Source organism: Pseudomonas sp. FG-3G, assembly GCF_901007645.1.
Taxonomy (GTDB): domain Bacteria; phylum Pseudomonadota; class Gammaproteobacteria; order Pseudomonadales; family Pseudomonadaceae; genus Aquipseudomonas; species Aquipseudomonas rhizophila.
In genome coordinates this window covers 1-109,533 of the sequence record NZ_CAAKGZ010000021.1, presented here as the reverse complement: position 1 = coordinate 109,533, position 109,533 = coordinate 1, and the positions used below count along the sequence as shown (strand labels likewise).

General features: G+C 57.9%; 105 protein-coding genes and 13 pseudogenes (1 of these 118 only partly in view). 54 read left to right on the top strand and 64 right to left on the bottom strand.

Annotation, left to right across the window (positions count from 1 at the left end; all coding sequences use genetic code 11):
• Window positions 1-907, top strand: a pseudogene (gene chrA / locus PSEUDOMOFG3G_RS12815) (chromate efflux transporter); its annotated part reaches 275 nt to the left of the window's first position; the annotation flags it as partial.
• Window positions 908-1,046: 139 nt separating this feature from the next.
• Here chrA (PSEUDOMOFG3G_RS12815) and PSEUDOMOFG3G_RS12810 read toward each other — a convergent pair.
• Entirely contained in the window at window positions 1,047-2,072 is a 1,026-nt protein-coding gene (locus tag PSEUDOMOFG3G_RS12810) for a DNA-binding protein (RefSeq protein WP_139050156.1), read from the bottom strand.
• Window positions 2,073-2,575: 503 nt separating this feature from the next.
• Between PSEUDOMOFG3G_RS12810 and PSEUDOMOFG3G_RS12805 the strand changes: the two genes are divergently transcribed.
• Entirely contained in the window at window positions 2,576-2,782 is a 207-nt protein-coding gene (locus tag PSEUDOMOFG3G_RS12805; protein WP_139050155.1) for a hypothetical protein, read from the top strand.
• A gap of 447 nt (window positions 2,783-3,229) precedes the next feature.
• Here PSEUDOMOFG3G_RS12805 and PSEUDOMOFG3G_RS12800 read toward each other — a convergent pair whose 3' ends face one another.
• The 12 genes from PSEUDOMOFG3G_RS12800 to PSEUDOMOFG3G_RS12745 all read right to left on the bottom strand — a co-directional run bounded on the left by PSEUDOMOFG3G_RS12800 (window position 3,230) and on the right by PSEUDOMOFG3G_RS12745 (window position 13,428).
• Window positions 3,230-4,447, bottom strand: a complete 1,218-nt coding sequence (locus PSEUDOMOFG3G_RS12800) for an MFS transporter (RefSeq protein ID WP_139050154.1) — start codon at window positions 4,445-4,447, stop codon at window positions 3,230-3,232.
• A 392-nt stretch (window positions 4,448-4,839) separates the two neighbouring features.
• On the bottom strand, window positions 4,840-6,360 hold the full coding sequence (xrt, locus tag PSEUDOMOFG3G_RS12795) for an exosortase (protein ID WP_139050153.1): 1,521 nt from the start codon (window positions 6,358-6,360) through the stop codon (window positions 4,840-4,842).
• A gap of 162 nt (window positions 6,361-6,522) precedes the next feature.
• Window positions 6,523-7,194 carry a sulfite exporter TauE/SafE family protein gene (locus tag PSEUDOMOFG3G_RS12790; protein ID WP_139050152.1) on the bottom strand — a complete coding sequence of 224 codons (672 nt, stop codon included), beginning with the start codon at window positions 7,192-7,194 and terminating at the stop codon, window positions 6,523-6,525.
• Between the two features lie 60 nt (window positions 7,195-7,254).
• The gene (locus PSEUDOMOFG3G_RS12785) at window positions 7,255-7,728 is read right to left on the bottom strand and encodes a hypothetical protein (RefSeq protein WP_139050151.1); all 474 of its coding nucleotides are present in this window, start codon (window positions 7,726-7,728) and stop codon (window positions 7,255-7,257) included.
• A gap of 64 nt (window positions 7,729-7,792) precedes the next feature.
• Entirely contained in the window at window positions 7,793-8,368 is a 576-nt protein-coding gene (locus PSEUDOMOFG3G_RS12780) for a TlpA disulfide reductase family protein (RefSeq protein WP_218939012.1), read from the bottom strand.
• A gap of 28 nt (window positions 8,369-8,396) precedes the next feature.
• Window positions 8,397-8,822 (bottom strand): hypothetical protein, encoded by a 426-nt coding sequence (locus PSEUDOMOFG3G_RS12775; RefSeq protein ID WP_139050150.1) that lies wholly within the window; start codon window positions 8,820-8,822, stop codon window positions 8,397-8,399.
• A gap of 12 nt (window positions 8,823-8,834) precedes the next feature.
• Window positions 8,835-9,539, bottom strand: coding sequence for an ABC transporter ATP-binding protein (locus PSEUDOMOFG3G_RS12770; RefSeq protein WP_139050149.1), 705 nt, complete (start codon window positions 9,537-9,539; stop codon window positions 8,835-8,837).
• The gene (locus tag PSEUDOMOFG3G_RS12765) at window positions 9,532-10,797 is read right to left on the bottom strand and encodes an ABC transporter permease (protein WP_139050148.1); all 1,266 of its coding nucleotides are present in this window, start codon (window positions 10,795-10,797) and stop codon (window positions 9,532-9,534) included. The genes PSEUDOMOFG3G_RS12770 and PSEUDOMOFG3G_RS12765 overlap by 8 nt, the downstream gene beginning before the upstream one ends.
• Complete coding sequence (locus PSEUDOMOFG3G_RS12760) at window positions 10,794-11,975, bottom strand: ABC transporter permease (RefSeq protein WP_139050147.1); 1,182 nt, start codon at window positions 11,973-11,975, stop codon at window positions 10,794-10,796. The genes PSEUDOMOFG3G_RS12765 and PSEUDOMOFG3G_RS12760 overlap by 4 nt, the downstream gene beginning before the upstream one ends.
• Window positions 11,976-12,004: 29 nt before the next feature.
• Complete coding sequence (locus PSEUDOMOFG3G_RS12755; RefSeq protein ID WP_171061370.1) at window positions 12,005-12,700, bottom strand: cytochrome c biogenesis CcdA family protein; 696 nt, start codon at window positions 12,698-12,700, stop codon at window positions 12,005-12,007.
• A gap of 9 nt (window positions 12,701-12,709) precedes the next feature.
• Window positions 12,710-12,997, bottom strand: a complete 288-nt coding sequence (locus tag PSEUDOMOFG3G_RS12750) for a thioredoxin family protein (RefSeq protein ID WP_139050145.1) — start codon at window positions 12,995-12,997, stop codon at window positions 12,710-12,712.
• Entirely contained in the window at window positions 12,994-13,428 is a 435-nt protein-coding gene (locus PSEUDOMOFG3G_RS12745; RefSeq protein ID WP_139050144.1) for a heavy metal-responsive transcriptional regulator, read from the bottom strand. The genes PSEUDOMOFG3G_RS12750 and PSEUDOMOFG3G_RS12745 overlap by 4 nt, the downstream gene beginning before the upstream one ends.
• Before the next feature lie 274 nt (window positions 13,429-13,702).
• Here PSEUDOMOFG3G_RS12745 and PSEUDOMOFG3G_RS12740 point away from each other — a divergent pair, with 274 nt between their 5' ends.
• Entirely contained in the window at window positions 13,703-14,935 is a 1,233-nt protein-coding gene (locus tag PSEUDOMOFG3G_RS12740; RefSeq protein WP_218939011.1) for a multidrug effflux MFS transporter, read from the top strand.
• A gap of 516 nt (window positions 14,936-15,451) precedes the next feature.
• Here PSEUDOMOFG3G_RS12740 and PSEUDOMOFG3G_RS12730 read toward each other — a convergent pair.
• The 4 genes from PSEUDOMOFG3G_RS12730 to PSEUDOMOFG3G_RS12715 all read right to left on the bottom strand — a co-directional run bounded on the left by PSEUDOMOFG3G_RS12730 (window position 15,452) and on the right by PSEUDOMOFG3G_RS12715 (window position 19,844).
• On the bottom strand, window positions 15,452-16,054 hold the full coding sequence (locus tag PSEUDOMOFG3G_RS12730; RefSeq protein ID WP_139050143.1) for a hypothetical protein: 603 nt from the start codon (window positions 16,052-16,054) through the stop codon (window positions 15,452-15,454).
• 95 nt (window positions 16,055-16,149) lie between these two features.
• Entirely contained in the window at window positions 16,150-16,827 is a 678-nt protein-coding gene (locus PSEUDOMOFG3G_RS12725; protein WP_218939010.1) for a DUF4396 domain-containing protein, read from the bottom strand.
• Window positions 16,828-16,936: 109 nt separating this feature from the next.
• Window positions 16,937-19,399 (bottom strand): cation-translocating P-type ATPase, encoded by a 2,463-nt coding sequence (locus PSEUDOMOFG3G_RS12720; RefSeq protein ID WP_139050141.1) that lies wholly within the window; start codon window positions 19,397-19,399, stop codon window positions 16,937-16,939.
• A gap of 118 nt (window positions 19,400-19,517) precedes the next feature.
• On the bottom strand, window positions 19,518-19,844 hold the full coding sequence (locus PSEUDOMOFG3G_RS12715; protein ID WP_139050140.1) for a four-helix bundle copper-binding protein: 327 nt from the start codon (window positions 19,842-19,844) through the stop codon (window positions 19,518-19,520).
• 240 nt (window positions 19,845-20,084) lie between these two features.
• On the opposite strand from PSEUDOMOFG3G_RS12715, the gene PSEUDOMOFG3G_RS12710 reads away from it, so the two are divergent.
• From PSEUDOMOFG3G_RS12710 to PSEUDOMOFG3G_RS12685, 6 genes are all read left to right on the top strand, one after another.
• Window positions 20,085-20,309 carry a heavy-metal-associated domain-containing protein gene (locus PSEUDOMOFG3G_RS12710; protein ID WP_139050139.1) on the top strand — a complete coding sequence of 75 codons (225 nt, stop codon included), beginning with the start codon at window positions 20,085-20,087 and terminating at the stop codon, window positions 20,307-20,309.
• 38 nt (window positions 20,310-20,347) lie between these two features.
• Window positions 20,348-20,647, top strand: a complete 300-nt coding sequence (locus PSEUDOMOFG3G_RS12705) for a heavy-metal-associated domain-containing protein (protein WP_139050138.1) — start codon at window positions 20,348-20,350, stop codon at window positions 20,645-20,647.
• Window positions 20,648-20,772: 125 nt separating this feature from the next.
• Window positions 20,773-21,933 carry a site-specific integrase gene (locus PSEUDOMOFG3G_RS12700; protein WP_139050137.1) on the top strand — a complete coding sequence of 387 codons (1,161 nt, stop codon included), beginning with the start codon at window positions 20,773-20,775 and terminating at the stop codon, window positions 21,931-21,933.
• A 117-nt stretch (window positions 21,934-22,050) separates the two neighbouring features.
• Complete coding sequence (locus PSEUDOMOFG3G_RS12695; protein ID WP_139050136.1) at window positions 22,051-25,065, top strand: Tn3 family transposase; 3,015 nt, start codon at window positions 22,051-22,053, stop codon at window positions 25,063-25,065.
• Window positions 25,062-25,451 (top strand): Tn3 family transposase post-transcriptional regulator TnpC, encoded by a 390-nt coding sequence (tnpC, locus tag PSEUDOMOFG3G_RS12690; protein ID WP_139050135.1) that lies wholly within the window; start codon window positions 25,062-25,064, stop codon window positions 25,449-25,451. The genes PSEUDOMOFG3G_RS12695 and tnpC overlap by 4 nt, the downstream gene beginning before the upstream one ends.
• A 193-nt stretch (window positions 25,452-25,644) precedes the next feature.
• Window positions 25,645-26,616, top strand: a complete 972-nt coding sequence (locus PSEUDOMOFG3G_RS12685) for a zinc ABC transporter substrate-binding protein (RefSeq protein WP_139050134.1) — start codon at window positions 25,645-25,647, stop codon at window positions 26,614-26,616.
• 332 nt (window positions 26,617-26,948) lie between these two features.
• Here PSEUDOMOFG3G_RS12685 and PSEUDOMOFG3G_RS28030 read toward each other — a convergent pair whose 3' ends face one another.
• The 7 genes from PSEUDOMOFG3G_RS28030 to PSEUDOMOFG3G_RS12650 form a co-directional block, all read right to left on the bottom strand.
• Window positions 26,949-27,077, bottom strand: coding sequence for a hypothetical protein (locus tag PSEUDOMOFG3G_RS28030; protein WP_257220748.1), 129 nt, complete (start codon window positions 27,075-27,077; stop codon window positions 26,949-26,951).
• A 69-nt stretch (window positions 27,078-27,146) separates the two neighbouring features.
• Window positions 27,147-27,809: a transmembrane anchor protein gene (locus tag PSEUDOMOFG3G_RS12675; protein WP_139050133.1), complete on the bottom strand. Its 663-nt coding sequence runs from the start codon at window positions 27,807-27,809 to the stop codon at window positions 27,147-27,149.
• Window positions 27,810-27,821: 12 nt separating this feature from the next.
• Entirely contained in the window at window positions 27,822-28,559 is a 738-nt protein-coding gene (locus PSEUDOMOFG3G_RS12670) for a HupE/UreJ family protein (protein ID WP_139050132.1), read from the bottom strand.
• Window positions 28,560-28,606: 47 nt separating this feature from the next.
• Window positions 28,607-28,966 carry a hypothetical protein gene (locus PSEUDOMOFG3G_RS12665; protein ID WP_139050131.1) on the bottom strand — a complete coding sequence of 120 codons (360 nt, stop codon included), beginning with the start codon at window positions 28,964-28,966 and terminating at the stop codon, window positions 28,607-28,609.
• A 279-nt stretch (window positions 28,967-29,245) separates the two neighbouring features.
• Entirely contained in the window at window positions 29,246-30,265 is a 1,020-nt protein-coding gene (locus PSEUDOMOFG3G_RS12660) for an amidohydrolase family protein (protein ID WP_139050130.1), read from the bottom strand.
• An 82-nt stretch (window positions 30,266-30,347) separates the two neighbouring features.
• Window positions 30,348-31,001: a pyroglutamyl-peptidase I gene (gene pcp / locus PSEUDOMOFG3G_RS12655; protein ID WP_139050129.1), complete on the bottom strand. Its 654-nt coding sequence runs from the start codon at window positions 30,999-31,001 to the stop codon at window positions 30,348-30,350.
• A 104-nt stretch (window positions 31,002-31,105) separates the two neighbouring features.
• Window positions 31,106-31,465: a hypothetical protein gene (locus PSEUDOMOFG3G_RS12650; protein ID WP_139050128.1), complete on the bottom strand. Its 360-nt coding sequence runs from the start codon at window positions 31,463-31,465 to the stop codon at window positions 31,106-31,108.
• 118 nt (window positions 31,466-31,583) lie between these two features.
• On the opposite strand from PSEUDOMOFG3G_RS12650, the gene PSEUDOMOFG3G_RS12645 reads away from it, so the two are divergent.
• The 5 genes from PSEUDOMOFG3G_RS12645 to PSEUDOMOFG3G_RS12625 all read left to right on the top strand — a co-directional run bounded on the left by PSEUDOMOFG3G_RS12645 (window position 31,584) and on the right by PSEUDOMOFG3G_RS12625 (window position 34,655).
• Entirely contained in the window at window positions 31,584-31,871 is a 288-nt protein-coding gene (locus PSEUDOMOFG3G_RS12645) for a metal-sensing transcriptional repressor (RefSeq protein ID WP_139050127.1), read from the top strand.
• Between the two features lie 52 nt (window positions 31,872-31,923).
• On the top strand, window positions 31,924-32,274 hold the full coding sequence (locus PSEUDOMOFG3G_RS12640; protein WP_139050126.1) for a DUF3147 family protein: 351 nt from the start codon (window positions 31,924-31,926) through the stop codon (window positions 32,272-32,274).
• A 90-nt stretch (window positions 32,275-32,364) separates the two neighbouring features.
• Window positions 32,365-33,498 carry a Ni(II)/Co(II) efflux transporter permease subunit MrdH gene (mrdH, locus tag PSEUDOMOFG3G_RS12635; RefSeq protein WP_139050125.1) on the top strand — a complete coding sequence of 378 codons (1,134 nt, stop codon included), beginning with the start codon at window positions 32,365-32,367 and terminating at the stop codon, window positions 33,496-33,498.
• A 3-nt stretch (window positions 33,499-33,501) separates the two neighbouring features.
• Window positions 33,502-33,942: a YqaA family protein gene (locus PSEUDOMOFG3G_RS12630; protein WP_139050124.1), complete on the top strand. Its 441-nt coding sequence runs from the start codon at window positions 33,502-33,504 to the stop codon at window positions 33,940-33,942.
• The gene (locus PSEUDOMOFG3G_RS12625; RefSeq protein WP_139050123.1) at window positions 33,939-34,655 is read left to right on the top strand and encodes a TraX family protein; all 717 of its coding nucleotides are present in this window, start codon (window positions 33,939-33,941) and stop codon (window positions 34,653-34,655) included. Before PSEUDOMOFG3G_RS12630 ends, PSEUDOMOFG3G_RS12625 begins: the two co-directional genes overlap by 4 nt.
• Window positions 34,656-34,672: 17 nt before the next feature.
• On the opposite strand, the gene PSEUDOMOFG3G_RS12620 is transcribed toward PSEUDOMOFG3G_RS12625, so the two are convergent.
• From PSEUDOMOFG3G_RS12620 to PSEUDOMOFG3G_RS12605, 4 genes are read right to left on the bottom strand one after another with little or no spacing between them, the layout of a single operon-like run.
• On the bottom strand, window positions 34,673-35,125 hold the full coding sequence (locus PSEUDOMOFG3G_RS12620; protein WP_139050122.1) for a chromate resistance protein ChrB domain-containing protein: 453 nt from the start codon (window positions 35,123-35,125) through the stop codon (window positions 34,673-34,675).
• A gap of 14 nt (window positions 35,126-35,139) precedes the next feature.
• Window positions 35,140-35,466, bottom strand: a complete 327-nt coding sequence (locus PSEUDOMOFG3G_RS12615) for a rhodanese-like domain-containing protein (protein WP_139050121.1) — start codon at window positions 35,464-35,466, stop codon at window positions 35,140-35,142.
• A 10-nt stretch (window positions 35,467-35,476) separates the two neighbouring features.
• Window positions 35,477-36,841, bottom strand: a complete 1,365-nt coding sequence (gene chrA, locus PSEUDOMOFG3G_RS12610; RefSeq protein ID WP_139050120.1) for a chromate efflux transporter — start codon at window positions 36,839-36,841, stop codon at window positions 35,477-35,479.
• The gene (locus tag PSEUDOMOFG3G_RS12605) at window positions 36,834-37,778 is read right to left on the bottom strand and encodes a chromate resistance protein ChrB domain-containing protein (protein ID WP_139050119.1); all 945 of its coding nucleotides are present in this window, start codon (window positions 37,776-37,778) and stop codon (window positions 36,834-36,836) included. The genes chrA (PSEUDOMOFG3G_RS12610) and PSEUDOMOFG3G_RS12605 overlap by 8 nt, the downstream gene beginning before the upstream one ends.
• 205 nt (window positions 37,779-37,983) lie before the next feature.
• Here PSEUDOMOFG3G_RS12605 and PSEUDOMOFG3G_RS12600 point away from each other — a divergent pair, with 205 nt between their 5' ends.
• From PSEUDOMOFG3G_RS12600 to PSEUDOMOFG3G_RS12585, 4 genes and pseudogenes are all read left to right on the top strand, one after another.
• On the top strand, window positions 37,984-38,634 hold the full coding sequence (locus PSEUDOMOFG3G_RS12600; RefSeq protein WP_139050118.1) for an exopolysaccharide biosynthesis protein: 651 nt from the start codon (window positions 37,984-37,986) through the stop codon (window positions 38,632-38,634).
• A 12-nt stretch (window positions 38,635-38,646) separates the two neighbouring features.
• Window positions 38,647-40,194 carry a TerC family protein gene (locus tag PSEUDOMOFG3G_RS12595; RefSeq protein WP_139050117.1) on the top strand — a complete coding sequence of 516 codons (1,548 nt, stop codon included), beginning with the start codon at window positions 38,647-38,649 and terminating at the stop codon, window positions 40,192-40,194.
• A gap of 159 nt (window positions 40,195-40,353) precedes the next feature.
• Window positions 40,354-40,700: pseudogene (locus PSEUDOMOFG3G_RS12590) on the top strand (transposase).
• Between the two features lie 7 nt (window positions 40,701-40,707).
• Window positions 40,708-40,895: pseudogene (locus tag PSEUDOMOFG3G_RS12585) on the top strand (transposase); the annotation flags it as partial.
• A gap of 335 nt (window positions 40,896-41,230) precedes the next feature.
• On the opposite strand, the gene PSEUDOMOFG3G_RS12580 reads toward PSEUDOMOFG3G_RS12585, so the two are convergent.
• Genes PSEUDOMOFG3G_RS12580 through PSEUDOMOFG3G_RS12570 form a run of 3 tightly spaced genes read right to left on the bottom strand, consistent with a single transcriptional unit; the run spans window position 41,231 to window position 44,309 of the window.
• The gene (locus PSEUDOMOFG3G_RS12580; RefSeq protein ID WP_139050116.1) at window positions 41,231-42,544 is read right to left on the bottom strand and encodes a three-Cys-motif partner protein TcmP; all 1,314 of its coding nucleotides are present in this window, start codon (window positions 42,542-42,544) and stop codon (window positions 41,231-41,233) included.
• A gap of 20 nt (window positions 42,545-42,564) precedes the next feature.
• Window positions 42,565-43,308 (bottom strand): phage Gp37/Gp68 family protein, encoded by a 744-nt coding sequence (locus PSEUDOMOFG3G_RS12575; RefSeq protein ID WP_139050115.1) that lies wholly within the window; start codon window positions 43,306-43,308, stop codon window positions 42,565-42,567.
• Between the two features lie 29 nt (window positions 43,309-43,337).
• Entirely contained in the window at window positions 43,338-44,309 is a 972-nt protein-coding gene (locus tag PSEUDOMOFG3G_RS12570) for a site-specific integrase (protein ID WP_139050114.1), read from the bottom strand.
• A gap of 181 nt (window positions 44,310-44,490) precedes the next feature.
• Between PSEUDOMOFG3G_RS12570 and PSEUDOMOFG3G_RS12565 the strand changes: the two genes are divergently transcribed.
• Window positions 44,491-45,492 (top strand): DNA-binding protein, encoded by a 1,002-nt coding sequence (locus PSEUDOMOFG3G_RS12565; RefSeq protein WP_139050113.1) that lies wholly within the window; start codon window positions 44,491-44,493, stop codon window positions 45,490-45,492.
• A gap of 38 nt (window positions 45,493-45,530) precedes the next feature.
• On the opposite strand, the gene PSEUDOMOFG3G_RS12560 is transcribed toward PSEUDOMOFG3G_RS12565, so the two are convergent.
• Complete coding sequence (locus PSEUDOMOFG3G_RS12560; RefSeq protein ID WP_139050112.1) at window positions 45,531-45,917, bottom strand: antitoxin Xre/MbcA/ParS toxin-binding domain-containing protein; 387 nt, start codon at window positions 45,915-45,917, stop codon at window positions 45,531-45,533.
• A gap of 679 nt (window positions 45,918-46,596) precedes the next feature.
• On the opposite strand from PSEUDOMOFG3G_RS12560, the gene PSEUDOMOFG3G_RS12555 reads away from it, so the two are divergent.
• Both PSEUDOMOFG3G_RS12555 and PSEUDOMOFG3G_RS12550 read left to right on the top strand, forming a co-directional pair.
• Entirely contained in the window at window positions 46,597-46,896 is a 300-nt protein-coding gene (locus tag PSEUDOMOFG3G_RS12555; RefSeq protein WP_139050111.1) for a hypothetical protein, read from the top strand.
• A gap of 160 nt (window positions 46,897-47,056) precedes the next feature.
• Window positions 47,057-47,278: pseudogene (locus PSEUDOMOFG3G_RS12550) on the top strand (DUF4158 domain-containing protein); the annotation flags it as partial.
• 76 nt (window positions 47,279-47,354) lie between these two features.
• Here the strand turns inward: PSEUDOMOFG3G_RS12550 and PSEUDOMOFG3G_RS12545 are convergent.
• From PSEUDOMOFG3G_RS12545 to PSEUDOMOFG3G_RS12520, 6 genes are all read right to left on the bottom strand, one after another.
• On the bottom strand, window positions 47,355-47,690 hold the full coding sequence (locus PSEUDOMOFG3G_RS12545) for a molecular chaperone DnaK (RefSeq protein WP_011518936.1): 336 nt from the start codon (window positions 47,688-47,690) through the stop codon (window positions 47,355-47,357).
• A 16-nt stretch (window positions 47,691-47,706) separates the two neighbouring features.
• A complete protein-coding gene (locus PSEUDOMOFG3G_RS12540) occupies window positions 47,707-48,432 on the bottom strand; it encodes a universal stress protein (RefSeq protein WP_257220747.1) in 726 nt (241 codons plus the stop codon).
• A gap of 101 nt (window positions 48,433-48,533) precedes the next feature.
• Entirely contained in the window at window positions 48,534-49,355 is an 822-nt protein-coding gene (istB, locus tag PSEUDOMOFG3G_RS12535; protein WP_139050109.1) for an IS21-like element helper ATPase IstB, read from the bottom strand.
• A gap of 2 nt (window positions 49,356-49,357) precedes the next feature.
• Complete coding sequence (istA, locus tag PSEUDOMOFG3G_RS12530; protein ID WP_139050537.1) at window positions 49,358-50,872, bottom strand: IS21 family transposase; 1,515 nt, start codon at window positions 50,870-50,872, stop codon at window positions 49,358-49,360.
• 109 nt (window positions 50,873-50,981) lie between these two features.
• Complete coding sequence (locus tag PSEUDOMOFG3G_RS12525; protein ID WP_139050108.1) at window positions 50,982-51,914, bottom strand: porin; 933 nt, start codon at window positions 51,912-51,914, stop codon at window positions 50,982-50,984.
• Between the two features lies 1 nt (window position 51,915).
• Entirely contained in the window at window positions 51,916-52,347 is a 432-nt protein-coding gene (locus tag PSEUDOMOFG3G_RS12520; protein WP_139050107.1) for a cupin domain-containing protein, read from the bottom strand.
• 337 nt (window positions 52,348-52,684) lie between these two features.
• Between PSEUDOMOFG3G_RS12520 and PSEUDOMOFG3G_RS12515 the strand changes: the two genes are divergently transcribed.
• Window positions 52,685-53,644 carry a LysR substrate-binding domain-containing protein gene (locus PSEUDOMOFG3G_RS12515; RefSeq protein ID WP_139050106.1) on the top strand — a complete coding sequence of 320 codons (960 nt, stop codon included), beginning with the start codon at window positions 52,685-52,687 and terminating at the stop codon, window positions 53,642-53,644.
• Between the two features lie 40 nt (window positions 53,645-53,684).
• Here the strand turns inward: PSEUDOMOFG3G_RS12515 and PSEUDOMOFG3G_RS12510 are convergent, their stop codons facing one another.
• The 6 genes from PSEUDOMOFG3G_RS12510 to merT all read right to left on the bottom strand — a co-directional run bounded on the left by PSEUDOMOFG3G_RS12510 (window position 53,685) and on the right by merT (window position 58,393).
• Window positions 53,685-55,385 carry a relaxase/mobilization nuclease and DUF3363 domain-containing protein gene (locus tag PSEUDOMOFG3G_RS12510; RefSeq protein ID WP_257220743.1) on the bottom strand — a complete coding sequence of 567 codons (1,701 nt, stop codon included), beginning with the start codon at window positions 55,383-55,385 and terminating at the stop codon, window positions 53,685-53,687.
• A complete protein-coding gene (merE, locus tag PSEUDOMOFG3G_RS12505; protein WP_003132004.1) occupies window positions 55,382-55,618 on the bottom strand; it encodes a broad-spectrum mercury transporter MerE in 237 nt (78 codons plus the stop codon). The genes PSEUDOMOFG3G_RS12510 and merE overlap by 4 nt, the downstream gene beginning before the upstream one ends.
• Entirely contained in the window at window positions 55,615-55,980 is a 366-nt protein-coding gene (merD, locus tag PSEUDOMOFG3G_RS12500; protein WP_000995360.1) for a mercury resistance co-regulator MerD, read from the bottom strand. The genes merE and merD overlap by 4 nt, the downstream gene beginning before the upstream one ends.
• 17 nt (window positions 55,981-55,997) lie before the next feature.
• Window positions 55,998-57,683 (bottom strand): mercury(II) reductase, encoded by a 1,686-nt coding sequence (gene merA / locus PSEUDOMOFG3G_RS12495; RefSeq protein ID WP_003156770.1) that lies wholly within the window; start codon window positions 57,681-57,683, stop codon window positions 55,998-56,000.
• 71 nt (window positions 57,684-57,754) lie between these two features.
• Complete coding sequence (gene merP, locus PSEUDOMOFG3G_RS12490) at window positions 57,755-58,030, bottom strand: mercury resistance system periplasmic binding protein MerP (protein WP_003131987.1); 276 nt, start codon at window positions 58,028-58,030, stop codon at window positions 57,755-57,757.
• A gap of 12 nt (window positions 58,031-58,042) precedes the next feature.
• The gene (gene merT, locus PSEUDOMOFG3G_RS12485) at window positions 58,043-58,393 is read right to left on the bottom strand and encodes a mercuric ion transporter MerT (RefSeq protein ID WP_003131974.1); all 351 of its coding nucleotides are present in this window, start codon (window positions 58,391-58,393) and stop codon (window positions 58,043-58,045) included.
• A gap of 71 nt (window positions 58,394-58,464) precedes the next feature.
• Between merT and PSEUDOMOFG3G_RS12480 the strand changes: the two genes are divergently transcribed.
• The 4 genes and pseudogenes from PSEUDOMOFG3G_RS12480 (at window position 58,465) to PSEUDOMOFG3G_RS12465 (ending at window position 62,542) form a co-directional block, all read left to right on the top strand.
• Window positions 58,465-58,899: a mercury resistance transcriptional regulator MerR gene (locus PSEUDOMOFG3G_RS12480; RefSeq protein ID WP_003131969.1), complete on the top strand. Its 435-nt coding sequence runs from the start codon at window positions 58,465-58,467 to the stop codon at window positions 58,897-58,899.
• Between the two features lie 32 nt (window positions 58,900-58,931).
• Window positions 58,932-61,703, top strand: a pseudogene (locus tag PSEUDOMOFG3G_RS12475) (Tn3 family transposase); the annotation flags it as partial.
• A 117-nt stretch (window positions 61,704-61,820) separates the two neighbouring features.
• A pseudogene (locus tag PSEUDOMOFG3G_RS12470) lies at window positions 61,821-62,006 on the top strand (chromate transporter); the annotation flags it as partial.
• 83 nt (window positions 62,007-62,089) lie between these two features.
• Window positions 62,090-62,542: a chromate resistance protein ChrB domain-containing protein gene (locus PSEUDOMOFG3G_RS12465; RefSeq protein ID WP_139050105.1), complete on the top strand. Its 453-nt coding sequence runs from the start codon at window positions 62,090-62,092 to the stop codon at window positions 62,540-62,542.
• Window positions 62,543-62,590: 48 nt separating this feature from the next.
• Here PSEUDOMOFG3G_RS12465 and PSEUDOMOFG3G_RS12460 read toward each other — a convergent pair whose 3' ends face one another.
• Window positions 62,591-62,722 (bottom strand): YHYH domain-containing protein, encoded by a 132-nt coding sequence (locus PSEUDOMOFG3G_RS12460; protein WP_139050104.1) that lies wholly within the window; start codon window positions 62,720-62,722, stop codon window positions 62,591-62,593.
• A 285-nt stretch (window positions 62,723-63,007) separates the two neighbouring features.
• On the opposite strand from PSEUDOMOFG3G_RS12460, the gene PSEUDOMOFG3G_RS12455 reads away from it, so the two are divergent.
• Window positions 63,008-64,324 (top strand): MFS transporter, encoded by a 1,317-nt coding sequence (locus PSEUDOMOFG3G_RS12455; RefSeq protein ID WP_139050103.1) that lies wholly within the window; start codon window positions 63,008-63,010, stop codon window positions 64,322-64,324.
• Window positions 64,325-64,359: 35 nt separating this feature from the next.
• On the opposite strand, the pseudogene PSEUDOMOFG3G_RS12450 reads toward PSEUDOMOFG3G_RS12455, so the two are convergent.
• A pseudogene (locus PSEUDOMOFG3G_RS12450) lies at window positions 64,360-65,091 on the bottom strand (TraX family protein).
• A 57-nt stretch (window positions 65,092-65,148) separates the two neighbouring features.
• On the bottom strand, window positions 65,149-65,448 hold the full coding sequence (locus PSEUDOMOFG3G_RS12445; RefSeq protein ID WP_139050102.1) for a metal-sensing transcriptional repressor: 300 nt from the start codon (window positions 65,446-65,448) through the stop codon (window positions 65,149-65,151).
• Window positions 65,449-65,961: 513 nt separating this feature from the next.
• Between PSEUDOMOFG3G_RS12445 and PSEUDOMOFG3G_RS12440 the strand changes: the two genes are divergently transcribed.
• Window positions 65,962-66,699: a HupE/UreJ family protein gene (locus PSEUDOMOFG3G_RS12440; RefSeq protein WP_139050100.1), complete on the top strand. Its 738-nt coding sequence runs from the start codon at window positions 65,962-65,964 to the stop codon at window positions 66,697-66,699.
• 12 nt (window positions 66,700-66,711) lie between these two features.
• A complete protein-coding gene (locus PSEUDOMOFG3G_RS12435; RefSeq protein ID WP_139050099.1) occupies window positions 66,712-67,371 on the top strand; it encodes a transmembrane anchor protein in 660 nt (219 codons plus the stop codon).
• 269 nt (window positions 67,372-67,640) lie between these two features.
• Here the strand turns inward: PSEUDOMOFG3G_RS12435 and PSEUDOMOFG3G_RS12430 are convergent, their stop codons facing one another.
• Window positions 67,641-69,188 (bottom strand): TerC family protein, encoded by a 1,548-nt coding sequence (locus tag PSEUDOMOFG3G_RS12430; RefSeq protein ID WP_139050098.1) that lies wholly within the window; start codon window positions 69,186-69,188, stop codon window positions 67,641-67,643.
• A 605-nt stretch (window positions 69,189-69,793) separates the two neighbouring features.
• Between PSEUDOMOFG3G_RS12430 and PSEUDOMOFG3G_RS12425 the strand changes: the two genes are divergently transcribed.
• From PSEUDOMOFG3G_RS12425 to PSEUDOMOFG3G_RS12390, 8 genes and pseudogenes are all read left to right on the top strand, one after another.
• Window positions 69,794-70,876 (top strand): 2OG-Fe(II) oxygenase, encoded by a 1,083-nt coding sequence (locus PSEUDOMOFG3G_RS12425; RefSeq protein WP_139050097.1) that lies wholly within the window; start codon window positions 69,794-69,796, stop codon window positions 70,874-70,876.
• A 241-nt stretch (window positions 70,877-71,117) separates the two neighbouring features.
• Window positions 71,118-71,435 (top strand): transposase, encoded by a 318-nt coding sequence (locus PSEUDOMOFG3G_RS12420; protein WP_139050096.1) that lies wholly within the window; start codon window positions 71,118-71,120, stop codon window positions 71,433-71,435.
• Window positions 71,432-71,767: an IS66 family insertion sequence element accessory protein TnpB gene (gene tnpB / locus PSEUDOMOFG3G_RS28025; protein ID WP_171061369.1), complete on the top strand. Its 336-nt coding sequence runs from the start codon at window positions 71,432-71,434 to the stop codon at window positions 71,765-71,767. Before PSEUDOMOFG3G_RS12420 ends, tnpB begins: the two co-directional genes overlap by 4 nt.
• 49 nt (window positions 71,768-71,816) lie before the next feature.
• Window positions 71,817-72,767: pseudogene (locus PSEUDOMOFG3G_RS12410) on the top strand (IS66 family transposase); the annotation flags it as partial.
• Between the two features lie 115 nt (window positions 72,768-72,882).
• Window positions 72,883-74,109, top strand: a complete 1,227-nt coding sequence (locus tag PSEUDOMOFG3G_RS12405) for a tyrosine-type recombinase/integrase (RefSeq protein WP_139050094.1) — start codon at window positions 72,883-72,885, stop codon at window positions 74,107-74,109.
• Window positions 74,106-75,041, top strand: coding sequence for a tyrosine-type recombinase/integrase (locus PSEUDOMOFG3G_RS28385; protein ID WP_218939008.1), 936 nt, complete (start codon window positions 74,106-74,108; stop codon window positions 75,039-75,041). Before PSEUDOMOFG3G_RS12405 ends, PSEUDOMOFG3G_RS28385 begins: the two co-directional genes overlap by 4 nt.
• A gap of 2 nt (window positions 75,042-75,043) precedes the next feature.
• The gene (locus PSEUDOMOFG3G_RS12395) at window positions 75,044-76,042 is read left to right on the top strand and encodes a tyrosine-type recombinase/integrase (protein ID WP_139050093.1); all 999 of its coding nucleotides are present in this window, start codon (window positions 75,044-75,046) and stop codon (window positions 76,040-76,042) included.
• A 116-nt stretch (window positions 76,043-76,158) separates the two neighbouring features.
• Window positions 76,159-76,773: pseudogene (locus PSEUDOMOFG3G_RS12390) on the top strand (IS66 family transposase); the annotation flags it as partial.
• Between the two features lie 26 nt (window positions 76,774-76,799).
• Here the strand turns inward: PSEUDOMOFG3G_RS12390 and PSEUDOMOFG3G_RS12385 are convergent.
• Window positions 76,800-77,546, bottom strand: a complete 747-nt coding sequence (locus PSEUDOMOFG3G_RS12385; RefSeq protein ID WP_139050092.1) for an NADPH-dependent F420 reductase — start codon at window positions 77,544-77,546, stop codon at window positions 76,800-76,802.
• A 101-nt stretch (window positions 77,547-77,647) separates the two neighbouring features.
• On the opposite strand from PSEUDOMOFG3G_RS12385, the gene PSEUDOMOFG3G_RS12380 reads away from it, so the two are divergent.
• A complete protein-coding gene (locus tag PSEUDOMOFG3G_RS12380; protein WP_103496976.1) occupies window positions 77,648-78,001 on the top strand; it encodes a helix-turn-helix domain-containing protein in 354 nt (117 codons plus the stop codon).
• 118 nt (window positions 78,002-78,119) lie between these two features.
• Here the strand turns inward: PSEUDOMOFG3G_RS12380 and PSEUDOMOFG3G_RS12375 are convergent.
• The 4 genes and pseudogenes from PSEUDOMOFG3G_RS12375 to PSEUDOMOFG3G_RS28235 all read right to left on the bottom strand — a co-directional run.
• Window positions 78,120-78,913 (bottom strand): annotated as a pseudogene (locus PSEUDOMOFG3G_RS12375) (DNA adenine methylase).
• Between the two features lie 600 nt (window positions 78,914-79,513).
• On the bottom strand, window positions 79,514-79,681 hold the full coding sequence (locus tag PSEUDOMOFG3G_RS12370; protein WP_171061368.1) for a hypothetical protein: 168 nt from the start codon (window positions 79,679-79,681) through the stop codon (window positions 79,514-79,516).
• A 106-nt stretch (window positions 79,682-79,787) separates the two neighbouring features.
• Window positions 79,788-79,931: a hypothetical protein gene (locus PSEUDOMOFG3G_RS12365; protein WP_171061367.1), complete on the bottom strand. Its 144-nt coding sequence runs from the start codon at window positions 79,929-79,931 to the stop codon at window positions 79,788-79,790.
• A gap of 706 nt (window positions 79,932-80,637) precedes the next feature.
• A pseudogene (locus PSEUDOMOFG3G_RS28235) lies at window positions 80,638-80,733 on the bottom strand (LysR family transcriptional regulator); the annotation flags it as partial.
• Between the two features lie 221 nt (window positions 80,734-80,954).
• On the opposite strand from PSEUDOMOFG3G_RS28235, the gene PSEUDOMOFG3G_RS12360 reads away from it, so the two are divergent.
• Both PSEUDOMOFG3G_RS12360 and PSEUDOMOFG3G_RS12355 read left to right on the top strand, forming a co-directional pair.
• Entirely contained in the window at window positions 80,955-81,788 is an 834-nt protein-coding gene (locus tag PSEUDOMOFG3G_RS12360) for an oxidoreductase (protein WP_139050091.1), read from the top strand.
• A gap of 2 nt (window positions 81,789-81,790) precedes the next feature.
• Window positions 81,791-82,756, top strand: coding sequence for an AraC family transcriptional regulator (locus PSEUDOMOFG3G_RS12355; protein WP_257220737.1), 966 nt, complete (start codon window positions 81,791-81,793; stop codon window positions 82,754-82,756).
• 153 nt (window positions 82,757-82,909) lie between these two features.
• Here the strand turns inward: PSEUDOMOFG3G_RS12355 and PSEUDOMOFG3G_RS12350 are convergent, their stop codons facing one another.
• From PSEUDOMOFG3G_RS12350 to PSEUDOMOFG3G_RS12335, 4 genes are all read right to left on the bottom strand, one after another.
• Complete coding sequence (locus PSEUDOMOFG3G_RS12350; RefSeq protein WP_139050090.1) at window positions 82,910-83,302, bottom strand: RidA family protein; 393 nt, start codon at window positions 83,300-83,302, stop codon at window positions 82,910-82,912.
• Between the two features lie 951 nt (window positions 83,303-84,253).
• Entirely contained in the window at window positions 84,254-85,024 is a 771-nt protein-coding gene (locus PSEUDOMOFG3G_RS12345) for a molybdopterin-dependent oxidoreductase (RefSeq protein ID WP_139050089.1), read from the bottom strand.
• Window positions 85,017-85,661: a cytochrome b/b6 domain-containing protein gene (locus PSEUDOMOFG3G_RS12340; protein ID WP_373685075.1), complete on the bottom strand. Its 645-nt coding sequence runs from the start codon at window positions 85,659-85,661 to the stop codon at window positions 85,017-85,019. Before PSEUDOMOFG3G_RS12340 ends, PSEUDOMOFG3G_RS12345 begins: the two co-directional genes overlap by 8 nt.
• Window positions 85,662-85,711: 50 nt before the next feature.
• Window positions 85,712-86,323, bottom strand: coding sequence for a hypothetical protein (locus PSEUDOMOFG3G_RS12335; protein ID WP_109755454.1), 612 nt, complete (start codon window positions 86,321-86,323; stop codon window positions 85,712-85,714).
• 216 nt (window positions 86,324-86,539) lie between these two features.
• Between PSEUDOMOFG3G_RS12335 and PSEUDOMOFG3G_RS12330 the strand changes: the two genes are divergently transcribed.
• Together PSEUDOMOFG3G_RS12330 and PSEUDOMOFG3G_RS12325 are read left to right on the top strand one after the other, a co-directional pair.
• Window positions 86,540-87,235, top strand: a complete 696-nt coding sequence (locus tag PSEUDOMOFG3G_RS12330; RefSeq protein ID WP_139050535.1) for a heavy metal response regulator transcription factor — start codon at window positions 86,540-86,542, stop codon at window positions 87,233-87,235.
• Window positions 87,208-88,603 (top strand): annotated as a pseudogene (locus PSEUDOMOFG3G_RS12325) (heavy metal sensor histidine kinase). The gene PSEUDOMOFG3G_RS12330 and the pseudogene PSEUDOMOFG3G_RS12325 overlap by 28 nt, the downstream one beginning before the upstream one ends.
• Window positions 88,604-88,662: 59 nt before the next feature.
• Here the strand turns inward: PSEUDOMOFG3G_RS12325 and PSEUDOMOFG3G_RS12320 are convergent.
• Together PSEUDOMOFG3G_RS12320 and PSEUDOMOFG3G_RS12315 are read right to left on the bottom strand one after the other, a co-directional pair.
• Window positions 88,663-89,169 carry a nuclear transport factor 2 family protein gene (locus PSEUDOMOFG3G_RS12320; protein ID WP_139050087.1) on the bottom strand — a complete coding sequence of 169 codons (507 nt, stop codon included), beginning with the start codon at window positions 89,167-89,169 and terminating at the stop codon, window positions 88,663-88,665.
• A 79-nt stretch (window positions 89,170-89,248) separates the two neighbouring features.
• Window positions 89,249-90,007, bottom strand: a complete 759-nt coding sequence (locus PSEUDOMOFG3G_RS12315; protein WP_139050086.1) for an SDR family oxidoreductase — start codon at window positions 90,005-90,007, stop codon at window positions 89,249-89,251.
• A gap of 222 nt (window positions 90,008-90,229) precedes the next feature.
• On the opposite strand from PSEUDOMOFG3G_RS12315, the gene PSEUDOMOFG3G_RS12310 reads away from it, so the two are divergent.
• A complete protein-coding gene (locus PSEUDOMOFG3G_RS12310) occupies window positions 90,230-91,684 on the top strand; it encodes an MFS transporter (protein WP_139050085.1) in 1,455 nt (484 codons plus the stop codon).
• 1 nt (window position 91,685) lies between these two features.
• Here PSEUDOMOFG3G_RS12310 and PSEUDOMOFG3G_RS12305 read toward each other — a convergent pair whose 3' ends face one another.
• Complete coding sequence (locus PSEUDOMOFG3G_RS12305) at window positions 91,686-92,546, bottom strand: LysR family transcriptional regulator (protein ID WP_139050084.1); 861 nt, start codon at window positions 92,544-92,546, stop codon at window positions 91,686-91,688.
• 119 nt (window positions 92,547-92,665) lie between these two features.
• Between PSEUDOMOFG3G_RS12305 and PSEUDOMOFG3G_RS12300 the strand changes: the two genes are divergently transcribed.
• From PSEUDOMOFG3G_RS12300 to PSEUDOMOFG3G_RS12290, 3 genes are all read left to right on the top strand, one after another.
• Window positions 92,666-94,528, top strand: coding sequence for an alpha/beta fold hydrolase (locus PSEUDOMOFG3G_RS12300; RefSeq protein WP_218939007.1), 1,863 nt, complete (start codon window positions 92,666-92,668; stop codon window positions 94,526-94,528).
• 88 nt (window positions 94,529-94,616) lie between these two features.
• A complete protein-coding gene (locus tag PSEUDOMOFG3G_RS12295; RefSeq protein WP_139050083.1) occupies window positions 94,617-94,964 on the top strand; it encodes a chorismate mutase in 348 nt (115 codons plus the stop codon).
• Window positions 94,965-95,112: 148 nt separating this feature from the next.
• Window positions 95,113-95,754 (top strand): hypothetical protein, encoded by a 642-nt coding sequence (locus tag PSEUDOMOFG3G_RS12290; protein ID WP_139050082.1) that lies wholly within the window; start codon window positions 95,113-95,115, stop codon window positions 95,752-95,754.
• A gap of 284 nt (window positions 95,755-96,038) precedes the next feature.
• On the opposite strand, the gene PSEUDOMOFG3G_RS12285 is transcribed toward PSEUDOMOFG3G_RS12290, so the two are convergent.
• The gene (locus PSEUDOMOFG3G_RS12285; protein ID WP_171061366.1) at window positions 96,039-97,019 is read right to left on the bottom strand and encodes an AraC family transcriptional regulator; all 981 of its coding nucleotides are present in this window, start codon (window positions 97,017-97,019) and stop codon (window positions 96,039-96,041) included.
• A 188-nt stretch (window positions 97,020-97,207) separates the two neighbouring features.
• On the opposite strand from PSEUDOMOFG3G_RS12285, the gene PSEUDOMOFG3G_RS12280 reads away from it, so the two are divergent.
• Entirely contained in the window at window positions 97,208-98,392 is a 1,185-nt protein-coding gene (locus PSEUDOMOFG3G_RS12280; RefSeq protein WP_139050081.1) for an aldo/keto reductase, read from the top strand.
• A 58-nt stretch (window positions 98,393-98,450) separates the two neighbouring features.
• Window positions 98,451-99,161 carry a hypothetical protein gene (locus tag PSEUDOMOFG3G_RS12275; RefSeq protein WP_171061365.1) on the top strand — a complete coding sequence of 237 codons (711 nt, stop codon included), beginning with the start codon at window positions 98,451-98,453 and terminating at the stop codon, window positions 99,159-99,161.
• Window positions 99,162-99,271: 110 nt separating this feature from the next.
• On the opposite strand, the gene PSEUDOMOFG3G_RS12270 is transcribed toward PSEUDOMOFG3G_RS12275, so the two are convergent.
• Complete coding sequence (locus PSEUDOMOFG3G_RS12270; protein WP_047226429.1) at window positions 99,272-100,258, bottom strand: MDR family oxidoreductase; 987 nt, start codon at window positions 100,256-100,258, stop codon at window positions 99,272-99,274.
• 217 nt (window positions 100,259-100,475) lie between these two features.
• The gene (locus tag PSEUDOMOFG3G_RS12265) at window positions 100,476-102,038 is read right to left on the bottom strand and encodes a carbohydrate porin (protein WP_139050080.1); all 1,563 of its coding nucleotides are present in this window, start codon (window positions 102,036-102,038) and stop codon (window positions 100,476-100,478) included.
• Window positions 102,039-102,206: 168 nt separating this feature from the next.
• On the opposite strand from PSEUDOMOFG3G_RS12265, the gene PSEUDOMOFG3G_RS12260 reads away from it, so the two are divergent.
• From PSEUDOMOFG3G_RS12260 to PSEUDOMOFG3G_RS12235, 6 genes are all read left to right on the top strand, one after another.
• The gene (locus PSEUDOMOFG3G_RS12260) at window positions 102,207-103,481 is read left to right on the top strand and encodes an ABC transporter substrate-binding protein (RefSeq protein WP_139050079.1); all 1,275 of its coding nucleotides are present in this window, start codon (window positions 102,207-102,209) and stop codon (window positions 103,479-103,481) included.
• Between the two features lie 22 nt (window positions 103,482-103,503).
• Window positions 103,504-104,466 (top strand): carbohydrate ABC transporter permease, encoded by a 963-nt coding sequence (locus tag PSEUDOMOFG3G_RS12255; protein WP_139050078.1) that lies wholly within the window; start codon window positions 103,504-103,506, stop codon window positions 104,464-104,466.
• On the top strand, window positions 104,463-105,305 hold the full coding sequence (locus tag PSEUDOMOFG3G_RS12250; protein WP_139050077.1) for a carbohydrate ABC transporter permease: 843 nt from the start codon (window positions 104,463-104,465) through the stop codon (window positions 105,303-105,305). Before PSEUDOMOFG3G_RS12255 ends, PSEUDOMOFG3G_RS12250 begins: the two co-directional genes overlap by 4 nt.
• Before the next feature lie 27 nt (window positions 105,306-105,332).
• The gene (locus PSEUDOMOFG3G_RS12245) at window positions 105,333-106,478 is read left to right on the top strand and encodes an ABC transporter ATP-binding protein (protein ID WP_107322464.1); all 1,146 of its coding nucleotides are present in this window, start codon (window positions 105,333-105,335) and stop codon (window positions 106,476-106,478) included.
• The gene (locus PSEUDOMOFG3G_RS12240) at window positions 106,475-107,977 is read left to right on the top strand and encodes a glycoside hydrolase family 32 protein (RefSeq protein ID WP_076384621.1); all 1,503 of its coding nucleotides are present in this window, start codon (window positions 106,475-106,477) and stop codon (window positions 107,975-107,977) included. The genes PSEUDOMOFG3G_RS12245 and PSEUDOMOFG3G_RS12240 overlap by 4 nt, the downstream gene beginning before the upstream one ends.
• Window positions 107,978-108,052: 75 nt before the next feature.
• Window positions 108,053-109,045: a LacI family DNA-binding transcriptional regulator gene (locus PSEUDOMOFG3G_RS12235; protein ID WP_139050076.1), complete on the top strand. Its 993-nt coding sequence runs from the start codon at window positions 108,053-108,055 to the stop codon at window positions 109,043-109,045.
• Between the two features lie 57 nt (window positions 109,046-109,102).
• Here PSEUDOMOFG3G_RS12235 and PSEUDOMOFG3G_RS12230 read toward each other — a convergent pair.
• Window positions 109,103-109,533, bottom strand: a pseudogene (locus PSEUDOMOFG3G_RS12230) (metalloprotease); the annotation flags it as partial.

Below are 109,533 nucleotides of genomic sequence, written 5' to 3'. Positions count from 1 at the left end.
GGGTGGCGTGATTGCGGGGGGACTGTTTGTGCTGCCCTCATTGTTCATCCTGATCGCCCTGTCATGGATGTATATCGCCTTTGGTGAAGTACCTGTGGTGGCTGGGCTCTTCTATGGGATCAAGCCCGCCGTGACGGCCATTGTGGTGCAGGCGGCCCATCGGATCGGCTCTCGGGCTTTGAAAAATAATTGGCTGTGGGCGATAGCGGCGGCGTCATTCACCGCCATCTTCGCGTTCAATGTTCCGTTCCCGTTGATTGTGCTGGGGGCTGCATTGATCGGTTATGTCGGCGGACGTGTGGTGCCCGAGAAGTTCAGAGCCGGTGGCCATGGCGCTGCGAAAAAGTCCTTCGGCCCGGCCTTGATTGATGATGACACCCCGTCTCCGGAACATGCCCGGTTCAGTTGGTTAAAACTGGCGATACTGGCACTGATCGGCGTCGGGCTATGGGCATTTCCGATGGGCATTTTGACCACTGTTTTTGGATGGGAAGGCACCTTGACCCAGATGGGCTGGTTCTTTACCAAGGCGGCGTTGCTGACCTTTGGTGGCGCCTACGCTGTGCTCCCGTATGTCTACCAGGGCGCGGTCGGTCACTATGGCTGGCTAACCCCGACTCAGATGATCGACGGCCTGGCGCTGGGCGAAACCACGCCTGGGCCACTGATCATGGTGGTGGCCTTCGTCGGTTTTGTTGGGGCCTATGTCTCGCAAGTGTTCGGGGCCGGTCAGGTGTTTCTGGCTGGCGCTGTGGCGGCCTCCCTGGTGACTTGGTTCACCTTCCTGCCCTCGTTCCTGTTCATCCTCGCGGGCGGCCCGCTGGTGGAGTCGACCCACAACGAACTCAAGTTCACTGCGCCACTGACCGCCATTACCGCCGCAGTGGTTGGCGTGATCCTCAATCTGAGGGTCCGACGGGATCCTGGAAAAATCCGCCAAAAAACGTTATAACCTTATGATAATATGATTGTTTCCGGCACTCTGGAATCTTTAATTCTTAACTGCACCTGAGGTGTGGTCGGTAGTAATAACGGTCAGGAGCGCCTCATTCTTGCGCTGCCGGTTGGTCATGGTTACGCTGCTTTTCAGCCATTAAGCGTTCAATCAGGTCGTTCTTAACCGATAACTCAACCTCCAGTTTCGCCTGGCTGACGGTGAAATCTTGTATCTTGCTCTGCGCTGATTCCAGCCGCTGTGTAAGCTCATCAATTTCCGAGGCTTGGCGCTGCGTGCTGTCGACATGCTGTGCCAGATCAATTGACTGACCCTGCAACCGCCTCTTTGCATCCTCAAGCTTAGAGTCAGCACTGTTTAGCTTCGATTCTAAGTCATATGCTGCCTTGCGGGCAGCGCTCAGCTCGCTGACCAGGCGCGCATTGTCCTTGTTCAGCTGTGTTAGGTCGCCCTGCTTGATGGAGATTGTCTGGCTGAGCGTGCGAATCTCCGCCTGAAGCTGCTGAACTTGCTGCTCATGTCGGCGCTGATCCTGATCCCTCTGCTCTTTGACCGACTGACGGTAATGCGCCAGCGCCTCACGGCTGTGGCGGTGTTTCTCTTCAAGGGAGTCAATGTGCGTCTGCTTTTCCTTGAGCAGTGCCGATAGGCTAGCTTCGCGTTGTTTTGCCTCGGCGACCTGTTTATCCAAGGTGTCACACGCTGCGGATTTGACGGTTAACGCTTCGTCAGTCTCGGTAAGGCGGAGTTCCATGGCCTTCTGCTGATTGGCCATCTGACCGGCGTCTTCAGTGAGCGCGGCACATCGGCCGGAGAGCTCCTTGATCTGATACTCATAGCGGGTTTTGCTCTCGTCGACAATGCTGTGAGCTTCTTCCTGAAGACGCGACGCCAGGCGTGCAACAAGCTCCCTGATGGGCTGACTCAGCAGTGCCTCATCATCCAGCCGAGTGGATGCCTCTTCCTCCAGCTCTTTGAGGTAGCGATGAATGGTCGATTTGGAGCCGGTGTTGCCCAGCTCGATGCGTACCGTATCAATGGAAGGGTGCTGCCCTTTGGCCAGCACCGCCTCGCGTGCCTGCTGAACCTGTGCCTTGTTGATACCGCCTCGCGCCACGCTGTTGCCTCGCCCTGTTTATTTCGTACTGTATTACATACCTCGTATTTACATACTAATTAAGAGCAGGATTAAGCACAACATAGATCAGCTCTAACACTAGATAATGGGACATTATCCTGTGTTAGGACGTTTTTGACCTTCTAATCAACAAAATTCAGTACACCTGCGGCCAACACGGAGGATCCAAGTGACACCTCGTGCGCTCCGATGTCATCTTTGCTGTATAACTGCCATCAGGTGGCGCGTCGGCTCATGTGGAAGCTGCCTGCTACCTCGAAGAGCGGAGGCGCTGAGCTCATTGGCGAAAACAACGCTCTTAACAGGCAGAATAAAACAGTCAGGGCTGAACTGGATCGTCGACGTCAGTGGGCTCCCGTTCAAGCAAGAACAAGCCCATCTAAAGCACGAACCCTAGACTCAAGGTCTGGCGCCAAAGCTTGACTCTGGAGCTAGGTCCAGGGTGTACGATGGGCTATGTCTGCGAGTCTACCGGAGATGCCATGACGATGAAGAATCCCTGCCTCTATACCGATGTGTTTGTGACATTCGAACGCGCCTGTCGCGAGGGGGACTTAGAGTTAGCTGAGCATCTATTTCAAGCGCTGGAAACCATCGCTCAGCGGGAAGGTGAAGAGGCTTGGTTACAGCGAGCTTACGCCGTACTCATACATTCGCCATATAAGTGCCGCAAACAGGTGCGTCATTGAACAATCAAGATTGGGCCAGTAAGTCTGCAGTTCTGGATAAGCTTGGCGGGACCGCGCCAGCGTCGGCTATCGATTAAAGGTCAAAACAATGGCCTGGAGTACGGTGTCATTTGAACTGCTAGCGACCGCCGATCGAGATTTCCGACCGCCCTCTTTGCCGGGCTGCATCTCTTGTGCTGTGGCAGTCCGCTTCTCCTTCTACTCTCGGGAGGTCCGCTCGCCTTTCTAACCCCACACTGGCCGCTCATAGGAGGCGTAGTAACGGTTGTGGGATGATCGGCTTCTTTTGGTACCTCAAGCGCGGCTGTGCGATCTGCCCGCGCAATGAAGAGCTTGCGCGCATAGAGGAACCAGACAAGACGGCTAACGGCTGCGCAAGCCATCAGCCGAGCGAAGAGGCCCTTCGAGCCGCAGTCTCGGCCAATCACTAAAGGATCGCCCAGAAAGCTATGGCAGGCCTGTCGCTCTGGAGGGGGTTTCGGAGCGAAACAACCAGAGAGCGCACACGGCAGCCGTCAGCTCAACGGCTGCAAATAGGCCCAACGCGGCGCCGAATCCGAAGCGAAGTACTTCTCCGAAAATGAGACTACCCAGGCCGAAGCCAACGAACAGCGTGAACACGTTCAAGCCCATCGCCTGCCCCGGCCGCTTGTCGCCGATCGACGTAACAATGCCTGCGAACAGTGGCTGGGTCATGTCGTAACCCAGGGACAGCACCATAGCCACGACCGGTGCGAGGATCAAAGGGAAGTCTAAGAGCAGGGCAACGGCGCCGAGTGTACTGAGTGCAAGTCCGATCGGCAGCAATCTGGCTCGTCCCCACTTATCCGCCGCTCGACCGATCAGCGGTCCGAGTAGAAGGCCCGGCACGCCGTAGCCGAGTAAGGCCAAGCCGATGCCGACTGGCCCGAGATCGTATTGCCTTTCGAGGTACACCCCGAGCCAGGTGAAAACGCCGGAATGGAACATCGAGTTCACAAAGACATAGCCATAAGTGCTCTGCCCTCGTGGGGTGCCTATGAGGCTCAGGTAGCCGCGAAAGAGACCGCCAAGTGTGCTGCCAGTCGGCTGCATCGCGGCTGCGATCATACGGCGATAGGGCAAAAACAGCAGCAGGACAATGCCTCCCACCGCACCGACCAGCAGGAAAAGGCCTTGCCAACCGATAAAAGGCACCAGCATTGCACCCAGGGGTGAGCCGAAGGCCATCCCCCCAGCCATTGCGCCGAACAGCCATCCGAGTGGACGGCCACGCTGCTCGTAGGGGAACAGTCTGCCGACAAGCACCAGCCCGAGCGGTACCACTCCGCTGGCACCCAGGCCCGTCAGAACGCGCCACAGCGACATCTGCCCGATGGACGTCGCCGTGGCCGTCAGAGCCGTGAGCGCCGCGAACGCCGCCAGAGAGGCGAACATGACCCGCTGAATACCGAGCCGATCGGCCAACAGGCCGTAGACCAGCGTGGCGATCCCGTAGGGGATCAGGTAGGCCGGCACCACAAGGCCGACCGTTTGCTCCGAGGTGCCGAAAGCGCTTGAGAGTGCCGGTATGATGGGCGCGACCATGTATGCCTGAAAAAAGATAATAAAAGTGGCGGCTGCGAGCATCCTCAGTAAGCGTTCCCGCTCAGTGTGATCAAGGTCGCGTGCGGCGGCATCCGTCATTTAAATTCTCCGGCTATGTTGGGTTAGTCAGCCTGGCCTTCCGGCATGGCTGATACGGATCTCGCAACCGCGGCAATGGATTTCCCCATCGCCGGCGATGGCATGATGAATCTGTCTAACGTACAGACTCCCCTTAACGAGCTGGAGAACATAAGGGTTAGAGCTGCTCCAACGTCAAGCCATTCAAACAATGGCGAATGTCATTACGCCTCCTTACCCTACTAACAGGCGGAGCAGCCAAGGACGGCCGCCCTCTCCAGGACCGGCCGTGCGACTATCTTTCAGCAGCAGCAGCAGCAGCTTGGCGGCGTGGCGATTACCGCCATTTACGCATTAGATCCTGAGGGGTTAAAGCTCAAGGTCCTCGCGGCTCGCTGTCTTTAATCGCATCATTAGCCCGGCTTAGCCTCGAACTGTACATCGAGTGCCCGCTGTGCCTGAGGCACTATTTGTTCTGTCCATTCTCTGGCCCGTGTTTCAAGATCACAGTCGCTACACCGCACGGACACAGCGACAAGCGAGGCGTCCTGTCTGCTATTGATGGCAGCATACAGCTGCAACAGCTTAGCGCCGAGAGGGTCGCTGGCCCACATTCCGGAGACGTAATAGCCATAAACAACCACAGCCGGTTCACCGGTCCGCCGATCCTTGAGCCGAAGACCCGACAAGGAACGCCCGTCAACAGTCACGCTAAAGTTGTCCTGAGGAAACCATCTCTCCGTGTCCACAATACGGTTACGGTCGCTTATAAGCTCCTTTCCGGGTGATTGGGTTTCATAGGTCAATACATGGGCAGCGCTATACGCCTTGGGCATCTGCTCGACCTGGCCTTCAGAGGCGAGAAACCAGGCTTTCCGATTATGATGATCCTCACCCGTATAATCAGGCTCCCAGAATCCTGCCATACGCTGAAACAGAGGAGCCCAGTCCTCAGAGCCCTCAAGGGACATACTGAAGTTTTGGGTGACCTCATGCCCTCCGCGCAACGCATAAACCGAAACCGGAGAAAGCAAGAAGAGGCCGACGACAATCCCTGCCACGGCCGTTCGGTGACCATAGGCCACGGACGGCTGGCATCCATTCTCGATTCTCTCGGAATCCTCTTCGATATTTCCACGCTCCAGGCGGCCTGCCAGGTAAAACAGCGGAATAAGAGCCACTGCAAACAGCACCCATCCAAAAAACTCATGGTCCCTGACCAGAGAAGTCTCCATCTCGGTAATGTAGCCCATGTATATGATCACGAAGACGCGAATCCAGTTTGTTACCAAGGCCAAGACAACCGCGACGGAGAATAAAATGATGCGATTGCGCCACAGGCGGTAGTTCAGCTCGCTATAGATAGTTGCAAGAGACATGGCGATGAGAAGATAGCGAAGCCCGGAGCAGCTGTGTGTAACCTCAAACGCGCCTATACCAGGCAGGAACACCAGCACGCCTTCGATCTCAAACTCAATATCCCAGAGGCCCAGAAAAATTTCATTTATCTGGGTTGTGATCAGTTGCAGGGGATAGGCTGTGTAGTCCCAGAAAGGAAGCGCGAATACCAGAACCCCGATCGGCAAGAGCAGCCGCCAGGTTGTTGCAAACCCGCTTATCGCGGCAATTGCGACGAGCAGCATCGGGATGAGCAAAAACTGTTGTACCGCTTCGACATACAGCAATGCCGCGATGACATAGACGCCTATTATCAATGCCAATGGCAGTAGCCAGACCGGATAAAAGCCCGCAGCCGGGGGTCTGCTGCGCCAAGTACGGACCACGAGGTAGAGAGCTACCGCAAACATCATTAAACCATGGGAGTAGGCTTCGTCGAATGCCAGCCACCGCCGGCCTATTTTTGCCAGAACGGGCCAAGTGCCAACAACAAACGCTCCTACAACAATCGCAAATACACTGGCCGTTCGTATCACGCTAGCTCCCTCCTACTCCGTGGAGGAACGCGGCTGTCGCAGCGGACCAAGAAAGGGCCTGGATTGCTGCCGCAATGGCTACGGAGATAGAACCGCTGCCCTCTACGGTCGAAGGACAGATTGGTTTTCCCGAGATCATGCGCTTATTCCAACCCTTCGGATCTATCGCCATTGCTCTATATCGACAGTCAAACCGAAATAGATCGACCAGGCCGCCAACCCCAACAGTAAAAACCCCGTCCAGCGCGGCGCGCGACTGGATAGGCCGGCGAGACGGTCGAGCAGACGCCGGCCCTGGGGCAACAGCACGGCCAGGACCAGGGGGACCGAGAGCGCCAGGCCGAACAGGGCCATGCTGATAAAGCCCTGAACCCAGGTTTGGGCGCTGGTCGCCGTGGTAGCGATCAGCGCGAACAGGAGCGGCGCGGCGCAGGCGGGGATGTTAAGCCCCAGCACGAGCCCAAGGAAAACCGAACCCCGGCTGTGCGGGACCGCATTCAGGGAAGGCCCGAGGCGCCGACTCAGCCAGCCGCTGCGACCGCTCAGATACAGCAGCCCGAGCCCGCCATAGACCAGCCCCAGAATCAGCCACATACCCTGTTGAAATATGAAGAAACTACTGCCGAGCAGTGCCGCAACCACGCCCAGCATGCCGATCAGCAGCGCCCGGGTAAGGCTGAAGATCAGCATGTGCCGGGCCTTGCTCCACCCCGACTCGCCTTCCAGATACTTCACCGCCCACAGGCTCACGCCGATGGTGCAAGGCTCGATAAAGCCCAACAGGCCAAGGCCCAGTGGGATCAGTATCAGGTTAGTGAGGCTGATGGCATCCATCGGCAGAGTTCCTTTTCCAGTAGCGTGAGGCTTTCCCAGGGTAATTGCTGGAACCGTAAACTATTGAATCAAATGGCCGCTTATCGAGCCTCCCAGCAATTGCCGCCTGACGAACCAGAATTGTAGGAGCGGCAAGATGATCCACTGGGCCACCGGTGCCAGCCCGGTTCCCAAGATGGGCAAGACTGGCATGGCATCCGTGTATTCCCAGAGGTTCAGCGGCCCGGTCGCAAGTTCCTCGAAAACGACCGTGATCAGCATGCCTATGCCCAGAAATACCCAGAAGCCTTTTTGGTCCTCGTCGAGGATCCAGAAACGGGATCGGACGGCGACACTGGCTGACCAGAACGCAGCGAGCGAAATGAGCACATCGCCCAGCGTGGCGCGGATAATGAGCAGGACAACGGTGTAATAGTGCGTGTCTCGAAAACATTCGTATAACGGCGTCTGGATGAGTTCCCAGACAAAATGAAGGAAGAAGGCGGCAATACCAATGTGAAGCTCTGGCGAATTAAGGAACGTTTTATTATTCATGACCCAATCCTGATCTATTAAAACGCGCGGTAGACCGACCGAATCCGGTCAGCGCTCTTTCGTATTAACTGCCCTGCCCAGCATTAATAACCTGCTGCAGGAAACCCTGCATGGCCTGGCCATCCCACTCGGCAATGCCCAGCTTACGGCCCAGCTCCTCACCGTTGCGGTCGAGCAGTAGCGTTATTGGAATACCCGGGGCGTTGAGCTCGATAAGGGCCTCGCCGGTATCGTCGACATACAAGTCAAGCCGACGCACATCAATGTCCGTATAAAACTCGCGGACGGCCGCCAAGCCATCCTTATCGATCGATAGCGCCACGACCTGGAACTGTGGGCCACCCAGCTGCCCCTGCAAACGATCCAGGGTCGGCATCTCCTTGCGGCAGGGCTCGCACCAGGTGGCCCAGAGGTTGAGCAGCACAACCTGGCCTCGAAACGCTTCCAGACTGAGTGTCTCGCCATGGGCATCGACGAAGTTCACCTCCGGCACCGATCGGGGCTCGTCCCACAGACTGAAGCCCAGTTCGGTCGCCGCGTGGGCATCAACACGGGGGCCGGCGGCCTCACTGCAGGCGTTCAAGATCAGGACAAAGAGCCCGGCCAGCGTCAGTCTCCTCAATGTCGCGGGTAGGCTCACGGGGTCCGCCCTTGAGGATGTTCAACGTTCATGGCGCCACCACGACAGAGGTGGCCACCTTTGGCCCTTCCTCGCTCGCGCGATAGGTCGCCTTCACCTGATTTCCTTCGAGCTGCGACAGCATGACCAAATGCTCGCCCTGCTTGAGTGGTACCGCCCGGGTAATCTCCAATGTGATTCGCTCGGCCTCGCCCCCATCCGCCGGCCTGAGCGCCAGGGTGCCTGCGCACACCCCTGGATGCTCGGGCGAGGGGCCGCAGAGCGTCATTTCTGTCTCCATGACCGTGCCAGAGATGGCCTGCTCGTCACCGACGAGAGTGAACTGTTGTTCGGGCTCCGCGTCGCAGCCCGCCAAGGTCAAGGTGGCCAGGAGCGCCGCCCCCAATACGCCAGCACTGATTAACTTTTTGCGCAGAATCAGGCGCCGCTCGCTATTCACGCTTACCTTAAGCATGGTTGTGGCCCTCTACGCCGCGTCTAAAAGCTTGCCGTCTTTGATATGCAGCACGCGATCCGCCCGCAGTGCCAGCCCCTCGGAATGGGTCACCAGAATGACCAGCCGCTCCTGAGCGATCTGCTCCAGTAGCGCTGAAATGACCTCGCCCGAGGCCGAGTCCAGGTTGCCCGTCGGTTCATCGGCCAGGACCACCGGCGGATCGTTGGCGATCGCCCGGGCCACCGCGACGCGCTGCATCTCACCGCCGCTCAGCTCGTTGGGCCGATGCGTGAACCGCTGCCCCAGCCCAACCTGCTCCAGCAACGCTTTACCCCGCTTTACCCGCTCTTGTTTCGGGACACGGTTAAACTCCATCGGCAGCATTACGTTCTCAAGGGCATTCAAGGTCGGAATGAGGTTGAAGCTCTGGAAGACAAAACCAATCTTCTCGCGCCGGAAGACGGCCAGCTGTGCCTCCGAGAGACCGCTGAGACGCTCCCCGGCCACGATGACTTCACCCTCCGAAGCATGATCCATCGCACCGAGCAAATGCAGCAAAGAAGATTTGCCGCTGCCGCTGGGACCGATGATAGCGACCATCCCGCGCGCCGGCAGCGTCAGGGAAACGCCCTCCAACGCCGTGACCGCCGGACCGCCTTTGCGCTGGTAACGCCTGCTGACGCCCTCCACCGCGATGAAGGGCTCCGGGCTCGATGTGATGGCAACATTATTCATGGCGAATGGCCTCCAGAGGCGATAGGCGAAGGGTTTGATAGGCGCTGTAAAGGCTGCCTGCGAGGGCGACCAGTAGTGCGGCCCCGATCACCGTGGCGAGGGTCATCGGCGCCAAGCCCGCCGTTAGACTGAGACTGGAAGCAAAGCCACCCTGATACCGCGCCGGCAGCCAGGCGGTAGCGCCGTGGGTGAGCATTCCCTCCATCACGCCCGCGCCGGTGAGGGCGAAGGCGCTCGCGCCCAGCAGCGCACCAATCAGGGTAAAGGCGATCGCTTCGGTTAAAAGGCTGACGACGATTGACCCTGCCGGTACGCCCAGCGCCTTCAATGTGCCAATCTCCCGTCGGCGTTCCCGAACCAGGAGCAGCATGAGGAAGAACACGACGATGAGCACCAGCGCATAAGCCAGCACACTCCCGGTGACGGTGAGTTGCTGTACGCTGCCGCTCACCCGCGTTTGAAAGTTCGCCACGTTGGTTGGTGCGATAATGCCGACCTGATTACCAAGCTTCTCGCGCAGCGCCGCCGCGACAGCCGGGACGTTCTCAGCACTGTCGGCGGCGACGTAGAGCCAGGAAAGCTGCTCCGGTACCCCGTAGACCTCACGCATAGTGGAGAGCGGCATGAAGAGTTGCACATCGCCGAAGGTGTACCCGCTCGCGTAGATGCCGACCACTTTGAGGGTCCGCGAGGGCCGATCCATGGGGTAGATCATGGGATGACCCCGGCGCAGATCAAGCGTCACCGTGGCCGACCCCAGCTCATCCGCGCTGATCCCCAGAAACTCCGCATAGCCCTGTCCGATAATGGCGACAGAATCACCGTCATCCGCCGCGGTTAGATCACGCCCGGCGATCAAGCGTGGCAGTCCCGCCTCGCCATGGGATTCCAGGCGCTTGGTGTCCCCGGCTTCAACCCCGATGATCATCGCAAAGCCCATTCCCGCGGTCGGCGTCATGGCCAGGAGGTACGGCTCAACTTTGGCGACGTGCGGTGTCGAGCGCACCTGCTCAAGCGCCCCCGCCGGTATCAGATCGTCGTTTCTCACCATATTGATGTGGCTCATTGACCCCCGAGCCCGCAGTTGCAGCGTATTGTTGACGCTTCCCTGCAGGGCCTCGGTGCGCGCCGACATGCTGTTGCCGATCGCCGTCATCGTTAGCGCCAGATAGAACGCGACACCGAGGAGCCCGAGGACGACGAATAGACGCAGCCAACTGCGTGCGAGGTTGCGCAACCCCAACCAGATCATGCTCATGTAGATTCCTTAAAGGCGACGGCGGGACTTAAGCCCAGGATACGGACGACGGGGTACACGCTGCCGATCAAGGCAAGGGCAGCAGCGAACAGAAACATGGGTAGGAGCTGCGCGGCGTCCAACGACAGCGCGAGCCCGAACAGCGACTCGGCAAAGTGCGCGCCGACGGCCGCGACCAGCAACGCCCCAACGGCGCCCAGACCGCACAAGGTGGCCGCTTCCGCGACCACTTGCAGAATAAGCTCGCTGTGCGAGGCGCCCAGCGCCTTGAACGTGGCGAGTTCACGCTGGCGCGCACGCATACTGAGCACCAGTACGAACGTCACCAGCACGCTGCCCAGAACCGCGAGAAGCCCCGCCACATAGCGCCCACTGCCGGCCAGGGTACTCAGGTGCCCTTGGGTGGCCGCCACGGTCTCGCGCTGGGTGACGACATCCACCCCCGGCAAGGTCTGCAGGTCTCGCGCCACCGCCTCAAGCCGGTCAATCGACTCCACTGTCAAGAACACTTTGGAGAGTCGCTCGCCGCTGTCGAACACGGCCCGGAACGTCTCGATGGGAATGAATACGTGATTATCCGCCGTATCGTTGCCGGTGCCGTAAACGCCCACCACCTCAAAGGGCGCGGCGCCCAGGGTCAGCATCGTGCCGAGCGCCTGCGCCGGGCTCTGACCGAGACGCTGCTCGGCGTACAGGCTTCCGACTACCGCCACGCGGGCCTGTGCATCTTGTGGTGTAAAGCCTCGCCCGGCGACCACCGGCGCCTCTTCGGTTGCCAGATCCCCCAACGCCCGCAGACGGGCCTCTGGGGCTGTTCCGATGGCCATGGCATAAACGTTGGCGTACTGCGCCTCGATTTGCGGCTGGTAGACGTAGGGCTCGATGCGGGTGATGGCACCGCCATCGGGCAGTTGCCTAAGAGATATCAGCGTCGTCGCTGTCAGCGCGCCCTCATCAGCACCCTGACCAAAGCCACTGCCCATGGCGCCGGCCTCGCGCAGCTCAATCACCGTTCCCAGCGTTCGTTGCAGTTGCTGCACCTGGCCTTGCATGGCCTCGGTCGCCTGCATCAGCAGCGCGAAGGCACCCAGCAATAGCGCTAACAGCCCGACAAGCAAGGCCGCGCGGGCGCCGCTGCGAAAGGGATTGCGCACACCACGCACAACCGTACCGATCATGATTCAGTCCATTTTCAGAAAGCGAGAGGCTAAATAGCCAACGCCGGAATAAAGAGGAAGTACGCATTCAGCATGTAAAGGCCTGACAGGATCAGGAATACGGCGCCGGTGATCTCGAATGCTTTTTGATAGCGCGCCAGGCCACGCAACGATTGCAGCCAGCCCACTGCTACGGCGCCCACAATGATGGGCACGGCACGCCCAAGCGCGAACGCGAGCAGTAGCAGCAGGCCGAACCAGGGCGAGCCGATCCCGGCGGAGACCCCCAACAGCACCAGCAACGCAGGCGTACAGAACGGACAGACGGCCACGGAGAACGGCGCCCCGAGGGCGAACGCGCCCCAGGCGGTCGCGGCCCGCTGCGCGCGCATGGGGATGGTCGGCAGCGGCACCTTGATCCAGCCCGGCCACATCAGCCCGAGCACAATCAGCAGTGGCCCTAGCACCAGGCCCCACTGACGCCCAAAGAGTCCTTGGACCCACTGGCCCCCCAGACCCGCGAAGAAGCCCAATACGGCGTGGGTGACGAGGAGCCCGAGGATAAACATGCCGCCAAAGACCACCGCCTGCCGGGGTTCGCGCGCTTTCGTCACATAGCCGAGGGACACGGGAATGGCGGCGAGGGCTACGGGATTGAAGCTGAAAACAAATCCGGTGAGTGCACCGATGGCAATGGAGGCAAGACTCGCCTGCTCAAGAGTCGTCTTGAGGGTTTCTAGATCCACGATGTGTTCCTAGTGGGTGGGTGCGCTAGCAGGTTGGCCTTCGAGCCGCTTGAGCAGTTCCTGCCGTAGAGTCTTAGGTTTGGGGAGCGAAGCGAACACGAGCTTGCCATCAATGGCCAGGGCTGAGGCACCCATGACGCCAAGATCAATGGCATAGTCCATTTCCTCGAGAAGGTCGACCTCGCGCCAGTGGATCTTGTCGGGCCCGAAATCCGCGACAACCTCCCGGAGGCTGGCCTGGGGTTTGGCGCAGTTGGGGCAGCCGGGAACGGTAAACACTTCAACGGTAATCGTCATGAGGACTCCTCGCTTTGCGCTGGCACAGCAAGCCCTGCCTCTAGAGCAGCCACGATCGGACAGGCTTCCAGAGGCTTGTCATCCTGGGCGGGGCAAACGTCGATCAGTTCACTGAGCGCGGCTGACATTGCTTGTAGAGCACGGATTTTGTGCTCGAGCTGCAGCTTCTTTTCAGTGGCATGGCGACGCACGTCTTCACAGCGGGCACCCTCGCGCCCTTGGATCGCCAAAAGCTCACGCACTTCTGCCAGCGAGAAACCGCACTGCTGGGCATGTTTGATAAATTTCAAACGCCTCAGCGCGTCCGCATCGTATAGCCGGTACCCAGCGCCCGTACGCTCCGTAGGCACGAGCAGCCCTTGCTTTTCGTAATAGCGCAGGCTGTCCGCACTCACCGCCAAACGTTGGGCGGCTTCACCAATTGTCAGCATAATGTCGTCTCCTATACCTGCAGTCTAAACCTTGGACCATAGACCAGAGTCAAGCGCTTTTAAACGGCAATTCGATGCGACTTGGACCCTGCACTGGAGTGGCTTTTAACTGTGTTCAATGGCCGCGGATTGGATCGCGTGTGGAAATTGGCAGAGCGCGAGCCTGCACAGCATGCCGTAGCGTCGTTGCTGAGCGCTTGCAGATCCCGCTTGACCTTGGACCGCCCTCCAACCTGTAGAATCCGCAGACTTATCAGCTAGCAGACAGTGAATAATGAGCCAAGAAACAACTTCTCGTCATGATGATCAACTTAACCGGCCTGGTCGCTTTGAGGCGCTGATGCTGACATGGCTGCTAGGCGGCTATACCATGCTGGGCCCCTTTTCCATTTCGACGTACATGCCGTTTTTCCCTGAGGTTGCGGCGAGCCTTGAGGCCACGACCGTCGAGATCCAACTATCCTTGAGCGTCTACCTGGCCAGCTTCGGGTTCATGATGTTGTTCCATGGCCCTTTGTCGGACTCTTACGGCCGACGCCCGGTGATTCTACTCGGCTTGCTGACGTATACGCTCGCGTCCCTTGGCGCAGCTTTCGCCACATCCATCGAAGCCTTATTGGTCTTTAGAGCGCTACAGGGGCTGTCTGTTGGCGCAGGAAGCGTCGTCGGGCGCGCGATTATTCGGGATCGGCTTGAGGGGCATCGAGCGCAACGACTGCTTTCACAGGTGACCATGGTTTTTGCCCTCGCGCCGGCCTTTGCGCCCGTCATAGGGGGCTGGCTGCACAACAGTTTCCCTTGGCAGTCCGTTTTTATCTTTCTCGGGCTCTTTGGTTTGATTCAGCTGATCGCTTCTTACACCTATCTGCCTGAGACACACCCCAAGGAAAAACGTCAACCCATGCATCCGGTAGCACTGGGTAAGCGTTACGGCACCCTCGTCCGAAGCAGGAATTTTTGGCTGCTCTCATTGAGTGTTAGCAGTAATTTTGCTGGATTTTTCCTCTACATCGCCTCTGCGCCACTGTTCATTCTTGGCTATCTGGACCTGGAAGCGGATCAGTTCGGCTGGCTCTTTATCCCTGCTATGTCCGGCGTGATGCTAGGCAGTTACCTTTCGGGGAGGGTTTCCAAGCGCTTGGGTTCTCAGGCAACAATTCGGTATGGCTATATAACGATGTTTGTAGCAGCGACGTTGAACCTAGCGTACAACCTGCTGCTGCCGCCACTCATCCCCTGGATCATTATGCCCGTGGTTCTCTATACCACAGGGATGGCACTGGCTATGCCAGGCATCACGATTTTGACCCTTGATCTGTTCCAGTCGATGCGGGGCATGGTTTCATCCCTGCAGGGATTTATCCAGACCATGTTCCTGACCTTCGTTTCCGGTGTGGCCGCTCCACTCCTGTCAGGTACGGGCTTTAATTTGGCCCTGGGGACGGCTGGTTTCCTCTGCTTGGGTTTTGCGACATGGTGGCTGTATGCACAACAGGTCGAGTCATGAGTACTCCTAGCTTATGACATCAAACGAGATGAGCGGCATCAATCGCGAGGCAAACACGATGGCCATAAACTTTTTCTGCGATCAGGCTGATCAGGTCGTCGCAGCAGCGGCCGCATACGTGCCCACTGCCGGACGGGCCTCGCCGAGCCAACGGGCTAGCCAGAAAGCGCTCAGGGCGCCAGTTTCAGCACCCACTACGACATAGAGCGTGCCCCAGAGGGGGCCATAAGCCGCGCCAGCGACCATCGCGATCGGCCCGCTTGGGATTGGATTCATGACGATAGCGGCCACCATCAGGCCAACGATTGCCAGTGGTCCCCAGAAGTCCAACCGATCGAATCAGTCACCCAGCGCCTGCTCATCGGTCAGGGTCGCTAGCAGATCCGCCTCGGAAAGTCCCCAATAGAGGCCGATCAGGAAAAGGATACCCGCTACGGCGGATACTACTTTGCCCATAGAGATCGGCTTATCGTTCGCGCTCGACATGACAGCTGCCCCGCCACACCGCTCGGGTAGTTACCGGGGTTTTAGTAACGCCGTTGTTGGATCGGCAGGCTCCGATGACGCTACCGGGACCATGAGGTGTGCGTAGGGTGTATTCGACCACATGACCCAGGGGCCACCGCTGCCGGGTTGGGTGGGAAGTCCACTCAGATCCTCAGTATCGGGGACGACGACCATGATGTGCGGCAGTCGGGGCGTCGCATGCCAGGTGCCCGGATCGTTGGGGCCGGTCGCAAACGGATTCGTGTCGCTGCCCGGCTTGCCGCCCTGAAGCATGTAGGCGAATCCGACCCGCTCGACCTGCGGCTGTGTCTTTTGCTGAAGGGCCTTCATCAAGGCCTGGTACTGCGGGTCCAGGCACCGGGGGCTGTTGCCCGGCTGCGAGGCATGGTCGGGCAAGCAAACCCAGCCGTTGTTTCCCTCTCGCAGTACCGCGCCGTCCGGTGTTTTTACCGTGGCACCGCTCGCGACGTTGGCTGGTGCGGCGCTCAGGGCGTTTTCGATCAATGCGTTATTCTCCGCAGAGCGTTCGGGTTGCGCGGTATCTGCAGCAGTGGCGTAGCCAGCAAGTAGCAGCATGCCGAGCGGTAGGGTCATAAAGTTTCGGGCCATCATTGTTTAATTCCTCAATATGATCTGACAGGCATACTCAGATCGTAGATAGTTGATGAAGCACGGCTGGCCGTAATGGCAAGTGGCCGCCACGCGACTTAAATCGTCTCCGCAGGTTCAGTGATGCCTCTCTTGAGCAGCCACCGCACCATCGGGTAGGCCGTCATGAATCCTAACAACATGCCGCCCCACATGACGAACCAAAAAGCGATCGTGGTGGGCGGGTAGCCCAACACAAAGGCCACGATCAGCATCACGACCCCCATGCCCATATCGAAGGCGATGATTGCCAGCACGGAGATTTTTAGCGCCGCCCGCAGTCGTAAGCTGGCCGAACGAATCTGGCCTGCCTGGGTCAACGAGCGGTACTCGAAAGCAATCAGCAGCGGCAGCGCAAACGCGGCGATGAGCAGAATCATCGGCCACACGCCTTTGCCAGCGATCGTGACGCCGGTGGCCACCACGATCGGCACCGCGATCAGGTGGCCCACAAAGGAAGCCGCACCGCCAGGGATCGTCTCGACGGCGGCCGTCGTATTCAGGCCAAATTGTGGTGGAGTCCCATGTTGTTGCCGCCACTTTGAAGTGGCCGGGCGGCCCCAGCGGTAGTAGGCGATAAGCGCCAGCGGGCCGGCGTAGATAGCGGTGATTGGCCACACCGCCTCCCAACTCTTCATGGGCTGCCGATAGCCACCGACATAGATATCGATAAGGATCATTACCGCGCACAACAATCCAATGCCGGTAATGGACCAGGCGAGCACCGTCAACCACATGGGTATCGTCACCACATCCCCCTCTTAGGCAAGTTTAGTTTAAGATCATTAAGGCAAAAGTAGACAGCCACAAGAATCGTATTCTCCAACCGCACTGCCTCTAGAGAGCTCATGACCCGGTTGCGGCCTCCGCCGCACCGACCGGGCGACCGACGCTCAGAATGGCGTCGATAAACAGCCCCGGGCGCCCCCAGAGCGAGTTAATGAAGATCGCAGTGACACTCACGGCCATCGCCACCATGGCCCAGACCGGGTACAGCAGGCCTGTGGCCGCGATCGGTATGCCGACGCCATTGAAGAGAAAGGCCAGTGTCACGTTCTGCAGCATCTTGCGGTAGCTGTAGCGGCTGATCTCCCGGGCCTTGGGCAGGGCATCAAGGCAGTTCGACAGGATGATGATGTCGGCGGATTCGATGGCGATGTCAGTGCCGCCACCCATGGCGATGCCCACATCGGCCTGCATCAGGGCCGGGGCATCGTTGATGCCGTCGCCTACCATTGCGACCCGGCTACCCTGTTGCAACTGACGCACCAGATCGGCCTTGCCGTCGGGCAGCACACCCGCATGTACTTCATCGATGCCCGCCTCGCTTGCGACCCGCCGCGCCGCGCGCTCGTTGTCGCCTGTCAGCAGCACGGTCCTGAGCCCCGCCTTACGCAGGCTGGCGATGGTGTCCGTCGCTTCGGCCCGCAGCGCATCACCCAGGGCGAGTACTCCCAGCGCCCGGCCGTCGCGCGCGACCGCGATCACGGTTCGCCCGGTTTCCTCCAATGCTTGAATGCGCTCTGACACCGGCGAGAGTTCAACGTCATGGCCCGTCAGGAAGGCCGGGCTGCCGACCAGGATCTCACCCTGTTCGGTGTGGGCGATGACCCCCTTGCCGGGTACCGCTTCAAAAGAGTGGACCTTCGGCAGCTGCACGCCACGCTGCAGCGCCGCGCTGACCACCGCCTGCGCCAACGGATGCTCGGAAGCACCCTCGGCGGCGGCCGCGAGCGCGAGCAGGTCCTCCTCGGTACCGTCGAGGACCTCGATCTCGCGGACCGCCGGCCGCCCCTCGGTAAGGGTGCCGGTCTTGTCGAGCACAATCGTGTCCACCAAACGCAGGCCCTGGAAAGCTTCGCCGGTGCGCATCAGGATGCCCTGCTCAGCCGCCTCGCCGGCACCGCGCACGATCGACAGCGGGGCGGAGATCCCCACCGCGCACGGGTAGCCCATGACCAGCACGCTCAAGCCGGCGAAGATCGCCCGTTCCAGGTCGACCTGACCGGCCAGGAACCAGGAACCGAGAAGCCAACCGCTGAAGGCGAGCACGGAAATGATCAGAACCGCTGGCGTGTAAACCTGCAACACCCGGTCAACCAGGTGCAGGAGTCCGGGTTTGAGCGCGCGGGCGTCCTCCACTTCACGAATGACCTTTTGCAGGAAGCTGCCTTCGCCAACGGCGGTGGCTTTCACCAGGAGCGTGCCGGTGCCGTTGATCGAGCCACCGATGACGGATTCGCCTTCGGCTTTCTCGACGGGCATCGGCTCGCCGGTGACGAGGGCCTGATCCACCGCCGAGTGGCCACTGACCACCTGCCCGTCCACGGGCACACGCTCACCCGGGCGTATCCGCACGAGATCGTCGACCGCGACCTCCTGGATGGGTAATTCCCGTTCTTCACCGTCACGCACCACGCGAGCCGTCTCCGGCTGCAGGTCCAGGAGCCGTTTTACCGCCTGGGAGCTGCGGGTCTTGACGATCAGCGATAGCCATTCGGAAAAGATGTGGTAGGTCGAGATCAGCACGGACACGGCGAAGAAGGCCGCCGTGGGATAGCCCGGTAGCTGAAAGATAAGGCCAATGACGCCGCCGACGAGACCGGCGAAGGCGCCGGCCTCCAGCAACACATGCTGGTTCAGGATCTTCCGGCGTAACGCCTGGGTGGCCATAAACAGGATGTGCTTCGCGATCCCGAACACCATGACTACGGCAAACGCTGCGGCGATCCAGGGGATTGCGTCGCTCAATCCGGCCTGGTCCCGGACCAGTACGAGTCCAAAGGCCACGGCTCCGAGCGCGACGGCACCCCCGATAGCGGTCCAGAGGCCGCGCGCCCTGAGCACGAGAAAGATCATGCCCAGGAGGCTTAGCAAGACGACCCCTTGAACAATGATTGAAGCAAGCCCCGCGCGTTCACTGATGAGCGTGATCGTAAGCAGGCTCAGCGCCGTCGCGATCAGGAAGCGCCGGCCCTCGTTGACCAGATCGCGCTCGTCCTCCTCGAAGGGGCGCGCCTTACGGGGGTCGGAGACCGTATAACCAATGTCGCGCAGGGTCTGCAGCAGTGCCTCGGGTCGAGCAACGCTGGGGTCGTACTCGACCAGTGCCTGCTCATGGGTCAGGCTCACCGATACCTTGTCGACGCCGCGCTCTCGGCCCAGCGCCTTTTCTATCGTGCCGGTACACAACGAGCAGTGCAGGCCGCCGATCCGGGCACGGATGCGCGCCCGGTCAGGTCGGCTGGCCGGCTCCTCGCTCCACAATGGGGCGCCGGTTTCAGTTTCAGACGGTGTGACTGAAGCCATGGCAATCTCCTTGAGACAGTAGAAAGGTCACTCTACAGCTTGGAGTACAGTCCAAGGTCAAGCAGTTAGTCAGTTTGGGGAAAGGGGGCAGCAGGCGCTGCCCCATGAGACCGGATCCTTACGTGGCCATCTCGCGACACATCTCTGCACACTGACGGCAAGACTCGGCGCATTTGCGCATCAGTTCGCCGTCCATCTTTTCGCACTCGGCCGCACAGGCATCGCAGAGGTCAGCGCAGGTTTTACAGGCGCTGTTCGACTGCGGCAGACCGCTACTCATCAGCTTTACGCATAGTGCGCAGGCATCGGCGCAAGCATAACAGAGCTTGATGCACTGCGCATTCTCCTTGCTGCCTTGGTCAACGCACTCGGCGGCACACTCGAGGCAGAGTTGGAAACATTCGAGGATGGTCTTGCTGGATTGACTCAGATTGGCATTTGCCATAATCATGACTCCTTTCGTGGTTTGGTCGTTGGAAATCGGTCAACCGACTGCCAGCCCCACAGAATCACCGGTGTGTTTCGTCGGGCTCCCTGTCGACCACCTATCACCCTGAAGGTTGGAACTGCTCCAAGGTCAAGACATCACCTCGAATTTATCTCTTAACCTTGTCAACCTTTGACCCTGGACCTACTCCAACCCTTATTATGCAGGGAGATAGGAGACTGACTAAGGAGGCCAGAGATGCTTGAGAACATGAGGTACACCGTTACCGGCGAGGAAAAAATGCATTGCGAGGGCTGCGAGAGTCGGGTCAAGAACGCGCTTCAGCGCCTTGAGGGCGTGCAACAAGTAGTCGCAAATGCCGAGGGGCAGGCTATTCGCGTGAGCATCGATAGCAGCAAGATCAGCCCTAAACAGGTCGAGGCGCGTCTTGCGCAGATAGGCTATGAAGTGTCCCGCGCCTGACAGCGTTCCACTATCTTGCCACCTCAGGGAGCAGGCTTATGAAGCGTTTTTTTAAAGTAACTGCTGCCGCGCTGGTACTGGCCTGGAGCAGCTTCGCTGCAGCCGAAACCTATATCCTGTCCATAGAAGGCTTCGGTTGCGAGCTCTGCGCCCACAGCGTGCAATCCCGGCTCAAGCAACTCTCAGCGGTTGAAGAGGTGCGCGCGAGCTTCGAAGACAGCGAGGCTGTTGTGCAGACCCGGGACGGGATGGTTCTGACCGAGAAGAAGGCCCGCGAAGTCGTCGAAGGCGCGGGGTTTAAGCTTAAAAGCTATCGGCAAGTTCCATCCGAACAGTAAGGCCATGAGGCCGGCGGCTACTGGGATAGCGGCATGCCGGTACAGCTGTCTGTCGGAAGGTTGTGTGCTGGGCCATAGTGTTAACATTGAGCCAGAGCAAATTTCAGAACGGACCTTCCACTGACATGACCCGTCTTGATCGGTACATCGAAGCCGCTACTCGAGAGAACACACGAAAGAGCTACAGAGCCGGCGTTGAGCACTATGAGGCTGTCTGGGGCGGCTTTCTTCCGGCGACATCGGGTAGCATTGCTCGCTATCTTTCCGATCACGCCGAGTCACTCTCGTTGAACACCCTTCGCCAGCGGTTGGCGGCCTTGGCAACGTGGCATAACGAACAGGGTTTCCCCGACCCGACCAAAGCGCCTGTCGTCAAAAAGGTCCTCAAGGGCATTGCGGAGCTTCACCCGACAACGGAAAAGCGTGCTGAACCGCTGCTGCTCGTGCAGTTACAACAGCTGATCGAATGGATTGAACACCAGCAGCGCGACCCCAAAAGCGCCAACAGCCGTTATGGGCTGCGGCTTGCCCGTGACAAGGCGCTTATTCTGATTGGATTTTGGCGGGCGTTTCGCAGTGACGAGCTGGTCCGCTTGAGTATTGAGAACATTCGGCTTTATCCCGGGGAAGGGATGGAGCTGTTTTTACCTCGCACGAAGACCGATCGGCAGTCGCTCGGGCGAACCTACAAAGCCCCCGCATTACGCCAACTGTGCCCGGTGAGCGCCTATCAGGATTGGGTGATTGCGGCCGGACTCACGCGAGGTCCTGTTTTCCGGAACATCAACCGTTGGGGAACGCTTGGCCAATACGCCCTCCATCCCGGCAGTGTCATTACCATTCTGCGACAGTGTTGCCAAGAGGCCGGGTTGCCTGATCCCGCAAGTTTCAGCAGTCATTCGTTGCGCCGTGGGTTTGCTACCTGGGCCAACACCAACCGTTGGGATCTCAAATCTCTGATGGAGTATGTGGGCTGGAAAAGCGTCCAGACGGCTATGCGTTATATCGAGCTACCGGATCCGTTCGCCCAGCATCGGATCGAACAGAGCCTGGAAGGCCATCCGGCCGCCCCTTCTTTGGCGCAATCGACACTCCTGGAAGTGACACTACGACTGGAGCGCTATAACAGCCAAGTGCGCAGCATGAAGAAAGTCCGCGAGCTGATAGAGCGTGTGTGCTTTGCGAATTGGGCCATGGCCAGGCTCAATGACCAAGGAACGCAGTATCACATCACGATCACGCATGAGGGTCCGGAGCACCTGGATGAAGGGATCATGCCGAGATAAGGAGAAAATTCATTCATTTGGTCTGTAGGCTTATGTTTTTAAAAGACATCTTCTACAGATGAGGTTGTTATCGATGCGTGGTCTATCTTTCCAGGTGACTCAGGAAAGGAGTGATCCATGGCATCCCTCGAACGTACCGCCTATCCAGTTCTGTCGCGCTCGTATTCGAGGGCCGAGCTACAGCGCGAATTCACCCTTTCCGAGGAAGAAGTTACCTGGATCAAAAGTCGCGCCAATGCTGCGTTCCGACTGAACCTTGCTGTTTTGTTCAAGACCTTTCAGGTGTTGCGATACTTTCCAGAAATCACTGAGGTGCCGGAGCCAGTCGTTGATTTCATCCGCACTCAAATAGGCCTGCGCAGTAAGGTTGCACTATCGACCTACAAATGGATGCAGCTTTACCGCCATATGAATGCAGTGCGAGAGCGGCTCGGGGTGCAGCCGTTCTATGGCTCTGATGGCCAGGGCATTGCAGTCGCGCATGCGCAGTTGATGGCTCCCCTCCTCGAACAACGTGCGGACATTATCAATGCGGTAATCGACGAACTACTGCGTCAAAATTATGAGCTGCCCGCATACTCGACCCTGAATGACCTGGCAGAGCGCGCGCGGGCAGACGCCCAGGACAAAATATTCAACCTGGTGGTAACCAGAACCCCAATCGAGGTGATCTACAAGCTGAAGGACCTGCTCGACACGGACTTCGGCCGACGCCAGAGCGACTTCAATGCCCTGAAGCAGGCGCCCAAGAAGCCCTCCCGCAAGCACTTGGAAGTACTGATTGACCACTTGACCTGGCTAGAGAGCTTCGGGAATCTGGAAGCCATTTTTGAAGGGATAGTCGACACCAAGATCCGTCACTTCGCCGCCCAAGCCGCGGCGTCGGACGTTTCCGAACTGAAGGACTGCTCGCTACCGAAGCGTTACACGCTGATGCTGGCCTTGATCTACCGCATGCGCGTGCGGACCCGGGATCACCTCGCCGAGATGTTTATCCGACGGATTTCGACCATTCATAAGCGAGCCAAGGAGGAGTTGGAGCAAATCCAGGCGCGGCAACGACAGAAGTTGGAGCAGTTGGCGGCGACCCTGGACGGCGTGGTTCAGATTCTGGTTCAAGAACCGAATGACCAGGAAGCTGGTAGCCTGATTCGGGAATATCTCTCCCCCGATGGTAATCTGGACCGGTTGCGTGAGACTTGCGCTGAAGTCCAAGCCACCGGCGGTAACAATTACTTGCCGCTGATCTGGAAGCACTTCAGGTCCCATCGCTCGCTGTTGTTTCGTCTTAGTCACCTTCTCCAACTGGAGCCCACGACTCAGGATCGGTCGCTGATTCAGGCGCTTCAACTGATCCAGGACAGCGAGAATCTTCACCGCGAATGGGTCGACGAGCACGTTGACTTGTCGTTTGCGTCGGAGCGCTGGGTCAAGGTCGTTCGCCGTCCTTCCAGTGAGGGACCACCGACCAATCGGCGCTATCTGGAGGTTTGCGTTTTCTCCTACCTGGCCAGCGAGCTACGATCCGGCGACATGTGCGTACAAGGGTCGGAATCCTTCGCCGACTATCGCAGGCAGTTGCTGCCCTGGGAAGAGTGTCTCCAGCGACTACCGGCCTACTGTGAAAAGGTGGGACTGCCTGGCACGGCGAAGGAGTTTGTTGCTTCCCTCAAAGCCCAGTTGGAGGAAGCCGCGCAACAGCTGGATGACAAATTCCCCTCCTGTCGAGGGGACGTATCGATCAACGAAGCCGGCGAGCCGGTGCTGCGCCGAGTGACGGCGCGGGACATCCCGCCTTCGGCCATCTCCCTGCAGACGGCGCTTATGCAGCGCATGCCGGCTAGGCATGTGCTCGACATCATGGCCAACATTGAGCACTGGATTCAGTTCACTCGGCATTTCGGGCCGATGTCCGGCAACGAACCGAAGCTCAAAGAACCGGCCGAGCGCTACCTGATGACGATTTTCGCCATGGGCTGCAACCTCGGCCCCAACCAGGCGGCCCGCCATCTGGCCGGTAATGTCACGCCGCACATGCTGTCCTATACCAATCGCCGACACCTCTCCCTGGATAAGCTCGATAAGGCCAACCGCGAGCTGGTGGAGCTCTACCTGCAACTTGACCTGCCCAAGCTCTGGGGCGATGGAAAGGCGGTGGCTGCAGACGGCACGCAATTCGACTTCTATGATGACAACCTGCTGGCCGGCTACCACTTTCGCTACCGCAAAATGGGAGCTGTGGCCTATCGGCACGTGGCCAACAACTACATCGCCGTGTTCCAACACTTCATCCCGCCGGGCATCTGGGAGGCGATCTACGTGATCGAGGGGCTGCTCAAGGCTGATCTCAGCGTCGAGGCTGACACGGTGTATTCCGATACTCAGGGGCAATCGGCGACGGTCTTTGCCTTCACCCATCTGCTGGGCATTAATCTGATGCCACGTATTCGCAACTGGCGCGACCTGGTGATGTGCCGGCCGGATCGAGGCGCTTCGTACAAGCATATCAACCGTCTGTTCACCGACACTGCCGACTGGCACCTGATTGAAACCCACTGGCAAGATCTGATGCAGGTAGCGTTGTCGATCCATGCCGGCAAAATTTCCTCGCCTATGCTGCTGCGAAAACTCGGTTCTTACAGCCGGCGTAACAAGCTCTACCATGCGGCACAGGCACTGGGCAGCGTGATCCGTACGATTTTCCTGCTCAACTGGATCGGCAGTCGTGAGTTGCGCCAGGAAGTCACCGCGAACACCAACAAGATCGAGTCCTACAACGGGTTCTCCAAGTGGTTGTCCTTCGGCGGCGACGTGATTGCTGAGAACGATCCGGACGAGCAGCAGAAGCGGCTGCGCTACAACGACATGGTGGCCTCGTCGGTAATCCTGCAGAACACTGTGGACATGATGCGCATCCTGCAGAAACTGGCCCGCGAGGGCTGGCAGTTCACCGATGAGGACGTGTCGTTCCTCAGTCCTTACCTGACCAGCAACGTCAAACGCTTCGGCGAGTTCAACCTCAAGCTCAATCGGCCTCCGGAGCCCTGGATCAAGGATTCGGTGTTTCAACAAGCCGCCGGTTCGCTGCGCGTTAGCACGACCCGCCAGGCCGATACCGAGATGGCTACATGATCAAAATACCTCCCGCATCTTTTCGTGTTACGCCGTGTGGAGAGGTAGACGTCGCCGCGTTGGAGAGGCTTCGCAGCAGCTTCGACACGTCACAGCTACTCGAACTGGTCGATCGGCTGGACACTAGCCTGGCTGAGGTAGGTGGGATGATTGCTGTACGCGACGACTTGGTGAGGCTGCACACGATGGCTCTGGCGTTGGTCGAAGGCACTTTACCGCCGGTTGAGGCCGAGGAATCCAATGTTTGGGAGGTGGCCGAATCAGTGCTGCTAGATCTTGAGACGTTGGGCTCCTGGATTCGCACGGCTCAAATGATGATCGCACCCTTGGTCGATCTGATGCCAGAGCATAGAGTCGTTGAGCTGCCAGATCGCCAAGACAACTGAGCAGGTAGCCAGCCTCCAGCCTCCAGCCTCCAGCCTCAAGGCTGTATCGCTGCGTGAATTGGGCCCACTTAACCTACAACGTCACCATCGCGGCCCCGCTGAGATAAGGGAGCCATCCATAGCGACTTACGGAGACACCTTGCCGACCATGTGATACGTTATCTTGTAACTAAATCTTGTGTGAGTTCCCCCAATGCACCGCCTGCTAACTCATCTTTCCGCCGTAATTCTGGGATTTCTGATTACAGCCTCAGCCTTTGCCGAAGTCCGTGTCTTGACCAGCATCAAACCTCTCCAGCTAATCGCCGCTGCCGTTCAGGACGGAGTCGGCACACCAGGTGTACTCCTGCCGCCAGGCGCGTCGCCCCATCATTTCACCTTGCGTCCTTCCGACATTCGCAACGTGCGAGAGGCGGACTTGCTCTACTGGATCGGGCCGGATCTCGAAACGTTCCTGCCAAGGGTTCTTGAAGGGCGTAGCGCAACGACTCTAGCTGTTCAGGACATCAGTGGGCTGCACCTGCGTCGCTTTGGTGAAGCACATCGGCACGACGAAGAACCCGCTGACGAGCACGAAGAAGGGCACGCTGATGAGCATGACGAAGGGGCAGAAGCTGGAGAGCGCGACGAACTGCACCGCCCAGGGGCGCTCGATGCCCACCTCTGGCTTGATCCAAGAAATGCGCGCAAGATCGCCTCGCGTATGGCGAGCGATCTATCTGCCGCCGATCCAGCGAATGCTGCTCGCTACCAGGCAAATCTGGCAGCATTCGATCAACGTTTGGGGGCCATGGACGAAAAGCTCAAGACTCGTCTCAAACCGTTGGCTGGCAAGCCCTTCTTCGTCTTCCATGAGGCTTTCGACTACTTCGAGGAAGCGTTCGGCCTAAAACACGCGGGGGTATTTGCTGTAAGTGCAGATGTTCAGCCAGGCGCAAGGAAAGTTGCCAATATGCGCGAACGCCTAGAGTTGGCAGGGCCTAGCTGCGTGTTCAGCGAGCCCCCCATTCAACCGCGCCTTGCTCAGACGCTCAGCGATGGGTTGCCAGTAAGGTTGGCCGAGCTGGATGCACTTGGCTATGACGTCAAGGTCGATGCAGCTGGCTATGAGCGACTACTGGAATTGCTGGGGAGCAATCTGGCCGGCTGCCTGGAGCGGCTTTAACCCCATCAGGGTTTAGCTTGACGCAGGTAAGAACCACCCCCACAAGGGGCCGGTTCTGTTTTCAGATCACCCATTTGATGGCGATGTAATCTCCCTGGGTGCGCCGGGTGACAGTGACCGGCTTGTCTGCCCGGTTGCGCCAGAACCAGCCGTGCTTACCGTCAAATAGCTCCGGCATCTCCCTCGGTCGTCCCAGCTGAGGTTGCTCCCGCTCCAGAAGCGCTGACTGCAGCTGAGACTGCACTATGTAGCGGTAACCGAGAAGAGGGAGTTTGCTGACCGTCACGTGCAAATAGCTATTCTTTGCACGTGACAACACAGCGTTTGAATTCTTAGTCGTGAGCATGACCGTGGCTTTCGACTTCAGCCTGGCTTTGCGGCTCGCCGCCGCCACAGGCCGACAGCAGGCCAAGCAGACAAACCATTAGCAGGGAGCGACTCAGGGTTGTTGTGGTTTTCATCGTGTATTCCTTTCAATTTCAATCAGGGAAGTAGAAGCCCCTGCGTCTGATGACGCAGGGGCTTTTGTCTTAGATAACGCGTTTGACGCTCAGGTATTCGCCCTTGGTCTTCAGCGTGATAGTCACGTCGCTGTCGCTGCGGTTGCGCCAGAACCAACCGTGGGTGCCGTCAAAGATGGCGGTAAGTTCGCCTTTGTCACCCTTGACCTGCTTGGCTTTGCTGTAGCTGTGGTAAAAGCCATTTGGGGCGTTGTAGGGCTCGCCGTGAGTGTCGTGGTTGACCGGAACACCATTGGTTGTCCACTCGTAGCTGACAGTGGCCTTGTTCTGCATTTCCAGCTTGATCTCACGACCCTCACCCGGTTTCAGGGTGACAGTTATCTCGTCGGACTTCAGGGCTGGCTGAGGCTCTGCGGCTGGTTCAGCCACAGGTGCTGCTGCAACTGGTTCTTGAACTTCAGGCTGAGCAGGCACGGGAGTTTGAACGATCGGAGCCGCCGCTGGCTGAATAGCTGCATCCGCTGCCGCTTCTTCGGCCAGGGTTATCTTCATCTCGCCCATCTGGGTCAGACCTAGCACGCGACCAGCCCCCGTTGGGTCGATGGCGTACTCAGAAGGCATTACCACGGTAACCAGCAAGGCAGCGGCAACACCTACTGCAATCACGGTGGAGCGCAGCAGTTGGCGGCTGGTCGGCAATTCATTGATGGTTGGAAGCTTGGTATTGAACATGCTGAAAATTCCTTACTGAGAGACGATCAGGCCGGTGAACTGGTAACCCATCAAGAGGAAACCGGCGCTCATCATGGCGACGTTGGCGGTGTAGGCATGGCGCCAGAAACTGGCGGTGCGTCGCCAGTAGCCCATGACAATCAGAATGGCGCTCAGGGCCAGGAGCTGGCCGATTTCGACGCCGACGTTAAAGGCGATCAGGTTGGGGATCAGGCCGTCTGCCGATATCTCGTATTCCTGAATCTTGGTCGCCAGGCCGAAGCCATGCAGCAGGCCGAAGATCAGCGTGGCCGCCTTGGTGTTCGGCTGGTGGCCGAACCAGCGCTGGAACGCGCCGAGGTTGTCCAGCGCCTTGTACACCACCGAGAAGCCGATGATGGCGTCGATCACATAGGAGCTGATGCTGATTTCCGCCAGCACGCCCAACAGCAGCGTCACGGTGTGGCCTACGGCGAACAGGGTGACGTAGAGGCCCACGTCTTTCAGGCGGTAGAGAAAGAAGATCACCCCGAAAAGGAATAGCAGGTGGTCGTAACCGGTGATCATGTGCTTGGCGCCCATGTAGATGAACGGCAGCACCATCACCCCGGAGCTTTCCTGGATAAAGCCCTTGTCGCCCTCGGCGACAGCGTGGGCCAATGCCTCAGGCATGCCGAGAAACAGCAATACCGTGAACAACAGCAACAGTAGTAGCGAGCGATTCGGGCGCACGGCAGGTGCGTCCATTGCGCGCATAGATAGCGAATGCATGGTTGAGTCCTGAATTAAAGGGAGCTTGGGCCGCACAGCGGCCTGTGTCAGAGCACGAATGTAGCGCGGGGTGGCCGTTCGATCAGGAAGATCGGGCTGGGCGGAATGGAGTAGCGAGGGGCTGGTATCGGCTGCGCACGCTCTGGCTGTGTGCCGATGCTGAGCAGCGTGGTCAGGTGCGGTGTTTCGTGCACATGGTCGGCGGTCAGCGAGGAGTGGTAGTGATCCGCGCATGCCGCGCAGGTAAATACGCTGTCGTCGTGTGCATGCGAATGAGCACCGCCGCTGTTGCCCCCGGCTTGCTGACTCGCCCCCATAAACAGAGCAGAGGTGTGCCCGGCCCAGGCCATCAGGATGGCGAGAGCAAGGGCAAAAATCACCTTGGTGCTGATGGGTTTGCTGAGCATGTAGTGTTTCTTTCAATGCCTAAGCGATTGGTTTTTCTGGAGGGTTGGTCGGTTTTACCATGCCCCCCAGGGGGATAGCGTGCGAGCGTAATTCATTGACGCATGAGACTCAAGGCATCAGCGATCAGGAACACGGCCATCCGTACCCAAGTCATAGGGATGAGCTGAAATCGCCATACTTTTGGCTTACTTCAGCCGCCGTCGAATAGGCAGGCGGAAAACGCCTGGCTCATGCGCGTTTTCCCTGGTAGCAGACACCATTGCCGTCCAAGGCTGTACTTATTGGATCTGCTTTCGCCTTTCTGCCGGAAGCACCGAGACGAAATTCGACAAGGCAACCTGGTGCGCCACCTTGTGTGGCAGAGCCTCCAGAAATGGGTCGAACCCGGACATATACTTGCCCAGGCTTCCAAAGGTGCCCACTACGTCAGAGCCGACCATAAAACGGGTTGGAAAACGTGTAACCAGGTCCACCCACAGCGGGTCGGGCTTACCCTGCTCGTCCACCAAATAGGGATGGAGTACGGACCAAGACAAATCGATGTAGAGATTTGCATACTTGCCCAGCAGTTGTTCCAGGGTCGGCAGCAGAAAATCCATCTTGCCTTGAGCTCGATAGATTCCCATGCTCGTTCCCGCATGAGCCCAGATGAAACGCACGTCCGGGTTGGAGCGCAGTGCTTCCTCGAACTCACCGAGGTAAAGCGGGTTGCGTTCGCGCTTGGAGGTAATGTTGGAGTGAAGCAATACGGGAAGGTCGAATTCGGCGGCTACCCGGTACACCCTGGCCAATGCTTTGCTGTTCGCGCGCGGTGCTTTGCCATAAATCAGGGCAGTCAAATAGTCGTGACGGGTGAAGACCTCACCGATTCCTTGCCACAGGCCTGGATCTAGTTCCAACAAGCGCCGGATTTGTGCGTCAGCATTCATGTCATTCGGGTTGAACCCTGAAATAAAGGGGTGAAAGCGCTTACGCTGCTCCGCCGGCAACTGTTTGTAGGCGTGGGCGATCAGGGTGTCGGTGGCGCTGTACCAGTAGGCTCTTGCGTCGTCACCCGCATAGTAGCGCGGGCGCTTGGGCTCATTCTCGTCCCACTCCTTGGCAACCGAGATCCCTGTGAGCATCGCATGGTCGATCTTGGCTGCGGCCATTTCCTTGAGCAATGGCTGCATGCCGGCACTGGTTTGAAAGAAATCCACATAATGCAGGTGTGTGTCGCTGTATCGATAGTCGTCGGCGAGGGCGCTGGTCGCTAGCAGACCTGCCAGCATGGCCACTAAAAGCGTCTTGGTTAACATTGGATACCTTGAGATTGAAGCTAGAACCACGCGCACCGGCTGATCTGTGCATTTACGAGGGCTTGCGCGCAGTGGTTTCAGATTAATGTGTCGTTCCGCCGCTGAGCTTCAGGTCTTGCTTTACCGACAGCGCGACCGATAGAGCAAGGCGAAGGCCTTCGGCGATGATCGGCTCCGCCATGCTCGGGGCGCCCGCCTTGTTCGCCGCCTGCGCGGGGAGCAATGGAATGTGTACGAACCCGGCTCTGACTGGGCGCTGAAGGTTGTTTAGCGCATGCATCAGGCCATAGAAGACCGTGTTGCACACGTAGGTGCCTGCGCTCTGGGATACCTCGGCGGGGATGCCGTGTTCACGCAATCTGGCGACGATTGCCTTGATGGGTAGGGTCGAGAAGTAGGCCGCAGGCCCATCTTCCAGGATCGGCTGGTCTACTGGCTGCTGCCCCGCATTGTCGGGTATTGCGGCATCTTTCAGGTTGATGGCAACTCGCTCTAGCGAGAAGGCCGTACGGCCACCAGCCTGACCAACCGCCACGACGACTTCCGGCTGATGCAACTCGATCAATTGGTTCAGTAGCTGAAGCGAATCGTCGAAAGCACAGGGCAGCAGTTCACTCACGACGACATGTTCGTGGCCGATGCGTTGACCGGCGAGCGCGCGAACAGCTTCCCAGGACGAGTTGAGTGTATTGCCGGCGAACGGCTCGAATCCCGTCAGTAAAATAGTCTTGGTCATTCAGCGTTCTCGGGGCATGACTCGCCCGTATTGGCCAACCTGGAATCGGTAGTGGTATTGACGCGATGGACGCGCGCGTCCTTTGGGCCGCATAGCGGCCTGTGTCAGAGCACGAATGTGGGGCGGGGTGGCCGTTCGATCAGAAAGATCGGGCTGGGAGGGGTGGAGTCACGAGGAGCTTCTATCCGCAGCGCGCGTTCTGGCAGCGTGGTGATGCTCAGCAGCATGGTCAGGTGCGGTATTTCATGCACATGGTCTGCGGTCAGCGAGGAGTGGTAGTGATCCGCGCATGCCGCACAGGCAAGTAGGCTGTCGTCGTGCGCATGCAAATGAGCACCGCCGCTGTTGCCTCCAGCAGATTGGCTGGCCCCCATAAACAGCGCAGAGGTATGCCCAGCCCAGGCCATCAAGATGGCGAGAGCAAGGGCAAAAATCACCTTGGTGCTGATGGGTTTGCTGAGCATGTCGTGGTTCTTTGAATGCCTGGGCGATTGGTTTTTTTGCAGGGCTGGCCGGTTTGACCATATCCCCTCAGGGGGGATAGCATGCGAGCCTAATTCATCGACGCATGAGACTCAAGGCATGAGCGATCACGAACACGGCCACCCGCACCAAAGCCATGGCGATATCGTCAAAAGGTTGAAGCGTGCGGAGGGGCACCTGCGCAGCACCGTCAGCATGATCGAAGACGGTCGGGCCTGCGTCGACATCGCCCAGCAGCTGCATGCCGTGGAAAAAGCAGTCTGCCAGGCCAAGCGCGTGCTTATCCAGGACCATATTGATCACTGCCTGGAACACACAGTCGAAGCACTCGCGACAGGTGAGCGCACATCGCTGGAGGACTTCAAGCAGATCACCAAGTACCTCTGAGAACACCCCGCAAAGCAAAGGGCATCAGAAATAGCGTTCTGGGAGATACGAGATGGCCTGGGTTATCAGTAAATATTTCCTCACAGCAATAGTGGTCGTCGTGGTCTCGGAAGCGGCGAAACATAGCGACAAGTTTGGTGGCCTGATTGCCGCCCTGCCGCTCATTACCGTTCTGACACTGATCTGGCTAAACATTGAAAACCAATCAGCAGAAAAGATCGCCAACCATGCCTGGTACACCTTCTGGTACGTGTTGCCCACCCTGCCGATGCTACTTGCGTTCCCCCTGCTTCTGCCTCGCTTTGGTTTCTGGCCAGCGTTGCTGATCTACATCGTTGCCACGGCGGGCTGTTTCGGTTTGTTTGCCTTATGCGTCCGCCGTTTCGGCATCGAACTGATCTGACAAGGCCACGTAATCACCTCACTACTTGCCTGCCCTAAGCAGCGAGAGCGCTCAGCCGAAGCGAATAGCAATCGGCACAAAGGATATTTCATGCTTGGTTTCAACGAGTTATTGCAATCAGGCACCGCGCAGGCCTGGCTGTACTTCCCCAGTGCCATCCTGCTAGGTGCCTTGCACGGCCTAGAGCCTGGGCATTCAAAAACCATGATGGCGGCGTTTATCGTGGCCATTCGCGGCACGGTGAAGCAGGCCGTTCTGCTGGGACTGGCCGCAACGCTTTCGCACACCGCAGTGGTCTGGCTGGTGGCCATGGCTGGCATGTACCTGGGGCAGAACCTGAATGCCGAAACCACCGAGCCGTATTTCCAGCTCGCGTCTGCCGCCATCATCATCACCATCGCCCTGTGGATGCTTTGGCGCACCTGGCGTGGCGAGCAGATGTGGCGCTTCGAGGAAGGCGATGATCATCAGCATGACCATCACCCCCACGATGAAACGCAGCGCATCGACACCGGGCATGGGCGCATCGAACTGTCGATCTTCGAAGGGGGTGTGCCTCCGCGCTGGCGACTGAATATCTTGACTGGCCATGCCTGGCCGGCTGCTGAAGTGAGCCTGCTGACGACTCGCCACGATGGACTGGCCCAGCAGTTTCGCTTCGTCGACCGGGGTGACTACCTGGAGTCAGTGGACGAGATTCCCGAACCCCACGAATTCACTGCGCGCCTGAGCCTCGGCCATGCCGGTCATTCTCACGACTATGATCTGGAGTTCCACGAGCACGGCCACGGTCATGACCATGATCATGCAGAACTGGAGGGCCTGGAGCTGTCGCTGGAGGGCTACCAGGATGCCCATGAGCGGGCGCATGCCAACGACATCCGCAAACGCTTCAGCAACCGCAACGTCACCACGGGCCAGATCATCCTGTTCGGTTTGACGGGCGGGCTGATTCCCTGCCCAGCAGCGATCACCGTGCTGCTGCTCTGCCTGCAAGTGAAAGAAGTCGCGCTGGGGGCCGTTTTGGTGCTGTGCTTCAGCATTGGTCTGGCCATCACCCTGGTCAGCGTGGGCGCTGCCGCCGCCATCGGCGCTCGCCAAGCCTCCAATCGCTGGCCCTGGCTTGGTGCCGTGGCGCGTCGCGCACCTTACCTCTCCAGCCTGCTGATCATCGGCGTGGGGGTGTACGTCGGCTTCCACGGCTGGATCGGCCTGAACGCCTAGCCGATGTGGGAGTTATCCGGCTATTTTGGCCTGTTCCTCGCTGCCTTCGGTGCCGCCACGCTGCTGCCCATGCAGTCGGAGGCGGTACTGGTCGGGTTGCTGCTGACCGACCGCTATGCCGCCTGGACACTGCTGGCGGTGGCCACCACGGGCAATGTGCTGGGCTCGGCGCTGAACTGGCTGCTGGGCCGCTCCATCGAGCACTACCGGCACAAACGCTGGTTTCCCGTCAGCGAAGGCAAACTGGAAAAAGCCCAGCAGGCTTACCACCGCTTCGGTCGCTGGTCGCTGCTGCTCAGTTGGGTGCCGATCATTGGTGATCCACTTACCGTGGTCGCTGGCGTCATGCGTGAACCCTTCTGGAGCTTTTTGTTGATCGTGACACTGGCCAAGGTCAGCCGCTATCTGGCGCTGGTGGCGCTGACACTGGGGTGGCTCGGATGAGCCCGCAGGCGCGCGACACCAACCTGGATCTGATCAAGTGGCTGGCGATGCTAACCATGCTGCTGGATCACCTGCGCTACGTCTGGCCTGACACCGAATGGTTGTTCATCGTGGGTCGCTTGGCGTTCCCGCTGTTCTGCTTGGGGATCGCAGCCAACGTGGCGCGCTCACAATCGGGAGCCTTGTACACCGATGACAACGTTCGCTACCTGGGCTGGATGGCGGCGTTTGCCGTGATCTCGGAGCTGCCCTATCGCCTGCTTTCCAGCGACAGCAGCACGATCAACGTGATGCCCACGCTGATGCTGGGCCTGCTGATCGCCTGGGGGGCGCACCACCGCGGACGCGATGGTTTTGTCCTGGCTCTTACTGGCATGGCTGTGGCAGTGCTGATCCAGGAGCGGCTGATGTACGGCGTTTTCGGCGCACTACTGCCGGCAGCATTGCTCCTGGCCATTCAGCGCACTGGCCTTGTGTGGCTATTGCCTGCCGCACTGTGCCTGCTGGCCAACAGTCGTAATCGCTGGCTTGCAGAGTGGGAGTTGCAGCCCTTTACGGTGCTGATTCTGCTCGCAGCGTTCGCCGCCCCCTTGCTCGGGTTGTGGCTGCTGCGTCGACCGAGCCATTTCAGGATTTGGCCAGTCAAGCGCTGGGGCTATTGGTTCTACCCTGGGCATCTGGCAGCACTGCACCTGATCCGCTCGCTCGGCTAGTACCAGCGGCTGCCGCTTCACATCTGCGGCGGCCAGTTATGCGACTCGCCCTGGCAGTCCTTGCACCAGGCATACAGGGCGTCGTACATGACCAAGCCGTGGCGGAGCATTTCATGGTCGTCGGCGAAGGTCTGCGACAACCCCAGCGAGATGGCATACAGCCCTGCCGACTGAGGCGTGAGATCCAGCCTTGAGGTATCGGCACCGCGCACTATCTGCGCCAGTTGCTGCAAGGCCGGCTCATCCAGCTGGTACTTGGTCAGGAATGCATCGAAGCTGCACAGTTCGCCTTCGTGGCTGAGTTCCACACCAGGGATGTCGTAAGGCGTAGCGTCTTGCTCTCGTGCCAGGCGCAGCACATCGCCACTCGGCACATAGAGAAACTGTGGCTCGGGGTCGATAAACCGGGTGATCAACCAGGGGCAGGCGATCCGGTCAATCTTCGGGCGTTCGCGGGTGATCCACTTCATGCTGCACCTCCTGCCTAGCTGGATAGGCTCCGGGTGGGCTGGCCGGCACCGTGCCAGCCAGTAAAACCATCGATCAAGTAGCGCGCATCCAGGCCCATGGCCTCCAGTGTGGCGGCGATGCCCTGGCTGATTTCGTGGCCCTTGGCGCAATAGAGAATCACTGGCCTGTCCCGTGGAACCTGATCCTTCCAGGTGAATACCTCCTCGGGATCACGCCAGTGTGCACCGGGGATTTCTGTGGCATCGGCAAGCCGAACGCTCGTGCGGCGTACATCCAGCAGGCTGAACGTCCGCCCTGCGGCCTGCCACTCAGCCAGTTCGCAGATCGAGATTCGGCTCATTCTCCACCTCTCAGTTTTGCAGCAGGTGTGCCGCCAGCCCAACCAGCGCACAAGCCACCAGCACCTGGATAACGCCACGTTTGAAGCGGAACAGAGCAACGGCTGCTGCCAGCGCGATCAGTGCTGATGGCCAATCGAAGTGGCCGGTGAAACCTTGCGGCCAGAGCACGTGATAACCGAAGAACAACGCTAAGTTGAGGATCACCCCAACCACGGCGGCGGTGATGGCCGTCAAAGGAGCAGTGAACTTCAGTTCGTTGTGGGTCGACTCCACCAACGGGCCGCCCGCCAGGATGAACAGGAAGGACGGCAAGAAGGTGAACCAAGTAACCAGGCTGGCGGCCACGGCTCCGGCCAAGAAGGCCTGATCGGCACCGAACACCTGCTGCACATACCCACCGACGAAACCGACAAAGGCCACCACCATGATCAGCGGCCCCGGCGTGGTCTCGCCCAAGGCCAAGCCATCAATCATCTGTGTCGGGGTCAGCCAGCCATAGTGGCCGACTGCACCTTGGTAGACATAGGGCAGCACTGCATAGGCACCACCAAAGGTCAGCAACGCGGCCTTGGTGAAGAACCAGCCCATCTGTGTCAGGGTGCCTTCCCAACCGAACAGGGCAGTCAGCAATCCCATGGGCAACGCCCACAGCGCCGCACCTATGACTGCCAGCAAGGCCAGGCGTGGCCAGCGAAAGCGTGCATGTTCCGGCGTCGGGGTGTCGTCATCAATCAGCGCAGGGCCGTAAGACTGCTTGGCCGCGCCATGCCCACCACCGACGCTGAATTTCTGCGGCGCGAATCGCCCGCCGAGATAACCAATCACCGCCGCACCCAGCACGATCAGCGGGAACGGCAGGTTTAGGGCGAAGATGGCCACGAATGAAGCAGCGGCTATCGCCCACAGCCAGTTGTTCTTCAGGGCGCGCGAACCGATGCGGTGAGCGGCCTGCACCACGATGGCGGTCACGGCGGGCTTGATCCCGTAGAACAGCCCGGCCACCACCGGCACATCGCCAAAGGCGATATAGACCCACGACAGCGCGATCAGGATAAACAGCGAAGGCAGCACGAACAGCACACCGGCAATCACCCCGCCCCAGGTACGGTGCATCAGCCAGCCGATATAGGTAGCCAATTGCTGGGCCTCCGGGCCGGGCAGCAACATGCAGTAGTTCAGGGCATGCAGAAAACGCCGCTCGGAGATCCAGCGCCGGCGCTCCACCAGCTCCTGGTGCATGATCGAGATCTGCCCAGCCGGGCCGCCGAAGCTGATAAAGCCAAGCTTGAGCCAGAACAAAAAAGCCTGGAACAGACTGACAGACTCGGCCTGCGGCGGAGCCTGTTCTACGGGTGGCAGTGTGGTTTCATTCATCAGAGGTCTCTTCTTTCACAAATGCCGCCAGCAGCCCATCGAAGATGGCGCAGGCAGCAGTCAGTAGGTGGTCGTCATTGAGAATGGTCTCGCGCAGCCCGGCCAATACACGCTCGATGCCGATAGCCTCGGCGGGTTGCACACCACCGACATCTAGGTAATGCACCAAAGCCGCGATACGGTTTAGGCCTGGCTCGGCAAGCGCAAAGCTGGCTTGTAGGGTTTCGAAGGTGACGCGACTGCCCACATGGCTGAAGGTCGCGCCGTCGAAATCGAACCCCAGAGCATCGGTCGGGCAATCACTTGGTGTATCCAGCCAGAGAATGCAGGCAGTCGGATCAATGCAGCGCCTAATCAGCCAGGCACTGGCCAGGCGGTCGACCCAGGGCCGCTTGCGCGTAGCCCAGAGACGGCCTTGGTAGTCGCGACGATCCAGCTGTTCGATAGGCTGATCGTGGCTGCTCGGCTCATCCTGCGACAGCGCGCGACTGATGGCCGTCTCCAGTGTTTTAAGTGCTGTATCTGTCTGTTGCCGCGCTGCCGCAGGAAAGAAATCGATGGCCGCAAGCTGCGCAAAGGCCTTGCGCAGTTTGCGTACCTGCTTGGTGCTGGTGAGGGCGTTGTCCGAAGTCAGTTGGGCCTGGCACGCCTCGATCTCGACGCGCAGCTTGGCGTAGTCCTCGCTACGGTCGAATAGCTCGATAAAACGCTCGCCTTGCGGATCATTGATTGGCAACAGAAAGGCTGTGCCATTGCTACCCAGGATGTCGCGCTCAACAGCTTCCAACGCTTCCCGGCAGGCGGGAGTGTCGGGCAGCAAATAGACCCCATCACGCAGAACCGCAGCGCCACTGCCCTTGAGGGCACGCCATGCGCGCATGCGCTCGGTGGCGTTGGCGGTCGGCAAGGCGATGATGAGGGATAGCCAATTATTCATGTAGAGTAAAATACTGATTAGGTAATAATCTCTACGCTATACCTCTATGTGGTGATTGTGAAGCCCCCTGGGCACGCCCATTCATCGGAGCAGTGCCAGCCCTACTGGACTGACTCTCAGTGAGCCAGGATTTGTAATACTCACCTACTAACGAAACGCGAATCTTCTGTGTATTCTCAGCGGCCCAAAGCAATTGCCGATTTCGATGACAACCCACCAGGAGCCTCCCAGTAGCGGCTCGCCACGCACCTCCAGCCTTCTGCGCAACTTTGTCGCCTCACACCTGCGCGAGCGCGTCACCTTGCGTGACCTTGGCGAACTGCTGGAAACCCGCGCATTCGGCTTTCTCCTGCTGATCTTCGCGCTACCCAATACCTTACCCATCCTTGGTATTCCTGGCCTGTCTACAGTCACGGGCATCCCATTGACCATCGTTGCCCTGCAAATGGTGATCGGCCTACCCAAGCCGATGCTGCCGAACTGGGTGGCGAACCGTTCCATGGCACTGAGCGACTTCCGCCGCCTGGTTGAGCGCGTCGCGCCCTGGCTGGAGAGGCTGGAACGCCTAATGAAGCCTCGTTGGCTGGGCTTCAGTGGCAAGGCCGGCGAACGCGTATTCGGGGTCTTTTGCCTGCTGCTGGCGGTGGTGCTGACCCTACCCATCCCGCTGGGCAATTTGCTGCCTGCCGTGGCCATTGCCTTTATGGCCCTGGGCATGATCGAGCGCGACGGCCTGCTGATCCTGTTTGGCAGTCTGATTGGCTGCATCGGCCTGGTACTGATCTCCGGCGTTATCTGGGCGATGGCCAAGACTGCGCTGTATTTCCTGCACAACATCTTGATTACTGAGAGCTGAGAAAATTTCCTTATGGAATGGATTGCTGACCCGACAGCCTGGTTAGGTTTGTTGACCCTGATTGTCCTGGAGATCGTTCTGGGCATCGACAACCTGGTGTTTATTGCCATCCTGGCGGACAAGCTGCCGCCCGAGCAGCGTGATCGCGCACGGGTGATCGGCCTCTCGCTGGCCTTGATTATGCGCCTGGGTCTGCTCGCCAGCCTGTCCTGGCTGGTAACCCTGACCGAGCCGCTGATCGAGGTGTTCGGCAAGAGCTTCTCCGGACGCGACCTGATCATGCTGTTCGGTGGTGTGTTCCTGCTGTTCAAAGCCACCATGGAATTGCACGAGCGCCTCGAAGGGCATGTCATCCAGCAGCGCGGCAGCACAACCTACGCCCTGTTCTGGCCTATCGTGGCGCAGATCGTGGTGCTGGACGCGGTGTTCTCGCTGGATGCGGTCATCACCGCCGTGGGCATGGTTGAACATCTGGAAGTGATGATGATTGCGGTGGTTATCTCCATCGGTCTGATGATTATTGCCAGTAAGCCGCTAACGGCATTCGTCAACGCCCACCCGACCGTGATCATGCTCTGCCTGGGCTTTTTGATGATGATCGGCATGAGCCTGACTGCCGATGGTCTTGGCTTCGAGATACCCAAAGGCTACCTGTACGCGGCCATTGGCTTCTCGATCCTGATCGAGATGTTCAACCAGATATCGCGTTGGCGGCGCAAGAAAAACCTTCAGGGCGAGCGCACTATCCGCGAGCGCACGGCGCATGCCGTACTGCGCCTGATGGGCGGACGCCACGTTGGCGTTGATGAAGTTGGCGAAGAAATTTCAGACATGCTGGGAGAGCAAAGTGTCGATGCCGTATTCGGGCGCAGGGAGCGTGTGATGATCAGTGGAGTCCTTCAGTTGGCGGAGCGTCCAGTACGTACGGTGATGACCGTGCGCACCGACATTGACCATATCGACCTAGCGGATAGCTACGATGAAATTCGCCAAGCCTTGATGAACTCAGCCCACTCGCGACTGGTGGTTATCCGTGATGGGCAAATCGATGAGCCGCTGGGCTATGTGCACAAGAAAGAGCTGTTCAAAGAACTGCTGACCGGCAACCGACCTAACCCAGAAAACCTGGTGCGCGCCTCGCTCAATCTGCCGGAAACCTGCTCGATTCTGAACGCGCTGGAGTTGATGCGCGGCGAATCCACTCATATAGCCTTCGTGGTCGATGAATTCGGCGGATTTATTGGCCTGGTGACGATGACCGACATCATGGAGTCGATTGCGGGTGAGCTACCCGATGCCAGCGAAATCGAAGGCCCGGATGTGGTTGAGGAAGATGGCGGTTATCTGGTCAGCGCGGCCTTGAACCTGAACCTGCTGCATGAACGAATTGGCTTCCATGCCAGGCCAACCGACGACTATCAGACCCTGGCCGGCTTCGTTATCAACCTGCTGGATCGGTTGCCGGTCAAGGGCGATCAACTTGCGTTCGAGGGCTGGCAGCTAACGGTCGCCGAGGTGCAGGAGCGCCGGGTTACCCGTGTATTGATGCACCGAGCCTGATAAAGAGTTTTGAAGTCCTGACTCAATTTGTGTCGGCCTCAAATCCAGGACTTCGTTTGCGCCCCGGCATGTCCGGGGCTTTTTATGTCTGGATACATACTTAGATCGGATGTAGCTTAGAGCTTGTTCACGATCTTTTCGCGACGGGATAATTACCCGATGCGAAAGACTCAATACCCGAGCGACGTGAGTCGCGAACAATTCGAACAGATAAGGCCGCTGCTAGAGAGCGTGCGCAAGAAGACTAAGCCCAGGTCAGTAGACCTGTATGAGGTTTGGTGCGCCGCGTTGTACCTGCTCAAGAGTGGCTGATGCTACCGACTGACTACCCCAAGTGGCGGACGGTACACGCCTACTTCAGTCGTTGGAGTGAGCCCGATCCAGAACGATCCTTCGCCTGGCTCGAGAAGTGTCGTCGGTTGTGGAAGAACTGCGAGCGCAAACTCAATACCAGCTTGCAGTTCATCCACTTGGCCTTCCTTGTGCTGCTGCTCAAAAGATCGTGAACAGGCTCTTAGTGACTTACGTGCCTACCTAGTGGATTTCTCCAGCCCCATCGGACGCCCCTCGATTGACCCGGAATTGATGGTGCGCATTACTGGTCGTCGGGTACTGCTACGGCATCCGTTCAGAGCGACAATTAATTGTGCGAAGAGGTGCACCTGAACCTGGTCTATCGCTGGTTCTGCCGGCTAAAGCTACTTTTTCAACAGAGTCGGCCTTTCTCTGCCAGTCGTCAGTACGACGTGCGATGGTCAAGTCGAATGCAGGCACGTGGTCAGCTGGAATGCAATTTATTGGTCAGCGGTTGTGCAAAGCGTTGGTTCCGATCCCATTCGCAGCTCGAACCGCTATCGGAACGAATTTCCGTCAGCGTGGGTTTATAAAGTGGGCCAAAAATTCAAATTCTATAGTCGCTCTATAATCACTTTATAATCGACTATAAAAGGCATTATAGAGCGACCCGGCAGCCTGGCAGAGGCCAGCAGAACCATAAGCCGTGATCCGCTTTCGCGTGTGACCTCATTGATTGCGATCAGCTTTCGGGCTTTGCCTTTTTCACTGGCGGCAGAAAAAACATTGGCCTCTGTGGCGGAGCAATCAGTGTGTCAGTGGACTTGATACTTGTGCCCTTGCGACGTTTCGTTTTCCCATCCTTGTCGACCGCAAGCACATCACCTGTAGCGATCGCCATATCCAGGGCCTGCTTTACACGTAGCTCGTCCGCCATAGTGTAATTCGTCAGCCCGGTCATTAGTCCGCGGAACGGCTGCCGCTCACGATCATAAATCTGCCTGGGGAGGAGCTCTGAGAGCTCGCCACGGATACGGTCGTCCGTAGCATCGTCAAAGTGGTGTTCATCCAAAAGAAGATCAGGCTGCCCAGTTACGGCGATATCGCGATTGGCGTCGTAACCGAAAAAACTGGACGGTGACAGCATATGGGAAAAATTATTGCCGTACTTCCAGTGAATCTTCTTCATCACATCGTTAGCACGGTAGTTGTTTGCCAGGTGGATAAACCAATAGGCCATCGGGTTGTTGCCGGCTGGGCGGATGAAAAAAACCGTCATGTACTCCGCGCCGCTTTCTTGCTTGATGCCCTCTGACAGAAAGCGCTGGATGATGTATTGCCAGTTTCGAGGCTGATGAGCCTTCAAATCCTTCAACGTGCTCCATGGCACATGGTGATCTAGGCCAATATTGGAAATGGCTTTGCGATTGGCTTGTCGGTCAGCAAGGTACGTCACCAGAAAGTCGACGTTGAACGTGAGCAGAACCTCGGCACTGCTCAGGTTCTGGAAGATCCATTTGATTCTGGGGAAAGGAACGTCGCCGTATCCGTACTGATCCAGCAGGAAGAGCACACGCTCACCTTTACCGAACTGTTTCAGCTTTTGCGCGATGATTGGCAGGGCCTGGGTGAATTCGGCGCTGTGTAGGTGTACATCTTGACCCACTCGAGGAGCATGACCTCGAGTGGCCAGCACAGCATGCAGGCAAGCAATGTTCTCAGGCTTCACATCCACGAAGTGGTGCTGTGAGCGTATGGCGCGGGGCTTGATACGATCCTGGTTATTACGCACTTCTGATTCTTGAATGGCTTCCAATGCAATTACTGGAGAGCCGAAGTGGGTACCGCCAGCGCCGTCATGGTAGATGCCACCACCGCTGAAACCATCAACTATAGACAATCCCAATTCCGGCATCTGCTGATTTCGCATCAGAACATCGATGTAGGCCTGTATGTACTCATCGATAATCTGATGTTTGATCTTGCTGTGCGGATCAATGGTGGGGAACGTCTGAGTTAACCAGTCCCAACGATACTTCTCGTCATCCTTGGCCATCGCTATTCCTTATTTTTGTGTCAGGCGAGATTGAGCAGCGGAATTTCATCCCAGGTCTGGCCGTTCAACAGCCGCCCGTTGGCCTTTTTCGAGCGTTTTACACCATCGGCGCCCCAGCCACCCCATTGCTTGAAGAAAAAGGCTGAGTCGGAGGCATCGCACTGCTTATGGATACTGTCGACCCACTCTTGCTTCATTGGTCGAGCCTTGGGGCCAGACTCACCGCCAACAATCACCCAATGGATGTCGGTCAGGTCCAACTCCCCCAAGTCTTCAAGTAGTGGCTCAACAGAGAGAAAACGAATCGTGGCGTCTATACGGCGTAGGCAGCCGATCCTGGGCACTCCATATTCGCGATCCTCGACCGACACACCCAGCCACGCATTCGCAGGCGGAGTCCGAGTACTGAAATATGTGGCCAAGCGTTCGGCGCGCTTGGTGAGTATCTGAAATGTGTGCTGAGACGCCTTGCGAATCACCTCGAAAACCTGATCGATGTAATCGTCTGGTACGTGTTCGTGGAACAGGTCGGACATCGAGTTTACGAAGTAGATGGTCGGCTTCTTACGCTGTAACGGCTCTTGAAGCTTCTCCGGTCGCAGGCTCAGACGAAATCCATTTTCATAGCCGGGTGTGCCCATCGCCTGTAGCCGGTGCGCCATGTTCTCGGCATAGCAATGCTTGCAGCCTGGCGAAACTTTGGTGCATCCCACCACGGGGTTCCAAGTCATTTCAGTCCATTCGATGCTTGTCTGTGTACTCATTGCACAGTCACTCCTGTCCTGCGTCGATGTTAGTGAGAAGCTGGTATCTGAGTCAAAGTGCCAGCATTGATTTCAAAGGTGGCGCTGGCTGCTAGGCCGCCAAAAGAAATTGCGGGATCGATATAGCGCATGGCTGATTTGATGTCCTTCCAGCCCACGTAGGTCATCAGTGCCTTGAGATCCCAACCATTGGCCGTGGCCCAGGTGGCGAAGCCGCGGCGCAGCGAATGGCTGGTGTACAGCTCAGCCGAGATACCTGCGCGCTGCAGTATCTGGCGTAGCAGGCTGATTAGGCTGCCGGGGTGCAACGCCTTGTCGTTCAGGTGCCCCCAGCGATCCAGTCGGCGGAACACGGCCCCGCGTGCCATGCCGGCGACACTGATCCAGTCGAGATAGGCTTGTACCGGACAGAGGCGTTTCAGGGCTGGGGCGTAATGGGTCGTGCCAAGGTTTTGCCGATCACCCTTGCTTTGCGGCAAGAATAAAGTCATGCCGGCGCCGGCCTCGACATGAACATGTTCGACCTGCAGACGGCAGAGCTCGTCGCTGCGAAATCCCCGCCAGAAGCCGATCAACAATAACGCCATGTCGCGCCTGCTTCGCATCAGGCTTGCCAAGTCGCCCGACTGCCGAGCGCGTTCGGCCTCCTGACTCATCCACTGAACCGCCTGCTCTAAGTGCTGCAACTGCAGTGGGGCTGCCTGCTTAACCTGCGCCGGATGCAGGGTGCGGATGCCCTTGAGCACCTGGCGCACTGTGGGCGTCTTGGTCGGATCGGGGAAGCCCTGGCTGATGTGCCACTGGGCCAGGGCAGCCAGACGCTGTTTCATCGTACTGAGACTCAGGGTGTCGGCGTAGTCCACCAAGTAGCGCACGATACTGTCGCCGGTCGCCGGCAGGAAGCCGCCCCAGGTCACCTCGAAGTGTTCGACGGCCGACTGGTAGCTGCGGCGGGTGTTTTCCCGCGTGCCAGCTTGCAGATAGCGCTCGATGTCCTTCATCGCCTGGGTTTTGCCCTATATGTACTGGGAAACGAACGCGAAACAGTCATTTTCGTCCATCTAATTTAATAAGCCTCGGTTATTTTATCTTATCTAACCCTTAAAATCTCGCTTTACTTCATGCAAAATTAATATGTAAATACGTGGTATGTAATACATTATGAAATAGTAGGAGCAAACCATGGCCCGCGGCGGCATCAACAAGGCGCTGGTTCATAAAGCCCGCCAGGCCATCCTGGCACGGGGTGACAACCCCAGCATCGACGCGATACGTGTCGAATTGGGAAATACTGGTTCGAAAACCACCATTCACCGCTATCTGAAAGAGCTCGAAGACGCAGACAATGGCCGGAATGCGACCGCAATGCCGCTCAGCGAGCAGTTGGCCAACCTAGTGGCCCAGTTGGCGGATCAGCTCAAGGAGGAAGCGAAGGCCGGCGTGGCTCAGGAGCGCGAGCAACTGGCACGGGAACGACTTGATTACCAGAACCAAGTTCGGCAGGCCGAAAGCCGTGTCCAGCAGTTGGAAGGTCAGTGCGCTGGATTCACGGAGCAGCTCCAAGCTGCACAGCAAGCACTGCAGCAGGAGCAGCAGCACCGCCAGCAGTCCGACATAGAGAATGCCCGCCTGCAGCAAGCCAAACACGACCAGGAAGCGCGCCTGCGAGACCGCGACGAGCAGATTTGCTCGTTGGAAGATAAGCATCAACATGCTCGCGATGCCCTGGAGCACTATCGCCAGGCCAGCAAGGAACAGCGTGAGCAGGAGCAGCGCCGGCACGAGTCGCAGGTGCAGCAACTACAACTGGAACTACGGCAATTGCAGCAGACCCTGATCGTCAAACAGGACGAGTTGACCCAGCTGAACCGCGACAATGCGCGCCTGCTCGCAGAGTCGCGGCAGTTGCAAAAAGAGCAGCATGCGCAGCGACAGCTACTGGCGCAGAAGGTTCAGGCCTTGGAGTCCGCCCAGAGCGCGTTAATCGGCACTGAGCGCGCGAATGAAGCCCTGGAACAGCGCTGCAGCACATTGCGGGAGGAAGTGTCACGGCTGAGCGAGACCTCCGCGACCCAGGCGCAGCAAGTGCAGAACCTGCAAGAGCGCTTGGCCGAAGCTGCCATGCACCTGAAGCTATTAGGGCATATGCCGCTCACTGGCAGCGGTAATGAAACCGGTACATGACCCAGTGTTTCCAGCTCGAAGACCGCCCTCGTCAGGGATCAAACTGGCAGTCCATATTCAATCGCACGAATAGCCTGCCGCACGGCGCGCGTACCAAATTCGGTTGCCAGTAGCTCGACCGGCTTCTCATTGGACAGCACGACATTCGGTGCCGTTAGCCAGCGGAGCGTACCTCCTAGATCACCTTCGTGCAGTTCCAATAGCGCATCGAGGATCTCGATAAGACGACAGAACATCTCACCTGCCTGCATAGACATCACGGTACTGTCGGGGGACGCAGTGACCCACTCCGCGATCTGCTCCGACGATCGTTCCAACTCGCTTGCCAAATCGGATATCAACGAAACCGGCAGGCCAGCCAGCACAGCGACGTGCAGATAGTAGTGACCTTTCGGCAAACCCAGTCTTTCGTGGAGCCTGCCCATAACTGCCCCCAGAATAATTGGCCTTTTGATAATGCCATCTTGGCCCCGAGTTTACGCATGATGGTCTCGAACCATCCGCACCGTAGCTTCGTGACAGACCAAATGAACACTACCTGAAGGCGGCTCGTCAGGGCATGGGGGCTTTGGCAGTGACGCTTTGATCGGTGTTATTATTGAAATCTGCCCAAGAGCTTCCTCTCCCGGGTACGTATACCGGTGATGAAACTTGGTTTGAGGCGGTCTCGTTGAGGCCGCCTTTGTCACTTCTGGCGGGGCTTCAGTACTGAGCAGCACACCGTTGTGTTGTACGCGTCGAAGCGCAAAGCCTCGACCATGGCTGTTTGCAGGCCTTCCTAACCCGGCATTTTCTCCAATTCTCTGATCTCGAGCCGGCCACAAATTGCGGGAATTATCTGCAATTATCTATGTCGAGATAATTGCAGATAATTCCGCGGTTCGTGGCCAGCCTGAAGACAGAAAACGTACCAACAAGTTTGAATCAGAGCACCTGCGGACAGCGGACCAGAGGCTTCATACGCGTCAGCGACAGCAACGACCTAAGGGAATTGGCCGGTGGCTCAAGCCGCTCTAGGATGGGCTTTATAGTTGATTATAGAGCGATTATAGAATCCGTTCTGAACGCCTGATTGGCGCTGTCCACTTGCTGGTGGAGCACGGCATGCGCCGCCCGTGCAGCATGAAATCCCTTCCTGAAACCATAATCGAACACAGCATTCTTCTCCCAGAGGAAGGAGTGCTAGCACCGAAAGAGTTTCTCCATTTGGCTAGTCGAGCGGCCGTGGACCAGGCCTTCTCTCGATTGACCAAGGTAGGGCGGTTAATGCTGGTCTCACGCGGCCTCTATGTAGCTCCAATCATCGGCCGCTTCGGCAAACGTTCGCCGGCGACAGCGAAGGTAATCAGCGCGCCATTCCTGAAGGAAAAACCTTTACAGAACAGAAGCCTACAGCACAAATGAATGAATTTTCTCCTTATCTCGGCATGATCCCGATGAAGTTTTGGATGAGCTGCTTCAGCAAATGCATGCGTTAGCCAATGACCATCAGTGCATGCTCGAAGTGATGATCATGGATCCCGCCACTGGGGCGACATGGGACTAACCGACGCGAGGGAGCGCCATGAGCAGCCTGCACGAAACAGCCTACCCAAGGCTGAAATCCGAAATCACTGAAAAGGAGTTGCAGGAATCCTATACACCCTCTGACGCTGAGCAGCGCTGGGCTCGACCGGCAAAAACTCCGGTAGCGCGGTTGGGCCTGTTGCTTCACCTTAAGCTCTTTCAGCGTCTAGGCTATTTTCTGTCCCTGGCGGCGGTGCCACGGGAAATTGTTGAGCATGTTGGGGTCGCCTCAGAAAACGGAAAATAAAGCACGTTAAGGCAAAACGGCTCCGCCGTTGGGCATCAATACGGCTTTGTCATTGACGCGCTGTCGCGCATTCCTGGCAGAACACAACAGCAGGATCGGCGTTCAACAGTTCCGGCTCCAAATCACTGTGACAGGCGCAGCACAGCCCATAGGTGCCAGAGTCGAGGCGGGCCAGCGCAGCTTCGACCTTGCGCTTGCGAATGGTCAGCCGCTCCCGCAATCCTTGGGCAAGAGCCTGTTGTTGGAGGGCGTCGATACGCGACACCCTACCGACACAGGATTGATCCAGCTCGACCGGCGCGGCGGACTGTTGAGCCTGCTGGATTGCCTCAACGGTTTCCCTTTGCTCGATCAGCAGTCGAGCGCGGAACTGTTCCATGTCCATTGAGGCGACTCCTTCGCTATCGCAGTAGAAGCGTGGGGATGGTCGAGGAACGCAGCAGGTCAGCGGTCTTGCTGCCGAACATCAAAGTGCGCAGCGGCGAGTGACCGAATGCGCCCATGATGAGCATGTCGATGGACTGCTCCTTGACCGTCTTGGCGATGATGCTTTCCGCATCGCCGGGGATCAGTGAGGCGGTGACGTCGAAGCCAGCCGATTCCAAGGTGGTCTTGGCCCAATCAAGCTGCTTGGGTGCATCCTGGCTTTTCTTCCCCGACATCAGCAGGATGATAGGCAAACCTCGGAACAGCGGGCTGCCAGCGACCATTTCGACGCCACGCCGGGTCACGACACCGCCGTCGAAGGCGATCATCACGCGCTGCGGCTCTTTGAAGCCTTCGGTCACGGTCAGGATCGGTTTGTGCAGCGAACGTACCACCCGCTCCACATTGCGGCCCAAGTCGCGCTGTGTGGCTTCTGCGGCTTCGCCACGGCGTCCGAGTATCAGCAGGCGCACGCCGTCTTCCTGTTCGGCCAGCGTTGCTTCAAGTTCGCCGTGCCGCTGGCGAACATCGACCAGCGCGGCACCGGCAGCGGTGGCCCGTTCGCGCAGTCGGTTCAGGAAGATGCGGCCTTGCTCGCGAGCATTCTTGGTGCGGGCCTCGTCTTCGGCGGTGAGCTTGGTCAGCAGATTTTCCTGGGCGTCAATGCCGATGGCTGTTGGCGCCAATTCAAATTTGACCACCTGTGCCAACTGAATTTTGACCAGGGATCGAAGGCCGGGTTTGTGGTGCCCGGCTGTGGATAAGTGTAGTGTGTTGGTGGTTTTCTGTTCCCCTTTTGATGTCAGAACGGCTCACTGACTTGGTCGTCAGCGGGTGAACCCATGATCGACTTCTTGGCCTGCTCTCTTGCTTTTCCCTGTGCCTTGGTTCGCTTGGAGCTGTGCCGGAATCGGTAAGAGTCGTTGCCCGTTTCGATGATGTGGCAATGGTGGGTGAGCCGATCGAGCAATGCCGTGGTCATCTTGGCATCGCCAAACACGCTGGACCATTCGGCAAACGCCAGGTTGGTGGTGATCAACACGCTGGTGTGTTCGTAGAGTTTGGACAGCAGATGAAACAGCAAGGCCCCACCGGCCTGACTGAAGGGCAGATACCCTAGCTCGTCCAAAATCACCAAGTCCATGTTCAACAACGTGGCTGCCAGTCGTCCCGCTCGGCCTTGCGCCTTCTCCTGCTCCAGCGCATTGACCAGATCCACTGTTGAGTAAAACCGCACCCGCCTGCCATGCTGCGTGATGCCGGCCACGCCCAGTGCAATCGCCAAGTGGGTTTTGCCCGTTCCAGGCCCACCGATCAGAACCACGTTGTGCGCCTGCTCGGCAAATGAGAGGTCCGCCAGCTGTTTGATCAAGGCCTGATCCACTGGGGCCCCCTCAAAGTCAAAGCCCGCGAGATCGCGGTGCAAAGGGAAGCGTGCGGATTTCATTTGGTGAGCCACTGAACGCATGTGACGTTCAACGTGCTCGGCACGAAGCAAGTGCTCCACCAGCCAGCGCGAGGTTTGCATCCCCACACCATCGCCTTGAGACTGCAATTCAGCCCATGCCTGTGCCATGCCATGCAGGCGCAAATTCTTGAGTTCAGCCAGTACATCCGTTTGCATGGTCAAACTCCCTTTGCAGCAATGGCTCTGTCGCGCAGTTGGTCATAACGTGTGGTGTCGGCCAGAGGTGCTACTTTGAGCGTGAGTCCGGTGGCCACCGGTGGTGGTCGCTGCGGGTCTTTTAGTCGGGCCAGCACATTGACAATGTGCTCCACGCTGATTTGCCCACTGGGCGCGGCGTGCTCCAGAACAAGCTCCACGGCCACGACAACCGCCTCCAATCCCGATACAGGCACCAGGGCCAACACATCGGCCATGATGCGGTCGCCTCCACTGCGACTGATCAGTGCGCGACGCAGACTGGCCAACGGCGCCGGTAGATCCATAAAGGGTGTGCCGTTGCGCAAAGCGCCAGGCTTGCGTTGCACCAGATCGATGTAGTGTTGCCAGTCGTAGGCCGTGTGACCACGGTCAAACAGTCGGCCATGACTGGCCACAAGGGCGTCTGCAGCCACCACATCCACGCGCATGGGGTACAGCCGGGTACTGACCATCTTGCCGGCCCATTCGCAAGGCACGGAATAACGGTTGCGTGCCACCGTCACCAAGCACGTGCTGCTGACCCGCGCCACCCTCTCAACGTAACCATCAAATGGTGTGGGCATGCCCATCAGGTGCTCGCGCTCCAGCATCAGCACCTCGGCAATGCTGGAGTGTTTGTGGTGAGGATGCTGTGTATCAACCCAGATCGATTTGCAGCGCTCGCCCAACCAAGCGTTTAACTCGGCGAAGCTGCCAAACTTGCGCTCACGCGCTTCGATCCAAATGCGCCGCCGACTGTCCTGCACGTTCTTCTCCACCACGCCTTTCTCCCAGCCGGAGGCCACGTTGCAAAAATCAGGCTCGAACAGGTAATGGCTGCACATGGCCTTGAATCGAGCATTGACCACTCGACCTTTGCCTTTGGTGACCTTGTCCACGGCCGTCTTCATGTTGTCGTAGATTCCGCGCCGGGCCACGCCGCCTAAGGCCGCAAACGAGCGCGTGTGCGCATCGAACAGCATTTCATGCCCTTGGCTGGGGTAGGCCACCAGCCAGAAGGCTCGGCTGGCACAAAGCTTCAGATGGGCCGCCTGCGCCTGGTAGTACACCCCACCGACCACGATCCCTTCCTCGCTCCAATCGAACTGGAAGGCCTCCCCCAACTCAAAGCTCAACGGTACGAAGGCACGCGTGACATCTTTGCCGCACTGCTCTCGCCAATCACGGATGAAGTTGGTCAGCGTGGTGTAGCCACCTCGATACCCTTGCGCCTGAAGTTGGGCAAGTAAAGCCCGCGCGGTACGCCGATGCTCCCGCGGGCGGTGTGCGTCAGCTTTGAGTGCTGAAACCAGCGTGCTCTCAAACGGTGTGAGCAACGTGTCTTTGCCCTTGCGTCGGTATTTGGGCTCAACGTCACTGTCCGCCCTGAGCCACTTCTTGACCGTGTTTCTTGACAGCCCTGTGCGCCGAGCTATCTCGCTGTGTGTCAGTCCATCGCGCATCTTCATGCGCCTGACCTTGCCTATCATGTCCATGGTGATCACCTCGTCTTGCTCCTGCTGAAAAATGCAGCAGGAGCGTGATACACCCTGGTCAATTTTGGGTTGGCACAACCCTCAAAAAATGGTCAGTTTTCGGTTGGCGTCAACAGTTGCCGTCGATGCGCATCTCAATCCGGTCTCGCAGGTTCAGTTCCGAGGCGCCCGTCGGCGCATCGAACAGGTACTGCACGTCGCCGCCGATCAGGAGCGAGGCGCTGTCGGTCAGAACTGGCAGGAACACCACCCGTCCGGTCGCGGCGGTCTGCCTTGCATCGTGCGATGTCCTGCCGGAGGCCGGTCCCGTCAGGAAGGCGCCGGCCCACCATTGCCGGTCGTTGGCGGTAATGCCGAAAGCGGAACGCGTGGCTCCGCCGATGCCGGCGGCGACTTCCACGGGCGCGGCTCGCTCCATAAAGGTGATGTTGTTGTTACTTGTCGCTCGGTCGAGCATGTAAGGCACGCTGAGAATGCCGCCCCAGATCTTGAATGGTTTGAAACCGCTATAGGTAAGGTAACCTTTGTCGAAGACCGCGCTGGTGGCGCCGCCGGACCCGCCGCCCTCAAAGACGAGGTTGTACTCCCAGTCGTCCAGGAACGTGCCGATAACGCCAAACTGCGCTCGGCGCGCGATCGCGCCGCCGACAAGGTCCTGCGGCGTCGTGGCTATGGTGTTCGGCCGGTAGTTGTAACCGCCGAAGTCGAGCTGCAGGCGGCTCGTGAGAGAGATGCAGTTTCGTCCGTCGGGGCTACAGATCGTCGGCCGGTTGCTGGAGGACACCCGGACGCTAGGTGCGTCGGCGGGCGTCGCCGTTCTGGCCGCAACCACCTGTTCGGCGGCCCCTCTGGCTTCTTCCCGCCCCTCCGCAACGTCCCCTTTCAGGGTCGCGACTTCGTTCTGCAGCTTGCTGATTTCCGCCTGCAGCGCCTCCAGCCGGGCGCTGACGGAATCCTGTGCGACAGCGGGCCCGCAGGCGAGGATCACAGCGACAGCCGCCGTCGCCGTGAGTAGATTCCGCATCGCTTCACGCAATTGCATCCTAGTCTTTCAATGGCTTTCGGATGGATTTTCCTTTGCCTTTTTCAGCCACAATGAATTCCAGCCATCGAACACCTTCAGTCTCGCTAGGATTCCAATGGGAATGAGTGGTGCCGGCCGGAACAAGCAGGCTTTCACCAGGTTGTAGGGTAATGGGTTCCTTGCCCTCCTCTTGGAAAACTGGTGTCCCGGAAATTACATAAAAAGTGACCGCCGCCGGATGAAAATGGCGACGGTTAATACCACTCGGCTCGTACATCACATCTATGACTATGAATTCCAGATTTGCTGTGCCGTCCACACCGCGTACTACGAGATCAGTAGGTGTTACACCAGATTTTTGTGGGATGTCTTTCGGATCTTGTGCTTGAGCTACAGATGTAGCAAGAATCGCCACGCAAAAGAAACCGATAAGTTTAGTTAGTAGATTCATTTTCAATCTCCATTTCGATGAGTGGATTACGCGATGGTGCTTCTTGCCGCCTAACGCTTGAATTAAGCCGCGCCACGAAGCGGCGTTGGCTTATGGTCACACCTTGCCTCGCGACGTACTGCGCAGCCCATATTGCCGGGTCTGACCGGAACTGGACGTTGCACTGACGTTAGCCCATTAAAAACTGAGTCTGAACCAGTGCGGCAGTGCATGCGCGTCCTCCGCATGAAGCGAGTTTATTGATGGAATAATAAGGGTAAATTACTTTCCGGACAAACGCTTTTAACTTACCCTATCACCAAGGAAAAATTGGGGTATAAAATGGAAGAGGTTTCATATGGTACGACGACTTCCCTCACTGAACGGACTACGCGCTTTTGAAGCAACGGGCCGGCATGGCAGTTTCACCGCCGCGGCAAGAGAGCTGAACGTCACCCAAACTGCGGTAAGCCGCTTGGTCCGTCTGCTGGAAGATCGCCTTGGTTTTCCTCTGTTTCGGCGACATGCAAACGCGCTTGAGCTGACGGCGCAAGGGCAGGCGCTGCTGTCCGGTCTAACTGATGCTTTCGATTCCATCTCCCGGATCACTGAAAGCGTTACGGCGATGCGTAGTGGCCCCGTGTTGACGGTTGGGGTCGGCCCAACCTTGGCGATCACTTGGCTGATCCCGCGACTGGCAAACTTCTATCGCAGCCATCCCGACGTCGAAGTGCGCGTGGCGACGGGTGGCGCCACGCGCCCGGTACGCGATGACTGGACCTGCACTATCCGACGCGATACCGACGCGTTGCCGGGCTACAATGCAGAGCACTTATTCCCGAGCGCCGTCGTGCCGGTCTGTACGCCTACGCTCGCATCCACGCTGCGCTCGCCTGACGACTTGCGCACCGCGACTCTCATCACCGTGTCCGGCATGCCCGATGAATGGCCACACTGGTTCGAAGCGGCGGGCTTAGGTTTCCCCCTGCACCCCGCCGGTGAGGTGTCATTCGAGAGCAACGTCATGGCGATGCAGGCAGCGCTCGACGGGGTCGGAGTCGCTATCGCTCAAATCCCTTACGTCAGCGATGCCCTGGCGGCGGGCCGCCTGGTTGCGCCATTCCCGATCGTCGCGCACACAGTCGGGGGTTGGCTTCTAGAATATCGCGCTATCCGAAAGGAAGACCCGGCACTTTTAGCTTTTCGTGCTTGGTTGCACCAGGAAGCTGATCTGGCGCGTCAAGTTGAGATCGTGCTAGGGCGTGCGAACACAAACGGAAGCGCTCGGCGATCAGCAGGCCACCCGCCGCGCGATTGACGCCGGCTTCGAGACGTGGAGCTGCATGGGGCATCCGACACTAGACGGATATGCCCTTGGTACGTCCGATTTCCCACGACACGCCACCGCCTCGCACCGTGGCGGCGATCTGCTGTCCCAGTCTCTGTTCGATCACCGGCCGCCACGGGACCAGACGGAACCCAATGCCGTCATCGAGCATCGCATAGCGCCCGCTGGCAAGTATGATGCTGCGCCGATAGATGCCGGCCACGCGCTGCCCGTCGGCCACTGAGCGATGCTCCAGCCCGGTTTCGGTGGCAATGTCCTGCGCGGCCTGCGTCAGTTCCCGATTGCGCAGCGTCGCCAGCAGGTTGCGCGCCAGGATCACCCGCTGGCCGCGCCGCTCGGCCAGTCCCTGTTTGGCCAGGAAATCTGCCCGATTCTGTAGCGCGTCCTTGACCTCGCTGCCAAAGCCAAAATCTCCAAATCTCTTGCCGCCACCGATCAACTGCTGATCCAGCCAGGTAGCCCCGATCACGTGAGCCTGCCGCTCGATGGGCAGGTGCGATTTCAACTCCACGGCCACGCCGCCCAGGCGCTGCGCGTCATACTGATGCCCGCGTGCGGGCAGATCGTCCGGCACCTTCCACAGCCCCTCGGCCACACGCTCCACGATACCGGCCCGGCGCAGGGCTTCCAGCCGACGGACATGGGCCGCAACGACTTCCTGCGGATCGCGGCCGGCCTGCGCCTGACCTTGTGCAATCGCCAGGTGATGATCGGTGCGATACAGCCCATCGCTCGCCAGCGCGGCGATGTTCCTGTCCGCCGTCCGCACCTCGGCGGAACCGTGCACTTCCACCACAGCGCCGGTCGGGTAGTTGCCGGGTGCGTCGCGGGCGTTGAGCGCGACATAGTGGGCCTTGCCATCCACGCCGTCGATGATCAGATAGCCCCGGTCGAGCAGTTCGTCGGCCAGCCCCTTGGCGGCCACCCGGCCGATGACGGTTCGGCCGTCCTCACCTGGCTCGAAGACAGCCAGCTCGCGCGGCTGGCCGCTCATGGCCCGTTGCATGGTGCGGATGATGTCGCCGCGCTCGCCCATCGCGCGCAGCGTTGGTTCCGCGTCGGCATGAACGGCCCACACACCAGGCTGGCTTTCACTCGCTAGTCCCATGCGCTGCAAGCGTTGCAGGCGGCCAACCAGCAGCAGGCGCTGGCGTTGCAGCCGGGGTTCGTTGAAGTGTTCGACATGCACCAGGCCGTCCGCCGCTTCACGCTGTAGGGTACGGTCCAACCCCGTCCACCGTTCCTGTTCCACCTCGCGCGCCATGCTGCGCTGGATCTCCAGCTCGGTGCGAGGCCCGAGCCATTCGGTGGCGAGTTCGGCGGCACGTTCGCGCATGCCGCGCGTGATGTACTCCTGCGAGATGATGAGGTCTTTGCCGGTGTCGTCCTTGCCGCGCAAGACGACATGGGTGTGCGGGTTGTCGGTGTTCCAGTGATCGACGGCAACCCAATCGAGTCTCGTGCCCAAATCGGCTTCCATGCGGGTCATCAGGTCGCGGGTGTAGCGCCGCAGGTCTTCCAGCTCGGCGGCATCTTCCGGCGAGACGATGAAGCGGAACTGGTGACGGTCCTCGCGGCCACGTTCCTCGAAGGCGGCCAGGTCGGCGTCGTCGGTGGTCGTGCTGTACGCCTGCCCCGGCTCGCCGTCGCGGCCGACGCCTTCGCGCTCGATGTCCGGCGTCGTCCATCCATCCGGCCGGAAAGCGCTCATTCTCTTTCCCTGAATGCCCGCAACGCCCGCGACAGGGACAGAAGGAACAGGCCGGTCAAACCGAGCGCCGCGATGACCCAATGCTCGCCGAGGAAAGCACCGGCGGTTGTGCCGGCCAGCACGACAGCGAGGATGGGCAGGTGGCAGGGGCAAGTCAGCACAGCCAGTCCGCCCCACAGGTAGCCGGTGATCGGTTTGTGCGTCTCGGACGGCAAGCGCTCGGGGTTGTTCATGGCAGACTCTCCGCGTGCTGTGCCGGCTCGGTCGGCAGGGTGGCCAACTGCACTTCCAGATCGGCCAACGCTTCGCGCCGACGCTCGACGAACTGACGCAGCAGGGCAAGCTGCGCGGCCGCTTCGTCGCCGTCCGCCGCATCCAGCGCCCGGCACAGCCGCGCCAGCGCGTCGAGGCCGATGCCCGCCTCGAAGGCCGCCCGCACGAAGCACAGCCGTTGCAAGGCGGCGTCATCGAACAAGCCGTAGCCGCCTGGTGTGCACGCCACCGGGCGCAGCAATCCGCGCAGCAGGTAGTCGCGCACGATATGCACGCTCACCCCGGCATCAAGAGCCAGCCGGGACACCGTGTAGGCGTTCATTGAACACCTCCTTTTTCTCACCCGGCGCAGCAGGAAAGCTGCTTCACATCCTTGTTGAAGGTCTGCGCCGCGAGCTTCAACCCCTCGACCATCGTCAGGTAGGGGAACAACTGGTCGGCCAGTTCCTGCACCGTCATGCGGTTGCGAATGGCCAGAGCCGCCGTCTGGATCAGTTCACCCGCTTCCGGCGCGACCGCCTGTACGCCGATCAGCCGATGGCTGCCTTCCTCGATAACCAACTTGATGAAGCCGCGTGTGTCGAAGTTGGCGAGCGCACGCGGCACGTTGTCCAAGGTCAAGGTGCGGCTGTCGGTCTCGATCCCGTCGTGGTGGGCTTCCGCCTCGCTGTAGCCCACGGTCGCCACTTGCGGATCGGTGAACACCACGGCCGGCATTGCGGTCAGGTCGAGCGCCGCATCGCCGCCGGTCATGTTGATCGCGGCACGGGTGCCGGCCGCTGCCGCCACATAGACGAACTGCGGCTGGTCGGTGCAGTCGCCGGCCGCGTAGATGTTCGGGTTGCTCGTGCGCATGCCTTGGTCGATGACGATGGCACCTTGCGCATTGACAGTGACCCCCGCTGCGTCCAGCGCGAGGCTGCGCGTGTTCGGTGTCCGACCGGTGGCAACCAGCAGTTTGTCGGCGCGCAATTCACCGTGCGTGGTGGTCAGCACGAATTCACCGTCCATATGGGCGACCTGGCTGGCTTGCGTGTGCTCCAGCACCTCGATGCCCTCGGCACGGAAAGCGGCTGTCACCGCCTCGCCGATGGCCGGGTCTTCACGGAAGAACAAGGTATTGCGCGCCAGGACCGTGACCTTGCTGCCCAGCCGGGCAAAGGCTTGCGCCAGCTCCAGCGCCACCACCGACGAGCCGATTACGGCAAGGCGTTCGGGAATGGTGTCGCTCGCCAGGGCCTCGGTGGAAGTCCAGTAGGGTGACTCTTTCAACCCCGGAATCGGCGGGACCGCCGGGCTGGCACCCGTGGCGACCAGGCAGCGGTCGAACATCACGACGCGCTCGCCACCCTCGTTCAAACGGACGGTAAGGCTCTGGTCGTCCTTGAAGCGCGCCTCACCGTGCACAACGGTGATGGCCGGATTACCGCCCAGGATGCCTTCGTACTTGGCGTGCCGCAGTTCGTCGACGCGGGCCTGCTGCTGGGCCAGCAGCTTACTGCGGTCAATCGTAGGCACAGTTGCCGCAATACCGCCATCGAACGGGCTTTCCCGGCGCAGATGGGCGATGTGGGCGGCGCGGATCATGATCTTGGACGGCACACAGCCGACATTGACGCAGGTGCCGCCGATGGTGCCGCGCTCGATCAGCGTGACCTGCGCGCCTTGCTCGACGGCCTTCAGCGCCGCCGCCATCGCGGCTCCACCGCTGCCAATGACCGCTACCTGCACCGGGGGCTCGTTGCCACTGTGCTTTTCGGCGGCGGCCATCCATCCCCGCACCTTGTCGAGCAGTCCGACGCGGTTGTCCGCCAGTGGCGCATCGGCTAGCGTTGCCTTGTAGCCCAGTCCGGCCACGGCGGCAGTCAGCGCGTCCGGCGATGTGCCCGGCACGATGGCGAGTTGCGCTGTGCCCTTCGGATAGGACACCAGCGCCGACTGCACGCCTGGCACTTTTTCCAGCGCTTCCTTGACGTGCGCCGCGCACGAGTCGCAAGTCATGCCGGTGATTTTTAGATGGGTCATGCAACAGATCCTTTATCGTTTGTGGCGCCAGACAATGACGTCCGTTGTGCTGCGGTGCCGTTTTCAGTGACTCACTGCTTGACGCTGGACGGATAGCCCGCGTCTGCGGTTGCCTTGGTCAGCTTCTGCACGCTGGTCTTGGCATCGTCGAAGGTGACGACCGCTTGGCGTGTCTCGAAAGTCACGTCAACTTTGCTGACGCCTTCGACCTTGGAAATCGCCTTCTTGACAGTGATCGGGCAGGCGGAGCAGGTCATGCCCGGTACGGACAGCGTGACGGTCTGGGTGGCGGCCCAGACGGGGGCAACAACGGCGGCGAGGGCGAGGGAGGCAAACAGTTTCTTCATGGTGAACTCCGATCAGTAGAAAAATGGCATGACGTAGGGAAATCCGAGCGCGACCAGAACCAGCGCGGCCACGATCCAGAAAATGAGCTTGTAAGTAGCTCGCACTTGGGGAATCGCGCAGACCTCACCCGGTTTGCAGGCCGCTGCCTGCCGGTAGATGCGCCGCCAGGCGAAGAACAACGCCACCAGCGCCACGCCGATAAAGATGGGGCGATAGGGTTCCAACACCGCCAAGTTGCCGATCCAAGCGCCGCTGAACCCCAAGGCGATCAGAACCAACGGCCCGAGGCAGCAAGCCGAGGCGAGGATGGCGGCAAGCCCTCCAGTGAAGAGCGCGCCGCGCCCGGTTTTTGGTTCAGACATGCGCTTGTCCTTTCGAATTGAAATTGGATAGCGTAACCTTACTTCCGTACTCATGTACGGAGTCAAGCGATATGGAAAACAATTTGGAGAACCTGACCATTGGCGTTTTCGCCAAGGCGGCCGGGGTCAATGTGGAGACCATCCGTTTCTATCAGCGCAAGGGCTTGTTGCTGGAGCCTGACAAGCCCTATGGCAGCATCCGCCGCTATGGCGAGGCGGATGTAACGCGGGTGCGCTTCGTGAAATCAGCCCAGCGGCTGGGCTTCAGCCTGGATGAGATCGCCGAGCTGCTGCGGCTGGAGGATGGCACCCATTGCGAGGAAGCCAGCAGTCTGGCCGAGCACAAGCTCAAGGACGTGCGCGAGAAAATGGCTGACCTGGCGCGCATGGAGGCCGTGCTGTCTGAGTTGGTGTGCGCCTGCCATGCGCGAAGGGGGAACGTTTCCTGCCCGCTGATCGCGTCACTACAGGGTGGAGCAAGCTTGGCAGGTTCGGCTATGCCTTAGCGTGCTTTATTTTCCGTTTTCTGAGACGACCCCATGTTGGCCACCAGTGTCAGTTTAGGAAGTTGCCGACCCAGACGCAGCTCCTGCAGTATGAGCGGTCAGGGGCCAAGCACAGAAACCAGAAGCAGATCCGGACCTACCTGGGTATTAGGCCCTTGGCGAGCAACGACAACACGTGGCTTTATGACGTTGCACTGGGTGCGGCTGAAACCAAGGAAATGCTCGCCGACATTGTGAACGTCATGCTCGAAGAGTTGGTGCGCCATCGCTTTGAGTTGCCGGGTTTTACGGTGCTGAAACGCACCGCGCGACGAGCCCGCAACGAGGTGAACGAGTACTGCTTTAGCGCGATCACTTCTCAGCTGACGGGTGAGGCGAAGCAGAAAATTGATGAGCTTCTCTCGCCCAGCGGCCAGATCTACAGCGCTTGGCACATTCTCAAACGCGAACCGAAACGCCCCGGCAACAAGGAGGTGCGCAGTTATCTCCAGCACGTGCATTGGCTACAGGGGCTTGGGCAAGAGATGCCCACAGTCAAGCTACCGATTGTCAAACACCGGCAACTGGCACTGGAAGCCCGGGCACTGAATGCCGCAGAGATGGCCGAACTGAAACATAATAAACGCTATGCCTTAGCTGTGATCCTGATCCACAGCCAGCACAGCAAGGCGCTCGATGATGTGGCCGAGCTGCATATCCGTATGGTCAGAGCCATGGAAAGCCATGCCCAAACGGCGTTACAGCAGTATCTTCTGGATCATCAAAAACACGTTGATCGACTGATCGAGACGTTCAAGGATGTGCTGACGGCCTACGAGCAAGATACGTCCCAGCAGCGACGACTGGCGTCCATTGAAGAGGTTATCGGCGAGAACAGCAGCGCGCTGATTGATCGCTGCAACGAACATATGGCCTATGCCGGCAATAACTACTATCCCTTTATGCTCGCACCTTATCGCCAAAAGCGTGCACTGTTGTTCAATTGCCTTACCATCCTCGATCTCAAGTCCACCTCTAACGACACTACCTCGAATGCATTGCTCACGCTCTTTCGCTCCCTTCAGACGAGCCGTACAGAGTACATCAAGATTGCGGCTGCCAACGACACCATGGGCGAACCCTTCGACGCCGACTGGATGCCGGAGAAGTGGCGAAAGTTGGTGCTCGTCAAGTCCGAACACTCAGGTGACCACGATCTACTGCATCGTAAGTATCTGGAGTTGTGGATACTGATTCATGTCAAACAGGAGCTGGCATCGGGCGATCTTCACATACCCCACAGTGCTCAATTTGATGATTATCGGGAGCAACTGATTGATGATGAGACACTGGATGCGGAGCTCGAAGAGTACGGCCAGCAGGTGGAATTGCCACTGAGTGAGCCAAAGGCGTTCTGCGTCCATCTGAAAGAGTTGCTTACGGAGGCCTCCCGGCGGGTCGATGAACGGTTTCCGCAAAACCTGCATGCGGACATCCAAAATGGGAGGTTGGTGTTACGCCGGCTCAAGGCTGAACCTCTCACGCACGAATTGAAGAGGCTCGACGAGCTGATCACGCAGACACTGCCGCAGGCCAGTATCATCGACGTATTAACCGATACCGAAAAATGGCTCGAGTTGCATGGCAATTTCGCGCCCTTGTCGGGTAATGAATCCCGCCTGGACGAAGGCCAAAAGCGATTCATCACAACCTTGTTTTGCTATGGCTGCAACCTGGGGCCGACACAGACAGCCCGATCCATCAAAGGCATCAGCCCGCGGCAAGTAGCCTGGCTCAACCTCAAACACGCCACTGAGGAACGACTAGATAAAGCCATCGTCCAGGTGGTGAACGCCTACAATAAGTTCGACTTGCCCAAATACTGGGGGACCGGCCGCCACGTTTCGGCAGACGGCACCAAGTGGGATCTTTATGAGCAAAACCTGCTCTCTGAATACCACATTCGCTATGGGGGCTATGGCGGCATTGGTTACTACCATGTCTCGGATACTTACATTGCGCTCTTTAGCCACTTCATCCCCTGTGGTGTGTATGAAGCCGTCTACATCCTCGACGGTCTGATGAGCAACAAATCCGATATTCAACCCGACACACTGCATGGTGACACTCAGGCGCAGAGCTATCCCGTGTTCGGGCTGGCCTATCTGTTGGGCATCAATCTGATGCCGCGCATCCGCAACATCCATGACCTGACGCTGTATCGGCCCGATAAGCGATACCGTTACCGAAATATCGATTCACTGTTTACAGGCCATGTGAATTTTAAGTTGATTGAGACCCATTTGCGCGACATGCTCCGGGTCGCGGTTTCTGTCAAGAAAGGCCAGATTACCGCCTCCACGATCCTTCGCCGTCTCGGCACTTACAGTCGCAAGAACAAGTTATATTTCGCTTTTCGAGAGCTCGGGAAAGTGGTTCGAACAATGTTCTTACTGCGGTACATGGATGAAGTTGAACTGCGCAAGACGATCCAATCAGCCACTAACAAGAGTGAAGAATTTAACAACTTTACCAAGTGGTTGTTTTTCGGTGGGCAGGGCATTATTGCAGAGAATATCAGGCACGAGCAGCGCAAGGTCGTCAAATACAATCAGCTGGTGGCCAATATGGTCATACTGCACAACGTCGAGCAGATGACGCAGGCATTGAAAACATTCGCCGGCGACGGACAGGACCTCACCAGAGAACTCCTGGGCGGGCTATCGCCGTATCGCACGGCTCATATCAACCGCTTTGGCGACTACACCCTGGATTTGAAACGGGAGGTCCCGCCCTTGAATTTCAAAGCGAAGATTATCAGTTAGCGTCAGAGTGAGAGGCGTGTCCGGGACTCTGGCGAAATCCTCATAAACAGAAAAATAAAACCTATTATCAGGTATTTAGATCATTTTTGGCGGATTTTTCCAGGATCCCGTCGGACCCTCAATCTGGCGTGTTTCTTCGGCTATCACGTGCTGTGGCCAAAGGGCTTCAGCGGCAACCTCGACTGGCCTTCAGCGTTGATCGCGATTGCCGCCGCGGTTGCCCTGTTTCGCTTCAAGCGAGGCGTCATCCAGGTGTTGATGACCTGTGCGCTTGTCGGTTTGGCAGTGCATCTACTGCGCTAGACCGCACGAGTTGATTAACAATCTCTGGCGGGCACTGGGCGCGCCAGATCACCCAGCCTACCGAGCTAGGCAGGAGGTGTTCCATGAGGTGGATTACCCGTGAACGGCCCAAGATCGACCGCATCGCCTGTCCCTGGTTGATCACTCGCTTTATCGATCCGCAGCCCGAGTTTTTATACGTACCCAGCGCCGATGTGCTGCGGTTAGCGGTGGAGAAAGACGCTGCGCCCTACGACATTCCCGGCGTAGAACTGACACACGAGGGCGAATTGTGCAGCTTCGATGCGTTTCTGAAAAAGTACCAACTCAGTGATCCAGCCTTGCAGCACTTGGCCAAGATCGTCCGTGGCGCTGATACCGCTCGCCTGGATCTGACTCCGCAATCGGCTGGGTTGTATGCCATCTCACTGGGACTGTCGCAGCAATATTCAGATGATCATGAAATGCTGGCACACGGTCTGATCCTGTACGACGCACTCTATGCATGGTGCAAGGAATGCCAAGGTGAATCGCATAACTGGCCTCCACAAATGTGAGAAAGTCAGCTTGCATCAAAGCCCAGCCTCAAGCTGGGCTTTTGCCGTTTAGTGGCAGTGATAGTCGTTCGTTTTATGGTTGCGATGGCAACCTTTTGCATCAGTACCGCCGCTGTGCGCGAAGGCCACCACGGAGGTAATGGAAAGTAAAGCGGCGATCAAAAGGGCAGACAGTTTCATCAGGGCTTACTCCATGCTCATGTTTTTACATCCGTGAGATCTCTCACGCGCCACAGAGTATGGCTAATTGCCTTCATCAGGCAAGCGACTTCCTCGCTCTCTACTGACATTCGATGAAAGACTGAGCGCCTATTTCTTGAGCTGCCACAGCCTCTGGTTTAGGATGGCGCTACATCCCCCTAGGGGGGATACAAAATCATCTACAAATAAAATGTTCGTCGCTCTCTTTCTACGAGAAATGCTCGACAACCTGATGGTTACACACCTCTCCATGTGAGATTTCTCATGTTGAAAATTCTAGCCAACCGAACCTACCGTCACCTCTTCCTGGCCCAAGTAATTGCGCTCGTAGGAACAGGTCTTGCCACTGTCGCGCTGGGCCTACTGGCGTTCGATCTTGCAGGCGCCCAAGCGGGTGCCGTCCTCGGTACAGCGTTGGCGATTAAAATGACGGCCTACATCGGCGTTGCGTCGATTGCAGCGGCTTTTGCAGAACGTCTACCCCGCCGGGCAATGCTGGTTTCGCTGGATCTAGTGCGAGCCTTGGTCGCACTGGCTCTGCCGTTCGTGACGGAGGCCTGGCAAATCTACGTGCTGATTTTCGTCCTTCAGTCGGCCTCGGCGGCGTTCACCCCGACGTTCCAGGCGACCATTCCGGACATCCTGCCGGATGAAGACGACTACACCCGCGCCTTGTCACTATCGCGCCTGGCCTACGATCTTGAAAGTGTCGCCAGCCCAATGCTCGCCGCCGCGTTGCTGACGGTGATCAGCTTCCATAACCTGTTCGCCGGTACGGTCATCGGTTTCCTCGCCTCAGCAGCCTTGGTCGGCACAGTGTTGCTGCCAAAGGCGAAGCAGACGCCTCGACGTAGCATCTACGAACGAACCACTCGTGGCATGCGCATATTCCTAGCGACGCCCCGCCTGCGAGGGCTGCTGGCTCTCAACCTGACGGTAGCGGCCGCCAGTGCCATGGTAATCGTCAATACGGTGGTGTTGGTGCAGTCGCGCTTCGCTCTGCCGCAGAGTTCTACGGCATTGGCGCTAGCCGCGTTTGGTGGTGGCTCCATGATCGCTGCTTTGGTCTTGCCTCGGCTGCTGAAAGACATCAAAGACCGAACGGCCATGCTGTTTGGCGGAGGAATCTTGGTAGTGGGTTTGGCCATTGGCATCAACCTGACCACCTACAATTTCCTGTTGCCGCTGTGGATGTTGCTCGGCGTTGGCTATTCCCTGGCGCAGACACCAAGCGGTCGGCTCCTCCGTCGCTCGGCACATACCGAAGATCGCCCAGCGTTGTTCGCCTCCCAATTTGCGCTATCCCATGCCTGCTGGTTGATTACCTATCCCTTGGCCGGATGGCTGGGTGCCAATATCAGCCTCACGGCGTCATTTTTGGGGCTCGCTGTCGTGGCAGGTGGCGCACTGGTGGTCAGTATCGTGATCTGGCGTCCGGCGCATGACCAAGAGTCGATCAAACACACCCATGAGAACCTGCCGGACGATCACACTCACCTCGACGGGCAGGATGGTATGGATCACGAACACCCGTACGTGATCGATGATCAGCATCGCCGATGGCCAGATAGACGACCGTAAGTCCCTAAGATTTGCTTAGGCTGGTTGGTCAGTTTTCAGACCAGAAACCGTAGCGCTTGCAGTGCGGCAAGGTGGCCTGGATAGAACCAGTAGCCCCATTGCCGCACTGGTCAGATTTTGAAAGTGATCGACTGCGGTAAAAGCCAGAGTCCAATCAGGGGAGCAGCGAACGCAGTGCTCAAGGCCAGCAACGAATAGACCTCCAAGTCCAACGCCCTGGTCACGATACTGCTGCGGGTGTTGCTCAACAGGCAGAGAGCCGCTGGTAGCAAACCAAGAACACCGGGGCTCTTGATCGCTAACAAGACCGCCGCTGGAACGAGTGCACCGTAGAGGCCATACATCAGCGGATCATCTAGCACGTAGGCAACGACGGCGGCAATCAACGCCATAGAGCCACTCAACAAGGTGCGATGTTGCCATCCCCAGGCAATCACCAACCCCAATGCCAGGGTCAGCAGCACGTTAAATGATCCCGAGGTGCTGATATAGCGGTAAGGTACTTCGGAAATGGCGGTTAACAACAGCATCAACGCGAGGTAGCGACCGTTCGCGGCAGTCAGTAATTCGCCCGACGTCGAGCGCGCCACGTTGGCCGCAATGGCAACGCAGAACAACGGAAAAGACAGCCGTCCGGGAATGAACAGATAGCTCATCTCCGGCCACACCAACCGCAAGTGGTCGATGACCATGGTCAGCATCGCCAGCCACTTGATCAGATCCAGGCTGCGGCTTCGACTCTTGAGCAAGGAATGCTGGGTTGTCATGCCAAGGCATGAGCCTCGCCTCGTTGTAGCAGTTCAGCGAAGTTGGGCATGTCAGACCTAGAGGTACTTGGTGATTTGCTTGAAGGCTTCCAGTGGCGCGCGCTCGCCATTGTTCAACGCCGAGACGGTGTCCTCCAGGCAGTGATCGATGTGATCCTGAATGAGCGTGCGCTTGGCTTGGCACACCGCTTTTTCAACAGCATGCAACTGCTGGGCGATGTCTACGCACTGACGCCCCTCTTCAATCATGCTGATGATACCGCGTAAATGGCCGTCCGCCCGCTTGAGGCGCTTGATGATTGCCTCATGACTTTGGTGGGTATGGGGATGGTTGTGTTCGTGTTCGTGCTCACTCATGGCTTGAGCCTCGGGCCTCAATGAATTACGCTGGCATCCTATCCCCCCTAGGAGGATATGGTCAAACGCTTCACAGCCCTACAAAACGAGTTGAAACCCGAACGCTATGTTCAGCAGAACACTGACAACCACGGTGGTAATCGCGCTTGTTCTCGCCATGTTTGTGGCCTGGGCCGGGCATACCTATACCTTGTCAGTGACATCGAAACAGCCAGCCTGGGAGATTGCGCAAGATGCCCATCACTCCCATGAACAGCAAGCCGAGATGTCGTGTGTGAGGTGCTCGGATCACTATCACTCCCCGTTGACCCCTGATCATCAGCACGAAACGCCACAGCTTACGTCCGCGTTGAGCTTGGCTGCGCAGCCGAAGCTCTCTTTGCGAGTCGATGCGCCACGCTATTCCGTTCCTCGTCCGCCGATTTTCCTGATCGAGCGGCCACCCCGTCCTTCGTTCGCATCCTGACCATGGCCGCCCTGCGGCCTTTGATCCCTGCAACGTAGGATTGATCTATGCATTCGCACTCGATGAGCGGCGTTGACGCACTTACTGCGCCTTCGCGTCGCCTGCTACTGCTGCTGTTTTTATTTGTCGCATCACTTTTCCTCGCAATGCCCGAGGCGATGGCTCATGCCGTCGCTGAAGGCGACAAGGGGTTCATCCAGGAAAGCTCCGGTGTCATGTTGCTGCCCTTCATCTATATGGGCGCCAAGCACATGATGACGGGCTACGACCACCTGCTGTTTCTGTTCGGGGTAATCTTCTTCCTCTATCGCCTGAAAGATGTGAGGCTCTACGTCACGCTGTTCGCCGTAGGCCACTCGGTCACGCTGCTGCTGGGCGTGCTGACCGAGGTCAGCATCAGCTCTTACATCATCGACGCCATCATCGGTTTCTCGGTGGTGTACAAGGCGCTCGACAACCTGGGCGCGTTCCAGCGCTGGTTCGGTTTCCAACCCAACACCAAGGTGGCCACCCTGATCTTCGGCCTGCTCCATGGCTTCGGTCTGGCCAACAAGATCCAGGAGTACGAAATTTCGCCTGATGGCCTGATTCCGAACCTGATCGCCTTCAACGTCGGCGTCGAGATCGGCCAATTGCTGGCCCTCAGCGCGATTCTCATTCTGATGGGGTATTGGCGGCGCACCGGAAGTTTCTGGCGCCATGCCTACACCGCTAACGTCGCCATGATGAGTGCCGGTTTCCTGCTGATGGGTTACCAGATCACCGGCTTGTTTGTCTCCGCGTAAGGAATTCTGACCATGTTCAATACTCCGCTTCCAACTGTTAATGAATTGCCCAGCACTCGCGAACTGGTGCGCTCGACTGTCATTGCCCTACTGACTGCGGTCGGCCTGCTGGTGACAGTGGTCATGCCTTCGGAATATGCCGTTGATCCTACGGGTGTGGGCCACGCACTGGGCCTGACCCAAATGGGCGAATTGAAGATCAGCCTTGCTCAAGAGGCGTTGGCGGATGCAGCGCCACCACAAGCAGTAGGTCCAGCTCCAGCTCCAGCTCCAGCTCCAGCTCCGCAGATTGCGCAAATCCAACCTGCTGCGTTACCTGCGACCGAACCAGCGGCGGCACCCGCCCCAGCTATGAAGTCGAATCAAATGACCGTCACGCTCAAACCTGGTGAAGGGACAGAGATCAAACTGGAAGTGCTGAAGAACAAGACTGTCAGCTATGAATGGACAGCGGCTGGTGGGCCTGTGAACTACGACACCCACGGCGAGCCCTACAACGGTGAAAAGGGTTACTTCCACAGCTACAACAAGGGCAAGCAGGTCAAAAGTGATAAAGGTGAATTGACTGCCATTTTTGACGGCACCCACGGTTGGTTTTGGCGTAATCGCAGCAACAACAACGTGACCATCTCACTGAATACGACCGGCGATTACTTGAGCGTCAAACAGTAATCCGAAGTGGCGATGGCTGTTCTACTGCCGAAAATTCGGCGCTCAGCCTGACCATAGACCATTTATTTCACCCATTTATTGAAGAGTCCTCCCATGAAAACCCCAACCACTCTGATTCGCTCGATGCTCTTGATCTGCTTCCTAGGCCTCATGACGGCATGCGGCGGTGGTGAAAAAGGCGCAACCTCTGAGAGCGCTGAGCACGGACATTCGCACGAGTAACACCCTGAAAACAAACGAGGCCGCAAATGCGGCCTCGTTTTCTACACTTACTCTTTACACAAGAACACTTTCGTCACTCGACGCTCTTCGACTTCGACCACGGTCATGCTCCACTCCTGCCAATTGAGTTTGTCTCCAATGACCGGCAAACGATCCAGCAAGCTCATGACCAACCCCGCGAGCGTCTGATAGTCATCGGTCGCTTTCGCTTGGAAACCGATGTGTTCGTGAACCTGGCTGAGATTCAGCGCACCACTGACGAGGAACCCTCCATCCTCAGCAACGATATTCGGGCCATCAATTTCGCTGGCATCCGGCAGTTCACCAGCAATGGATTCGAGGATATCGGTCATGGTGAGAAGACCAATGAAGTCACCGAACTCGTTCACCACGAAAGCGATGTGAGTCGACTCTTTACGCATCTGCTCCAGCGCGTTGAGGATAGTGAAGCTGTCCAGCAAGTTAATTGCCTTACGCACCATGGTTTCCAGGTTTGGCTGGTTACCTGCCAACAGCTCTTTCAGCAGTTCCTTCTTGTGGACGAACCCCAATGGCTCATCAACTCGTCCCTCCCGGATTAACGGCAATCTGGAGTATGACGAGTGCATCAGCGTTGTGCGGATTTCTTCTGGAGAATCGGCCAAATCAATGTGGTCGATTTCTGCACGAGGGGTCATAACACCGCGTATAGGGCGTTCCGCCAACTGAAGCACTCCACTAATCATGACACGTTCCCGTCGGTGGAAAACCTGTTCGGCTTCATCACCTGACAGCATGTCAGCAATTTCTTCACCGACCTCATCGGCCCCCAACTTGTGGCCACCCAGCAAACGCATCACGGCATGCGCGGTACGCTCACGCATAGGGCGACGACCTTGCAAGCTTTTCTTGCGACGCGAACGAGCCACCTGATTGAACAGTTCGATCAATATCGAGAAACCAATCGCGGCGTAGAGATAGCCTTTCGGAATGTGGAAGCCCAGGCCCTCAGCCGTGAGGCTGAAGCCAATCATCATCAAAAAGCCCAAACAGAGCATGATGACGGTTGGGTGCCCGTTGACAAAGTTGGTCAGTGGCTTACTGGCGATAATCATCAGGCCAATCGAGATCACCACCGCAATCATCATGACGGATAAATGTTCCACCATGCCCACAGCGGTGATCACCGCGTCCAGCGAGAAGACCGCATCCAGTACCACAATTTGCGCCACGATAGGCCAGAACATCGCATAGGCTGCATTACCTGAGCGCTCGGTCACATGCCCTTCAAGTCGCTCATGCAATTCCATCGTTGCCTTGAACAACAGGAACACACCACCGAACAACATGATCAAGTCACGGCCCGAGAACGTCTTGTCGAAGACCTCGAACAACGGCTCGGTCAGGGTCACCATCCAGGAGATGCTGGCCAGCAAGCCAAGGCGCATCAACAACGCAAGGGAGAGGCCAATGACACGAGCACGATCTCGCTGCTCGGGCGGTAGCTTGTCTGCCAGGATGGCAATAAACACAAGGTTATCGATGCCAAGCACTAGCTCCAGCACGATCAGGGTCAGCAGGCCAAGCCATGCCGTGGGATCAGCAATCCATTCCATAGGGACTATTCAATCTCTCAAAGAGTTAGGGTGAATGAACGATTTGCACAAACAACCGTATCCCTGCTCGAGAGAGGGGAATGTGTGTTGAGGGCAAAAGTAGCAGGAGAGAAAGACTTCTCGGAGCGTATGCAAGGAGGCGAAGCTTTGGAGGTGACACCATTCGTCTTGGGAAAGGTAAGCGTTGAGAATCCCAGAGACGGAATGTCGAGGCTCATCGGCGGTAAAAAACGCGACCGACGCTTAATAAAAAAGTATGAATTGATACGGGATTTGGGGTGAAAAATGCTACTGGGAGGCTCCAGAAGGGTGTTCATATAGACCTGAAAAAAATTGGGGATGAAATCCTACAATGTTTCGGAGGGGCTCATGTGAGGTAATTATTACAATATCTGACAGAGGGATGACTTTGCCGAACGTATACATATCTACTAGCTTTATCTACGAGCTTCGACAGCCGTGAGGTCTCTCTGCTTCGGCATCGCAGCCGGCAGCAGCCATAAGCCCATTTGTACGCGACACCTTTAGGGAAGAGACAGTGCTTGGCATGTGCCTCTTGGATTTACTCCTAATAATGATCCACTGCCCACCGGCAAGGAGCTGCTATGCGCGCCACGGCGTTTTCAGTCGGTGAACCTGCTCCTTGGTTCTACTGCCGCACTCAACTACGAGAGCGCTTTTGTTTCGACACTGTGGCGGGTCGGTACATAGTGATTTCTTTCTTAGGCTCTGCAGCAGATCCTACATCCATTAAAATTTTGGAAGGTATTCGGGCTCATCGCCAGCGGTTCGATGATGATCAAGTCTGCTTCTTTGGTGTTTCCATAGATCCCGATGATGAAAAGCTGGAGCGGGTAAAAGATTCGATACCTGGCATGCGCTTCATCTGGGATTTTGACCGGTCAGTTAGTGAGCTCTACGGTACATTGCAGCCAGACGGCAGCATCAGGCTTATGACCTATGTGCTGGATCCAGCACTACGCGTCCTGGCCATCGTTCCGATAGAGACGCCAATTGATAACCACGTGCCCTCGCTAATGCGCTTTCTGGATAGATTGCCCGCTCTGGCCCCCACACATGTGGCCACTCCACACGCCCCCGTCCTAGTGATTCCCCGTGTATTTGAGCCCGCGCTGTGTAAAGCGCTAATAAGTTACTACGACCAACATGGCGGGGACGAGTCCGGGTTTATGGTGGATAGATCGGGTAAGACCGTCCACGTCACCGACCATAGCCACAAACAACGTCGCGACTGCATGATTGAGGACGAGGCTCTATCCAAAGCATGCGAGCTGCGCATAACCAACCGCCTGCTTCCAGAGCTACATAAAGCGTTCCAGTTCAATGCCACGCGGATGGAGCGCTACCTGGTGGCCTGCTACAACAGCGAGGAAGGTGGGTATTTCCGGCCCCATCGGGATAACACCACCAAAGGTACTGCGCACCGCCGTTTTGCCGTTTCCTTGTTTCTTAATTCGGGAGAGTACGAAGGCGGTTTTCTGCATTTTCCAGAGTTTGGGAAAGCTCTGTACAGCGCCCCAACTGGAGGGGCTGTGGTATTTTCGTGTTCGCTTTTGCACGAAGCCACTCCTGTAACCCAAGGTTGCCGCTATATGTTCCTACCGTTTCTATACGATGAAGCTGCTCGCCTCATTCGAGACGAGAATCTCCCATTTCTTGAAAACTGACTCGTACTCAACACAATTCAGCTGTCGCTACAGACGGCCTTGAATGCTAGCTCGTTATCAGTGCATTACCACAACCCTGTGTACTCAAGGTCACTGCATCAACGTCATGCGGATAGTTTGCCCTTCAACCTGCTTCTCCGTAAGCGGCCAGCGAACACACCTTCAGAAATCCGAAATTAAGGGCGATGGTGTCCGCCTCTTTTTAAGCGGACGCGATTACCCTTATTGAATCGGGATTTCCATGCGCCAACGAAGCTCTTATCCGAAACCATTCAAAGCCCAGGTCGTGCAAGAATGCCTGCAACCCGGAGCCTCAGTTTCCAGTGTCGCCATCAGCCATGGCATCAACGCCAACGTCATCCGCAAGTGGCTGCCGATCTACCGTGAGAAACCCGTCGCACCACTTCCGGCGTTTGTACCGCTGCAACCTATGCCTAAACGGCACGCTGATGATGCGGCGGTGATCACACTGCCGCTGGGCGACAAATCCATCACGGTCAAATGGCCCAGCTCCGACCCGGACGGCTGCGCACGCTTCATTCGCAGCCTCTCGCAATGATCCGCATCGATGCCATTTGGCTCGCCACCGAACCTATGGACATGCGCGCTGGCACCGAAACTGCGCTGGCCCGCGTTGTGACAGTGTTCGGTGCGGCGAAGCCGCACTGCGCCTATCTGTTCGCCAACCGCCGAGCCAACCGGATGAAGGTGTTGGTGCATGACGGCGTGGGCATCTGGCTTGCCGCAAGACGTTTGAACCAAGGGAAGTTTCACTGGCCTGGTACTCATCGCGGCTTGGAAGTTGAACTTGACGCCGAACAACTGCAAGCGCTGGTGCTCGGCTTGCCGTGGCAACGGGTCGGCGCTAACGGCGTCATTACAGTGATTTAGTCCTGCGTTTGAGCTGTGGCGGATGAGTTGCTTTGGTAAAATCCAGGGCATGACTTCCTCGCCCAATCTCGACCAAATGACACCCGACCAACTGCGCGCGCTCGCTGCGCAGTTGCTGTCGAAGGTCGACACCATGAGCCGAAAAATCCATCGTGACGAGACGATCATCGAACAACTCTCTCACGAAATCGCCATCCTCAAACGCCACAAGTTTGCCAAGCGCAGCGAGCAGATAAGCCCGGCACAAGGCAGTTTGCTGGATGACCTGCTCAACACCGACCTTGAGGCCATTGAGGCAGAACTGAACGCGCTTCGTCCCGCCCCGACGCCGGACGAAACCCGCCAAAAGCCCAAACGCGCGCCACTGCCGCCGCTGTTTCCTCGCACCGTCATTCGTCACGAGCCAGAGAACACCCGGTGCGCTTGCGGCTGCCAGCTTCAGCGCATAGGCGAAGACATCAGCGAAAAGCTGGACTACACACCGGGCGTGTTCACCGTTGAGCAGCATATACGTGGGAAGTGGGCCTGCCGCCAGTGCGAAACGCTGATCCAGGCACCGGTGCCAGCCCAAGTCATCGACAAGGGCATCCCTACTGCCGGGCTGCTAGCTCATGTGATGGTCGCCAAGTTTGCCGACCATCTGCCGCTGTACCGGCAAGAAAAAATCTTTGCACGAGCAGGCTTGGCCATCCCGCGATCAACACTGGCTCAGTGGGTAGGACAAACCGGCGTGCAACTCCAGCCGTTGGTGGATGCACTGCGCGAAGCGGTACTAGCCCAGCGAGTCGTACATGCCGATGAAACTCCCGTACAGATGTTGGCGCCGGGCGAGAAGAAAACGCACCGCGCCTATGTCTGGGCTTACTGCACAACGCCGTTCTCGGCACTGAAAGCTGTGGTCTACGACTTCAGCTCAAGTCGCGCTGGCGAGCATGCGCGTAACTTCCTTGGCACGTGGAGCGGCAAGCTGGTTTGCGATGACTTCGCGGGTTATGTTGCGGCCTGAGTTATGTGATCCCGACCGGGCGAATAGGCAGTTTCTCTATTGTCGATAGGCGATTGACGCAACATAACTTGCAGCGCCTTGGTAGACCTTCATCCCTGGAGTGTCTGCCATGTTCGAGAATATCTATTCTTCAAACGCTGCCTGTAAACGCCATCGTGCGGGGTCGCTGGCCGCTGAACGCGAGCGATATCTACAGCACTGTGCTGAGCAGGGCTGTACGCATGCCTCCCTTTACTTAAAGGCGTGCTGCTTGCTTTGGATCGCCGAGCGGGTGCAGCCAAGCGACCTCAATGCAATCAATTCGTCACGGCTGCGCCAGATCATTCACGAAGGGCCATTGCCGGCCAATTCTCCTGCAACTGCTACGACGTTGATAAACACCGCAAGACCTTGGTTTAAGTTCCTAGGCTGGTGGCAAGAGCCAACGGCGGAGCCAATTCCATTCGAGGAGAATCTTGAGCTTTTCGTCTCGTGGATGCGGGATGAACGCGGCTTGACACCATGTACCATCAGTCAATGGCGCAGTCGAACAGCAACCTTTTTGCGCTGGTGCTTCAACACAGGCCGCAGATTTTCGACGCTTAGCCCCGAGGATATTGATGCCTACTTCATCACCTACGGTGCGCAACGGTGGTCGCGAATTTCGGCAGGGCACGTCGCAACAATGTTGCGGGTATTCCTGCGCTACGCGGCAACGCAGGGAACATGCAGCAGTACATTGGCCGACTCGATCCGTTCCCCGCGACATTACGCCATGGAGTCACTTCCCTATGCAATGAGCTGGGAGGATGTTCAGCGAGTACTCGCAACTACAAATTCAAGTTCTGAACGCGATGTGCGCGACCGAGCCATTCTGATGCTTCTCGCCATCTACGGCTTACGCCGGGGAGAAGTTGCCGCACTCCGGTTGGATCAGATCGACTGGGCTGCTCGCCAATTGCGTATTTGGCGATTGAAGCGCCGTCAGCCGCAGGTTTACCCATTGGTCTCCACAGTGGCTGAGGCATTAGCGCAATACGTCGACACAGTGCGTCCGAAGGTACTGCACCCTGAGATATTCATCCGAATTCGGGCGCCGCGAATCCCCATCTCCGCTGCAGGTCTATACAGCATCGTCAGCGGCAGATTGCGTCTGCTCAACATACAAGCTGCACATTTGGGGCCGCACGCGCTTCGACATGCATGCGCGGCCAGGTTGCTCGCCAATGGGCTGAGCCTCAAGGAAATTGGCGACCACCTTGGCCACCGCAGCACATCGGCAACAATGACGTACACCAAGGTTGATCTGGTCTCGTTACGTGAAGTCGGTGACTTCGACCTGGGAGACCTGCAATGAGAACCTTGGACGTAGTCAATGCCTACGTGGCTATCCGTCGTGCCCAAGGCGTGGGCCTGAATAGCAGTGCCAGAGTGCTGCGTCAGTTTGCACGTGAGACTGGAAACCTACCGCTCCCCGAAGTTACTCCAGAGGCCGTAGCCGCATTTCTGCACGGGCACGGTGAGCTAAGCGCTATGTGGAAGACGAAGCGAGGATTACTTGTTAGCGTTTATCGCTTCGCAATCGCACGTGGCCACACAACGATCCAGCCCCTGCCGGAACGACCACCACAGCTTCCACCGGCACAGACTCCCTATGTCTATGCCACCGCAGAAATACAGCACCTGTTAGATGCCACCGTCATACTGAGTACCTCGCTCAGTCGCCTTCAAGCTGTGACATACAGAACACTGCTGCTGATCCTTTACGGTGCCGGGCTGCGCGTCGGAGAGGCGATCAGACTAAACCTCTGTGACGTCGACCTCGAGCAGCGAATCATCACCGTTCGTGACACAAAGTTTTATAAGACAAGGCTGGTGCCGATTGGGCCCAGGCTGGCATCGAAACTGCGAGTCTATCTACGACAACGTTGCGCGCTAGCACTTCCACTAGGCCAAGACTCTGCCCTGCTGTGCACTCGTACTGGCCATCGCCTGAACTACCAATACGTCATAACTCTGTTCCAACGCGTTCGTTTGGCGGCAGGTATTGCTAGCCCAACTGGCGAGCTACGGCCTCCGCGCCTCCATGATCTGCGGCATACAGCCGCCGTTCATCGTGTACTGGGATGGTATCGCGCCGGTAAGGATATACAGCGGCTATTGCCGCAATTGGCAACGTATTTGGGGGCATGTCGACATAAGGTCGACCCAGCGCTATTTGCATATGACTCCCGAACTGTTGCACGAAGCGAGTCGCCGATTTGCCATTTATTCAGGGCAGGAGATTGATCATGATTGACCGCAATCGCCTCGGGGCATGGGTACGTCGCTTCTTGTTGGAGTATCTGGTCGCCGAGCGTAACCTTTCCCACAACACTCAGATCAGTTACCGCGACACGCTGACACTCCTGCTTCCATTTGTCAGTCGAAGAGCCTCGGTGGCAATCGACCATTTGTCGGTGCTCGACATATCGCCCGCCATCGTGCGCGCATTCCTTGAACACGTCGAACACGAGCGCGGTTGTGGCATCGTCACGCGCAACCAGCGGCTCTGCGCGATTCACTCACTAGGGCATTTCATTGCTATGCGATCGCCAGAGCATTTGGCGTGGTGCACAGAGATCCGTTCTATCCCGTTCAAAAAAACTACCCAGGCAGTCATCCACTACCTCGACAAGCCAGAAGTGGAGGCTCTGCTCCGGGCTCCTAATCGAGCTACGAGCCAGGGTGCACGGGACTATGCGATTTTGCTTTTTCTATACAACACTGGCGCCCGCGCTGATGAAGCTGCCTGCCTCAGCGTTGGTAATTTGCAACTTGGGCCTTCCCCCTCCGTGCGCATTTTGGGTAAGGGAAACAAATGGCGCGTCTGCCCCCTGTGGGCAGTAACAGCTACAGCGCTCCGGCCACTCATCGTCGAGCGCAGAACAGAGGATCGCGTATTCATAGGTCGTACAGGGAATCCCATGACTCGATTCGGCATGTATCGCGTTGTGTCGGTGTATGGCCGAGCAGCCGGCAAGTGGGTTGAATCCATGCAAGGCAGGCGCATGAGCCCACACACTATTCGACACACGACCGCCGTTCACCTGTTAAGAGCCGGGGTCGATATCAATACAATTCGGGCTTGGCTGGGGCATGTCTCCTTGGACACAACCCACATCTACGCGGAAGTCGATCTCGAAATGAAGGCCAAGGCGCTTGCATGTTTGGACGTCACAAATGTGCCTGAGGCTGTGCGCCTGCGACCGAATTCAGCATCTCTCATGGCGTTCATGCGAGGGCTGTAGCAAGAATTTATGTGCCACTTTTTGCGCCGAACTCCCGATTGGGAGGCGGCGCCTCTTACCCCCGCAACATAACTCAGGCCGCAACATAACCCGCGTTATGTGTTGCAACACATAACGCCGGTTACAAGGCCAGCTTCGAGCTGGGCATCACCGAAATTGGCTGCATGGCCCACGCACGCCGTAAGTTCTTCGACCTGAATGTGGCGAACAAAAGCCAACTGGCCGAACAGGCACTGCACTCAATCGGTGGCTTGTATGAGGTCGAGCGACAAGCCAAGGAAATGGGCGATGAAGACCGCAGGCGATTGCGCCAGGAAATAGCGGTGCCCATCGCAAAGAAGCTGCATGAGTGGATGCTGGCTCAGCGCGAGTTGGTGCCCGACGGATCGGCTACGGCCAAGGCCTTGGACTACAGCTTGAAACGCTGGGTAGCGCTGACGCGCTACCTGGCTGATGGTGCTGTGCCCATCGACAACAACCCAGTCGAGAACACGATCAGGCCTTGGGCGCTTGGTCGTTCCAACTGGCTGTTCGCCGGATCGCTGCGCAGCGGTAAACGGGGAGCAGCAATCATGAGCTTGATCCAGTCGGCGCGCATGAATGGGCTCGATCCGTATGCCTATCTCAAAGATGTGCTGACTCGGCTGCCGACACAGCGGGCAAGTGAGATTGGAATGTTGTTACCCCAATGCTGGACTCACTCATCGTCTCAAGCGATCAGTCATTCTTGAGCTTGCTCCATGCTCAGCAAAAAACCTTAGTCGAGTGGATTGAATGATCGATTCATGGCTACCACGTCGCCATGGGTCGGGTTCGGCCCGAGCCACTTGAAATGCTCAGGCAATCGATCTCGTTTAGCGGCTGCGTGCCCCCTGATAGCCACTGATAAAGCCCTGCGCATAGTCTCAGCATCGTAATCACAGCAATAGCCTGGTGTAGACGGCTGTTGCCTCCAGGACTCCTCAAGCGAGCCTGCGTCAACCGGATCGAAACCTACCTGATCTACCAGAGTCATCACTGTTTCTTTGGCTTTCTCATCGTCACCCGCTACCGCCGCTGCCAAGCGACCTGGTGTACCGTCCGGAACGCCCAACTCTGCCAATGTGTAGGCGAGCACATTGTTGAAAGCTTTGATTACCGGTCGCCCAATCTGCTTCGTCACCCAAACGCTTTCTGTCATCCCTTGATCAATTTCAGCAATGTGCGGGTCACGCAAACCAGGGTAGTAGTTGCTGGTATCCACAACAGGGATGCTGTCGGGTACGGAGGTAAATAGGTCAGAAGGGAGTGCGCTCAATGCTGGCAGAGGTATCGACAGCACTACCACATCCGCGCCGTCCACCGCGCCCCGAACGTCTACAGGCTCCGCTCCGATTTCTTCGGCGAATGCACGAACGCCGTTGACACCTCCAGAATTTGCCACGCGGATCTCATGGCCAGCAGCTCTTAGCTTACGAGCAATGGTGCCGCCGATGTTACCCGTTCCAATGATGCCGATTTTCATGGTTAAGCCTCAGTAATCGTTTGCTTGCACCGATTCTAGGCGGCTGATGTAATAATGGTAAGTACCTACCAAAAGGTGAGTAGCACACCTTCGAGAAAGAAATGGAACGGGATTGGGATTGCGGCGATCCGCAAAATCGGTTGAATTGGGCCGAAGCAACGACTGAGACTCTTCGCGTGCTGGAAGGGAAATGGAAAATCATCATCTTGTGCCAGCTTTTCGCAGCCAAAGGTGCGCTTCGTTTCTCGGATCTAGAGAAGCTGATCGAGGGGATAAATCAGAAGATGCTGATTCAACAGCTAAAGCAGTTAGAAAAGGATGGCATCGTGCTGCGCACGGTTTACCCGCAAGTGCCACCCCGGGTGGAGTACCAGCTCACCCAAATCGGCCATGCCCTCGGGCCGTCAATCCAGGCATTGATCGAGTGGGCCGAGATGAGGCGCGATCACATTTGATTGCGGTCGAGAATCCGCCGCTCAGTAAGCTCACTCCTAGAAAATAGGTGTCGAGACGGGTTTGCCGGACGCTTACACTAAAACACTCTAGCTTGCACGTCTTGTGGTAGCAGTGGAACTAAAAAAGCCCGCCCAATGCTTCAGGCTCCCAGTTCATGATCACCAGTTCACCACTGACCTCGGCCTTGCCCTGCCGTTGATTGGTCGTGGTGTAGCGGATGTCCAACATCTCAAAGTGAAAGCCCTCAAACACCCGGCGGATGTCGGGGTGATCGTTGATGCTGACCATCACCCTGCCCTTGCAGCGCCGCATGAAATCCGCCATGCGTTCGTAGTTTTCAAACGAAAAGTCCACCCCATACCCTGCGGTCTGCCAGTACGGCGGGTCCATGTAGTGAAAGGTATGGGCACGGTCGTAACGTTCGGCGCAGTCCAGCCAAGGCAGATTTTCGACGTAGGTGCCGGACAGGCGTTGCCAGGCGGCCGAAAGGTTTTCCTCGATCCGCAGCAGATTAATCGACGGGGTGGTGGTGGCGGTCCCGAAGGTCTGCCCAGAGACCTTGCCGGCGAAGGCATGGTGCTGCAGGTAGAAAAATCGCGCGGCACGTTGGATGTCGGTGAGAGTTTCGACGCGGGTCATCTTCTGCCACTCGAACACCTGCCGTGAGCTGAGCGCCCATTTGAATTGGCGCACGAACTCTTCGAGGTGGTTCTGCACCACGCGGTACAACGTTACCAAGTCGCCGTTGATGTCATTGAGCACTTCCACCGGCGCCGCCTGGGGTCGCATAAAGTACAGCGCCGCGCCGCCAGCAAAACTTCGACGTAGCATTCGTGAGGCGGAAACAGCGGAATAAGACGATCGGCCAGACGGCGTTTGCCGCCCATCCAAGGGATGATGGGTGAAGACATGGATAGCAAGACTGTTGGCGCCGATGCCGAATTGATCCACGTGCCGACGCAAGACTGACCCACCTCCAATCGGTACAAATCCAGCACAGGCAATGGTTCGCAAGGAATCAGATTGGGTCAGTGACATCTCGGCCAGTGGGTCAATTCGGTATCAGCGCCAACACGAGCGAGGCAAGTAGTCGCCATCAGCTACCCCCACAGCAAAAGCTGAAAACTGCCTGACGAGCCGTCAACTAGGTCCATCCCTGCCCTCCATCGCCGAAATTACTGCGGGGGGACATTGGCACCCAGAAATCTTGCGCCCATCTCCTCCGAAAGAGGTGAGGATTCCACCCAAAGCCAGTCGTTTTGTAGGGGTAAAAACGATCAAAAATAAAAAAGGGTCGCGAGATAAAATCTCGCAACCCCTTGAATTATATGGTCGGGACGGAGTGATTCGAACACTCGACCCCTAGCACCCCATGCTTGCAGGGGCACAGAAAAGCTATACGGAACAGTCCTTTGGAACGGTGCCCACTGCAATCGACACTCTACCGTGCCTACGGAAAGACGGGCCATTTAGGTTAGTGGCGTGTCGTGAAGCCGTTAGATACTCCCGGGTCAGTCCTCTTGATCTATCTGATCAAGAAAATCAACGTCATCATCTGCTTCGCCTTCTTCGTCAAAAATTGCTTGAGCGTCTTCTTCGCCCCATGATTCGTCATCATGGAATTCGTGATCGAGCAGGTGGTCGTGCTCGGGCTCGGGAATATCTCGTTCTTCGCTCATGACTTATCGAACCAACAATAGAAAGAACGGACTGTATATGCAGATCCCTTCCCTCAGTCAACGATCACGAAACAATGACGCGCTCAGCCTTGATTAGGCAGCAGACTCAAATCAGCGCCTGGATCCCGCCTGTTGGCTTGCCGCTCTTCATCATCACGCCGATCTTAGTTTCGATGACCTCACGGCCTCCGCAGCGGTGGCACTGAACCATCAGCGCGGGCTTGGGCATCGCACGCACGCGCTTGCGCACTGGTTCCGCCGGGGTTTCCGGAGCGGTGTACCTAGGATGACGTGGAAACGCGGTTTATCGGTCATGCGGCGATCGGCGATCTTAGCAAAGCCGCTGCATCCCGTTCTTTCATCTAGTCCAGAGTCATACACTCTCCGGTTGGCGTTTAGAAGTCGTCGAGTTTTTTGCCAGACTTTCAGCAACTGATACCTCGCCGGGCCGAGCACCTCCAGCTGGCGGGCATCCGACTGGCGGTTGTACGGGCAGCCGCAACTACAGATAAATGCCAACATCTGTACCTCCCTTGGCATAGGCCCTGGCCCTTCGCTAGATCCCAATTCGGAGTACACTGAGCGCCAGGCTCTTCCATCCCCCACTTCTGTCAGCAATCGCCATTCTCGATCTTGGATCCTTGATGTGCGACTAGGGGTACCATTGGGGGTATCTTTCCAATTTTTCAGGCCGAAACCAGCGTGCTAGAGCGCAGTCAAAATGTTTTTTGGGGATCCTGAGAGTCTTTAGGTTTCGTCCGGCAGGCTGTTTAGCTGATTATTTCTGGCTTTTCATAGCCATGGAGATCCATTCACTTCCCAGCCCGTCAGTTCCGTTGCCTTCCCGAAATCGCCATCAATTTGTTCTGGCACGGCAAATACAACCGGGCCCCGCCAATTAATGGTTCCGACAACTGATGTTCGATCTGTTCGGCGATTAACTGCGCGTACAGCCTTTACTGCCGATGCGAACACAACTTGACCAACTCATCGACCAGATACCGAACCTTGGGGCGCAGGTGCGACACCTTCGGCCAGACCGCATGCACATCAGCGTTACCGAAAGACGACTTGCGACCCGAAGCAGACATTAGAGCAGGGTAAATAAGTCCGTCGCCTTTCTTCCTTTGACCTTGTTTTTTTGCCACCAGATTTCAGGTTGCTCACCGAGCACTCCGATAGAATCAGGCAATACTAAAATCGAATCAGGCATAGTTCCCAACCACTCTCCGCCCTAGCATGGCCTCACCTTATATATTCAGGAGTGCGCCCCATGAGTGCAGAAAAAACCATTTTTATCACTGGCGTTAGTAGCGGCTTTGGCCAGGCCCTGGCTAAGGAAGCTCTCGCTCAGGGCCATCGAGTGATCGGCACCGTTCGCAGCGAATCCTCTCTGGCAACCTTCCAGGCGCTCTTGCCTGAGAGAGCCCATGGTGTGGTGCTTGACGTTACCCACTTTAATGCCATCGACGCCGTGGTCGCCGCTGTTGAGGACCAGTATGGCCCGGTGGATGTGCTGGTTAACAACGCGGGTTATGGCCACGAAGGGGTTTTCGAGGAGTCGTCGTTGGCGGAAATGCGCCGTCAGTTCGACGTCAATGTATTCGGCGCGGTGGCGATGACCAAGGCGTTTGTGCCGTATTTTCGCCAGCGCCGGGCGGGGCATATCCTCAATATCACGTCCATGGGGGGCTATATCACCATGCCAGGCATTGCTTACTACTGCGGCAGCAAATTTGCCCTGGAGGGCATCTCTGATACGTTGAACAAGGAGCTTGCACCTTTCAATATTTTTGTTACGGCCGTGGCGCCGGGGTCTTTCCGAACGAACTGGGCAGGTCGTTCGATGCAGCGTACGCCGCGCAGCATCAGTGACTACGATGCGACTTTCGACCCGGTGCGAAAAGCCCGTGAGGAAAAAAGCGGCCATCAACTGGGCGACCCGCAGAAAGCCGCACGCGCCATGATGACTATTATCGCTAGCCCTCACCCGCCGGCTCAACTGCTGCTGGGCAGCGACGCCCTGGCTCTGGTGCGTGACAAGCTGCACCGGACGGCAGAGAGTATTGAGCAATGGGAAGCCCTTAGCTGTTCTACGGACGGCTGAGCATGAAAGTGGAGAACGTGCAATCGATGCCGAAATCCAAGAACCCGAACACAGCGCGTATGGTGCAGTTGATGGGCCAGCTTGCACCGCTAGAGGGTTACAACCTGAGTCCGCTGGATGATGTGCGTTTTCTGCGTTCCAACCGGCCGCTGACGCGCACGCCGGTTTTATATGAACCGGGCATCGTCATCCTCTGTCAGGGGCAGAAACGCGGCTATCTGGGTGATGAAGTTTACATCTATGACGCCCAGCATTATCTGGTGGTGTCAGTGCCAGTGCCTTTTACAATGGAGACCGACGCTAGCGAGGCGGAGCCAATGCTGGCGGTGTACATACGTCTGGATTTCAATCTGGCCGGCGAGCTGATTCAGCAGGTAGATGACGTATGGAACATCCGCGTGGCTCAGCCTATGGGCATGTACGCCTCGCCCATGGACGAACCGCTGCGCCAGTCGACCCTGCGTTTTCTAGAAGTCATGGGCGACTGCACCGACGCGCAAATCCTCGGCCCAGCGATGTTGCGCGAACTCTACTACCGCATCCTCACTGGCGAACAAGGCGGTACCCTACGCGCGGCTATCGCCCAGCAGGGTCAGTTCGGCAAGGTGACGCGCGCCATTCACAAAATCCACCGCTGTTACCACGAGCATCTGGATGTAGAAATCCTGGCCCAGGAAGCGCAGATGAGCGTGCCTAACTTTCATCTACATTTTCGCAAGGTGACCGATTCCTCGCCTATGCAGTACCTCAAGTCGACGCGGTTGCATCAAGCGCGATTACTGATGCTGCGTAACGACCTGACAGCGGCCAAGTCGGCATTTCTGGTGGGTTATGAAAGTGCTTCGCAATTTAGCCGCGATTTCAAGCGCCTCTTCGGACGCACACCGATAGCAGAGGTGGCGTGGATGAAGCAGACTTATGCGTTGCCGACACCGACAACCCCGTCGCCCTTCGTGTCATCACACTGAGCTTCAAACAATCCTGTCTTGCCCGTCGCCAGTAGGCTTGGGAACGCGCGGATGGCGTGCCTGCCGAACAGCGGGCGAGTGAAATTTCATATCAGCTGCCGCATAGATGAACACCCATCCAAGATTTGTATATTCAGGTGCCTATCAGAAAAGTTATCGCTCTACGGCGACGCATTTGATTTCCACGAGAAGGCCGGGGCGAGCCAGTTCACCGACACCTATGCATGTCCATGCACAAGTGCTCCGAGGAAAGACGTTATCCTTCACGCGTCTAAAAATTGGCATGTGGCGGTGCATATCGACGTGATAAGTTGTCATTTCGACGACATCTTCAAATTCGCACCCGCCGGCTTCCAAGACGAGCCGGAGATTGTCCCAAGCTGCCAAAAACTGCTGCTCTGGGTCTTCGATAACTGATAATTCCGGCGTCCGGCCTACCTGACCAGCGCAGTAAAGAGTCTTTCCTACCTTTACAGCTGGTGCATAACCAGCACGCTCGTAGAGCAATCTCATGCCATCTGGAACAATGATCTGACGATCAGCCATGGTTGTGGAGCCCAAAATATAAACGGATACGAAAGCTAACTCACGTGCCAGAACGGAGTCCAATCGGGCCACTGGGACCCAGCCTCATAAAACCGCATTCGCCACGCTAGAAACCCCGGCCAGTAAGCGAACGACAGACCACTAATAAATAAAGGCGAGCATTGGCGTAGCTGCTTTCTCGATAGAAATACTAGCCCCGTGGCGAAAGAGCTATCGAGATCCGCCCGTTTAACGCCCTTACTCTGAAATTGACTTGTCGAGAAGGTGGCTCTCGACTGAAGAGGACTTGCGACGGCGAAAAATCCGTATGCCAGGCGACCGGAGCGGTGCTCTAACAATCTCAATCGGTAACCAGGTGAGGGTTATCGGGGAAAGAGCCACTGCGGTAGCGAACGCATTCAATCCCTCTTTGTAGATCATGTCAGAAGAGAATTCGTTTTCCTCGCCATTGAAAGTACACACGATTCGCTCATCAAAGGACTTTGAGTAGGGCCGTCTACCCTCCTCATTTCCGCAGGCGTGTTTGATAATCTCACTGCTATCCAGAATGTTTCGATCAGGGAAGTTGAAGTCCGCAATATCCAAGCCACTGGCTCGCGTACCTGGCACTGATCGGCCCGGTCTGCTGAAAGAACCGTCGGCGTTCCTTCGCCATGGCAACGATTGAAGCAGCGCTCGCATCTCCGGCCGGCATGACAGGTTTGTGGTCGATTCCGATAACAGATGAGCGCGGGTTGTATCCGGCTCCTGCACAGGTGATCTGCACTGAGCCTGCAATTGGGATTGGAAATCTGCACTATGGGTCGTTGCCCGCTTCTTGTTTTCTGAAGTCGGTAACACTGATGAAGCTGGCGGTACCGCAGATATATCGGTCATGGGAACGCCTCATATCAGGTCTGGTGTCATGAGTCTCGCCAGCATTCCTGGCGTGGCTGTTCAGTTTTTGCGCCATCAGATCCCGCTGAACCAGTTGTATCCCTGGTCTTCCCAATACCCGCCCGGGTTGTCGTTGCTCACGAAAATTTCGACAACATGCTTGGGGTTTTTGAAGCCCAATTTGGTGGGTACTCGAACCCGCAGCGGATAGCCGTACTCGGGCGGCAACGCGACATCAGCGTAATCCAGCGCCAGCAGTGTCTGTGGGTGCAAGGCCGTCGGCATGTCCAGACTGGAGTAATAGCGATCAGCACATTTGAAACCGACGAATTTCGCTGTGGTATCGGCACCGATGTGTTCCAGGAAGGTTTTGAGCGGTACGCCTCCCCATTGTCCGATCGCGCTCCAGCCCTCAACACAGATCAGCCGAGTGATATCGCTACGTTGCGGCAGTTTGCGCAAGCTTTCGAGTGTCCATGGAGCCTTGTCCCTGACCCGGCCGGAGACAGCGAGCGAGTAACTGGCGAGGTCCACTTCAGGGATATCGTCCTGACCATAGAATGCGTTGAACGGAAATGGCGTAGTGATCTGCGCGCGGGTGAAGGTCGGCGCCAGTTTATGTCTGCTGAACAGCCAGGCCTGGACCCGATCGTTCCAGCGCGACATGGCCCAAAGGACCTTGTCGACCTGATCGCCGTCCTGCAGATTGCAACCGGTCAGCATCGACATCGCGCCCACGGTCAAGCCGGCACGAAGAAAATGGCGGCGTTGAATGTTCTCCAGTTCAAGTTGTTGCGCAGGCTCAAGTCTGACGCGCTGAACAGTTCTTTTTCTGGATTCAGTCATGGCCATTTTTCCCGGTATCAAGAGACCGCACTCCACCTGTGATCATTGGCAGCAGGGTTTTGGGCACCAGCATTACCAACGCAAGATGAATCATGACGAACGCAACAATCGCCGCCATCGCCGCAAAATGTACGTAGCGAGCGACGTCATAGCCGCCCAATAGCGCGACCAACTCTTGAAGTTGAATGGGTTTCCAGATCGCCACGCCCGAGATGACGACGAGCACGCCTGCCGCCAGCACCATCCAGTACATCAGGCGCTGCACTGCGTTATAGACACCCTTTTCATGCACCAGCCGAAAGCACAATGCATCCGTCAAATCATGCTTCAACGCGGCAAGCCCGATGGGCAGCAACTGGCGTTGGAAATGCCGACTGGCGAACCCATACAGCATATAAATTGAGCCGTTGATCAGTAGCAGCCACATGAATGCGAAATGCCAGGCCAGCGCCCCACCCAGCCATCCACCCACGGTCACCGCCACCGGAAACCTGAAGTCGAACAGTGGCGAGGCGTTGTAAATGGCCCAACCGCTCATGAACATGCAGACCATGCAGGCGGCGTTGAGCCAGTGGGTGAGGCGAACCGGCCAGGGATGAAGCTTTTTCTGTCTCACGTGTTTCCCCTTGCGAACCATCCATGTAGAGGAGCGTTGCCAAACGGCAGCGCCCCTGCCTTTTCAGGTGATTACATCGGTGGTTGGAAGCCATCCTTGCCGACCGCGATGCCGCGTGCGGTGGTGCCATCTGCGGCGGGGAACACGACAATTTTCGTACCTTTGACCAGTTCATCGGCTTTGCCTGGCTCGACGTAGGCGATTGGCACATCATCCGGTACGACGATTTGTTTCTCGCCGCCCTTGTAGTTGACGGTCAATGTGCGGCCGTCAGCTTTGGACAATTTGCCCACGGTGCCGTTGGTCATGGTGCCTGTGCTGCCATCCGCGTTCTGCCAGCCGTAATGACCTTCGCCGCTGCCCTTGAGGCTGGCGTCGAATACCGTGACCTCCAGCGCCTTCAATGTTCCGTTGGCCTGCGGGATGGCCGCCGAGCCAATGAAGCTGTCGGATTTGATCGAGTCGATATTGGCCTTCGATACCCGGTTGATACCGGTCTTGTCTGTCAGTCCGATAGTCTGCTGGGCGCCGGAGCGGACAGTGAATGTCAGCGTGTTGTTGCTGACGCTCTCCACCGTACCGCGCAACGGTTTGATGACCGGCATGTCGGCCGCGGTGGCAATGACGGCAGCGCTGAGCATCAACAAACCGAATGTGGTAGACAGGGCGTGTTTGAGTTGCATGGCGACGATTCCTCATGGGTTGATGTGTCGCCATCCTCGACCGCAGACCGGGACGTCACGATGACCGCCGAATGACATTTCTGTCATTCGCCAGCCCATACCCATGAATGACAGAAATGTAACCGACTGCGCCGGCTCATCTCGTTACACTGCACAGCCGAGATACCAATGTCGCTGGCTGAACCCCTTCATGAAGAGACCCGAGCGCGCCTCACGATGCACATCCTGCTGATCGAAGATGACACCAAAACAGGTGAGTACCTCAAAAAAGGGCTCGGCGAGTCCGGTTACAACGTTGACTGGACCCAGCATGGCGCCGACGGCCTGCACATGGCCTTACATACACCCTACGACCTGATCGTGCTGGACGTGATGTTGCCCGGGATTGACGGGTTTCAGATCATTGAGCTCTTACGCGCCAGACAAGACGTACCTGTGCTGTTCCTCACCGCGCGCGACCAGTTGCATGACCGTATTCGCGGCCTGGAACTGGGCGCCGATGATTACCTGGTCAAACCTTTTTCGTTTACCGAACTGCTGTTACGCATCCGCACCATTTTGCGTCGCGGTGTAGTGCGCGAAGCCGACCATTTCCACCTCGCCGACCTGGAGCTGGACCTGGTTCGTCGCCGCGTTACACGCCAACAGCAATTGATCATGCTGACCAACAAGGAGTTTGCCCTGCTGCATCTGTTTCTGCGTCGGGCAGGCGATGTGCTGTCCAGGACACAGATCGCTTCGGAAGTCTGGGACATGAATTTCGACAGCGATACCAATGTGGTGGACGTAGCGGTCAAGCGCCTGCGCAACAAGGTCGACCATCCCTACCCGATCAAGCTGATCCATACCATTCGCGGTATCGGCTATGTCTGCGAGGTGAGGCCATGCGGTCCCGACGCCAACCCTCTCTGACCCTGCGATCGACCGTGGCGTTTTCCATGGTAGCGATGCTGGCCGTGGCCGGTGCGGGTGTTTATCTGTATCAGACGATGAAAGCCTCGGTATTGGTATACAGCGATCATGCGGTCATGGGCCGTCTGGAGCATTTTCGCAAGCTGCTGCACTACGAGCTCGCCATCGAGAAGCTGCGCGACAGCCCGCAGATTTTCAAGAACATGCTCGACAGCGAAGACGACATCTTCATCATTGAAGAGCCGGGGCAGCAACCGATAATCCAGGTAAATCCACTCAACGTCACGCTGCCTGAACTGCCGGTGATCGGCCAGGATACAAAGCTGAGCGTCAGTGACCTGCGCAGCGGCGTGACCGACTCGGGAACAATGCTGCGCGCCGCGACCGTCGTCACGACCTCGGGTGGACGTGAAGTCCGACTGACGGCAGCGCACCTCATGGGCAAGGAAATGGCTATGCTCGCGGCGTATCGCGAGCGTATCTACCTGGCCGTTGCCCTTGCTTTTCTGGCAACAGCGTTGCTGGGTTATCTGGTACTGCGTCGAGGGCTGCGTCCGTTGCGCAAAATGGCCGCCCATGCGGCAGCCATAACACCCGAGCGTCTCCACAGCCGCATGGACAGCGGCCGATACGCCGATTGAACTGCAACAGCTGAGTGACGCCTATAACGCGATGCTCGATCGCCTTGCCCAGGGCTATCAGCGATTGACGCAGTTTTCCGCTGACCTTGCCCATGAAATCCGCACGCCGGTTGGGTCGCTCATGGGGCATTGCCAGGTCGCCCTTCGCCAGCGCCGCAGCGAGGACGACTACCAGGCACTGATTGCTTCGAACCTTGAAGAGCTCGAACGGATCTCGCGCATAGTCGAAAGCATCTTGTTCCTTGCGCGCGCCGATGAAGCGCAAGCAGTGGTGGAGCGCCAGCAACTATCGCTGCATGCCGAATCACAGCGCATTGCTGAATATTTTGAAGGATTGGCTGAAGAGCGGCGAATGACCTTTCAGATAACAGGCGATGGCAACGTGCGTGCTGACCCCTTGCTGCTGCGCAGAGCCTTGAGCAACCTGGTGGCGAACGCGATTCGCTACGCCTACGAGGGCTCCGAGATTCTCATGCGGGTGATGGAAACCCAAGGCGGTGCACGGATTGAAGTGGAGAACCAAGGGCCTGTGCTGAGCGACGAAACCCTGGGCAAACTCTTCGATCGCTTTTACCGCGGCGATGCGTCTCGCCACCAGAACTCCGACTCCTACGGCCTTGGCCTCGCCATCGTCGTGGCAATCATGCAACTGCATGGAGGTCACGTGCGTGTCGAACAGCCAAAGCCTGGGATTATCCGTTTTTCGCTGTCATTCCCTGGAGCTTGAACGATATCAACGGGCGGTGGTTGGCGTTCACTGCCCTCACCGAGGGTCATGCGAGCAGGTCAACTTTCTGAGGGCTTGCTCAGGCTCTGATGCTCAACCGGCGCATACTTTTCTTCGCCGGCTATGGGTACCCAATCATTTAACGGTGTCAGGAAGTGCAGTTCAAAACGACGTGACAGGAACGCCCATTTTCCGTCCCGACGTTCAAACCTGTCGTAGTACAGCCCGCTGACTTGAACCGGGCCTTTTTCAATGTCATGGAACAGGCAATCCGCAGCCACCGTACCCACCGCGCTGTCACCTTTGATTTCGATCAACGGGTTGGCCATCCAGTGGTGCATATGTGACATCTGGCGCCAGCTGTTTTGCGCCATCGCGAGTATTTCGTCACGGTTTCCGGCTTGGCCGAAGCCCGGTAGATCCAGTGTCGATTCTTCGTACCAGATACCGCTCAGGAGCGAGGCGTCGATGCGGTCGAAGGCATTGGCGTAGGTGCTGATCAGCGACTCGATGGCGGCGCGACTTTCCAGTGCGTCCAGTCGGGTGGTCAATTCTTCAATGTTCATGATGAAGTTTCCTGCTGAGGCTTCGCAAAAGCGACAAAGGCAACCCTCTGCGAGGGCTGCCCTACGGTTGAGCAAGTGCTCAGATCTGCGACAGGCCGCCGTCGACCATCAGCTCCACACCGTTGACATATTTCGCATCGGCGGATGCGAGGAACAGCGCCGACGAGGCGATTTCTTCAGGTTGGGCCATATACCCCAGCGGAGTGATCTGCTCGACGTGCTGGCGCAGCGCGGCAATGTCGCTCTCGCTCATCTTCAAACCGTTATCCATCAGAGGGGTACGGGTGAAACCAGGACTAAGGACATTCGCTCGAATCTTGCGACCTTTGAGCTCGTTGGCCCAAGTCCTGGCGAAGGAGCGAACTGCAGCCTTGGATGCGTTGTAGAGGCTCAGTCCTTCCATGCCATTGCTCGAGCAGATAGAGGCCGTCAACACGATCGAAGCGCCATTTTTCAGCAACGGCATCAACGTCTGCACGGTGAAAAAGACGCCCTTCACGTTAATGTCGAACATGTTGAAATAATCCGCCTCAGTGGTCTCGCCCAGCGGATTTTTTTCGCAAATACCTGCGTTGGCAAACACTGAGTCCAGCTGATCATCGCGCGCCTCAATTGTAGCTTTGAGTTTATCGAGATCAGCCTGGCTGGCGACATCGGAAATGACCGCTACGACTCTGTCGCCTAGCTTTGCCACCGCCGCCTCCAGCGTGGCTGCAGAACGACCCGTGATGTAAACACGCTTGGCTCCCTCGGCAATCAAACCTTGCGCAATTGCAAACCCGATCCCTGTGGATGCCCCGGTGACGACTGCAACCTGATTAGCGAATTTGCCTGACATATCTGACTCCTCAGTCTCGATTGTGTGGCTCGACTGGAACCACAGTGCGGCCATTTTGAGAGGAGTCAGGGGCTGAGCGGCACTGCCATAAATGAACATTGGCCGTTCATTTATGTGAGGCGTAAGGGAAGGTTTGATCGTTTAGATTGGAGTCAGCTGATTCAGAGCATGACCTGCAATCGAGAATATTCTGGAACCGAAGGGTTCCAGGAAGGAGACCTTATGCCTAAGACAAAAATCGCCCCCCCGGAACCGCGGCGTTGGTTGATGTTCGCCATCTTGTTGGTCGGTGCATTTTTACCGCCGCTGGATTTTTTCATCGTCAACGTAGCGCTGCCTTCAATTCAGCAATCGCTAGGCACGGCCTCCTCCGCCGAACAGTTGATCATCTCCTCGTATGCGGCGCTTTATGCCGTGACACTGATTACCGGTGGACGGCTGGGTGACATCTATGGCCGCATGAGAATGTTCTTCGTTGGTCTGGTTGGCTTTGCCCTTGCCTCACTGATCTGCGGTGTAGCCGAGTCACCCTGGGTGTTGATCGCCGGACGTTCGCTGCAAGGCGTGACGGCAGCCATCATGGCACCTCAGGCACTCGCCTCAGTGCAGGCGATATTCCCCGACTCCGAAAAGCCCTTGGCACTGAGCCTGTATGGCGCGGTCTTTGGTCTGGCTTCGGTAGTCGGCCAGGCACTTGGCGGAATATTGATATCGCTCAACCTGATGAACCTGGGCTGGCGGGCGATATTTCTGGTGAATTTACCGATTGCGTTACTGGTCATCCTTGTCGCCATTCCAGTGGTCAAGGAAACCCGCGCACCACAGACAAGCAAGCTGGATCTGGGCGGAACGCTATTGTCGATGGTGACGCTTGCGGCTCTGATCATTCCACTGATCGAGGGGCGTGAAGCGGGTTGGCCTTTGTGGGCCTGGCTGTCGCTTGCAGCGGTGCCGCTGCTGGCCTGGCTGTTCTGGCGCTACGAAGCCCGCATGCATCAAGCGCAAGGTGCTCCGTTGCTGAATCCTGCCGCACTGCGCGCGCCCGGTCTTGCCCGGGCACTGTTCGTCGCCCTCACCTTTTACGCGATCGGCGTGTTTTTCCTGCTGCTTTCCATTTATCTACAGGGAGCGCTGCACACGAGCCCACTCAATGCAGGCCTCGTTTTCCTTCCTTTCGGCGCGGGATTTTTGCTGGGACCGCTTTCCACCCCTCAGTTCAGGCGTTTTCTGGGGGCATACGTCAATCCAGTCGGAATGGGGCTTGAAGTGTTGGGATTTGTGCTCCTGGCCTGGCTCGTGGCGCGCACGCCGATGTCCGCCAGCCCCGCTGCGCTGCCCCTTGCCGTCATTCTGTTTCTGATTGGTTTCGGACAAGGATTAGCCCTTCCGACATTGATGCGCATGATCACAGGACGTGTGGCGCCCGCATACTCCGGCATGATTGCAGGCATTACCAGCTCCACCCTGCAAATCAGCACGTCACTGAGCGTGGCAATAATAGGCGGCATTTTCTACACCCTTCTAGGCACGGATACGGACGCGGCTGCCATCACCCACGCTTTCACCGTCTCCATACTCTGCATCGCAGCATGCCTGGCGGTAGGCGCGGGATTGAGCCTTACCCTGACGCGCCCTGCTACTGATCCGCAAACAGCGGCCATGCGCCCAGCAGAGTGAGTCAACCGCATGCCTGATTGCCGATCATGATGGAAGCAAGATCGGCAAGAGCACGAAGGCTGTCCATCTGGCGCATGTCCTGGTGGTAGCCCATCCATATGTCGCGACCCGGTGGCGGCTCGTGCGGTTCAATCAGCCGCAGCGCCGTTAATTGGTCACCCAAGGCGCGGGGCAATACGGCAACGCCCTGCCCCTGCGCGCACATTTGCGCCTGGACTGTGCGGCTGCTACTGGTGAACACGGTACGCGCCAGAGGGTAACGCTGCTGCAGCCACTGCACATCGGGATAATGAGACTGGGCAACACTCATGGTAATCAAACCAACCCCTTCGCCCTGTGGCTCGGGATCAGCAGATCCGACGGCCGTGTATAACCCATAGCTCAGGGAGATCAGCTTGCGGTGAACAATATCGGGCTCGGTGAAAGGGACGATTCGAAACGCGATATCGGCGTCGCGACGAGCCAGGTCAAACAATCGATGCCCGGTGATAACCTCAGGCACGATCAGAGGGTAACGTCGCCCCAGTTCACTGAGGACAGGGGCCAGCACATAACAGGCAAACCAGTCAGCGCAAGAAATGCGCAACACACCTTCTGGCTGGGCGCTGTCGCCCGCCAGACGCCTTTCGATGGCCAACGCACTCTGCTCCATTTCCTGCGCCAGGCTGAGCAGCTTCTCTCCGCTGTCGGTTAGTACCAAACCTTGGGTGGTACGCAGGAAAATGGGCTGGCCGCTGGACTGCTCAAGCACCTGCAAGCGCCGCCCCACGGTCGGATGGCTAACACCCAACAGCTTGGCGGCAGAGCCCAATGATCCACTGCGGGCAATCGCGAGAAAGATCCGCACATCACTCCAGTCCATGCTCTACCCCGTACAAAAATGAACAGTGAGAGTGCAGTAATGGCAGTGCCGTAGCAATCCCAGGCTCGACATACTTCTCTGCATACACCTTCGTCGAAACACCAACCGAGGGACTGCAAATGAAGATTGGCTTTATCGGTGTGGGAAGCATGGCCAGAGCGATCATTCCGTTGCTCATCCGAGCCGGCCATCACGTATCGGCATGGAACCGTAGTCACGCTGCGATTATGGATCTCGAAGGAGTAAGCGTTCTCGAATCCCCGTCCTCGGCCTTTCAGCAAGAGGTCGTCATCAGCCTGCTGGCCGATGATGCCGCGGTCAGGGAAGTGCTGCTGTCCTGCGCTGCTCTGGAAAATGCAGACAAGGCCTGCGTGCATGTCGTGATGTCGACTTTGTCGCCTTCACTCATGGTCGAGTTGCAGGGCATGCATGATGCAATCGGCATGGCATTGGTCGCGGCGCCGGTTTTCGGCGTGCCCGCCGTGGCCGCGAACGGCGAGTTGAATATCCTGGCGGCCGGATCGCAGCAAGCTGTCTCGAAGGTTCAACCGCTGTTTGACCTGCTCGGGAAAAAAACCTGGTATCTGGGCGATCAGCCTGAACATGCGTGTATCGCGAAAATCGCCGGCAACATGATGATCACTCAAGCCATCCAGTCGCTGGGCGAAGCAAGCGGACTCGTTCAACGCCACGGACTGACCCCTTCGATTTTCGTCAACCTCATGACCCAGACCCTGTTCGCCTGCCCCAGTTATCAACGGTATGGACAGAACATCGCCAACAACAGCTTTGAACCGGGTTTCAAACTGTCTCTTGGCCTCAAGGATATAAATCTGGCTATTGATGCGGGCCGTCTCAAGGACCTGGAAATGCCTGCTGCGGATGCGGTGCGATCGAAAATGACGTCGGCAGTAACCCGGGGAGACGGGCACAAGGACTGGTCGGTCTTCGCTACGCAGACACCTACCCAATCAGCCGATCATGCCCAGCAACCCTGGCGAACCGCACCGATAAAACGTACGCGGCGTGGCAACTTCTGGGTGACCGGAGCCCGCGTTACCCAGAACGGTAAAAATTTCCAGAAGGGTCCGATGTACGTAGCCTGGGAATCCCCTGAGCACATCACTCAAGCCTATCCCGTGGTGCTGGTGCACGGCGGCACGCTGCAGGGCACCGAATGGCTGGATACACCCGATGGTCGCCCGGGAAGGGCGCAGCGGTTCCTCGAAGCGGGCTTCGTAGTCTTTCGCGTCGACAGACCAGGCCACGGGCGATCGCCGTATCACCCCGACATCATGGGACCGATGGGGCCAGCGTTCTCCTATGAACGCGCCCGCGAAGTTTACTTTCCAGAGGGAGGTGGAGAAACGCAGTGGCCGTTTGAGTCGGATGACGAAGCAGCGTTTGACGCCTTCATTGCGGCTTACGGCCCCATGCCGGCTGACCTTGCGGCCTCGCAGACCCTGGACGCGGATCGACTGGCCGAACTGCTCGACAGAATCGGTAAGGCCATCATCGTTACGCATTCCGCTTCTGGGCCCAGTGGCTGGTTGGTCGCCGATCGTCGACCCGACCTGATCGCAGGGATTGTGGCAGTGGAGCCTATGGGGCCGGTATTTGGCCATACGCCGGGTATAGGCAGCCTCGAATGGGGACTGACCGCCGCCCCTTTGACCTTTGATCCGCCTCGCGAGACGGCGGAGCAAGTCCGCACAGCAGAACCATCAACCCTGAAAATTCCCGGATTGCAGGGCGTTCCGGTAGCGCTGATGACAGGTGAGACATCAGCGTTTGCTTCTTACGCATCCAGCATTGTCCCTTTCCTGCGAAATGCCGGTGCCAACATTCACCACCTGGATCTACCGGCACTGGGTATTCACGGCAACGGCCACGGATTGATCTATGAACGCAATTCAGACTCGGCTTTCAAGGTAGTCACGCAGTGGCTGGAGGAGTCGTTGAACATGCCCGATCCCGCGTAAAGCGCCTGCTCAGGTTCTCCGTCCAATCATGGAAGGACCAAGGAAGGGTACAGACAAGCCCCTTAGAACAACTGCCACGAGGTTATCCATGGAAAATTCCGACATCACGCGTCAACTCTCGGCATTCAGACAAACCATCGACAATATCGACGCCGCGCTCATCCACATGCTTGCTGAACGGTTCCGCTGTACTGATGAGGTCGGCTTGCTTAAAGCCCGACATCAATTGCCTGCGGTGGACAAGAAGAGAGAGCAGCATCAATACGAACGTCTGACAGCCCTCGCCCAGGAGGCCAACCTCGATACGGCCTTCGTCCAGAAGCTGATGCAGTTTGTCATCGGTGAAGTGGTCGACCGCCACAGACAATTTGCGGCCAGGCATGACCCAAGATTCTGCAAGGGCGCTGTCCTCAAGCCTGAAAACGCCGCCGTCTAACCCCCCGCCTCCCCTCACTAGACGCCCGGGAATTGCTGATAGATCGCAGACAACTCGATAGAGAAGCGACTGAATAAGCCCCTTTCTACGACCGATTCCTGAAAGGCAATTAGACAATCAAGACGAGCAGAACCGCATGAAATGGCCAATGATCGATCAGATTCGCAGTTTCACTGTTTTACCCTCTGGCTACACATGGGATTACCTGAAACGCGAGGAGATCGATGTAGCGATAATTTTTTTCCAGACGTGGTTTCCCTCCATTACGGTGGGGTTAGGGAGCCCTTTTCTGAACCAGCAATTTTATGAAGACAACGTGGTGCTCGAAGACGATCTGGAGCGGGCGATGTTCGCTATCGTGGTCCGCCGAAATCATGAAATCGTCGCGATAGCAACGTGGGAAAAAATTGACGGCGCTGATGTCATCTTCGGGCGAGTGGGCGCGGTAGCCAAACATCATAGACAAACCAAACTGGCCGTAGCTGCCCAAGACCTCGGAGAAAAAATGGGAAGGTTCATGGGAGCAGGCTTGATCTATGGTATGGCGACAACCAGCGCTCCGTATATGCAACAAGCATTGGAGCATGCGGGTTACAAAGCCGTAGGAATAATGCCTGGCTTCGACCAAGAGGAAACAGAGCCAGGAGTCGTGCGCAGGGTTTACGAAGTCATCTACGCAAAACGACTCGCCCCCAACTCTAATTTTCTGATTCCCTCAGTACACAACCTCACACCTACCGTCGCTCGGCTTTATGCAGAAATATTTTCCGAAACAATCAAGATTGACTGAGAAGCCCTGGAGCCTAGTCAAAATGTTTTTATCTGTAACCGCCTGATGAAGTTATTGCTGCGCTGAGCGATTCAAATGCCCTTTGTATAGCTCATCAACGCGACGCCGAGGCCATCATGCAGGTCATGGACGCCGCCTACGCTTCAGCTCGGCAGGAGGGACGTTTTTGACGCTTGCGCCGACGCCTGAATGATTCGATCCGCCGACTGAATTCGACACATGGACAGCTAACAATCGCGACTTGCGCCGGTCTCTGTCTGGATTGAAGTGATTGGGTCGCTCAATCAGTCGAGCCGCCCACCATTCTCCCGTGCGTGCTTGATGTCTCTCGACGGTGGAGCTCCGAAACGCCGGGCATATTCGCGACTGAATTGAGCGACACTTTCATAACCGACCCGCAAAGCGGCCGTGTTCACATCGAGCCTATCGGTCAACATCAGGCTGCGCGCGGCTTGCAGCCGTAACGACTTTTGATATTGAACGGGGCTGGTGCCTGTCAGCTTGCGAAAGTTGTGATGCAAAGTAGAGCTGGCCATGCCCGATCGTTCGGCGAGATCGGCCACGTGCAGCGGCTTGTCGTAATGGTGCTTCAACCATTCAATGGCTCTCACGATGCCCTTGTCTCGGTAACCATCGCGAGTAACGCTGCGCAGCCACTGGCCTGCGCCACTGAGCAACAGCCGAACGCATATCTCCCGCTTGATAAGGTCCGACATCAAGCCGGCCTCAAGCGGCCGTTCGATCAGCGTGGAGAGTCGGGTGAATGCCTCTAGCATCTCACTCGACGCCGCACCCGATGCGAAGCCCCGTGCTTGAGAAGCCATTTCCTGCCTTGGTGGTTCCAAGGTCTGGATCACTTCATTGAGCATGGCAAGATCGAGCTTCAATACGACGGACAAATAAGGGGTTTTCTCACTAGCCGCGGTAACGCGAGCCAGTGTGGGTATATCGACCGAAGTGACGAAGAACGTGCCCTGCCCGAACTCGCAGGCTTGCTCACCGAACGTGATCTCCTTCGCCCCCTGAAGAATGATGGCTACGCAAGGCTCATAAATGCAGTACGTGGGTGTACCTAGCTCGGCCATTCGATAAAAGGTCAGGCCTGGAATTGATGTTGGGCAGACCTCGTTTAAAGCAATCTGCAAGGTGACCTTTTCGATAAGCCGTCTGAGTGCCTGGAGGCGTTCGGTGGACTGAGCGGGTTCGCTCAAGGTCAGCGAATGCACATGGCCGAAACCGAACTGCGAGAAAGAACCGCTCGTCATCACATGCGCCCCTGTTTACGGAATGTTCGAGTTTGCTGAGAGTGCGTGACCAGCACAAGTGCATCGGCAGGATTGTGCAAAAGATACGGCGCATTAGGGTCACCCGGCCAACCCTCGTTGTTCTAATTTCTATTACGAATGCTGGCTTCGATGAGCCCGTGAACCCTCAGTCGTGAAAGGAATGCTGGATGGACAGACGAGATTTTCTTACCTATTCGGCGGCGGGTGCTGTTGCAGCCGCTTTGCTGCCAGCATCGAGTGTCGCAAGTTCGCTGGCTATAGCCCCCACGCCCTCTTCGCTGACAGAGCGCGGGAGCGTGATGCGTACTGAAGGCCGGCTGGTGCGCGCAGACCTGCCCCTCAATTTTCCCTCGCACACCATGAGATACATGACGCCCCAACGCTTTGGTATGGGCGGGACGCAGATCGGCAATATCTTTGCGCCGATCAACGACGAGCAGGCGGGTTTGGTTCTACGGGCTGCTTGGGAGGCGGGTGTAAGGCTTTACGACACGTCGCCGTTCTACGGGTTTGGCTTGAGTGAGTATCGTCTAGGCCACTTTCTGCGCGGAAAAGATCCAGACCACTATGTGGTCTCCACCAAGGTCGGCCGGGTATTGACGGCTGCTGGTGGCCCGCGCGCGGACCATGCTATCTGGAAGTCGCCGGCACCCTTCACATATCGATATGACTACACCGCAGCAGGCACGCGCCGCTCCGTGGAAGACAGTCTGCAGCGTCTGGGGCTACCCCGTATCGATATTGTCTTTATCCATGACATCTCGCCCGATAACACCGAGCTGGAAGGTGGATGGGAAGCGGCGTATCGAGTTGCGCGCACTGGGGCGATGGTCGAGCTTGAAAAGATGCGTGATGAAGGGCTCATCAAGGCATGGGGCTTCGGAGTCAATACACCGAACGCCGTGGTTCAGGCACTGGCCAATGATGACCCGACACCCGACATCGTATTGCTTGCCTGTCAGTATTCCCTCCTCGACCACAGCGATGCGTTGCGCAATACCTTTCCGGCATTGAGCAGCAAGGGCACCAGTGTCGTGGTTGGAACACCCCTGAATGATGGATTTCTGGGAGGGCGCAGCCGATATAACTTCAGCCTGGATCTACCTGCTGGAGCGATAGAAAAACGCGCGCGGATCATGGCGGTTGCCAGCCGACATGGTATCGACATTCATACTGCCGCCCTGCAGTTCGCCGCGGCACATCCGCAAGTGTCCGCGATCATTCCGGGTGCGCGTTCGCCGGGGCAGATAGTTTCCAATGTACAAGCGATGAAGGTCGGTATTCCGGCAGCCTTTTGGGAGGAGCTCAAGAGCCAGAGCTTGATCGATGCTCAAGCACCGGTTCCTTCCTGAGGAGGGTCCAAGCCCGTGCTACCTGCTGGATAAGAACACTAGCCTGAGGTCGCAATAAATGAAGATACGAACGTCTCTTATGTTTTTCGGCGGCCTGCTTGCGCTCTCCGGCAGTGGACACTTATTTGCCGACACACTTGCGCTTAGTGTTCCATTGCCTGATCCACTCCCACAGCTAAACGTTCTGACACTCCTTGTAGGTATACACCTGCTCGGTATGAGCTTCGGTCTCGGCGGAGCGACGATGCTAGACCTCTGGATTTTGCGCTGGATGCGTAGGGGTAGCCTCCCCGTTGAAATCGGACGCACCTTTCACTTCATCAGCGACGCGGTCACTGCTGGGTTATGCCTCCTGTGGCTTTCAGGCCTTGGTTTCCTGGCCCTTTACGCGATGGAGTCGCCGGAAAAGTTGGAAAACCCCAAACTCTGGGCGAAGGTCATTGTGGTGATCGTCCTGACCATCAATGGAATAATCATCCACGCATTTGTGTTGCCAGCAGCCCTACGCGACTTGAGTCGCCCCCTGCTCTTTGGAGTCTCCCGCAGCAGAGCCGCCTTATTTCTCGCATCCGGTGCAGTTTCGGGTGTGTCTTGGTACACCGCTTTTGCCTTCGGCATTTTCCGTGAGTTAAACAATACCGTCACATTCACCCTGCTGGTCATCATGTGGCTTACGCTGGTACTAGCCGCCTCTCTCGCCGCAATTCTGCTCTGGTTAAACTCTGCAGCAGGCGCAAGAAAACTTCCTTCGCTCAGCCCTCCGACTTAAAAATAAAGAGTCTCTGTGCATGTTCTCCAAGTTCGTATTCGATTTTGTCGCCGGGGCCAGCACGAGCCTGGCCGCGACGTGCCTTCATGGGAATCGGCTCGTTGAAAGAATCATGCGTTCACATCTACGACGGTGCGCCCGCGAACCTTCCCTTCCAGCACCCGACCGGCGATTGCCGGAACTTCAGCCAGGCCCACGACTTGGGTGGTGCGGGCAAGCTTGTCCACGTCAAGGTCACGCGCCAGTCGTGACCATGCTTGCACGCGGGCACTCTGGGGCGCATTGACAGAGTCGATACCGGCCAGGGTTACGTTACGCAGGATGAACGGCAGCACCGACCCTGGCAGATCTGCCCCCTGGGCCAAACCGAAGGCGGCCACAACTCCCCGGTATTGGGTCTGAGCCAACGCATTGACCAGGGTATGACTACCGACAGAATCGATAACGCCCGCCCAGCGTTCCTTGCCGATCGGGGCGCCTGCCTCGGACAGGGTCCGACGATCGATGACCTGTGCCGCACCGAGCTCGTGCAGGTAGTCGGCTTCCTCTTGCCGCCCGGTCGAGGCGATCACTCGATACCCCAGGCCCGACAACAGCGCAATTGCCACCGAGCCGGCACCGCCGCTGGCGCCAGTCACCAGGATATCGCCGCGCTCGGGGCTCAGGCCGCCATGCTCCAACGCCAGCACGCTGAGCATTGCCGTGTAGCCCGCAGTGCCGATGGCCATGGCTTGCTGGGTTGAAAATGCCTCTGGGACCTTCACCAGCCAGTCGCCACTCACCCGTGCTTTCTGCGCGAAGCCACCATGGTGGGTCTGGCTCAGCCCCCAACCGTTGACCAGCACTCGGTCGCCGGCCGCGAAACCGGGATTGCTGGAGGTCTCGACGATACCGGCGAAATCAATGCCTGGGATCAGCGGAAACTGGCGAATGACCGGCGAACGGCCGCTCAGGGCCAAGGCATCCTTGTAGTTGACGGTCGAGTACTCGATCACTACGGTCACGTCGCCTGGCATCAGGTCCTCGTCCTTGAAGTCGACCAGGTGTGTCGCGATTGCATCGCCGGGTTTGGTGGTGAGCAGAGCCTTGAATGTCATTGTTTTTCTCCGGTTCGGATGAGCGGGTTATCCGCCACCGCTTGTAGATGCATCAGGCAAACTGGTCAGTGTGCCTTTTGAACATCGAGCTGCAGCGACATACGGATGCCTGCATCCAGCATTCGCTCCGGAGCAAAGCATCGCATGAATTGCATCCGGTTGGCGCTGATGGAGGGTTGAGCGGCATCCTCTGCTTGCGAAGAGGATGCCCTCCCATTTAGAACCAGGTTTCCATCTGTATGCCGTATTGCCACACGCCGCCTGCGTTGAAGTCAGACTTGCCGAAGGAATCGGAGGCGCTGTATCTGTCCAGATCCGAGGACCAGTTCATGACGCTGGCGAACACGCGCAGTTCGGGGCGTGTGAGAAGGTCTCCAAAATCAGGTTTGAAGGTCGGGGCGACCGTGAACTTCCAGAAGTTGCCGTCGACTGCATTGCGTTCCATGTAGCCCTTGGGATCGAGGTCCATGGTTTGCCAGCTCATCTCGTAGGCCATCTCGAAATTGCTGTTGATTTCATTGGCCAGGCGCACGTTCAGTGTCATCCAGCGGTAGTCGTCGCCCTTGACGTACCGGTCCTTGCTCTGTTCGGCCAGTAAACTGGGACCGATGCGCCAGCCGGGGGCGATGGGCGTCTCACCATAGAGCGCCAGACGCAAAGCACGTGCGTCGTCGATCAGTTCGCCGTCCGAGCCGATGTTCTTGACCTCTGCCCCCAGGCCTTGCCCATAGAGCAACGCCGTTTTGAAAAAGCCTTCCCTGCCGAAAAAGTTCTTCTGGTGATTGGCCACCATGCTGTGCAGGCCGGAGTCCGCAGGTGTCAGGCCCGCCTCATTGTTGCGGGTGCCGATGTCGTTTTCTTTAGCGCCAATGGCGTTGAACATCCACTGCCACTGCCCATTGTCGAAGAACTGGTTGGAGGTCAGGATGTAGCTTTCAACATCGGCATTGACGCCGCCGTCACTGAACTCCCCGTAATTTCGCCCGATCAACGAGTAATTCGAGCGCCAGTTCTTGTTCATCTGCACGTCGTAGATGCCACCGCCGGTGCCAGCCAGGTAGACGACGTCCGAGTCCAACCAGTGGATATCGAAATTGTCCCGGTCAAACCGCTTGCCTGCCCAGAGAGTGGAATTCTCAAACACCGAGTTCCCCTTGAACGCCGCGATGTGATCCAGTTCGGTAAACACCTGCCGCACGTTCAGGTTGCTTTCGTCGGCCGTCCAGTCATTGGAGCTTTCTACGCCATCGGCAATGGACACGGTGAATTTTGAGCGGGTGCCGTTCTGCGCGTATTGCTCTTTCGACAGGTCGATCCGCATATAGGTGTCGTCCTCGTTCCCGAGTCGCCCTACGGCACCGCCGACGGAACCGGCCGGGGTGGTATAAGGGCCGCCACGACCACCACCCAGACCGTCATTGACCAGCAACCCCGAGCGGGCGTACCCCTTGAAGCTGAATCCGTCTGTGAGGGATGCGCCACTGTCTTGTTTTTCCAGGCTTTGTTGTCGGGCTTCGAGTTTTGCCAGCCGCGTGTCCAGCGTCGGCGTGGCAACGTTTGCAGTGGATGCTACCGGTTGGAGCGCGGGAGCGGCGAGTTTGAGTTGTTGCAGTTCCCTGGCCAGGGCCTGGGTTTGCTGTTCGGCAGCCGCGGCGCGTTTTTCCGCGGCGCTGGCACGGGCCTCGAACGCAGCCATGCGTTCTTCCAGCGTCGCAGCGTGAGAGGTGGCCGCCGCGGTGCCGAGCACGCCTGCGAGAAGCCAGCTTGATGCTTTCTGCATGTGGATTTCCCTGTTTTGTTTTTATTTTTTTGTTCCCGCAATGGTCTTTTTCCTTCGGCTTTTGAATTGTCAAAAACCGTGAAAAAAAGGATGCCTCATCGCTAATACGCTGCTACATTTGGTGATGTTAACGTTAACTTTTCTAAAAACAAAAATAAAGAGGGCTTTATGAAACAGCTCAAATCGCTCCTTCCTGCTGCGCTGCTCGGCCTTTGTGTCGGGCTTCCATCCCTCTCGACTGCCGCCAATCTGACGATCTCCTGCGGTGCCGTAGGTGCTGAATTGCAGCTGTGCAAGGAGGCTGTCGAGGCGTGGTCGAAGCAGACCGGCAACAGCGTCGAAGTGGTTTCCACGCCTAACTCGGCCACCGAAAGGTTGTCGTTCTACCAACAAATCCTGAGTGCCCGATCCAGCGACATCGACATCATTCAAATCGATATGGTGTGGCCGGGGATGCTGGCCAACCATCTGATGGACCTGCGCGAGGTGCTCCCTGCCAACGCGACCGAGGGCTACTTCCAGGCCCAGGTGGATAACGCCACGGTGAACGGCCGGCTGGTGACGATGCCCTGGTTCACCGATTCGGGGCTGCTGTATTACCGCAAGGACTTGCTCGAGAAGTACCACAAACAGGTGCCGCAGACCTGGGAGCAAATGACTGCAACCGCCCGGGAAGTCCAACAGGCTGAGCGCAACGCCGGGAACGCCAATGCCTGGGGGTACGTCTTTCAGGGCCGCGCCTATGAAGGTCTGACGTGTAATGCACTGGAGTGGATCAGCAGCCAGCCGCAGGGTGGGCTGGTCAATCCACAGGGCGATATCGTGGTCAATAGCCCGGCCGCAAGAACCGCGTTGACGCTGGCCAAGAGCTGGGTAGGAGACATCTCCCCACGTGGCGTACTCAACTACACCGAGGAAGAAGGACGAGGTGTATTCCAGTCGGGCAATGCGCTGTTCATGCGTAACTGGCCGTATGTCTGGGCCCTGGTACAAAGCCCGGACAGTGTCGTAAAAGACAAGGTCGGCGTGGCTCCCCTGCCCCGCGGTGGCGAGACGGGCACCCACGCCTCCACCCTGGGTGGCTGGGGCCTGGCGGTGTCGCGTTACAGCGCCAATCCAAAGCTCGCCGCGCAGCTGGTGAGCTACCTGAGCAGTGCTCAGCAGCAGAAACATCGTGCCCTGATCGGCGCCTATAACCCGGTGATCGAGTCACTTTATCAAGACCCCGAGCTGCTCGCGGCGATGCCTTATTACAGTCAACTGCGCAGCATTCTCAAGGATGGGGTCATGCGGCCCGCCTCGATTACCGCCGATCGCTATCCACGTGTCTCCAATGCCTTCTTCGATCAAGTGCATGGCGTGCTGGCCGGAGAGGTGCCAGTCGATCAGGCGCTGGCTGAGCTGGAAAGCGAACTGACACGCATCAAGCGCCGGAACTGGTAAGCCACAAGGAAGGAAATTCACCATGTCTGTCTCCACTACCCTGGCGTCCGGTGACGAGCTGCTGCCCGCCCTGGAAACGCCGGTACAACGCCGCCGGGTTCGCGCCGCCTGGCTGTTCCTGACTCCGATGCTGCTGTGTCTGGCCCTGGTGGCGGCCTGGCCGCTGCTGCGTACATTCTGGTTCAGCCTGACCGACGCCAGCCTGGCGGACACCGGTGACGCAAGTTTTATCGGCCTGAGCAATTATCTGCTGCACAGCAGCACCGGTTGGTCAGGCATCCTGGTCGATCCACAATGGTGGAACGCGGTGCGCAACACCCTGCATTTCACTGTGGTCTCAGTGGGGTTGGAAATGGTGCTGGGGCTGTTGGTGGCGCTGCTGCTGAACGTCAAGTTCACCGGGCGCGCCTTGGTGCGGGCATTGATTCTGATTCCCTGGGCGATCCCCACCATTGTCTCGGCGAAAATCTGGTCTTGGATGCTCAACGACCAGTTCGGCATCATCAATCATCTGATGCTGGGCGCCGGCCTGATTGACGCGCCCCTGGCCTGGACGGCAGACGCCGACTTGTCGATGTGGGCCGTGATCATCGTCGACGTCTGGAAGACCGTCCCGTTCGTCACGCTGCTGATGCTGGCGGCCTTGCAGATGTTGCCGGGCGATTGCTACGAAGCCGCCCGCGTCGATGGCATTCACCCGTTGAAGGTGTTCTGGCGAGTCACCCTGCCGCTGCTGATGCCTGCGCTGCTGGTGGCGGCGATTTTCCGCATCCTCGATTCGTTGCGGGTGTTTGACGTCATCTATGTGCTGACCTCCAACTCGTCGAGCACCATGAGCATGTCGGTGTACGCCCGCCAGCATCTGATGGAGTTTCAGGACGTCGGCTACGGCAGCGCGGCCTCGACCTTGCTGTTTCTGGTCGTCGCAGTCATCGCCATGATTTATCTGTACCTCGGACGCCGTCAAATGGAGGTTCGCTCATGAGCCCGCGCCTACTGAAAAAAGCGCTGTTGCGCGTCGTATTCTGGTGCCTGATCGCGATTTTGCTGCTGTATGCGGTGTTCCCTTTCTACTACGCCATCGTGACGTCGCTGAAGCCGTCCAGTGCCTTGTTCCAGGTGAGCTACTGGGTCGACAACCCCGACTTCTCCAACTATGCCGCCGTGCTCCACCAGGCCTCGTTCCTGCGGGCAATCGGTAACTCGCTGGTGGTTGCCCTGAGTGTGGTCGCGCTGGCGCTGTTCCTCAGCCTGACCGCCGCCTATGCCTTGGGCCGGGTGAAGTTTCGTGGACGCGGCGCGGTGTTGATAATGGTTCTGGGCGTGTCGATGTTTCCCCAGGTCGCGGTGCTGTCAGGGCTGTTCGAGGTGATCCGTGCCCTGGGCCTGTACAACACGCCCTGGGCGCTGATCCTGAGCTACACGATCTTCACCCTGCCCTTCACCGTCTGGGTGCTGACCACGTTCATGGGCCAACTGCCCCATGAGCTGGAGGAGGCGGCGATCATGGACGGTGCTTCGCCCTGGGTCACCCTGACCCGCGTGTTATTGCCGCTGCTCTGGCCTGCGCTGGTCACCACCGGCCTGCTGGCTTTCATTGCTGCGTGGAACGAGTTCCTGTTTGCCCTGACCTTCACCCTCACCGACACGCAGCGCACGGTGCCGGTAGCCATCGCCCTGATTTCCGGCGGCAGCTCCCATGAGTTGCCTTGGGGGCTGTTGATGGCCGCTTCGGTGCTGGTCACCGTCCCACTGGTGATTCTGGTGCTGATCTTCCAGCGCCGAATCGTTTCCGGTCTCACTACCGGTGCGTTAAAGGGTTGATGCCCAACAAAGACAAGGAACAGCATCGTGATCAAGTTGAAGCTAGACAACGTGAACAAACAATTGGGCGGCATGCGCATTCTTCGCGACGTCAGCCTGGAAATCGCCGCCGGTGAATTCGTGGTGTTCGTCGGCCCCTCGGGCTGCGGAAAATCCACCCTGCTGCGACTGATCGCCGGGCTGGATTCCATCTGCGCCGGCGACCTGTTGATCGACGGGCGCCGGGTCAATGACCTGGAGCCGCGCGAGCGTGGCGTCGGCATGGTGTTTCAGTCCTATGCGCTCTACCCGCACATGAGCGTCTACGACAACATCAGTTTTGGTCTCAAGTTGGCCAAGACCGAAAAGACCAGCCTGCGCGAGCGCGTGCTGAAAACCGCGCAAATACTGCAGTTGGACAAACTGCTGCAACGCAAACCCAAGGAATTATCGGGTGGCCAACGTCAGCGGGTGGCCATGGGCAGGGCTATGGCACGGGAACCGGACATCTTGTTGTTCGATGAACCGCTGTCCAATCTGGACGCCTCTTTGCGGGTGCAAATGCGCAACGAAATCGCCAGGCTACATGCCCGACTGGGCACGACCATGATCTACGTGACCCACGATCAGGTTGAGGCGATGACCCTGGCCGACAAGATTGTCGTGCTCAATGGCGGACGTATCGAGCAGGTTGGCTCGCCGCGGGAACTCTACGAACGCCCGGCCACTCGTTTTGTCGCCGGTTTCCTCGGCTCGCCAAGGATGAACTTTCTTGCAGCGTTCCTGCATACGCCAGGCGCAAGCAGCCTGGTGGAAAGCCTGGTATTGGGCAGGACCACCCTGCCCTTTGACAGCTCAAGCCTGGCGGCGAACAGCCAACTGAGCCTGGGGATTCGCCCGGAACATGTAGCACTCAAGGCGGCACAGGGCACAGCCGGCATCGCCGTGATCGGGGTCGAATACCTGGGCAGTGAAACCTATGTGCACCTCGATACCGGTCAGGATGAGCCGATGATCTGTCGCTGTGAGGTCCACGCCGGGTGGCGAGTGGGTGATCGGGTCGAACTGCAGGTAGAGATCGACAATCTGCACCTGTTCGATGCCGACGGCACGGCCTTGAGGCGCCACCCACAATCCCTCGAAACCCCGTTGGATGACATTGCCCAGCGCTCGGTACGAGCAGGCGCCCTATGACCGTGTGTGTGAATCCCATGAACGCTCCAATATCCGCGACCCTTGAGCTTGCGCAACAGGCGCTGAGCGCTGGTCTGTCTCGCGTCACCGATGACTATCGCCCCGACTATCATCTTGCCCCGCCCGCAGGCTGGATGAACGACCCTAACGGAGTGGTGTACTTTCGCGGCGAGTACCACGTGTTCTATCAACATCACCCCTTCGACGCGAAATGGGGCCCGATGTATTGGGGGCATGCCAAGAGCGCTGACCTGGTCCATTGGCAGCACCTGCCCATCGCACTGGCGCCAGGCGATGACTTTGACCGCGACGGGTGTTTTTCCGGCAGTGCGGTGGTGTGTGGCGACACGTTGGCGTTGATCTACACCGGGCACACCTGGCTGGGGGAAGTGGGTGACGAACGCCAGATCCGCCAGGTTCAGTGTCTTGCCACCAGCGTCGACGGCATCCGGTTCGTCAAGCAGGGTGTCGTCATCGAGACCGCACCGCAAGACACGATCATGCATTTTCGTGATCCCAAGGTCTGGAAGGACAACGACTATTGGTACCTGATTGCCGGCGCACGCCTGGGCGATACGCCTTTACTCCCCTTGTACCGCTCCACCGATCTGCGCGCCTGGGAGTTCCTTGACTATGTAGCCCGCGGCAACGAGGGCGATGGCTATATGTGGGAGTGCCCGGACCTGTTTCGCCTCGATGGGCGCGACGTGCTGCTGTACTCCCCCCAGGGCATGCGCCCCGAGGGTTACGAGCGGCTCAACAAGTACCAGGCCGGTTATCGCGTGGGGCAACTCGACAGCCAATGGCACTTCAGCGGCGGCCCGTTTATCGAGCTGGATAACGGCCATGACTTCTATGCTGCGCAAACGCTGGTGGCTGCTGACGGTCGGCGCCTGGTGTGGGCGTGGCTCGACATGTGGGAAAGTCCGATGCCGAGCCAGGCCCATCACTGGTGCGGCATGCTCGGCCTACCCCGGGAACTGCAGTTGCATGCCGACCGCCTCAGGGTGTTTCCGGCCCGGGAATTGACCGCTTTACGCAAGGCACCGCTGCCGCACACCTCTGCGTGGGTTGGACCGGGCTACGAATGGGTGCCACAGGTCAATGGCGACAGGCTCGAGCTCCATGTGCATCTGGATTTGCTCGGCTGCGCCGAAGGTCACCTGGGTATCGCCTTGCGTTGCAGTGCCGAGGGCGACGAACAAACCCTGCTCTATTACGACGCTTCGCTGCAGCGCCTGGTACTGGATCGCAGTCGTTCGGGCGCGCAGGTGAGCGGTCAGCGCAGCGTGGCGATAGACCACGCCCAGAAGTCCTTGCACCTGCGGGTGTTTCTGGATCGTTCGTCCATCGAGGTGTTTGAGCAAGACGGCCGCTTCAGCCTCAGCAGCCGCGTCTATCCGCGGCCCGACAGCCTGGGGGTAAAACTATTGGCAAGCGGGGCTGGCGGACGCGTCTCCATTGGTAATGCATGGCCGCTGGCTTCCGCATGGCTATGAGCAATGTCATTCGAGTCGCGACAAGCCCGGAGCCTGTGTCATGATTCGGCGTCAACCTGACTGGCCGCACCTCGCATGACTTCAGTGAAAGACGTTGCACAGCTGGCCGGCGTGTCCCTGATGACGGTTTCTCGAGCGCTCAACAATCCGGAAAAACTGAGCCCCGAAACCCTTCAGCGGGTGCGTCGCGCCATTGACGAACTGCAATTCGTACCGAGCCTTTCGGCGCGCAGGATGCGCGGGGACAATCTCCAGGCGCGAACCATCGGTGTGTTCGCACTGGACACCGCGACCACACCTTTCGCAGTCGAGCTGCTGCTGTCCATCGAGCAGGCCGCGCAGCAAGCCGGTTGGAATGTGTTTATCCTCAACCTGTTGAGCAACCCGCCCACCGAGCAGAACATCGACCTGATGATGTCGCACCGTCCCGACGGGTTGATCTTCAGTGCCATGGGATTGCGCCAGGTGAGCATCCCCGAGCGCCTGAAAAGCAAACCACTGGTACTCGCCAATTGCCTGGCCGATGACACTCGCCTGGTCAGCTATGTGCCCGACGATGAAACGGGGCAGCATCGAGCGGTGCATCACGCCTTGAGCCAAGGCTATCGGCGCCCTCTGTGTATCAATCTGCCAAAACAGAGCCTTGCCTGGAGCCTGCGACAAGAAGGTTTGCAACGTGCCTGCCAGGCCTTTGGGCTGGCGCCTGAAGCACTTCTGCAATACGACCTTTCCGATCACGATGCCTACGATGAAACCGCAGCTATTCTCGACCGGCACATCATCGAGGGGCGACCGCAGTTCGACATTCTGATCTGCGGCAATGACCGTATCGCCTTCTGTGCCTATCAGTTGTTGTTGGGCCGTGGCCTGAAGATTCCCAGCGATGTTGCGGTGCTCGGCTATGACAACATGATCGGCATCGCCGAGCTGTTCATTCCGCCACTGACCACGGTCCAACTGCCATACTACGAGATCGGTCGCAGGGCTGCCCGGCACCTGATCGAGAACCTCGAGGTGTCGGGCGCCCAGCCAGTAGATTGCCCATTGGTAGTCAGGGCGTCGCTGTAAGCCGAGTCTGTAGTGGGCACGCTCTGAGCTGTCTCAAAGCGTCCGGACACTGCTTTATCAAGCAATCAGATCGTTGGCACTGAAGGTATTGACGCCCAGTAGCTGGATTTCGAAATCCGCATCCAGATTGTCGTTGATGTTGCCGTAAAGCACCTGATCGACGAAGCGCAATTGCCCCGCGCTCGTGAAGTCGTTCGAGTCGATGAAGCTGAACCCGTTGATTGGCGTGGTCAGGAAATCGGCAGCCAGTTTCGATAGGTCAATCTTATCGCCCAGAATGCTGCTGAAGTCGGTAATGACGTCGCGAGCGCTTCCCTTACCCAGTTCATTCAGCGCACTGAAAACAAATCGATCGGCTCCAGTGCCGCCAGTGAGCGTGTCACTGCCAATGCCGCCGATCAGCGTGTCGTTGCCTGCGCCGCCGTTGAGTTTATCGTTGCCTGTTCCACCGCCAAGCACGTTGTTGCCGTCGTTGCCGGTCAGCACGT

Excerpts from the sequence above, each read along its gene's own strand:
- PSEUDOMOFG3G_RS12370 (WP_171061368.1), bottom strand. The coding sequence starts at position 79,681 with ATGAGCGAAGAACGAGATATTCCCGAGCCCGAGCACGACCACCTGCTC.
- tnpC (WP_139050135.1), top strand. The coding sequence starts at position 25,062 with ATGATCAAAATACCTCCCGCATCTTTTCGTGTTACGCCGTGTGGAGAG.
- PSEUDOMOFG3G_RS12455 (WP_139050103.1), top strand. The coding sequence starts at position 63,008 with ATGTTGAAAATTCTAGCCAACCGAACCTACCGTCACCTCTTCCTGGCC.
- PSEUDOMOFG3G_RS12240 (WP_076384621.1), top strand. The coding sequence starts at position 106,475 with ATGACCGTGTGTGTGAATCCCATGAACGCTCCAATATCCGCGACCCTT.
- PSEUDOMOFG3G_RS12775 (WP_139050150.1), bottom strand. The coding sequence starts at position 8,822 with ATGCTTAAGGTAAGCGTGAATAGCGAGCGGCGCCTGATTCTGCGCAAA.
- PSEUDOMOFG3G_RS12430 (WP_139050098.1), bottom strand. The coding sequence starts at position 69,188 with ATGGAATGGATTGCTGATCCCACGGCATGGCTTGGCCTGCTGACCCTG.
- PSEUDOMOFG3G_RS12770 (WP_139050149.1), bottom strand. The coding sequence starts at position 9,539 with ATGAATAATGTTGCCATCACATCGAGCCCGGAGCCCTTCATCGCGGTG.
- PSEUDOMOFG3G_RS12805 (WP_139050155.1), top strand. The coding sequence starts at position 2,576 with ATGACGATGAAGAATCCCTGCCTCTATACCGATGTGTTTGTGACATTC.
- PSEUDOMOFG3G_RS12445 (WP_139050102.1), bottom strand. The coding sequence starts at position 65,448 with ATGAGTGAGCACGAACACGAACACAACCATCCCCATACCCACCAAAGT.
- PSEUDOMOFG3G_RS12520 (WP_139050107.1), bottom strand. The coding sequence starts at position 52,347 with ATGAATCTACTAACTAAACTTATCGGTTTCTTTTGCGTGGCGATTCTT.
- PSEUDOMOFG3G_RS12670 (WP_139050132.1), bottom strand. The coding sequence starts at position 28,559 with ATGCATTCGCTATCTATGCGCGCAATGGACGCACCTGCCGTGCGCCCG.
- PSEUDOMOFG3G_RS12555 (WP_139050111.1), top strand. The coding sequence starts at position 46,597 with ATGCGCCGCCCGTGCAGCATGAAATCCCTTCCTGAAACCATAATCGAA.
- PSEUDOMOFG3G_RS12620 (WP_139050122.1), bottom strand. The coding sequence starts at position 35,125 with ATGAAGTGGATCACCCGCGAACGCCCGAAGATTGACCGGATCGCCTGC.
- PSEUDOMOFG3G_RS12515 (WP_139050106.1), top strand. The coding sequence starts at position 52,685 with ATGGTACGACGACTTCCCTCACTGAACGGACTACGCGCTTTTGAAGCA.
- PSEUDOMOFG3G_RS12790 (WP_139050152.1), bottom strand. The coding sequence starts at position 7,194 with ATGGATGCCATCAGCCTCACTAACCTGATACTGATCCCACTGGGCCTT.
- PSEUDOMOFG3G_RS12250 (WP_139050077.1), top strand. The coding sequence starts at position 104,463 with ATGAGCCCGCGCCTACTGAAAAAAGCGCTGTTGCGCGTCGTATTCTGG.
- PSEUDOMOFG3G_RS12565 (WP_139050113.1), top strand. The coding sequence starts at position 44,491 with ATGGCCCGCGGCGGCATCAACAAGGCGCTGGTTCATAAAGCCCGCCAG.
- PSEUDOMOFG3G_RS12420 (WP_139050096.1), top strand. The coding sequence starts at position 71,118 with ATGCGCCAACGAAGCTCTTATCCGAAACCATTCAAAGCCCAGGTCGTG.
- PSEUDOMOFG3G_RS12480 (WP_003131969.1), top strand. The coding sequence starts at position 58,465 with ATGGAAAACAATTTGGAGAACCTGACCATTGGCGTTTTCGCCAAGGCG.
- PSEUDOMOFG3G_RS12435 (WP_139050099.1), top strand. The coding sequence starts at position 66,712 with ATGTTCAATACTCCGCTTCCAACTGTTAATGAATTGCCCAGCACTCGC.
- PSEUDOMOFG3G_RS12345 (WP_139050089.1), bottom strand. The coding sequence starts at position 85,024 with ATGACTGAATCCAGAAAAAGAACTGTTCAGCGCGTCAGACTTGAGCCT.
- PSEUDOMOFG3G_RS12270 (WP_047226429.1), bottom strand. The coding sequence starts at position 100,258 with ATGACATTCAAGGCTCTGCTCACCACCAAACCCGGCGATGCAATCGCG.
- PSEUDOMOFG3G_RS12740 (WP_218939011.1), top strand. The coding sequence starts at position 13,703 with ATGAGCCAAGAAACAACTTCTCGTCATGATGATCAACTTAACCGGCCT.
- PSEUDOMOFG3G_RS12285 (WP_171061366.1), bottom strand. The coding sequence starts at position 97,019 with ATGACGAGCGGTTCTTTCTCGCAGTTCGGTTTCGGCCATGTGCATTCG.
- PSEUDOMOFG3G_RS12725 (WP_218939010.1), bottom strand. The coding sequence starts at position 16,827 with ATGTGGTTGACGGTGCTCGCCTGGTCCATTACCGGCATTGGATTGTTG.
- PSEUDOMOFG3G_RS12545 (WP_011518936.1), bottom strand. The coding sequence starts at position 47,690 with ATGGACATGGAACAGTTCCGCGCTCGACTGCTGATCGAGCAAAGGGAA.
- PSEUDOMOFG3G_RS12700 (WP_139050137.1), top strand. The coding sequence starts at position 20,773 with ATGACCCGTCTTGATCGGTACATCGAAGCCGCTACTCGAGAGAACACA.
- PSEUDOMOFG3G_RS12625 (WP_139050123.1), top strand. The coding sequence starts at position 33,939 with ATGAGCCCGCAGGCGCGCGACACCAACCTGGATCTGATCAAGTGGCTG.
- PSEUDOMOFG3G_RS12675 (WP_139050133.1), bottom strand. The coding sequence starts at position 27,809 with ATGTTCAATACCAAGCTTCCAACCATCAATGAATTGCCGACCAGCCGC.
- PSEUDOMOFG3G_RS12405 (WP_139050094.1), top strand. The coding sequence starts at position 72,883 with ATGTTCGAGAATATCTATTCTTCAAACGCTGCCTGTAAACGCCATCGT.
- PSEUDOMOFG3G_RS12265 (WP_139050080.1), bottom strand. The coding sequence starts at position 102,038 with ATGCAGAAAGCATCAAGCTGGCTTCTCGCAGGCGTGCTCGGCACCGCG.
- pcp (WP_139050129.1), bottom strand. The coding sequence starts at position 31,001 with ATGACCAAGACTATTTTACTGACGGGATTCGAGCCGTTCGCCGGCAAT.
- PSEUDOMOFG3G_RS12460 (WP_139050104.1), bottom strand. The coding sequence starts at position 62,722 with ATGAAACTGTCTGCCCTTTTGATCGCCGCTTTACTTTCCATTACCTCC.
- PSEUDOMOFG3G_RS12320 (WP_139050087.1), bottom strand. The coding sequence starts at position 89,169 with ATGAACATTGAAGAATTGACCACCCGACTGGACGCACTGGAAAGTCGC.
- PSEUDOMOFG3G_RS12465 (WP_139050105.1), top strand. The coding sequence starts at position 62,090 with ATGAGGTGGATTACCCGTGAACGGCCCAAGATCGACCGCATCGCCTGT.
- PSEUDOMOFG3G_RS12595 (WP_139050117.1), top strand. The coding sequence starts at position 38,647 with ATGGAATGGATTGCTGACCCGACAGCCTGGTTAGGTTTGTTGACCCTG.
- PSEUDOMOFG3G_RS12440 (WP_139050100.1), top strand. The coding sequence starts at position 65,962 with ATGCATTCGCACTCGATGAGCGGCGTTGACGCACTTACTGCGCCTTCG.
- PSEUDOMOFG3G_RS12630 (WP_139050124.1), top strand. The coding sequence starts at position 33,502 with ATGTGGGAGTTATCCGGCTATTTTGGCCTGTTCCTCGCTGCCTTCGGT.
- PSEUDOMOFG3G_RS12720 (WP_139050141.1), bottom strand. The coding sequence starts at position 19,399 with ATGGCTTCAGTCACACCGTCTGAAACTGAAACCGGCGCCCCATTGTGG.
- PSEUDOMOFG3G_RS12785 (WP_139050151.1), bottom strand. The coding sequence starts at position 7,728 with ATGAATAATAAAACGTTCCTTAATTCGCCAGAGCTTCACATTGGTATT.
- PSEUDOMOFG3G_RS12425 (WP_139050097.1), top strand. The coding sequence starts at position 69,794 with ATGCGCGCCACGGCGTTTTCAGTCGGTGAACCTGCTCCTTGGTTCTAC.
- mrdH (WP_139050125.1), top strand. The coding sequence starts at position 32,365 with ATGCTTGGTTTCAACGAGTTATTGCAATCAGGCACCGCGCAGGCCTGG.
- PSEUDOMOFG3G_RS12640 (WP_139050126.1), top strand. The coding sequence starts at position 31,924 with ATGGCCTGGGTTATCAGTAAATATTTCCTCACAGCAATAGTGGTCGTC.
- PSEUDOMOFG3G_RS12525 (WP_139050108.1), bottom strand. The coding sequence starts at position 51,914 with ATGCAATTGCGTGAAGCGATGCGGAATCTACTCACGGCGACGGCGGCT.
- PSEUDOMOFG3G_RS12575 (WP_139050115.1), bottom strand. The coding sequence starts at position 43,308 with ATGAGTACACAGACAAGCATCGAATGGACTGAAATGACTTGGAACCCC.
- PSEUDOMOFG3G_RS12660 (WP_139050130.1), bottom strand. The coding sequence starts at position 30,265 with ATGTTAACCAAGACGCTTTTAGTGGCCATGCTGGCAGGTCTGCTAGCG.
- PSEUDOMOFG3G_RS12255 (WP_139050078.1), top strand. The coding sequence starts at position 103,504 with ATGTCTGTCTCCACTACCCTGGCGTCCGGTGACGAGCTGCTGCCCGCC.
- PSEUDOMOFG3G_RS12395 (WP_139050093.1), top strand. The coding sequence starts at position 75,044 with ATGATTGACCGCAATCGCCTCGGGGCATGGGTACGTCGCTTCTTGTTG.
- istB (WP_139050109.1), bottom strand. The coding sequence starts at position 49,355 with ATGCAAACGGATGTACTGGCTGAACTCAAGAATTTGCGCCTGCATGGC.
- PSEUDOMOFG3G_RS12580 (WP_139050116.1), bottom strand. The coding sequence starts at position 42,544 with ATGGCCAAGGATGACGAGAAGTATCGTTGGGACTGGTTAACTCAGACG.
- PSEUDOMOFG3G_RS12705 (WP_139050138.1), top strand. The coding sequence starts at position 20,348 with ATGAAGCGTTTTTTTAAAGTAACTGCTGCCGCGCTGGTACTGGCCTGG.
- tnpB (WP_171061369.1), top strand. The coding sequence starts at position 71,432 with ATGATCCGCATCGATGCCATTTGGCTCGCCACCGAACCTATGGACATG.
- PSEUDOMOFG3G_RS12235 (WP_139050076.1), top strand. The coding sequence starts at position 108,053 with ATGACTTCAGTGAAAGACGTTGCACAGCTGGCCGGCGTGTCCCTGATG.
- PSEUDOMOFG3G_RS12275 (WP_171061365.1), top strand. The coding sequence starts at position 98,451 with ATGAAGATACGAACGTCTCTTATGTTTTTCGGCGGCCTGCTTGCGCTC.
- PSEUDOMOFG3G_RS12300 (WP_218939007.1), top strand. The coding sequence starts at position 92,666 with ATGAAGATTGGCTTTATCGGTGTGGGAAGCATGGCCAGAGCGATCATT.
- PSEUDOMOFG3G_RS12600 (WP_139050118.1), top strand. The coding sequence starts at position 37,984 with ATGACAACCCACCAGGAGCCTCCCAGTAGCGGCTCGCCACGCACCTCC.
- merT (WP_003131974.1), bottom strand. The coding sequence starts at position 58,393 with ATGTCTGAACCAAAAACCGGGCGCGGCGCGCTCTTCACTGGAGGGCTT.
- PSEUDOMOFG3G_RS12645 (WP_139050127.1), top strand. The coding sequence starts at position 31,584 with ATGAGCGATCACGAACACGGCCACCCGCACCAAAGCCATGGCGATATC.
- PSEUDOMOFG3G_RS12340 (WP_373685075.1), bottom strand. The coding sequence starts at position 85,661 with ATGGTTCGCAAGGGGAAACACGTGAGACAGAAAAAGCTTCATCCCTGG.
- PSEUDOMOFG3G_RS12280 (WP_139050081.1), top strand. The coding sequence starts at position 97,208 with ATGGACAGACGAGATTTTCTTACCTATTCGGCGGCGGGTGCTGTTGCA.
- PSEUDOMOFG3G_RS12605 (WP_139050119.1), bottom strand. The coding sequence starts at position 37,778 with ATGAATAATTGGCTATCCCTCATCATCGCCTTGCCGACCGCCAACGCC.
- PSEUDOMOFG3G_RS12665 (WP_139050131.1), bottom strand. The coding sequence starts at position 28,966 with ATGCTCAGCAAACCCATCAGCACCAAGGTGATTTTTGCCCTTGCTCTC.
- PSEUDOMOFG3G_RS12385 (WP_139050092.1), bottom strand. The coding sequence starts at position 77,546 with ATGAAAATCGGCATCATTGGAACGGGTAACATCGGCGGCACCATTGCT.
- PSEUDOMOFG3G_RS12760 (WP_139050147.1), bottom strand. The coding sequence starts at position 11,975 with ATGATCGGTACGGTTGTGCGTGGTGTGCGCAATCCCTTTCGCAGCGGC.
- PSEUDOMOFG3G_RS12260 (WP_139050079.1), top strand. The coding sequence starts at position 102,207 with ATGAAACAGCTCAAATCGCTCCTTCCTGCTGCGCTGCTCGGCCTTTGT.
- PSEUDOMOFG3G_RS12765 (WP_139050148.1), bottom strand. The coding sequence starts at position 10,797 with ATGAGCATGATCTGGTTGGGGTTGCGCAACCTCGCACGCAGTTGGCTG.
- PSEUDOMOFG3G_RS12295 (WP_139050083.1), top strand. The coding sequence starts at position 94,617 with ATGGAAAATTCCGACATCACGCGTCAACTCTCGGCATTCAGACAAACC.
- PSEUDOMOFG3G_RS12750 (WP_139050145.1), bottom strand. The coding sequence starts at position 12,997 with ATGACGATTACCGTTGAAGTGTTTACCGTTCCCGGCTGCCCCAACTGC.
- PSEUDOMOFG3G_RS12510 (WP_257220743.1), bottom strand. The coding sequence starts at position 55,385 with ATGAGCGCTTTCCGGCCGGATGGATGGACGACGCCGGACATCGAGCGC.
- PSEUDOMOFG3G_RS12650 (WP_139050128.1), bottom strand. The coding sequence starts at position 31,465 with ATGCTCAGCAAACCCATCAGCACCAAGGTGATTTTTGCCCTTGCTCTC.
- PSEUDOMOFG3G_RS28385 (WP_218939008.1), top strand. The coding sequence starts at position 74,106 with ATGAGAACCTTGGACGTAGTCAATGCCTACGTGGCTATCCGTCGTGCC.
- chrA (WP_139050120.1), bottom strand. The coding sequence starts at position 36,841 with ATGAATGAAACCACACTGCCACCCGTAGAACAGGCTCCGCCGCAGGCC.
- PSEUDOMOFG3G_RS12350 (WP_139050090.1), bottom strand. The coding sequence starts at position 83,302 with ATGGCTGATCGTCAGATCATTGTTCCAGATGGCATGAGATTGCTCTAC.
- merD (WP_000995360.1), bottom strand. The coding sequence starts at position 55,980 with ATGAACGCCTACACGGTGTCCCGGCTGGCTCTTGATGCCGGGGTGAGC.
- merP (WP_003131987.1), bottom strand. The coding sequence starts at position 58,030 with ATGAAGAAACTGTTTGCCTCCCTCGCCCTCGCCGCCGTTGTTGCCCCC.
- PSEUDOMOFG3G_RS12380 (WP_103496976.1), top strand. The coding sequence starts at position 77,648 with ATGGAACGGGATTGGGATTGCGGCGATCCGCAAAATCGGTTGAATTGG.
- PSEUDOMOFG3G_RS12710 (WP_139050139.1), top strand. The coding sequence starts at position 20,085 with ATGCTTGAGAACATGAGGTACACCGTTACCGGCGAGGAAAAAATGCAT.
- PSEUDOMOFG3G_RS12330 (WP_139050535.1), top strand. The coding sequence starts at position 86,540 with ATGCACATCCTGCTGATCGAAGATGACACCAAAACAGGTGAGTACCTC.
- PSEUDOMOFG3G_RS12315 (WP_139050086.1), bottom strand. The coding sequence starts at position 90,007 with ATGTCAGGCAAATTCGCTAATCAGGTTGCAGTCGTCACCGGGGCATCC.
- PSEUDOMOFG3G_RS12715 (WP_139050140.1), bottom strand. The coding sequence starts at position 19,844 with ATGGCAAATGCCAATCTGAGTCAATCCAGCAAGACCATCCTCGAATGT.
- PSEUDOMOFG3G_RS12800 (WP_139050154.1), bottom strand. The coding sequence starts at position 4,447 with ATGACGGATGCCGCCGCACGCGACCTTGATCACACTGAGCGGGAACGC.
- PSEUDOMOFG3G_RS12335 (WP_109755454.1), bottom strand. The coding sequence starts at position 86,323 with ATGCAACTCAAACACGCCCTGTCTACCACATTCGGTTTGTTGATGCTC.
- PSEUDOMOFG3G_RS12730 (WP_139050143.1), bottom strand. The coding sequence starts at position 16,054 with ATGATGGCCCGAAACTTTATGACCCTACCGCTCGGCATGCTGCTACTT.
- PSEUDOMOFG3G_RS12305 (WP_139050084.1), bottom strand. The coding sequence starts at position 92,546 with ATGGACTGGAGTGATGTGCGGATCTTTCTCGCGATTGCCCGCAGTGGA.
- PSEUDOMOFG3G_RS12695 (WP_139050136.1), top strand. The coding sequence starts at position 22,051 with ATGGCATCCCTCGAACGTACCGCCTATCCAGTTCTGTCGCGCTCGTAT.
- PSEUDOMOFG3G_RS12685 (WP_139050134.1), top strand. The coding sequence starts at position 25,645 with ATGCACCGCCTGCTAACTCATCTTTCCGCCGTAATTCTGGGATTTCTG.
- istA (WP_139050537.1), bottom strand. The coding sequence starts at position 50,872 with ATGGACATGATAGGCAAGGTCAGGCGCATGAAGATGCGCGATGGACTG.
- PSEUDOMOFG3G_RS12615 (WP_139050121.1), bottom strand. The coding sequence starts at position 35,466 with ATGAGCCGAATCTCGATCTGCGAACTGGCTGAGTGGCAGGCCGCAGGG.
- PSEUDOMOFG3G_RS12360 (WP_139050091.1), top strand. The coding sequence starts at position 80,955 with ATGAGTGCAGAAAAAACCATTTTTATCACTGGCGTTAGTAGCGGCTTT.
- PSEUDOMOFG3G_RS12355 (WP_257220737.1), top strand. The coding sequence starts at position 81,791 with ATGAAAGTGGAGAACGTGCAATCGATGCCGAAATCCAAGAACCCGAAC.
- PSEUDOMOFG3G_RS28030 (WP_257220748.1), bottom strand. The coding sequence starts at position 27,077 with ATGAAAACCACAACAACCCTGAGTCGCTCCCTGCTAATGGTTTGTCTG.
- merE (WP_003132004.1), bottom strand. The coding sequence starts at position 55,618 with ATGAACAACCCCGAGCGCTTGCCGTCCGAGACGCACAAACCGATCACC.
- PSEUDOMOFG3G_RS12310 (WP_139050085.1), top strand. The coding sequence starts at position 90,230 with ATGCCTAAGACAAAAATCGCCCCCCCGGAACCGCGGCGTTGGTTGATG.
- PSEUDOMOFG3G_RS12560 (WP_139050112.1), bottom strand. The coding sequence starts at position 45,917 with ATGGGCAGGCTCCACGAAAGACTGGGTTTGCCGAAAGGTCACTACTAT.
- PSEUDOMOFG3G_RS12570 (WP_139050114.1), bottom strand. The coding sequence starts at position 44,309 with ATGAAGGACATCGAGCGCTATCTGCAAGCTGGCACGCGGGAAAACACC.
- merA (WP_003156770.1), bottom strand. The coding sequence starts at position 57,683 with ATGACCCATCTAAAAATCACCGGCATGACTTGCGACTCGTGCGCGGCG.
- PSEUDOMOFG3G_RS12290 (WP_139050082.1), top strand. The coding sequence starts at position 95,113 with ATGATCGATCAGATTCGCAGTTTCACTGTTTTACCCTCTGGCTACACA.
- PSEUDOMOFG3G_RS12745 (WP_139050144.1), bottom strand. The coding sequence starts at position 13,428 with ATGCTGACAATTGGTGAAGCCGCCCAACGTTTGGCGGTGAGTGCGGAC.